Source organism: Synechococcus sp. J7-Johnson, from assembly GCF_024345795.1.
GTDB lineage: Bacteria > Cyanobacteriota > Cyanobacteriia > PCC-6307 > Cyanobiaceae > Regnicoccus_A.
Map to the genome: position 1 here is coordinate 1 of NZ_JAGQBU010000005.1, position 109,668 is coordinate 109,668.

Genomic DNA, 109,668 nt, shown 5'->3' on the forward strand with positions numbered 1-109,668 from the left:
GGAATTCAGAAGGAAAGCTGAGATTCGGGCCGACGTATCTACCGTAAGCCACTGGTCAATAGCGAAAAGGGCTAGTCCAACCACCGGATAAGATCGTGGCTGCGCACGATCTATCCTTGTTCGTTAGAGATGAGCAAGATCAGGGCCACCAGCGCATAGCTGAAGAAGATCTGTGCCAGGGACAGTAATGCCCAGACACCTTCCCCGTCCGGGCTCTTGAGCTCCAGCACCATGATCGTGATGATGATGGCGAGCACTCCGTCACTGAAGGCTTCAAGGCGTCCGCGACCCATGGCTGAGGAGTTCCGGCTCACTCAATACAACGAGGAGCAGGTACTGGTGGGCGTGAGCTTCATCAGCGACCACAGGGCGCCGTATTGAGCCTGGCTGAGCGACAACTCGTTCTGCATGCGCTTGCCCATCGGTGAGCCCGGAGCTGCCGTGGCGCCCAGCTCGGTGTTGATCGCCGCCAGGCCCTGGCACATCTTCTCGATATCGGGGTTGAGATCGCTGCTGGCCCGGGCGGGCAGGCTCAGGCACAGCAGGCTGATCACCAGGCCCGCAGGCCAGGATCGGGAGCTCATGAGGCGGGTTTGGCCAGGGGCATCAGGCACTTGTCGGAATCGCAACCGGCAGGACCAGCTTCCACCAGTTCGCCCTGGTCGTAACGCTGCAGCGCTTCAAAGAAATCAGCAGTGCGGCAGCGGGCGGCCACCTCCTGCTGCAGGCGGGTGTAGGTGGCCTGGTCGATCGGCTCGAACGGCAGCCGCGGGAAGGTGGCATTGGCATCAAAGCGGGCCAGCAGCGCCGCCGAGATGTAACCCTCTCCTCCATCGATCGCCTGGTGGATCGCCTCGGCCAGCGGCTCGATCTCGTTCTCGCGGAACTCCACCGTGGCGGAGGTGTTATGGGCCGTGTAGTGCTTCTGCACCTGCATGTAGAAGTCGAACTGGGCCAGCGCCGAGAAGTTGTTGATCTCCACCGCATCAGCGCCCGGGATGTTCGCCCAGCTCACCTCAGTTGGAATCTCAACCAGCCATTCACCGCAGCGGGGATCAAAGGGATCATCCAGCAGGCGCCCCTGCTCGTCCTTGTCGGATTGGCTGGGCACGATCGTGTAGCCGTAGTCCATGCAGGCCAGGGCCACCGGATCGTTCTTGCGGAAGGTGATGCGGCGGATGAAGCGCTGCGCCTTGGGCGGATGCCAGCCGGGGGACGCGCCCGTGAGCAGGCTCTTGGTGCCGGCCGGTTGCACGGTGGTGCAGCGGTTGGGGCGCCGCAGGCCGTGGCGGTCGCAGTAGTCCCACACCGCTTCATTCACGATCTGCTTCCAGCGGCTCAGGTACTCCGCCTCCTGGGCCTTGAACGCCAGGCCCTCCTCGGTTTCGGGGCGCCCCTGCTCCCACCAGTTCAACCAGGGGGTGCCGAAGGCATGCACGAAGAAGTCGAACAGACCGGTGAAGCTCACCCCCACAATCGGATCCCAGGCGCGGCTCTGGCGGTAGCGCTCCACTTCGAAGTCGTGGTTGAGCAGGCAGGCCACCGCCAGGCCGCCAGCGGTGAAGGCATCGGCTTGGGCCTGGTGGTCAGCCGGATCGATCCGGTTCAGATGAACTTCCGCCAGGTTGCAGTGGAAATCAGCGCCGAGGATCTCGCCGCAGTTGTGCGCCACCAGGCCGTTGGCGTCGAACCGTGCAGGGCCCGGCACCGTGCAGTCGTACACCGCCTCCACGCCGTCGGCCTCCACGGCTTCCACCGTGACGGTGAAGCGTTCGCGGTTCGGGGTGCGGCAGTAGTTCGCCAGCGCCTCATCCAGACGCTCCTGCTTCTGCCGGTCGCTGAAACCCACTCTCTCGGCGAACACCTGCAGGTTGTCGTTGGCGATCACCAGCTCGTGCTGGGCCTGGCACCAGTAACTGGCCAGTTCGCGGTTGCTGTCGGGCAGCGACCGCTCACCCTCCGGCCTGCGGTTCTGATAGATCGTGCTGATGATTCCCAGCCGCCCCAGCATCCGCTGCGCTGCCTTGAGTGTGCCCAGATCGCTCTGAGCCAGGCGCACGCTCACGCCCTTGAGCTGCCGCCCCTGCACACTGCCGTCGGCATCGAACAGACCCTGCAGGAAGCCGCGGTGGAAGCCGTGGCTGGTGCGCTCGATCACCTTACCCACCTGCTTGCTTCCCGGCTGGATGCCATAGGTAGCTGCCAGCTTGGCCAGGCCGCTGGAGCTCACCACCCGGTGCTGCAGCTGCTCATGAAGGCACACCTCAGCGGTGCGACGGCGGTAGCCCACCGCCCGCTCCAGCAGGCCAACGGCCCGCTCGGCCATCGCCTCGCGGCCCTCGCCCCAGTAGCGCAACACCGCTGTGTCGCTCCATTGGGTGGCGACCAGGCTGCCGTCACCCACCAGGTTGCCCAGCAGCCAGCCCTCCTCTTCACTACCCGCCCCATCCCAGGGCTGGGCGTCGCGGTGATCGTGCAGCTTCACCCGGTCGCCGGGCTGCAGCGTCTGCGCCTCCACCCACTCGGTGTACTGCGCCTTCTGGGTCTGCGCGCTCACCTTCAGCACCTTGTGGTTGCCCGTGAGCCGCAGTTCCTGGCCCTCCTTGGTGCGCAGCTTCAGCACCGGCTTCACGCCCGAAGCGAAGAAACCGGCCGGGGTGGTGCTGAACAGCTCGCCGTTCACATAGGTGCTGTGCTGACGGCCGATCAGCTCGTTCACCTGACGCGGCCCCTCGTCGGTGAGCACCCAGGTGTCGGCGGTGACGCATGGATTCAGCCCATAGCGCCCCAGACGGTGCTCCAGCTCGGCGTCACTGATCTCTGGATGATGCAGCTGCAACCAGCGGCCGGCTTCCTCGCGGCCCTGGTCCACATAGATGTCGATGAACTCGCTGCGCAGCTCCGGGGTGGTCAGCAGATCGGCATTCGAGCGTGCGATCGCCTCCGGCGCGAACTGGATCGCTCCTTCGCCGCTCTGAAATTGCTTCACCACTGCCTCCAGCACCACTTCTTTAGAGGGGCGGTTGTGGAAAACCCGGGTGTGGTTGGCCATCCGCAGCGCATCGCGCTCGGGGTCGATGCTCCAGTTGCCCTCAGCGTCCTGTTGCCAGAGGTTTTCCTTGGCGCCTGCAGCGGAGGAATCCTCCGCGGAGAACTGACGCATGCCGGCGCTGCGGCGGATATTGCCGGCCACGATCGTGACCGCCGCCTCATCAATCAGCAGGCAGCACTCCACCGAGGTGAGCCGGCGGCCGATCGCCTTGTTGAGGATCTGGGCCACGCGGCCGTAGAGGTCGCCCAGCTTCACCGGGTTGGCCATGCCGCCGAAGCCCTTCAGCGTTTCGCCCACCGGCCGCACATCGGAGAGGTCCACACTCACCGTGATCGGGGCCTCGGCGTCGAAGCGTTCATCACTGCTGAGTTCCAGCAGCAGCTGATAGCTGTCGACCCAGCCGCGGCGGGTGTCGCCCACCTTGATCGACACCCGGTTGCCATCGATGCTGTGGCTGGTGGCCTCCTGGCGTTGGCCGGCGGGGGTGAGGCCGATCGGGCTGACGCTCTCGATCACCAGCCGGTTGCGCACCAGCGGCAGCCGCTCGATCAGGTGCGGCTCGATGATGGCGCCGGTGCCGCAGCCCATCATTGCCAGGTCCATCATCAGACCGAAGGCTTCCCAGTCGATCAGGTTGGTGGAGGTGCAGTTGTAGGCGCCGGAGAAGTTATGGCGCTGCTCGATCCAGGGGGTGCCACCGATCCACAGCCAGCGCCCCGACGGCAGCGCCTGCTGATGCTTCTGCATGCGCCGGATCAGCTCCACTTCCTCGCTATTGAGATGGCCCAGCTGGCGCAGACCCTCCAGGTTGCGCTCGGCCACCTGATGCCAGCTCTCGCGGCCGCCTGGCGTCCGGCGGGAGTAGGTGCGGTAAAAAACGGGGTTCGCCGCCGGGGCCGTGGGCGGGAAATCAGGCTCCAGCAAGCCATTGGCACCAATCTGGCCGCCCTGCAACCTGCCGGCACTGGCCTCCTGGCCCACCGCTGCGGCGGAATCAACCAGATCGGGGCGCGCTGGGGTGAGGGTCACGGCGGAGGGGGGTGGTCAGGTTGGTGAACCATAACGCCACCAGTAGGGGGTGCAAGCGCTGGCGGCCACCAGTGGCAGTGCCCTGGCGTGGCCTGTCAGGCTGAGCCCATGACCAGCAGCAGCAGCACCAGGGCACCACAGAGCGGGGCCGTGGACCCCGAGCAGCAGGCCCTGGCTGAGGCCGTGGCCCGGCGACGCAATTTCGCGATCATTTCCCACCCCGACGCGGGCAAGACCACCCTCACCGAGAAGCTGCTGCTCTACGGCGGTGCCATTCAGCAGGCGGGGGCCGTCAAGGCCAAGGGCGAACAGCGCAAGGTGACCTCCGACTGGATGGAACTGGAGAAGCAGCGCGGCATCTCGATCACCTCCACCGTGCTCCAGTTCGACTACGACGGCAGCACGATCAACCTGCTCGATACCCCCGGCCACCAGGACTTCTCCGAGGACACATACCGCACCCTGGCCGCCGCCGATAACGCGGTGATGCTGGAAGACGCCGCCAAGGGCCTCGAGCCCCAGACCCGCAAGCTGTTCGAGGTCTGCCGCATGCGGCGGATTCCGATCTTCACCTTCATCAACAAGATGGATCGGCCCGGGCGCGAGCCGCTGGAGCTGATCGATGAGATCGAGAGCGAGCTGGGCCTCACCTGCTGGCCGGTGAACTGGCCGATCGGCAGCGGCGACCGCTTCCGCGGTGTGATCGATCGCCACAGCCGCGACGTGATCCTGTTCACCCGGGCCGAGCGGGGTCGCCAGGCCGCCGAGCGACGCCTGGCCGCCGGCAGCCCCGAACTGACAGGCCTGGTGGAGCCGGAACTCCTGGCTCAGGCCATCGAGGAACTGGAGCTGCTCGATGGCGCCGGTGCCGACCTCGACCTGGAGCTGGTGCATGCCGGTGAGCTCAGCCCAGTGTTCTTCGGTTCGGCGATGACCAACTTCGGTGTGCATCCCTTCCTCGATGCCTTCCTGGAGCTGGCCCAGCGGCCGGTGGCCCGCACCAGCCACGACGGCCCCGTCGATCCGCTGCGGCCCGAGTTCAGCGGCTTCGTGTTCAAGCTGCAGGCCAACATGGATCCCCGCCACCGCGACCGCATCGCCTTCGTGCGGGTCTGCTCGGGCCGCTTCGACAAGGACATGAGCGTGCGCCATGCCCGTAGCGGCCGCACCATCCGCCTATCCCGCCCCCAGAAGCTGTTCGGCCAGGACCGCGAGGTGGTCGAAACCGCCTACCCCGGTGATGTGATCGGCCTCAACAACCCCGGCATGTTCGCCATCGGCGACACCCTCTACGTGGGCCAGAAGGTGGAATACGAGGGCATTCCCTGCTTCAGCCCCGAAATCTTCGCCTGGTTGCGCAACCCCAACCCTTCGGCCTTCAAGAGCTTCCGCAAGGGGGTGAATGAGCTGCGCGAGGAGGGGGCGGTGCAGATCCTCTACGACACCGACGCCAGCAAGCGCGATCCGATCCTGGCGGCCGTCGGTCAGCTGCAGATGGAGGTGGTGCAGTACCGGCTGGAGAACGAATACGGGGTGGAGACACGCCTGGAACCGCTTGGCTTCAGCGTGGCTCGCTGGGTGGCGGGCGGCTGGCCGGCGCTGGAGAAGGTGGGCCGCATCTTCAACTGCAAGACCGTGCGCGATGCCTGGGACCGGCCGGTGCTGCTGTTCAAGAACGAGTGGAACCTCAACCAGCTCAAGGAGGATCACCCCGAGCTCGAACTCAGCGCCGTGGCGCCGGTGGTGAGCGGCGTGGAGCCGATCGCGATCTGAGCCACAGCCCGCCGCTGGCCTCGCCAGAATCAATTGCAACGAAAGGTCAAGGTGACGGCCATGCCTCAGCCGATCTGGCTGGTTCGCCCCCGCCGGGATGGAGGGTCTGATTACGTCCGCTTCCTGCCCAGCCATGAAGCCGTGGAGATCCGCGAAGGCAGCCACCTGCCCCCCCAGATGCCCCTGCTCAAGAGCCGTCACTGGCTGGCGATCGAGGAAGCCGAGGCCCGGCGCCTCGAGCTGCAGCAGGACGCGGGCTACCACTGCAGCGAACCCCTGTTCTGAGCCGCCGCCCCGGGCCGTCAGGTCTCATTAAGCCCCTGATGCACAGCGCCTCGCCCCGCGCCTCGATACGCTCGGGCCACGACCCAGCCCCACGCACCGGAGGCCATGACCATCGGTTCTGAACCTGCCCCCAACGGCAGTCCCTACGAAAGGCTCGGTGTCACCCCCGACGCCAGCTTCGATGAGGTGCAGGCGGCTCGCCAGCATCAGCTCGATGCGGTCGCTGACGACCCCCAGGCCCGCGCCAAGGTGGAAGCCGCCTACGACGCGGTGCTGATGGAGCGGCTGCGGGAGCGGCAGCAGGGCAAGGTGAGCAGCGCTGCGGTCAGCGCCTCCAAGCGAGAGGAGATCAAACCGGCGCCGGCCAGAGTCCCCTCCCGGCCTTCCCTGCCCCAGTTGCCCTCCCTGCCCCAGTTCAGCGGCGGCAACAAGCTGCAGGCACCCAGCTTCTCCCTGCCCAGCTTCTCCCTGGCCGAGGGCCGTGAGCGCTGGTTTCCCCTGGTGGCCGATGGCTTGCTCCTGCTGCTGCTGCTGGTCACACCGCCGGGTTCAGCCGAAGTGCTGCTGGCCCTGGCCACCGGCGTCACGGTGGTCAACCTCAGGCGCCGCAACGGTCGCTTCCTGGCCGCCGTTGGCTGGAGTTTCGCCCTGCTGAGCGTTGGCCTGCTCCTGGGCGGTCTGCTCACGCTGGGGCTCGATCCAGCCCTGCCGCTCGGGCTGCCCCTGGCCTTGCAGCAGGTGCAGAGCCTGCCGGCCCTCATCCTGCTGCTGCTCGGCGCCCTGCTGATCGCCTAAGCCAGCGAGAACTCGGCGATCAGCTCCCGCAGCTCCCCTTCCTCCACGCCGTACACCTCGTTGCAGAAGTGGCAGGTGAGTTCAGCGCGGCCGTCCTCGCGCAGGATCGAGGCGAGCTCCTGCTCACCCAGCATTCGCAGCGCATTGACGCTGCGGCGGCGGGTGCAGGGGCAATGGAACGTCACATCCTGACGGGCCTCGGCGTCCTCCAGCAGCTGGGGATCGAGGTCGGGGAAGATGTCTTCCAACAACAGCTTGAGGTCGTCCTTGCAGGCGGCCAGGCGGGCGCTGAAGCCGCTGATCTCCCGGCAACGATCCTCCAGCAGCGCCACCAGCGCAGGCTCCCGTGCCGCCTTGGGCAGGACCTGCACCAGCACGCCGCCGGCGCAACGGACCCCGCTGCTGTCGATCTGCTCGCCCACGAACACCGCCGAGGGGGTCTGCTCGGAGTGGAGCAGGTAGGAGGCCACGTCCTCGCCGATGCCGCCGCTCACCAGTTCCACCGTGCTACTGAACGGCTCCCCCTTGCCCTGGTCGCGCACCACGTGCAGGTAGCCGGTGCCGGTGGCCTGGCGGAAGTCGAACTGATGCTGGCCGTCGTCTTCCTCGATCAGGTCGAGTTCCAGGCCCGGATTGCCCACGTAGCCGCGCACGCTGCCGTCACGGCCCGCATCCACCATCAGCCCGCGCAGGGGTCCATCCGACTGGATGCGCAGGTTCACCCGCCCGTGGGCCACCTTCATCGAGCTGGCCAGCAGCAGGCCGGCCGTCATCGCCCGCCCGAGCAGGGCTGTGGTGAGGTACGAGAGGCCATGGCGCCGCCGGGCATAGCGGCTGGTGACCGTGGTGAGCGCCGCCACCAGGCGGATTCCCCCATCGGCCGCCGTGGCCCGCACCAACTGATCGGGCATCGCTGCGCCCTCCGCCAACTCAGGGCATCGTACGAAGTGCAGGCAGGGCCTGAAGGCCCCCGTCGCTCAGCCGCCAGGCCTGCCTCACCACCCCCTGGAACACCTCCGGCTCATGGGTGACCACCAGCAGGGCCCGCTGGCGGCCTAGCTGGGCGATCAGCTGCAGCACCTCGTGGCGCACCGACCAGTCCAGCCCGGCGGTGGGCTCATCCAGCAGCAGCAGCTTCGGGTCGCGCAGCAGCTGCACCGCCAGGGCCAGACGTCGCTGCTGGCCGCCGCTGAGCCGCTCCGGCGCCTGCTGCAACGACACCCCCTGCAGGCCCACCTGGCCCAGCACCGCCTCCAGCCGCTCGCTGCCCAGCCGGCGCTGCCCCAGCTTCAGCTCCTGGCCCACGCTCAAGCCGAGGAAATGGCGTTCGGGGAACTGGAACACCAGGCCGCTCAGCCAGCGGCGCTGACGGGCTGTCACCGGCTGGCCCTGCCAGAGGATCGTGCCGCCACTGGGTTCCGCCAGCCCGCTGATCAGCTCCAGCAGGGTGCTCTTGCCACTGCCGCTGCGGCCCGCCACCAGCACCGGCTCACCCACGGGCAGCGTCAGATTCACATCCCGCAGCACCGGCTCAGGCGTGGTGGCCGGGTGGTAGCGGACCGATCGGAGCTCCAGCATGGGGGACCACGGACCGCACCAGCTTGCAGCAGCCGCCACCGTGTTTGATGGGGGTCAACGGTCGATGCTGAAAGGAGCAACGCGCATGGAAATACGCTTCCGCGAGGTGGATCCGTTCAACTGCTGGATCTGGGTGCGCTTTCCCGAAAATCCCGGTCAGGGGGAGCGGGGCTACGTCGACACCGTGTTCGACAGCTGGTTCTTCCTGGGCAAGCTGGGGGGCTTCAACGCCGAAAGCCTGCAGGTGCATGAGGAGGGGATCGACCTCAGCGCCATGCACTACGACATCGATGCCGCCGAAGCGACCCTCCCCGCGCTGATGCACAGCATGGGCGAACCGGAATACCGCGACGACTGGTGCCGCTGCTGGGTCGACCTGGGCACCAGCGATGGGGTGGCCCTCGATGTACTCATCAACGCCCTGCGTCAGCTCAACAACGACGTGGTCGAGATCGAGGAGATCGTGATCGGCGGCGTCAATGACGACTGGCCCGTGGAGGAGGTGCCCGAGGCCCTCTTCCCCCACGGCGCCAACTGAGGCCGGTGGTGCGTGAGCTGCGCCGCCTGCTGATCACACCCGAGCGGCTGGAGGCTGGCCCCAGCCTGGCGTTGGTCGCCGAGGAGAGCCGCTACCTCAGCCGCGTGCTGCGCTACGGCCCCGGCCAGCGCTTCGCCGTGGCCGATGGCCGGGGGCAGCTCTGGAGCGCCGTGCTGCTCGCTGATGCCGAGGCCCAGCTCGAGCAACCGCTCGACCAGCCCCTGCAGCGCCAGGAAGCCCCCAGCCCCTGGCTGGAGCTGGCGGTGGCTGTGCCCCGCCTCGACTTCGATGTGGTGGTCCGCATGGCCTGCGAGCTGGGGGTGGACCGCCTCCAGCCACTTGTTGCCGAGCATGGGGCCATCCGCGGCAGCTGGAAGGCGAACCGCTGGCAGACGATCCTGCGCGAGGCCTGCGAGCAGTGCGAACGCCTCTGGCTGCCCGAGCTGCTGGAGCCGCTGGAGGCGATCACCTACCTGAGCGAACCGCGCGCAGCGCTATCGCTGCTGGCCAGCACCCGGGACGCGGAGTTGCCCTTGGTGGGTGCTGCCCTGGCACAAGGCGCAGCTGGTGATTCAGCTGAGGTAATCCCTGGAGTGGCGCTGGCGATCGGAGCGGAGGGCGGCTGGAGCCCCACCGAAACAGCGGCCGCGCAGGCTGCCGGCTGGCAGGCCGTGAGCCTCGGCCCCCACATCCTGCGCACCTCCACAGCGGCCGTGGCGGGTCTGGCCTCGCTGGTGCAGTGGCGGGAGGCCAGGGGCCAACAGCTCAGCGGCCGAGCATGCCGCTCGCCATCTGCTTGAACATCCCCATGTTGGCGCCGGCGCGGCGGCGGGCCCTGGGCAGCGCTCCGGAGGGGCTCAGGCGCTCGGGGGAGAAGGTGATGACGCTGGGGGCCGGACGGTTTTCCTGCTCAAGACGCAGCTCAGCTGCGATCGCCTCGGCAGTGGTCAACGCCGGGGCGGCTGAAGTGGATGCGGCAGCAGCTGGGGTGGCAGCGGCGGCTGGAGCTCCAACAGCGGCAGCGCCCACCGGGGCGGCCACGGCCGCAGCTGGTTCAGCCTTGACGGCGGCCTTGCCCTTGGCACCCTTGTCCTTGGCTGGCGTGGCCGCCACGGGGGCCACCACCGCTGGCTTGGCGGGCGCGTCCTTGTCGAGGTTGAGGAAGAACCCCTTGGGCTTGAAGATCATGACGCCGGCCAGCCAGGTCGTATGGGCTGATTATCCGCCGCGACGGCTCCGCCACCGCCTGCCCTTAGGGGAGTGCAACAGAGGCCTGCAGCGGCGCCGGCAGCAGCAGCGCCATCGGCGCCGGGGAAACTGGTGGTCTTCGTCTGTCCGCCATGCCTCTCGCCCCGTCGCCTGCGGCCCAGTGGCTGCTGGCCTTCGCGATCAACACCGTGCTGATCGCCCTGGCCCAGCGGCTGCCGCTGCTCACCAGGGCCGGCTGGGTGCACGCAGGCATCCTCGGCACCCTGCTCTGGGGCTCCCTGGGCTGGCGTGGCTGGCTGGCTGTGGTGCTCTATCTGGCCCTGGGCTCGGCCGTGACCCGGCTGGGAATCCGGCGCAAGCGGGAGCAGGGGCTGGCCGAGGGCCGCGGCGGCCGGCGCGGCCCTGAGAACGTCTGGGGATCGGCGGCCACCGGCGCCGTGCTGGCCCTGCTGACCACTTTGCCGGGAGCGCCTGTTCCCCTGTTGATGCTGGGCTTTGCCGCCAGCTTCGCCGCCAAGCTGGCCGACACCTGCGGCAGCGAGATCGGCAAGCGCTGGGGCCGCACCACCGTGCTGATCACCACCCTGCGGCCGGTGCCCCCAGGCAGCGAAGGGGCCATCAGCCTGGAGGGCTCCCTCGCCAGCCTCGGCGGCAGCAGCGTGATGGCCACGGTTCTGCTGGCCCTCGGCCTGCTGCCTTCCGCCAGCGCGGCCATGCTGGTGACCGCGGTGGGGCTGGTGGCCACGCTGATCGAGAGCCTGATCGGCGCCACCCTGCAGGGGCGCCTGGTCTGGCTCAGCAATGAACTCGTGAACGGCCTGCAGACCTTGATCGCAGCCCTGCTGGCGATGGGCCTGGCACCGCTGCTGGGGCTCTGAGCGTCGGCCAGACCGGCGGAGCATGGCGAGTCTCAACCAGCTCCATGATCTCTCCGCGCAACAGCAGCACCAGAGCATCGAAGCGCCGCTGGATGACCCTGGCCGGCAGCCCCTGATCCACCCCCAGCCGCCGCCAGGAAGCGCCATGGAGCACCCGCTCCAGCAGCAGCTGGCGCTGGCAGGGATCGAGCCGATCCAGCCGAAGCTTCACCCAGCGCTGGTTCTCGCCTTCGCAACAGAGCGACTCCTCCTCTCCCTCATGCTCAGCCCGGCGCGACTCCGGCCGCTCCCGGGCCGGCAGCCGATCCAGCAGCGTGCAGCCCCGCTCGTCCCCTTCAGCGGCGGGGGCATCGAGGCTGCAGAGCCGCAGGGCCTGGTGCAGCTCCAGTGCCTCGCGCCAGCGCTGGGGCGAGCAGCCCAGGGCAGCCGCCAGCGCCTCCTCCCCCAGGGCAGGCAGCTGAAGATGCTGGCGCTGTTGCTGCAGGGCCTGGCCGCGGCGGTGCAGCTCGCGCAGCTGGCGGGAGCAGCGCAGCGGATGGCCGTGATCGCGCAGGTGGTGCTGCATCGCCCCGCGGATGTATGGCACCGCAAAGCTGCTCAGGGCGGTGGGGCGGGACGGATCAAAGGCCTCGATCGCCCGGATCAGCCCAAGGCAGCCCAGCTGCACCAGGTCGTCGAGCGGCACTGCGGTGCTCGCGCTCTGGCGCACGGCCACCCGGCGCACCAGGGGCAGATTCAGCTCCACCAACCGGTTGCGCAGGCGGTGGTCGCCGCTGCTGCGGAAACGCTGCAGCAACTCGGCATTGAGGCTGTGCAGGTCCTGGTCCTGGTGGGGCTGGGGGCGTGAATCGGGCATGGCGGGGACAGCGGTGGGTCCGTGTTTCCACCCTCTGTCCCATGGCACTGCTGGCGCTTCACCCCAACCGGGGAACTCCCCTCCCCCAGATGGGTGACTTATCGGGTGTTCAACACCAGGCCGGCGGGCTCAGCGGGCCAGCGTGCGGGCCAGACCCAACTCCAGCCCCGCCCAGCTCTGCAGGGCTGGCCACTGGCGCACCCGCTCGTACACCCGGGCATGGCCGTCGGCATTGAGATGCAGGCCGTCGGCACCGAGCAGCCGGTTCCAGTGGGGGTCCTGCAGCAGGGGCTCCAGCAGGGGCAGGAAGGGCACATCGGCCTCCAGGCATGCCTCCTCCAGCAGGCGCTCGTACTGGTGCACGACTGCCAGCTGATACCAGAGGCAGCCTGCGAAGGGCATCACCGCTTCGTCCACGGGGGTGAGCCCGATCACCAGCACCGGCGCCAGCCGCACCGCCTCCCGCAGCAGCTGCTGCAACCCGAACAGGAAGGCCTCCGGTGCCAGCTGGTGGCGACCGTCGGGCCGCCCGACCCGGGCCGTGTCGTTCAGGCCCACGCTGATCACGATCCCCTGGGGAGCCTGACGGCGCAGCTCACCGCGGGAGCCCACCTCCCCATGCAGTCGCGCCGCCAGTCGCTCCAGGCCATCACCGCGCACCCCCAGGTTGTACAGAACCGGTCCATCAGGCAGCCCCATCCAGTGGCGCCGCAGCCGCTCGCACCAGCCGCCGCCATCGGGATCGCCCCAGCCATAGACACCGCTGTCCCCCAGCACGATCAGCTTGCGCGGCGTCGCGGTCACGGCCATGGGCTCGGGCGTCAGGCCGCCAGCAGGCGCCGGCGGAGGCGGTCGCTGAGATCTTCCCCCATCAGGGTGAGCAGCACATAGACCGCCACCAGGGCGATCAGCTGATCGATCGCGAAAGAGCTGAGGGACTCCAGCAGCAGGCTGCCCAGTCCGGCGGCACCCACCAGGCCCACCACCACCGTCTCGCGCAGGATCACATCGGAGCGGTAGGCGCCATAGGCCAGGTAGGAGCGGGCCAGGGCACTGAAGCGGCCGTAGAGCAGGGCAAGCCTGGGGCCAGCACCGGCGGCGACCAGGGCTTCCTCCGCCTGCATCGGGGCCGACTCCTCCGCCTCCAGCAGCAAGCGGCCGAGGACGCCCAGGTTGTGGAACGCCAGGGCCAGGGCAGCAGTGAGCACCCCCGGCTGCAGCACGAACAACAGCAGCAGGGCGGTGAGCGGCGGCGGCCAGAGGCGCCCCAGGGCCCAGACGGCCTGGATCAGCAGCCGGCCCCATCGCCAGGGAGCCAGCAACAGCAGCAGCAGCGGCGCGCTGCCCACCGCCAGCGCCGCCGCCAGCAGGGTGAGCCCGAGGGTGGAGCCGATCAGCGAGAGCCAGGGCAAGGCCACAACCGCTGGCCAGTCGGCCGTGAAGGGTGGCAGGGGCTGGAGTTGCCCCAGCTGCAGCGGGCTGACCCCCAGCGCCGCGGCCACCAGCACCAGCAGCGGCAGCAACAGCACCAGGCCCAGGGCCACCTCCCGGCCACCGCGCCCGACCGAGCGGCGCGTCAGGCCGAAGCGGGCCGGCATCGCCCAGCGCTGGCGCAGCGCCCGCAGCAGGGCCTCCAGAGCCAGCATCACCAGCAGCAGGATCCACAGCCCGCTCCAGAGCTCACTGAACTGCAGCGACTGGAGCGTGAGGCGCAGATCGGTGCCCAGCCCGCCGAGACCGAACACCCCCAGCAGGGTGGCGCTGCGCAGAGCGCACTCCAGCCGGTAACCGCCATAGCTGATCACCCCGGGCTGCAGTGCCGGCCCCAGGGCGGTGAGCAGGGCCGGGGCGGCCGGAGCTCCAGCCAGGCGCAGGGCATCCAGTCCCTGGGTGGGGAGAGCGTCGAGCAGATCACTCACCACCCGCGCCACCAGGGCGGCGTAGGGAATCGTGATCGCAAACACGGCCACCACCGGCTGCAGACCCAGCAGTTGCAGCAGCAGCAGGCCCCAGAGCAGCTCATGCATCGCCCGCGGCACCGCCAGCAGCCGCCTGATCAGCTCCGCCGGCAGGGCACTGCCGATGACCGTGCGCCACACTGTGCGGGAGCTCAGCACTCCCCCCAGCAGCCCCAGCGCCAGGCTCAGGGCCCAGCCGAGCAGGGCGATCCCCACGGTGATCCCCAGGCCGGAGAGGAGCGAGCCCAGCACCAGGGGATCCAGCGATGGGTTTAAGGCCGCCCAGGCAAACTCGCCAATCAGGTCCCAGCCGCCGCCGTGGCTGAGGCCAGGCAGCACCAACAGCACCGGCAACCAGGCCAGAGCCGGCAGCAGCGGCAGCAGCGGCGGGGCCAGGCGCAGCGACCGCCAGCTCCAGGCAGACGTAACCGTCATGCTTCCGAACGGTAGAGGGCCGCCAGCTGTTGGCCAGTCAGCCCCGAGGGCGCGGCATCCAGCACCACCCGGCCCTGGCGCAGAGCCACCACCCGATCGAAGCCAGCGAGCAGGTCGGGGCGGTGCAGGCTGAGCAGCAGGGCCCGACCGCCGCTGGCCTGCTTCAGCAACAGATCCAGCAGGTCACGCGCCAGGCGCGGATCCAGATGGGCCAGCGGTTCATCCGCCAGCAGCAGCAACGGGTCCTGCCGCAGCAGGCGGGCCAGAGCCAGCCGCTGGCGCTGGCCGCCGGAGAGGGCGGTCACAGGCTGCTCCAGCAGATCGGCGCCCAGGTCCACCTGGGCGAGAACCTCTGCGTTGGCGGCGGTCTCGACAGGCAGCATCAAGTTGAGCAGGGCCCGCGGCCAGCCCCAGCGGGCCAGCCGCGCCGCGTTCAGGTTCTGCTGCACCGTCAGCTCTTCGATCAGGCGCAGGTCCTGCCAGAGGGTGCCGATCAAAGCCTGCTGAAGCCTGCGCCTGCGCCTGGAGCGCGCTGGGGCCGCGCCGTTCCAGAACACCTCACCGGCTTCAGGCCTGATCAGACCGTTGGCCACGGCCAGCAGGGTGCTTTTGCCCGCACCGCTGGGGCCCACCAGGGCCACCCGCTCACCCGGCCGCAGCTGCAACGACACGTCATCCAGCCGTGGGGCGTTGCGGCCCGGCACACGGATGGAGCGCAGCTCCAGCAAAAGACGGTCGGGGGAGCTGCTCAAGACAGGGAAATCGGGCCGGTTCAGGAGAGGACAGGGAACAACCAGCACCCGTCATCATCGGCCTCAGACAAGCAGTGCCTCAGGCAAGCAGGGCCTTCAGGGCCGCTTCCAGACCCACGCGCTCGGCGGGATCACCCACCAGGCGGAGCTCGCCGCTGCGGGGCCACCAGTTCAGGCGGATGTTGGTGTCCTCGTCATCGAGAACGTACATCTCAAAGGCCCCCTGATGCATCCAGTGGCCGGGTTCCCCCAGCTGAGCGACGAGGGCCTGAAGCTCCTCCAGACTGCCGTTGAAGCGCATGCAACCGCTCGGACCAGACCCCAGGCTAGGGGGTGCCAAGGGCGTGGCTCAGCGGATCTTGCCGATCTCGCGGCCCACCTTCTCGATCGAGTCGTACTGGCTAACAGGCGCAGGAATGAAACGCTTCGCACCGAAGAGGTCGAGGATCTGGGCCTGCTTGGGATTGCTGGCGCGCAGATTCAGGAAGGTTGACTGAAGCCTGGTGGTGAAACCCTTGCCGAAGCGCTGGTCGAGATTCGGCTGGGCGAGCCAGTGGTAGTTGGCGTAACCGGGGGTGCGCCAGATCACGATCACCTTCTTCGGGTCGGTCTTGCCGGAGCTGAGATTGCTCTGCCACACCTCCTCGTTCACCACCCCCGCCTGGTAGGCGCCGCTCTGCACGAGGGCGATCGTGGCGTCGTGGCTGCTGCTGAAGCCCGGGGCGCCGCCGGCGAAATCGCTCAGCCGCACGCCGGCCTGGCCGAGGAAGTACTGGGGCATCAGCCGACCGGAAGTGGAGCTCTCCGAACCGAAGGTGAAGCGCTTGCCCTTGAGCACGCTCAGCCCCTTCTGATTGGCGATGGGTTTGATGCCACTGGCGGTGTTGGCGATGAAGAAGCTCTGGAAGGAGGCGTCGATGTCGCGCTGGGCGATCACCTTGGCGCCGGGCTTCTGCAGCCGGGCCTGCACACCGGTGAGGGCTCCGAACCAGACCAGATCCAGATCACCGCGGCGGAAAGCACTCACGGCGGCGGTGTAATCGGTCACCGGCACGTACTTCACTGGCACACCGAGGCTGCGGCTGAGTTCGTTCGCCAGCAGGGGGTAGAGGCGGTTGAGGGTTTCGGGCTTCTGATCAGGAATGGCGCTGATCCTCAGCAGCTTCTGCTGGGCCTGGGCGCCGGCGAGCTGGGGTGCGGCCTGCTGCAGCTGGGGCGGCAGAGCCGCTGGCGTGAGGGCCAGGGCGAGGCCGGCCAGCAGAGCCAGCCGAAAACCGGGGCGCGGAAGGCGTGGGCGGAGGAGGGGCAGGGAGACCATGGGGGTTGCTTCGATTTACAGGGATTTACAGGGATGTGAGGAAGTGGCCGAGCCGGTCCAGGCCGTCGCGCAGGGTGGCGGGGGAGGCGGCGCAGGAGAGGCGTACGCAGCGGTCGTCACCGAAGGCGATCCCAGGCACCACGGCCAGGCCCACCTCGTTAATCAGACGATTGCAGAAGGTCATCGAATCGAGCCCGTGAGCGCTCACATCCGGGAAGGCGTAGAAGGCCCCCTCCGGTGGCTGCAGGGTGAGCCCCGGCAGGGCGGCGAGACCCTGATGGAGCAGGGAGCGCCGTTCACTGAACTGCCGGGCCATTTCCACAACGCAGTCGCGCGGCCCCTGCACCGCCGCCAGGGCACCGAACTGGGCGAAGGAGCAGACGTTGCTCGTGCTCTGGCTCTGCAGGGCGATCGCGGCACTCACCACGGAGCTGGGGCCGGCCAGAAAACCCAGCCGCCAGCCCGTCATGGCCCAGCCCTTGGCGAAACCATTGACGATGAACACCCGATCGCTGAGGTCGGGCGCCACCGCCGCGAAGCTGTGGTGCTCATGGCCCGGGGCCAGCAGAAACTCGTAGATCTCATCGCAGACCACCGCCACGTGGGGATGGCGGCGCAACACCACGGCGATGGCCTCCAGCTCCGGGCGGCTGAGCACCATCCCGGTGGGATTGGACGGGCTGTTGAGCACCAGCAGGCGGGAAGCCGGAGTGATCGCTGCCTCCAGCTCCTGGGGATCCAGGCGGAAGCCGTGCTCGGCGTCGCTGGGCAGCAGCCGCACCTTGGCCCCGGCCAGCTGCACCATCTCGGGATAGCTGAGCCAGTAGGGGGCGGGCAGGAGCACCTCATCGCCGGGGCCCAGCAGCACCTGGAAGAGGTTGAACAGAGCCTGCTTGCCGCCATTGGTGACCAGCACCTGCTCGGCCTTGGTGGCAACCCCGTTTTCCTCACTCAGCTTTATGGCGATCGCCTCGCGCAGGGCCGGCTCGCCGGCGGCCGGGCCATAGCGGGTGGCGCCGGCCTCGAGGGCATCGATGGCCGCCTGGCGGATGAAGGGCGGCGTGTCGAAGTCGGGTTCGCCGGCGCTCAGGCTGCAGATGTCCTGGCCCTCGGCGCGCAACTGCTTGGCGCGGGCGGCGATTGCCAGGGTGAGCGAAGGCTGCAGGGCTTCGGCCCGGGCCGAGAGCTTCAACGGACGATGCATCGGCGGGGGCGCGGCCGACGGCCGCAGCGCGAAGCGGCCGCTGGGGCCGTGGCGCTCCGAAAGAAGCGCCTGGGAGATCTTGCATCCTGCCTGACGCCCTTCCAGGGAAAGGTTCGAGCGGGCACCGTCGCGCCAGGCACCTGGACAGCTGCACCCCGCTGCGGCCAGCGTGGGCGCTCAGCCACAGGAGAGGAGAAGGGTGAAGGGTGATTCCGGCGCGTCACAACACGACGCAGCCCTGCAGGACGCGGCGCTGCAGCAACTGGCCCAAGCCTGCTCCGAGTGCCGCCGCTGCTCCCTGGCGGACGGCCGCCAGCAGGTGGTGGTGAGCCGGGGGGACCCCCGTGCCGCCCTGATGGTGATCGGCGAGGGGCCCGGCGCCCAGGAAGACGCCAGCGGCTCCCCCTTCGTGGGCCGGGCCGGCCAGCTGCTCGATCGAATGCTCGCCAGCGTCGGCATCGACAGCAACCGCGACGCCTACATCTGCAATGTGGTGAAGTGCCGTCCACCGGATAACCGCAAACCCACCCCCCAGGAGATGGCCGCGTGCCTGCCCTGGCTGCTGCAGCAGGTGGAGCTGGTGCAACCGCAGGTGGTTCTGCTGGCCGGCGCCACCGCGGTGGAAGGGGTGCTGGGAATCAAAGGCGGCATCACCCGCCTGCGGGGCCAGTGGCGTTCCTGGCAGGGGCGCTGGTGTCTGCCGATCCTTCACCCCTCCTATCTCCTGCGCAATCCCTCGCGGGAACCGGACACCCCCAAGTGGCACACCTGGCAGGACCTCAAGGCCGTCAGGGGTCGCCTTGACCAACTCAGGGCCGCCCCAGACCCCGCTCCGGATTCGTCAGGCGACCCCTGATCTGTGGCAGGGTGAGCCCACTTCCCGGCCCCCTGGCGATGACCGGCACCCTCGCCCGCCCCGACACCAGCCTTCCGGGCCTCCCCGCCGACTGGGCCAGCAACCCCCGCTACGACACCCTGATCCGCCGCCGCAAGACCCGCAGCGTGCGCGTCGGCGATATCTGGGTGGGCAGCGAGCACCCGGTGGTGGTGCAGTCGATGATCAACGAGGACACCCTCGACATCGCGGGCGCCACCGCCGGCATCCGCCGCCTGCATGAAGCCGGCTGCGAGATCGTGCGGCTCACGGTGCCCAGCCTGGCCCACGCCAAGGCGGTGGGGGAGATCCGCCAGCGCCTCGAAGACAGCTACCAGCCCGTGCCCCTTGTGGCCGATGTGCACCACAACGGCATGAAGATCGCCCTGGAGGTGGCCCAGCACGTCGACAAGGTGCGGATCAACCCGGGCCTGTATGTGTTCGACAAGCCCGATCCCAACCGCAGCGAGTTCACGCCCGAGGAAGTGGCGGCGATCGGCGCGCGCATCCAGGCCACGCTCGAACCGCTGGTGAGCCTGCTCAAGGAACAGGACAAGGGCCTGCGCATCGGCGTGAACCACGGCTCCCTGGCCGAGCGGATGCTGTTCACCTACGGCGATACGCCGCTGGGGATGGTGGAGAGCGCCATGGAGTTCATCCAGATCTGCGATCGCCTCGACTTCCACAACATCGTGGTGTCGATGAAGGCGTCGCGGGCGCCGGTGATGCTGGCCGCCTACCGGATGATGGCCGACCGCATGGACGCCGCCGGCTTCCACTACCCGCTGCACCTGGGCGTCACCGAAGCCGGCGACGGCGACTACGGCCGCATCAAGAGCACCGCCGGCATCGCCACCCTGCTGGCCGAGGGCCTGGGTGACACGATCCGGGTATCGCTCACCGAGGCGCCCGAGAAGGAGATCCCGGTCTGCTACTCGATCCTGCAGGCCCTGGGCCTGCGCAAAACGATGGTCGAATACGTGGCCTGCCCCAGCTGCGGCCGCACCCTGTTCAACCTGGAGGAGGTGCTGCACGTGGTGCGCAACGCCACCGCCCACCTCACCGGCCTCGACATCGCCGTGATGGGCTGCATCGTCAACGGACCCGGCGAGATGGCCGACGCCGACTACGGCTACGTGGGCAAGACCCCTGGCACCATCTCCCTGTACCGCGGCCGCGAGGAGATCCGCCGGGTACCGGAAGCCGAAGGTGTGGAGGCCCTGATCGCCCTGATCAAGGAGGACGGTCGCTGGGTCGATCCCTGACGAGTCACATCCTGACTTGCCTGTGACCGTCTTCGATCCCTCGCCCAGCCCTGTAGCTGGGGCTAGCTTGGGTGGACAGTCAAACTCCAGGGAATCAGCCAATGGGCAGGGGTCGCACCAGCATCGCCGTTCTCGCCGGACTGGGTGCCTGCACCACTGCCGTGATCGTCGGCACCGACTGGCTGGGTTCCCCGAGCGCCGCCTCGCTGATCACCGACAGTCCGAAGGAGGTGATGGATCAGGCCTGGCAGATCGTCTTCCGCGACTACCTCGACACCACCGGCAAATACACGCCTGATCAATGGCGCAAGCTGCGCCGCGACCTGCTGGCCAAGAGCTACGGCAGCACCAAGGAAAGCTATGAGGCGATCCGGGGGATGCTCGGCACCCTCGATGATCCCTACACCCGCTTCATGGATCCGCGGGAGTTCAAGGAGATGCAGATCGACACCTCGGGAGAACTCTCCGGGGTGGGCATCCAGCTGAGCCTCGACAAGGAGACCAAGGAGCTGGTGGTGGTCTCACCGATCGACGGCTCCCCCGCCTCTGAAGCCGGCGTGCAGCCGAAGGACGTGATCGTCTCGATCGACGGCAAGAGCACCAAGGGGATGAGCACCGAGGATGCAGTCAAATTGATCCGCGGCCAGGCCGGCACCCAGGTGACACTCCAGCTGCGCCGCCGTAGCCAGGTGGTCACCGTGCCACTCACGCGCGCGCGCATTGAACTGCATGCGGTCGAGCACCAGATCAACACCGGCCCCGACGGCGTCAAGGTGGGCTACATCCGCCTTAAACAGTTCAACGCCAACGCTGCCAAGGACATGCGCGCTGCCCTGCGCGATCTCGAGCAGAAGGGGGTGCAGGGCTACGTCCTCGACCTGCGCAGCAACCCCGGTGGGCTGCTGATGGCCAGCGTGGAAATTGCCCGCCAGTTGTTGGATGAAGGTATCATCGTCTCCACCCGCACCCGTGACGGCATCCAGGACGTGCGTCGCGCCAATGGCCGCGCCCTGACTAAATCACCGATCGTGGTGCTGGTCAACGAAGGTTCCGCCAGTGCCAGCGAGATTCTCTCCGGCGCCCTTCAGGACAACAAGCGGGCCGTGCTGGTGGGCCAGAAAACCTTCGGCAAGGGGCTGGTGCAATCGGTGCGGGGTCTCTCCGATGGCTCCGGCATGACCGTGACCATCGCCAAGTACCTCACCCCCAGCGGCCGCGACATCCACAAGCACGGCATCGCCCCGGATGTGTCGGTGAAGCTGAGCGAAGCGGAGGCCGCCAAGCTCAAGCTGGAAGATCTGGGCACCTCCAAGGATGTGCAGTACCGGGCGGCTGAATCAACCCTGGTGAAGAAGTTGCGGGAAACCAGCGCCTCCCGCACCACCTTCAATCCCACCAGCGCCAATCTGCCGGCCGCCCTGCCCGTTCAGCGATAGGGCGCCAGCCCGAAACCCTCGCTCTGACTTGGGCTCCTGTCGGTGATTCCCGGTCCGTTTACAGGCCAGGGGGCGACGGGCACCGGCCTGGTGGCGATGCGGCTGCCGCTGCGATCTAGCCGGGCCATCAGGGAGCGACAGCCGCCGGCCGCGCCGATGGCCTGCCCCAGGCGGCGGGGGTCGATCGAGCGTTCCCAACCCACCGGCCATCTGCGGCGGCGACCCTGCTGATCGATCAGGGCACGGGCCTCGTCATCGCCGATACGGCCCTCTTGATAGAGGCACTGGACCACGGCCAGAGTGTCGACCGGCAACGAACTCGAACCCGAACTCAAACCCTGGCGGTAGCCATACCCCCGCCGAACTGGCCGAGTGCGCTCAGAAGCAGTGAAAGCAGAACGTTGTTCATCGGAGCGAAGGGGTACGAAAGGCGAGGCCGGCAGAGGAGCGCCGACCGCAGTAGCGATCGAACAGCTGGATCACCTGATCGGGTGGCAGCTGGGCGGTGTAGCGGGCCTCCAGTTCGCTGAGGCGCTCCCGGGGTGGATAGCTCTGCAGGGAGCGCCACTCGAGCGGTGCCCGGTTGGCCAGAGTGGCCGCCATCGCCCTGTGGTGACGCGGATCCGTGATCGGACCGCCTCGGCAGACCTGCATCCGATGGGTGGCTTCATGAGCCAGGGTGTTCCACACTGCAACCGGATCGCTGTGGACGCGGCAGACCACGATCGTCTCGCTGCTCGGGTGATACAGGCCCTGGAGACCACGCTGACCGCAGTCCCGCTGCTTCACCCTCACGCCGTTGGCTGCCAGACGATCTCGCAGGATGTCGAAGGCTCGCCAGTGATCAAGAGCCTTTGCAGGGGCAGCCGCCAGGCTCAGCAGCAGAGCGGCGAAACAAGCCGTGGATCCACCCCCGGACCACTGACGGTGGGCCGAACGACCTGGGGTTGGGGCAGCAGCGAACGGGCCACGACAACGACTTATTACTCCTCCACCCTGACGCTGGGGGGCAGCCAAACGATGACCGGAAAGGCCCCAGGTTCTGACTGGATGTGTCCGGCCGGGTCCCCCGGATTCAGGCGGACAGTTTCGGGCTGACAGGCTCCCGGCCTGACCCGGTTCAGGCCGCGCCCGTGACGGGCTGCATCAGGCCGCCACCGGGGTTGGAATCGTCGTCGTCGTTCTCCTGGTCGTTCTGGAAAAGGGCAAACAGGCCGAGGGCCAGCACGCTGATCAGAGCTGAGGCGAGCGCATAGCCGCTCTGAAGACCAGCCGTGACGCCGCCGTATCCACCCACCAATTCACCCATGTCCGCGTTTCAATTCTTCGCACTGTAACGAACTTTTGCGGAGATGAGACAGAAGACAATCTGAAGCCTTCCTTAACTCGCCCTTCACCACAACCGGTCATCCCCACGCCGCAGGGACTGCACCTTCCTCTCCAGCACCACCAGGGCCGGGACCAGGGTGAGGGCATTGGCGACGATCAGGGGCCCATCACCGGTGATCAGGCCATAGATCCCCCAAGCCGTGATCCCCAGCGTGAACAAGAGGTACATGCGCAGAGAAATGCCGCGGGTGTCGCCGCTGCGGACGGTCTTGATCGCCTGGGGGAAGAAGCTCAACGTCGTGAGGGTGGCGGCTCCGTAGCCCAGAAGCATCACGGGCAGGGGCTGGGTCATGGCTGGGGCGGGAACCGAGCGCATTGTCTCCGACGCAGTTTCTCCCTCCACGTTTCACCCACCCTCAGCAGCCGATGGCGCTTGCACGCGGCGGATGCGTTCTCACACCACCAGCACCGCCTCGTTCTTGGCCCTGAGCTGCTCGATCCGCTGGGCATCGGTGAGACCATCGGCTCCGGGGATCTGCTCGGCCATCGCCGAGAGCCACTCCTTGAGGGTGTCGAGCTGGCGTTCGGCAGCCAGCACATTCAGACCCCGGGCGAGCACCTTGGCCGTGCTGCCGCCGCCGCCCTGATACACCAGCCGGCCGTGCAGATGCTGGGGCAGACCCTGGCGCAGCAGGCGGAAGGCGGGTTCCTCCATCGGGGTTTCCAGCACGAGGTTGGGCTTCTCCAGCCGGATGCGCGAAAAGCCGCAACGCCGTGCCAGCAGCTTCAACTCCATCAGCTGCAGCAGGCTCGCCACCGGCGAGGGCAAGGCGCCATATCGGTCCACCCAGTCGGCGGCCAACTGCACCAGCTCCTCGCGGGCGCGGCAGTCGGCGGCGGCGCGGTAGGCGGCCATCTTCTCGTCGCTCTCGGGAATCCAGTCGGCGGGGATGAAGGCGGTGATCGGCAGATCGATCTGGGTCTCCTCCACCACGGGGATGTCCTGGCCCTGGATCTCAGCCAGCGATTCCTGCAGCATCTCCATATAGAGATCGAAGCCGATCACCTCCATCTGGCCGCTCTGCTCCACCCCCAGCAGATTGCCCACGCCGCGGATCTCCATGTCGCGCATGGCCAGCTGGTAGCCGCTGCCCAGCTGGGCGAATTCCTGAATCGCCCGCAACCGTTGCCGCGCCGCCTCACTCAGGGAGGCATCACCGGGATAGAACAGCCAGGCATGGGCCTGGATACCACTGCGGCCCACCCGCCCGCGCAACTGATACAGCTGGGCGAGACCGAAGCGGTGGGCATCCTCCACCAGAATCGTGTTCACGCGCGGAATATCGAGGCCCGATTCGATGATCGTGGTGCAGAGCATCACGTCGGCCTCACCGGCGTTGAAGGCCACCATCGCGCTCTCCAGTTCCCCCTCCGCCATCTGGCCGTGGGCCACCAGCAGCTTCAGGCCCGGCAGCATCTCGCGCAACTGGCCCGCCACCTCCTCGATCCCCTCCACCCGCGGCACCACGTAGAACACCTGGCCGCCGCGGTCGAGCTCCTGGCGAATGGCGCTGCGCACCGCCTCCTCATCGCGGGCGGCCAGGTGGGTCTTGATCGGACGGCGCAGGGGCGGTGGGGTGGTGATCAGGCTCATCTCCCGCACCCCCGAGAGGCTCATGTAGAGCGTGCGCGGAATCGGTGTGGCGGAGAGGGTGAGCACGTCCACGTCTTTACGCAGCGCCTTGATCTTCTCCTTCTGGTTCACCCCGAAGCGCTGCTCCTCATCCACCACCAGCAGACCGAGCTTCTCGAAGTGGGTGCCCTTGCTCAGCAGCTGGTGGGTGCCCACAACAACATCCACAGTTCCGTTCTTGAGGCCTTCAAGAATCGTCTTGCGCTCGGTGGTGGTGCGGAAGCGGTTGAGCAGGGCCACCTTGAGCGGGTAGGGAGCGAAGCGTTCGCTGAGCGTGCGCCAGTGCTGCTGGGCCAGCACGGTGGTGGGGGCCAGCAGGGCACATTGCTTGCCGGCGGTCACCGCCTTGAACACGGCCCGGATCGCCACTTCCGTCTTGCCGAAGCCCACATCGCCGCAGACCAGCCGGTCCATCGGCTCGGGCTTCTCCATGTCGCGCTTCACATCCGCGATCGCTTTGACCTGATCGGGCGTGGGCTCGTAGGGGAAGGAGTCTTCAAGCTCTCCCTGCCAGGGGCCATCGGGGGGGAACGGGAAGCCGGCCGCCTGCTGACGCTCCGCATAGAGCTTCACCAGGTCCATCGCCACCTTGCGCACCGCCTTGCGGGCGCGCTCCTTGGCCCGGCTCCAGGCCACCCCGCCCATGCGATTCAGCTCCGGCGGACTGTCGGTGCTGGCGCGGAAACGCCCCAGGCTGCCCAGCTGGTCGGCCGCCACCCGCAGCAGACCATCGGCGTACTGCACCACCAGGTAGTCGCGCGACTCACCGCTGATCGCCAGCTTCTCCAGCTTCAGGAAGCGGCCGATGCCATGGTTGCGGTGCACCACGAAGTCGCCGGGACGCATCTTGTTGGGGTCCACCGTGCGGCTGGCCGCTTTGCGGCGCCGGCGCACGTAGCCCGAGGCAGCCAGGCTGTGCTGGCCGAAGAATTCCCGGTCGGTGAGCAGCACCAGCTTCCAGGCCGGCAGCTGCAGCCCCTCCAGCTCGGCGGTGCCCTTGAGCTTCAGCGCCACCGGCGTGGCCTGCTCGATCAGGCGCTCGATCGCCGGCACATCATGAGGATTGGGCACGAAGCGGGCGATGCAGTCGTGCTCCTCCAGCAGCGCCACCGCCCGCGAAGGCTGGGCCGACACCAGCCACACCCGGCTCTTCTCCTGCTGATACCCCTTCACCAGCGCAGCCAGGCGGCCGAACTGATTGGGGTGGGCCGGCACCGGACGGCTGGATAGATCGAAGGCGTTGGGGTGGCGGTCGCTCTCGTGCAGCTCGGCCAGATCGAAGCCGGCAAAGCGATCGGCCGCCGCCAGGGCTTCCGCCACCGGCCGGTGCAACGACGGTGGCAGGCAGTCCGGCGGCAGCGGGGCACTCACCTCGGCGTGGTGGTCGCTGGCGTGGTCGAACCACTGCTGGCCGTGGGCAAGTCCCTGGCGGCGTTCATCCACGGCGATCAGGGTGGCGCCTGGCAGGTAGTCGAGCAGGGAGGCGGGCTGCTCCCAGGCCAACCCCATCAGGCGACGCATCCCCTCGGGCGTACCCCCCTCCAGCAACTGCTCGAGGGCCTCAGCGCCCAGCAGCTCCGTGAGCGCCTCCGGCATCGACTCGCGCAAGGCGTCTGCGATCAGCGGGGCATATCCCGTGGGGGTGAGCCGCACCGCCTCGATCGAGTCGAGAGAGCGCTGGGTGGCGGGATCGAACTCCCGCAACTTCTCCAGGTCTTCCCCGAAGAACTCCAGCCGCACCGGCAGCTCGGCACTCACCGGGTACACATCGACGATGTCGCCGCGGCGGCTCCAGCTTCCCTCCTGCTCGATCGTCGGCACCCGCTCGTAGCCCAGGCGGGTGAGGGTGTCGGCCAGTTCCTCGAGGTCGATAGTGCTGCCCTTGCGCAGGCTCAGGCAGCGGCCGGCCAGGGCTGCAGGCGGCGGCAGGTGGGGCTGCAGGGCGCGCTCCGTGGCCACGATCGCTCCCGACCAGGAGCGGCCGGTGGCGTCGATCAATTCACTGAGCACCTGCAGCTGGCCCCAGGTGATCTCGCTGGTGGGATCGAAGGGTTCGTACGGGGAGCCCTCGCTGGTGGGATACAGCTGGGCTGTGGGCCAGCCCATCAGCTCCAGCAGGGCGGCCCAGCGGCCGGCCTCCTCCAGGGTGGGCACGATCACCACCAGGGGCCTGCCGCCGCGACGGGCCAGGGCACTGGCGATCAACGCCCGGGCCGCCCGGGCCGCCCCACTCAGCCGCAAGCGCTCGGGCCGCCCACTGCGCTCAAGCACCTCCCCGGTGAGGGGCACCTGCTCGAGCTGGCGCACCAGGGCGGTGAGGGGCATCGGAGAGCAGGCGGGCAGGAGAATTGATCTTCGCAAGCGGAGGCCGCGGCCGCGGCCTGCCGCCGGAGTCGATCCCACGCGCTATGACCAGAACCTGAGGCCATCAGCACCTGCCTCCGCCCGTGCGCCTGGCGCCGTCATGAGCAACGCCCGCCGTCCCTCGCGCCGATCTCGCCCAGACCGCCGCTCCAGTGGCCAGAGGCCCCAAAGATCCGCGTGGGGGCTCGGTGCTCTACTGATGGGCGCGGCCCTCAGCGCCGGGGGCGCTCTGGCCGCCCTGGCGCTGCTCTCACCCCAGCCAGGCCGCAACGACACTCTCCTGGCTCTGCACGACCTCACCGTCCAGCTGCAAGAGGTGGTGCTTGCCAGCCGTCCACAGCCGCCGCGGCCCGGCGATCGGGTGCTCACCAGCGTTGATCTGCCTGAGCTTCTGGCCCAGCTGAGGACAGCCGATCAGAGCTGGCTGCCACGGGCCGAGCCCCTCGGCAACGGCCGCATCCGCTATGTCTACAAAAGGCGCCTCGAGGATCCGCCGCTGACCATCGCCCAGATCGAGGCGCTGCGGCTCAATCCCCCCAGCTACCAGGCGGAACACGACGCCATCGCCAGCCTGCTGACCATGCTCGAGCGGGCGGGGGTGCAGGTGGTCATCGGACCGCCCCGCAAAGCTCGGGCCGCAGGGGAATGGGAACCGGCAGCCCGCACCCTGCGCATCCGCCCCGATGTGATCGAGAAGGGGAGCGTGGAGTTCGCCAGGGTGCTCAACCATGAGGCGATTCACGTGGCCCAGAGCTGCCGTCGTGGCGGTCTGGGGGCCCGGCCCAGCCTGCTCGGTCTATCGATGGTGCTGGATCCGATCAGCCAGCGCCATCTGGAGGATCCGGTCTATGCCAATGCGAGTCCCACTGAGATCCGACTGGAGCAGGAGGCCTATGCCAACCAGAACCAGCTCAGCCTGGGGCCGACCCTGCTGGCGAAGGAATGTCGTGCTCCGGGCAGGGCGCGGTGGGGGCTTCCAGGCGCTGGGCCAGGAGTTCGTTGAAGCGCAGCAGATCGTCGTCGCTGAGCTGCTGACGGCTGGCCAGGTTGAAGTCGCGCTCCAGCAAGGCGCGCCCCTCCGCCGCTCCCCAGCCCAGCCGCGCCAGCAGCACATCGGAGCTTCGCAGGAGGTCGGCGCGGCGCAGGGGCAGGGCGGCCTGGGCCGGATCCACCCCAGACTCCAGCCGTCGCAGGGCGCCGAGGTAGGCGAGCAGATCGGCGTAGCGGATCAGGCGGCTGCGGCTGGGATGACCGAAGGCCCGCTCCAGGTAGATCGACTCCTGCTCCCGCTCCCAGCCCAGCTGTCTCAGCAGCCGCTCCAGCTCGGCCAGTTCCTCACTCCAGTCGTCGGGATCAGCCAGCGGTTCGGCTTCCGCAGCAGCCGGCCGGCCAGGAGCCGCGGGGGCTTCGAGGGCCGGAGCAGGCGCTGAAGGCGCTGAAGGTGCCGATGGTGGTGCTGGTGGTGCTGGTGGAGCCGTTCGCTCATCTGGCTGCACAGCCGGCTGGTGAGCACCGATCGGCTGTGACAGCCGGGCAGGGTCCTGCAGCCGCCGCAGAAGCCGCTGCAGCGCACGGTCTTCAGCGGCCTCGGCCGTTGGCGCCTCCCCGAGGGCGCTGCCCAGGCAACGGCCGTCTTCCCAGGCACTCACCTCCACGACCCGCTGGCCGGAATCGGCATGGGCCAGTCGTGCCCGAAGCAGCATGGCAGGGGAGCCGGTGACAGTGACTTTCTAGAGTGGCGCCACCGAACCCGCTGCACGCCAATGGAAGCGGAGTCGATCCCCTCCCTCACTCCCCTGCTGGAAGGGGCGGATCAGTGGGGGGAGCTGCTGCTGCTGCTGCCGCTGCTGGTGGCTCTCGAAGCGGTGCTCTCCGCCGACAACGCCATTGCCCTGGCCGCCATCTCCCGGCGGTTGCATGATCCGCAACGCCAGCGTCAGGCCCTCAACCTCGGACTGGGCCTGGCCCTGGTTTTTCGCCTGGGGTTGATCCTGCTGGCCCGCTGGGTGCTGAACTTCTGGCCCCTGCAGCTGGCCGCCGCCGGCTATCTGCTCTGGCTGTGCGGGAGCAACCTGCTGCAACCCGGCGATGAAACCAGCGGCGACGGGCCGGAGCCCGCCAGCGACGCTGCCGCCGCCACGGCGCTTCATGCCCAGGCGGCCAACGACTCGGGCGGCCATCACGGCGCTGGCGGGCTGGGGTCCGTGGTGCTCACCCTGGCGGTCACCGACCTCGCCTTCTCCCTCGACAGCGTGTCCGCCGCGGTGGCCGTCAGTGATCGGCTCTGGCTGGTGATGACCGGCGGGGTGATCGGGGTGGTCGCCCTGCGCCTCACGGCCGAGCTGTTCATCCGTTGGCTGGGTGTGTACACCAACCTGGAGCGGGCCGGGTACCTGGCTGTCGGCCTGGTGGGGCTGCGCCTGCTGCTCCGCCTCGGGCTGCCCCAGTTGGTACCACCTGAGTGGACCCTGCTGCTGCTGGTGGCGGGTTTGTTCCTCTGGGGGTTCTCCAGACGAGTGAGCGGCGAGACCGGTGAGGTGAACCCCTGAAGCCCTTGCGCATCGAACTTCGCCAGGCCGGCAGTGGCCTGCTGCTTGCCCAGCTCGAGCTTGATGAGCTGGGTGAGATTCCCCAGCCCGGCCGTTGGTTTCTGCATGGAAGCCGCAGTTTCCTGGTGCTGCAGCGGCACCACCGCTACCAGCTGCGCAATGGACGCTATGAACTGGCCACGGTGGCCCTGCAGGTGAAAGCGGAGCGCCAGCCCAGGGAGGCTCGCTGGTGGAACGGAGGCTGGGTGATCGGCGACCCCAGCTGCCGCTACAACGCCCGTTCACCGCTGTTGCGCTGTGCCGTGCTCCCGGACGGCCCCTGCGAGCGTTGCGCCCATCACAGCGGCCGGCAGAGCTGAAGCGGGCTCAGCGGTACGTCCTCAGCAGTACGTCCTCAGCTCAGGGCCTGGCGCAGGGCCACCGCGGCAAACGCCAGGAACAGGCCCCCACTGAGCCGGTAAAGCAGACGCTCGGAGAGGAGCTGGCCGATCCATTTGCCCGCCCCAACCGCCAGACCCGTCACCAGGGCATGACCCGCCAGGGTTCCCGCCAGCAGTGCGTTGAAGGTGAACCCTGGCGCCGTGGCCAGAAAGACGGTGGCGAACTGGGTGCGATCGCCCAGTTCGGCCATGAAAACCAGCAGGAAGGCTTCACGCACCACCAGCCAGCCCCCCGCCCGGCTCTGGTCCTGGCTGGCTTCGGCGGCATTGACCAGATCCTCGGCCTCCTGGGCCTCCTGCTCGGCGGCCTGGTCACCCATGGCCTGGGCATCGATCAGCAGCTTCAGACCGAACCCACCGAAGAGCACGGCCGCCAGCCAGGGCACCAGCTCAGGCGGCAGCAAACTGCGCAGCCCCAGACCCAGGGCCAGGGAAATCAGCGTGACGGCCGCCAGGGCTGCAAATGCCCCGATGAAGACCCAGCGGGCCCGGTGGCGGGCGGCCAACAGAAAGGCCACGAAAAAGGTCTTGTCCCCCAGCTCCGCCAGCGTGATCGCCGTGAAGCTGGAGCCGAACGCGGCGATGGCGGGATCGCTGGCCATGGAGTGTTTGGGGCTGGTGCTCAGAGCGGCTCGGCCTGGGAGACGAAGCCAACTCCTCCGTAGTACTCCAGGATCGGCCGCAGACCCTGGCGGAGGGTCTCGATCGCCTCGTTCTCGCAGAACACCATGACGTGGACGTTGGCGCCCAGGCCACTGAATTCCATCGATTCCGAGACCGAGCCATGGGGCCCGCGCCCCGTGACATGACGGACCACCGAGTAACCGGGGGCGCCGGCGGCATCGATCAGTTGCACCACCTTCTCGAGTTCCCGTTCACTGCAGATCAGATCAAGACGTTGCATAGCAAAAGCCGGACACTCAGACAGGAATCAGACGGCAGGGATGACCAGCCTCACCATCGCCATGTAAAGCGGGATGCCCACGATGATGTTGAACGGAAAGGTCACCCCCAGGGCCGTGGAGATGTAGAGGCTCGGGCTGGCCTGGGGCACGGTCATCCGCATCGCCGCTGGCACCGCGATGTAAGAGGCACTGGCGCTGAGCACGATGAACAGGAGCGCATCCCCCTGGGGCAGCCCCAGCAGCCACGACACCGCCAGCCCCACGCCGGCATTGAACAGGGGCATGAGCACGGCGAAGCCGATCAGGAAGGCCCCGGCCCGCTTGAGATCTGCCACCCGCTGGGCCGCCACGATGCCCATGTCGAGCAGGAAGAAACTGAGGGCTCCGTAGAAGAGCTTGCCGGTGAAGGGCTCCATCTTCTCCAGACCCGAGGGGCTGTAGCCCGCCACCAGCACACCGATCACCAGGCTGCCCACCAACAGGAACACAGAGCTGTTCAGGAACGCCTCGTGCAGCAGCGCGCCCCAGCGCATGCCCTGCCCCTCACCCGGCGACTGCTTCCCCCCAGCCAGCTTCACCAGCAGCAGTCCGACGATGATCGCCGGGGATTCCATCAGCGCCAGGGCCGCCACCATGAAGCCGTCGTGGGGCATGCCGGTGAGGCCCAGGAAGCTCTCCGCCGTGATGAAGGTGACAGCACTGATGGAGCCGTAGGTGGCGGCGATCGCGGCTGCGTTGTAGGTGTCGAGCTGCCGCTTGAGCACCAGGAAGCTGTAGAGGGGCACCAGAGCCGACATCAGCATCGCCGCCGCGATCGTGCTGATCACCTGGGGGCCGAGGCCGCTGCGGAGCAGCTCCACACCCCCCTTGAAGCCAATCGCCAGCAGCAGATAAAGGGAGAACAGCTTCGGCAGCGGTGCCGGGATCTCCAGGTCGGATCCCACCAGCACCGCGATCACCCCGAGTGCAAAGAACAGCACCGGTGGCGAGAGCAGGTTCTGCAGAACCAGGCTGGTCTCCATCGGCGGCCCGGCTACCTGCTGAACGTGACCGGGAGACTATCGGCGCTGCCTGGAAGGGGCCGGACGACCGATGGGATCAGCACAGATCGAAACGACAGAGACCAGTCAGCGCCGCAGTTCGAGAATCGGGGGGCTCAGCCCTTCACCGCATCGCCGCTGGCGCTGGGGAGGATGTAGCGCTGCAGCAGTACGAACAGCACAAGCACCGGCAGAATCGAAACCACCGACCCTGCCGCCACCAGCCGCCAGTCGAGCGAGAAGCTGCTGGCCAGTTGCTGCAGTCCCAGGGGCAGGGTGTAGAGCCTGGGGTCATCGAGGATCACCAGGGGCCAGAGGAAATCACTCCAGGTACCGATGAACACAAACATCGCCAGGGTGATCAGGTCGGCCCGGGCGGCGGGGATCATCACATTCCACCATTCGCCCAACGGGGTACAGCCATCGATGCGGGCCGCCTCCTCCAGCTCCACAGGCACACCGAGAAAACTCTGACGGAGCAGAAAGATGCCGAAAGCCGTGGCTGCCTGGGGCACAATCAAAGCCCAGAGGGTGTTTCTCAGGCCTAGCTGAACCATCATCAGATAGAGGGGAATCATCACCACCTGGAAGGGAATCAGGATGGTGGCCACCACCAGGGCAAGCACCAGGCCCCGACCGGCGAAGCGCATCCGCGCCAGCGGATAGGCCGCCAGCGAACAGAACAGCAGGTTGCCCAGAACCGCCAGCAGGCTCACCACCGTGCTGTTGAACAGGTAGAGGCCCAGGGGATGGTCGGCGAAGAGGCGGCCGTAGGCCTCCAGGCTCGGCTGGGCCGGAATCAGGGACGGCGGGGTTGAAAAGATGTCTTCGGCGGGCCCCTTGAGCGATGTGCTCACCAGCCAGAGCAGGGGCACGAGCATCAGCAGGGCCAGCAGCAACAAAGCACCCAGTTGCAGGGCGCTCGCCCAGAGAGGCCGCTGCTCCTTCACAGCCGCGGCAGCTCCGCCACCGGCACAGACGCCATCTGGGGATGCAGGGGCTGGCGCTCCATGCCATGCACCAGCCGGTTGAGGGCGTTGACGAAGGCCTGGGCCGCGGCCACCACGATGTCGGTGTCGGCGGCATGGCCGGCGTAGAGCACCCCTTGATGGCGCAGGCGGATCGTGACCTCCCCCATAGCATCGATGCCGCCTGTGACCGACTTGACGCTGAACTCCACCAGCTCGTTTGGCACCCGCGCCAGGCTGTTGAGGGCCTGGCAGACGGCATCGACCGGACCGGTGCCGATGGCGGCTTCGGTCAGCTCGGCGCCATCACTGGTGGTGAGGGTGACGGTGGCCGTGGGCCGCAGGTTGGTGCCGGTGCTCACCTGAACCAGCTTGAGCACGTAGCGGGCCTCGGGCTGCTGGGCCTGATCGCTGACGATCGCCTCCAGATCCCGGTCGGTGATTTCCCGCTTGCGATCAGCCAGTTCCTTGAAGCGGGCGAAGGCCTCGTCGAGGTCGTCGCGATCGAGGCTGTAGCCCAGATCCTCCAGGCGCGCCCGGAAGGCACTGCGGCCGCTCAGCTTGCCCAGGGAGATGCGGTTGTCGGCCAGGCCGATGGTGCGGGCATCGACGATCTCGTAGGTGAGGCGGTTCTTCAGAACACCATCCTGATGAATGCCCGATTCATGGGCGAAGGCGTTGGCACCCACGATCGCCTTGTTTGGCTGCACCACCATGCCGGTGAGGTTGCTCACCAGGCGGGACGTCTTGTAGATCTCCTCGGTGCGCACCCCCGTCAGCGGCTCGCTGCTGCCGGCCTCTCGGCCGAGAAAGGGGTTGAAGTAGGCGCGGCGCACGTGCAGCGCCATCACCAGCTCCTCAAGCGAGGCATTGCCGGCCCGCTCGCCGATGCCGTTGATCGTGCACTCCAGCTGGCGGGCTCCGTTCTTGACCGCCTCGAGGAAGTTGGCCACCGCCAGACCGAGGTCGTTATGACCGTGCACGGAGATCACCGCCTGATCGATGTTGGGCACGTGAACATTGATGCCGGCGATCAGGCTCCCGAATTCGGCCGGAGTGGCGTAGCCCACGGTGTCGGGGATGTTGATCGTGGTGGCGCCGGCAGCGATGGCGGCCTCGATCACCTCATAGAGGTAGTGGGGATCAGAGCGGCCCGCATCTTCACAGGAGAATTCCACGTCATCGACGAGGGAGCGGGCATAGGCAACCATCTCCGCGGTGATCGCCACCACCTCGGCACGACTTTTGCGCAGCTTGTGCTCCAGATGGATGTCGCTGGTGGCGATGAAGGTGTGGATGCGGCGATTGGCTGCGGGGGCCACCGCCTCGGCACAGGCCTTGATATCGCCGCGGGCTGCCCGGGCGAGACCGCAGATCACCGGTCCGTCGGGGGTGCCGACGGCAGCGGCTATGCGCTGGACAGCATTGAAATCACCAGGGCTGGCAAAGGGGAAGCCGGCTTCGATGATGTCGACGCGCAGGCGGGCGAGCTGTTGGGCAATCGCCAGCTTTTCCTCCAGGTTGAGGCTGGCGCCGGGGGACTGTTCACCATCCCGCAGGGTGGTGTCGAAGATCAGTACGCGGCCCGGGTCCTTGGCCATGACCGTTGCAAGTCGATGTGACTATGAGTTGAACCGATCCTAGAGGGGCGGGGAGATCACCACCTGGCTGGCACGGCTCTCCCCAGCCTCCTGCGGAAGGCGCACCAGCTCCCGGCTCAGCGGCTCGACCCTCACCGGGCTCTCCAGGCCCCGCTGAAACACCGGCGGCTGAACCGCTTCGGCCTTCTCCAGTTGCTTGCGCCAGCCGGCCAGATCCAGGAAGACATCCACGGCGTTGCGCAGCTCCCTGGGCACCATCCCATCGGCGTTGAGCAGCGTGATCCGGATTCCCTTCGCCCGCAGGGTTTCAACAACCCGCTCCAGATCCCGGCTGCCGCTGAGGAGCCAGACCTCATCGAGGCGGTGGGCCACCATCATCAGATCCAGGCAGATCTCCACATCCAGGTTCGCCCGGGCGAACTGGCGGTGGTCGGGATCCGCGCCGAACTCCCGCAGAGGTTTGCTGCGAACCGTGTAGCCGAGGCTGGTGAGCGCATCACGGAAGGGCCGCTGATCGGCAGGATCCTTCAGGCCCGTGTACCAGTAGGCGCCATCGAGTTCCACGCCGGGGTCGGCGGTGGCCAACTCCAGCAGCCGGCGTGGATCGAAGAACCAGCCCAGCTTCTGCTGGGCATAGAACATGCCGTGGCCATCCACGATCACCACGCGCCGAATCTTGCCTTGATCCACCTGCAACCCATCTCGCCTCATCGCTTCAGCGTAGAGAAGTGTGATCTTCAGGACTCACAGATGGGTGCCCCGTAAGGTGGCTTCATTGATGGATGGTCGATGGCCACAGGCACCCTGGCCCTGGTCCTTCATGCCCATCTCCCCTTTGTTCGGGACAGCCAGCCCGGCTCCCTGGAGGAAGACTGGTACTTCCAGGCCCTGCTGGAGAGCTATCTGCCGCTGCTGCAGGTGCTGGAAGACAGCCGGGATGATCCTGCCCAGCGGCCCTGCCTCAGCCTCGGGCTTTCGCCCACCCTGCTGAGCCTGATCAGCGATCCAGTGCTGATCGCGCGCTTCCCCGCCTGGCTCGCCCAGCGCCAACTGTTACTGCGGCAGGCCCCATCCGGCCACCGCAGCGCTGCCACCGCCCTGGCCGAGACCCTGGAGAGCACCCGCCAGAGCTGGATCGAGAGCGGCGGCCAGCTGCTGCACCGCTTCCGGCAGCTGCAGCAGGACGGAGTGCTCGACCTGCTCACCTGCGCAGCCACCCACGGCTACCTGCCGCTGCTGCGCCACAGCCCCGAAGCCGTGCGGGCCCAGCTGATCAATGCCGTACGCGAGCACCAACGGTTGCTGGGGGAGCGGCCGCTCGGGATCTGGCTGCCGGAGTGCGCGTACTACGAAGGTCTTGATCTGCTGCTGCGGCAGTGCGGCCTGCGCTACTCGGTGCTCGATGCCCATGGCCTGCTGCATGCCTTGCCGCGGCCGCGCTACGGGGTCTACGCGCCGATCTGCTCGCCTGCCGGCATCGCCTTCTTTGCCCGCGATGGCGCCGCCACCCTGCCGGTGTGGTCGGCTTCGGAAGGCTATCCAGGCGATGGCAGCTACAGGGAATTTCACCGCGACCTGGGCTGGGATCTGCCCGAAGCGGAGCTGCACGCCCATGGCATCAGCACGGCCAGGCCCCTGGGGCTGAAACTGCACAGAGTCAGCAGCCAGGGCTCTGCTCTCGATCAGAAACTGCCCTACGACCCGGAGGCAGCCGCCCAGCTGGCAGTGGAGCATGCCAGCGCCTATCTGGCAGGGCGCAGCGAGGAGCTGGAAAGCCTGGCTGCGGCCATGGCCCGTCCCCCCCTGCTGGTGGCACCGTTCGACGCGGAGTTGTTCGGCCACTGGTGGTACGAGGGTCCCCGATTTCTCGCCGAACTGTTCCGCCAGGCTCCTGCCGCAGGAGTGGAGTTCAGCAGCCTGCGCGGCGCCTTGATGCGGGAGGAGCCCCTGCAGGTCTGCCGTCCTTCCCCATCGAGCTGGGGGCAGGGCGGCTACCACCACTACTGGCTCCACCAGAGCAATGCCTGGGTCGTGCCGGAGTGGCATCGCGCCTCCGCGGCGATGGTGAAGCGGGTGAATGGCGGCGTGGCCTCGGATCACCAGAGGAGGCTGCTCACCCAGGCGGGACGGGAGCTGCTGCTGGCCCAGAGCTCAGACTGGAGTTTCATCCTTCGGGCCGGCACCACCACCGGACTGGCCCGGGAGAGGATCCACCGTCATCTCGATCGTTTCTGGCGGCTGATGCATGCCATCGACACCGGCGCGGCCTTGCCCGATGGCTGGATCGAGAGCATTGAGACCGACGATGGTCTCTTTCCCCAGCTGAACGCGGCGGACTGGGCCAGTGTCAGCGGCCAGCAGACCTCTCCACCAACCGACGAGCGACCCATCACCCATGCCTGACTCACCAGCCCCGCGCCGGCGCGACCAGGCCATCGATCTGATGCGCGCCACCTGCATCCTCTGGATCGTTGGCTTCTGGCACCTGCTGGGTTACGCCCCCTCGATCGATGGCTACAAAAACGACCTCACCTACCGGCTGACAGTGGTGGTGCTGGGGCTGTTTGTATTCATCTCGGGGCATCTGATCGGCAGGGCCCGGATCACCAACGCAGCCGAGGTCTGGCGGTTCTACCGGCGACGGATGGTCCGGATCTATCCCCCCTACCTGGCGGCCCTGCTGCTCTTCGATCTCTGCGGACTGCTCAAGCCGGGGCAGTTCGCCGGGGCAGCGCTGCTGACTGCGAGTTTCAGCCTGGAGCCACCCCTGACCCTCTGGTACATCTCGATGATCGTGGTGTTCTATCTGCTCGCCCCGTTGCTGCTGCTGCTGGTGCACAGCCTGAGCCAGACGCCCTGGCGCTGGACATCGAACCGGCTGGTGGTGTGTGCCGGGATCATCGGCCTCAACGTGCTGCTGGGCAAGCTGCTGGATGGGGTGGATCCGCGCCTGTTCCTCTACTTCCCGTCCTTCATTGCAGGCCTGGTGCTCTCCCCCTCGCTGGTGGAGCCGCGGGTGAGCGGCCGCAACATCGCCCTCACGGCCCTGGCCACCGTGGCGGCCACCCTGTTCTCCTTCCACCACCAGGCCCGGATCGACGAGAGCCTCAATGCCATCCCCCTGGCCGTGTTCGGTCCACTGCTGACCTTTCTGGTCTGTGAACGCTGGGGCCGCCATCTGCGTCTGCCCCCCCTGATCCTGGCGATCAGCACCGCCAGTTTCTTCATGTACCTCTTTCACCGGCCCATTTTCCTGCTCTTCACCAGTCGCGGTTTCCCCAGCAGCGCAAGCCCTCAGCTCGCCGTGCTGCTCCTGCTGGCCCTGCCGGTGATCGTGGCGGTCTCCTGGACGGGGCAAGCCCTCTACGACGCCGCTGTGAAAAGGCTTCAGCGGCCAGCCACCGCCCCTGGCTGAAGATCTCGGGCACCAGCCCGCGTACGCTCCTTGGCAAGGACTTCCTCGGGCTTGCCATACCCCAGGCCTCCAGCCATGTACTCACATCTGCTCGTTCCCATCGACGGATCCGAAGTCTCCCTGAAGGCTGTTCATGGGGCCGTGGCATTCGCCAAGGAGATGGGTGCCCGTATCACCTTCCTGAATGCCCGCAGTGTTCTGCCGGTGTCGATGGTGGGCACCGGAACCATGCTCGATGCCAGCACACTGGAGCACCTCAGCCTGGTGGCACGGGAAAATGCCGAGCGGATTCTGGCGGAAGCCCAGGCTGTGGCTGAAAGCGCCGGTGTGCCCTGCAGCAGTGAGGGAGTGATCAACGATCTCCCCCATGAGGCCATCATCGAGGCGGCCACTCACCACGGCTGTGATCTGATCTTCATGGCTTCCCATGGACGCCGGGGCCTTAGTGGACTGTTGCTGGGCAGCCAGACCCAGAGAGTGCTTATCCATGCCACCCTGCCGGTCCTGGTGTTCCGCTGAACGTCCGCAGGGCGGCTAACCCCGCAGGGCTCGCCAGAGCAACCCCGCTTCGCGCCCCTTCGGCTGCATCAGCCCCCAGCGCACATCGGCTGGCGCCTGAGCAAACAGGCGCACCATCGCCGACACCAATTCGCTGAGACTGAGGGTGTTGGTCAGAAAGCCGTACCACTGCAGCTCGGGCAGGGCGAAAAAGGTGCTGAAGAATGCACGCAGATCCTGCTCGGAGAAACGCATCAGCTTCTCGAGGCCGAACTGGTAAATGCCGTGCTTACGCACCAGCTCCGGGGTCCACAGGGCGCCCCAGGCCGTCTCGGCCACCTGGGCGGCGGAGAGCTCAGGCCGGGCCAGGGCCGCGAAGATCGCAGCGGCCAGGCCCGGGGCACGCCGCAGCAGGGAGCCCACCATGTAGCCCGAAGCGGGGTGTACCAAGCTGGCGGCTCCTCCGAAGCCCAGCACCCTCTGGCTGAGATCGGGCAGCGGCAGGTTCATCGGGAACAGGCAGCGCTCTTCGTGCTCCACCTGCAGTACCGCCACGCCCCGATGGGCCAGCCTCCTCAGCAGACGATCCCGAAGCACCTCGATCGGCACAGGTGGCGCCAGGGCCAGGGAGGTTTCCTCCACAAAGAATCGCCCCTCTCCCAGGTCCATGGCGTACAGGAAGGTTGGCGGACCCTCTCGCTCCTCCTGGCTCAGGTGGTCGCTGCGGTAGTCCATCAGCACGAACTGGCCTGGAGGCACGGGATCCGCCGTGAAGCTGCCCACGATTCCGTATGCAGCCTGGGCGGCCACGGGTCCAAGGGCCGGCCGGCGCACGAACACCGGGTCGTGGCCGGTGGTGTCGATCACCAGGCGGGCCCTAAGCACCTCCCCCTCCCGGGTGGTCACCTGGGAGCCCTCTGCGTCGTGGATCAGCTCAGCAGCCAGTCCCCGCCGCCAGTCCATGCCGGAGCAGCGCCCCAGCCAGTAAGCCTGGAGTTTGGCGCGATCAAAAAGGCCATAGTCGTGGCCGAGGGCCACTGGATCAGCACCGAAATAACTGACGCAGTTCGACCAGCGATGCTCAAGGAGATGGGCGAGATCGCGCTGGTCGAGCTCGGCGGCCCAGATGCCGTAGGTGTTCTGCCAGGGGCTGGCGGGATCGTCAGCCGCCAGCCCCATCACCCTCAGACCAAGCTCGACGAGCTCACTGGCGATCGCCAGTCCCGCCGGCCCGGCACCGAGAACCAGCACATCGGCCGCGGCGGGAAGCGTCAGGGGGACTCCGGTGTCGTGGAGGCATCAGGGGTGCCTTCAAGCTCCTCGTCCTCAGGGGCCGGCGGCACTAGCACCACCTCACTGAGACGATCACCACTGTCGAGCTTCTGCAGGCGCACACCCGTGGCGGCCCGCGACTGCTGGGGAATCGCATCGGCCTGCATGCGCACGATCACGCCCCGCTCACTCACCAGCAGCAGTTCCTCCCCTGGGCCCATCACCGTCAACCCCACCAGCACGTCCCCGTCGCGGCGGAACTTGATGGCGCGCAGGCCCAGGCCGGCCCGGCGCTGCAGACGGAACTGGGTCACCGGCACCCGCTTGCCCAGCCCACTGGCGGACGCCACCAGCACCCAGGGGCCCTCGGCGCTGACGCCAGCTTCCGGAGCCTCCTCCTCCTCGTCGCTTTCTAACGCGGCCGAACTGGCCACCTGATCGGCCAGTTCAGCGGGCAACACGTCCATGCTCACCAGCTCATCCCCCGGCCGCAGCGCCATCGCGCGCACGCCCCGGGCAGTGCGACCCAGGGGCCGCAGTTCGCTATCAACAAGGCGGAAGTGGATGGTCATCCCCTTCAGCGAGCCGATCAGCACGCTGTCGCATGGCAGGGCTAGCCGCGCCCAGCGCAGTGCATCACCATCTTCAAGACTGATCGCGATCAGACCGTTGGAGCGGATATTGGCGAAGGCCGAAAGCCGAGTGCGCTTGATGTAGCCGCCGCTGGTGAGCATCAGCAATTGAACATCGTCGTCGAAGGCACTCACCGCCACCAGCGAAGTGATCTGCTCCTCACGGGGAATCGGCAGCAACTGCACCACAGGGGTGCCCTTCGCACCGCGGCTGCCGACGGGCACCCGGTAGGCAGGAACGGCATAAACCACACCGCGATCGCTGAACAACAGCAGGGTGTCGTGGTCATTACAGCTGATGAACAGGCGCACGGCCTCCTCACCCTGGCTGCGGGTTCCGGCCTTGCCGCGGGTACCGCGACTGGTGGCCTCGAACTCACTCACCGGCATGCGCTTGAGATAGCCGTTCTCGGTGAGCAGAACCACGGAACGCTCATTGGCGATCAGATCGATGTCTTCAAGTCCACCCTCAAGATCAAGAATCTCGGTGCGACGTTCCGACGGATAGCGCTCCCGCAGCTGAATCAACTCGGCTTCGATCAGTCCAAGCACCCGCTCGCGCCGGCCCAGAATATCTTTGTAGTCGGCGATCTTAGTGACAAGATCTTCATGCTCCAGGCGGATCTTATCGGCTTCAAGAGCCGTGAGCCGGCGCAGCTGCATCTGCAGGATCGCATCAGCCTGGATCTCACTGAGTCCATGGCGCTCCTGCAACTGCAACCGGGCCGTGGCCGCATCCGAGGCCGCCCGGATCAGAGCGATGATTGGATCAAGCTGATCCAGGGCGAGAAGCAGACCCAGCAGGATGTGATCCCGTTCCTCCGCCTTGCGCAGCAGGTAGCGAGTGCGCCGCTCGATCGTCTCGATGCGGAACTCGAGGAACACCTCCAGCATTCGCCGCAGGGTGAGCAACACCGGTTCGCTGTTGACCAGCGCCAGCATGTGGGCGCTGAAGTTGCTCTGCAGGGGCGTGAGCTTGAACAGGTTGTTCAGCACCACCTGGGGATAGGCATCCCGGCGCAATTCGATCACGATGCGCATGCCGTCGCGATCGCTCTCGTCGCGGATGTCGGAGATGCCATCGAGCTTCTTGTCGTTCACCATCTCGGCGATGCGCTCGATCAGCGCCGCCTTGTTGGTCTGATAAGGGAGCTCGGTGATGATCACCGCGTCGCGATCCGGCCGGCCGGGTACTTCCAGCGTTTCGATCGATGCCACACCGCGCATCGTCACCGAGCCGCGGCCGGTGGTGTAGGTCTCGCGGATGCCGCGGCGACCAAGGATCTGACCGCCGGTGGGAAAATCAGGACCTGGAATCAGGGCCAGCAAGGCCCTTTCCTCGATCTCTGGATCGGCGATCAGGGCCAGCAGACCATTGATCAGTTCGGTGAGGTTGTGGGGCGGGATGTTGGTGGCCATGCCCACCGCGATGCCCGAAGAGCCATTCAGCAGCAGGTGCGGTACCCGCGCCGGCATCACCGTGGGTTCCTGCTGGGAGCCGTCGAAGTTGTCGATGTAATCGACGGTTTCCGCTTCGATGTCTTCGAGCAGGCTGTCTGTGGTGAGCGCCTGCAGCCGCGATTCGGTGTACCGCATCGCGGCCGGGGGATCGTTGTCGACCGAGCCGAAGTTGCCGTGGCCATCGATGAGCGGCATGCGCATCGAGAAGTCCTGGGCCATGCGCACCAGGGCGTCGTAGACGGCCGTATCTCCATGGGGGTGGTACTTACCAAGCACCTCGCCCACCACCCGGGCGCATTTGCGGTAAGGCCGGTCGCTGGTGAGGCCGAGCTCATACATCGCGTAGAGAATGCGCCGGTGCACCGGTTTGAGCCCGTCGCGGGCGTCGGGCAGAGCCCGGCCCACGATCACGCTCATCGCGTACTCCAGGTAGGAGCGCGACATCTCATTGCGCAGGTCGGTCTGGATGATCCGTCCGTCGGACTCGCCGGGACCCGTTGGATCCGCCATCTCGCACCACAATGCCGAAGGCCAGGTTAAGCGAGGCTGGGTCCACCCCTTCGTGGTTGCCAGCGCCGATGGGCTCTGCCCCCCCCCGCTCCCGCACAGAAGCGCAGCTGCGGGAGCGCCAGAACGCCGGCGACCTGGCGGTGCTCAGCGGCATGGACTTCCGTGCCCTGGTGGCCGCCGAGGGACTGGAGGCGGCCTATGCCTGCACCGACGTGGTGGTAGCGGCTAATGCCGAGTTCACCGACCAGGCCACGCTCCAGCTCAGCCTCGGCCCCTGTGATCCACCCATGCGCCTGCGCGAAGCGCGGCTGGACGGGGTCACAGCCCTGGGGGCCAGCGGCAGCGGTGGCCTGACTCTGCCGATCGGAGGCGGGATCTCGGACCCGGAGCGCCGGGGCGGCGCCCAGGTGCTGGGCAAGCTGCTGGCTGGCCAGGAGGTGGAGCTGGTGGCCAGCGGTGAAGGCACGGCCCTGCACCCTCGCCGTGAGCTCCAGACCCGCCTCCAGCTCGAACGCCTGGGCGTGGCACGCCTGCTGCTGCACCGCGCCATCAGCGAGAACGGCATCGTGGCGGTGAGCAGCGCCGAAGGGGTCACCCACAGCCCCTACGGCCCCCTGCTGGGCCCTTACGGCAGCGCTCTTTACAGCAGTGGCGGCTGCCGCAGCATCGGTCTGACCATGCCTGGACTCAGCTTGCTCGGCCCCGGCTCGCCAGTGCTGGTGGGAGGAGCGATCGGCTGGGTGATCGGAGCCGGCAGCGGCCACCAGCCCCAGATCCGGCGGTTGCCGAGCGGCCATGCCCGCGGGCCGGGGGCCGTGGCGGCGGTGAGCGTCGATCTGGCGGAGCTCAGGGCTGAGTGGATCCGCCCCTGCCACTTCGAAGGACATGGCAGTGCCCTGCTGGTGGCGATCGCGGCACCGGTTCCCCTAGTCAACCTGGCCGTGGCTCGCCAGGCAGCCTGCCGCGACGACCAGCTCGAGGCCCCCGTGCTGGATTTCTCGATTCCCCGCCGCATCCGACCGAGCTTCGGCTTCGTTCCCTACAGCCACCTGCTCACCGGCCAGATCCAGGTGGACGCCCGCCGCCTGCGCTGCGCACCTGCCCACAGCCCCCGCCTGGCCGAGGAGATCAGCTCCGTGCTGATCCAGCGCCTGCGCGATGGCTCGTTTCCCCTGAGGCTTCCCCTGCTCCCCTTGAGTGATCGCCCGGGCCTGATCCCGCTCGAAGGCTGAGCGCAGCAGCGGCGGGGATAGGGGCAGGGACAAGCCGGAGGAAACGGCGTAAGCTCCACCGGCGTTTTCGCGCGTTTACCGGTGGTCGAGTCTTCTGCTGCGTCCCATGAGCCCGAAGAGGGCCAGGACCTGCCATCAACGCCCCCACTCAGTGAGGCTGAACTCAGCGCTGAGCCTGGCCCCAGTCCATCAGCCCCGGACGAAGCGGTGACCACTGATGTCGAGCCGAGCGCCGGCGGAGAGTCCGCCGTGGAGCCCGAACCTCAACCAGCTCCAGAACCCGAGCCCACAGCGGTCCCCGAGCAAGAACAAGACCCCCAACCAGTCCAGGAGCTCAATACGCCACCACCTTCTGAGCCTGAACCTGCGCCAGCATCGTTTGTTGAGCCCTCGGCCGATCCAGCCGTGGCGACAACCCTGCACATCCCGGCCAGTGAAGCAGGCATCGACGGGGACGCAGGTGGAGAGTGGGAGCTGCTCATGGGCAAGGTCCGTGACTGGTTCAGTCGCGGTGACCTCCAGCAGCAGCTGAAGCAGTACAGCGGCCCCCTGAAGCTGCTGGCGGGCTTTGTGGTCCTGCTGCTGCTGCTCAGGATCTACGCCGCCCTGCTGGGAGCGATTGAGAGCCTGCCCCTGGTTCCCGGCCTGCTGGAGCTGGCCGGGGTGTTCTGGCTGAGCCGCTTCGTGCTCACGCGCCTGGTGCGCAGCAGCGACCGTCAGACGCTGCTGGCCTCCTGGAGGGAGCGCTGGGCGTCGTTCCGCGGCCAGCCCTGAGGCCAGGTTCATTGCAGCCTGGAGCGGGCCAGACCGGTTGATAGCTTGTCCCGACTGCAGAAACCCCAGTGGTGTCCATTCAGTTAGGCCGATCCCGAACCGTCCGCCGCGCCTATGGGATCGACGAGATCGCCCTGGTGCCCGGCGGTCGCACCGTGGATCCCGAGGTGACCGACAGCCGCTGGAGCATCGGCGGCATCGAGAGGGAAATCCCGATCATCGCCAGCGCCATGGACGGTGTGGTGGATGTGTCAATGGCTGTGGAACTCTCCCGGCTCGGGGCACTGGGGGTGTTGAACCTGGAGGGGGTCCAGTGCCGCTACGACGACCCGAATCCGATCCTGGATCGCATCGCTGAGGTGGGCAAGGAGGCCTTCGTGCCCCTGATGCAGGAGCTCTACGCCCAGCCCGTGCGTGAGGACCTGATCCGCCAGCGCATCGCGGCGATCAAGACCGCCGGTGGCATCGCCGCCGTCAGCGCCACCCCAGCCGCGGCCCTGCGCTTCGGCCAGGTGGTAGCAGAAGCTGGCGCCGACCTCTTCTTCGTCCAGGCCACCGTGGTCTCCACCGATCACATCGGCCCGGCCGGACGCGAGACCCTCGATCTGGCCAGGCTCTGCCGCGATTTCGGCATTCCCGTGGTGATCGGCAACTGTGTCACTTATGACGTGGCTCTCGAGCTGATGCGCGCGGGCGCGGCCGCCGTGATGGTGGGCATCGGCCCCGGCGCCGCCTGCACGTCAAGGGGCGTACTGGGCGTGGGCATCCCCCAGGCCACGGCGGTCGCCGATTGCGCTGCCGCCCGCGACGATCACGAGCGGGAGACAGGTATCTACGTGCCGATCGTCGCCGATGGCGGCATTGTCACCGGTGGTGACATCTGCAAATGCATCGCCTGCGGCGCCGATGCGGTGATGATCGGCTCGCCGATCGCCCGGGCCAGCGAAGCCCCCGGACGTGGCTTCCACTGGGGCATGGCCACACCCAGTCCGGTGCTGCCCAGGGGCACCAGGATCAGTGTGGGAACCACCGGCAGTCTGGAGAAGATCCTGCGCGGGCCGGCCAGCCTCGACGACGGCACCCAGAACCTCCTCGGCGCCCTGCGAACCTCGATGGGCACTCTTGGTGCACGCACCATCAAGGAGATGCAGCAGGTCGAGGTGGTGGTGGCCCCATCCCTGCTCACCGAGGGGAAGGTGTACCAGAAAGCCCAGCAGCTCGGCATGGGCAAGTAGCCCCCGCACCTGGGCTCTTGATTCCAGCCCGAAACGACAGAATCCCGGCGAAGATGGGCGTTAACCTCAAGGTGTGGGGGCTCCGGCTCGCACACTCCTCACACCAACCCGCCCGGCGCGTCCGGGCATTTTGTCTTCCTACGGTTGCTCCGCCGTCAGCGGGGATTCCGGGTCCTCGTTGCTAGATTCCAGGTACCTTGTCTCCTCCCTCGAATGTCCAGCGCCACTGCCGTCACCGATGCTTCCTTTGAGCTGGATGTGCTCAAGAGTGACGTGCCCGTGCTGGTCGATTTCTGGGCCCCCTGGTGCGGTCCCTGCCGCATGGTGGCCCCGATCGTCGACGAAATCGCCAAGGAATTCGAGGGCAAGCTGAAGGTCTACAAGCTCAACACCGACGAGAACCCCAACGTCGCCAGCCAGTACGGCATCCGCAGCATCCCCACCCTGATGATCTTCAAGGGTGGGCAGAAAGTGGACACCGTGGTGGGCGCGGTTCCCAAGAACACCCTTTCCGGCACGATCGCCAAATACCTCTGAGCATTCCCTCCGCTTCCCCCGCCTCAGCGTCATTGATGACCCCCGCCTCTCCCTCACTGGAGGGGTTGGGCCATTCCCTTGTTAACAACCCCCATCGCCTGCTGATCGAGCGCTCGCTCCACTCGATCCTGGAGATGGCCAGCATCGCCGATGACACCGACGACTGGCAGCTGATCTGCGGTGCCCTCAGCGATCTGCATGAGGCTCTGGCTGCCTTCCATCCGCACCGCACCACCCGCAAGGTGGCGGTGTTCGGATCGGCCCGCAGCCTGCCGGAAAGCTCCACCTACCAGCTGGCCGAGGAGGTCGGTCGTGAGGCCATGGCCAGCGGCTTCGATGTGATCACCGGCGCTGGCGGCGGGGTTATGGAAGCGGCGAACCGGGGAGCGGGAGCGGAGCACAGCTTCGGGCTCAACATCCAGCTGCCCTTTGAGCAGGAACCCAACCCCTACGTCGCAGCAGCCGGCGACCGCCTGGTTCATTTTCGTTACTTTTTCACACGCAAACTCTTCTTCCTGCGAGAGAGCGATGCCCTAGTGGTGCTCCCCGGCGGCTTCGGCACCCTCGATGAACTGTTCGAAGCACTCACCCTGATCCAGACAGGACGCACCGCTCCGATTCCGGTGGTGCTGCTGGCGCCGCCTGGCCATGAGCTCTGGCAGGGCTGGCCTCAGGAACTCCTCACCGGCCTCGAGCGCGACGGGTTGATCGGTCCAGACGACAGGGGCCTGCTCAGCCAGGCCAGCTGTGCCAGCGAGGCGATCGAGCTGATCCGCCACTTCTACCGGGTGTTCCACACCACCCGCGTCACCGACGATGGGCTGGAGCTGCTGCTGCACGTGCCTCTGGCGGAGGCTGATCTGCTGGCCATCCGCTCCGGCTTCCAGGATCTGCTGCGAAGCGGCGATTTCGAGCTGGGGGAAAGCTGCGACGACAATGATCGCCTGCGGCCCTGCCTCCAATTCGACTTTGATCAACGCCGCGTCGGCCGCCTTTACCAGCTCATTGCCGCCATCAACGCCCTCGATCTGCCCCGTTGCGACGACCTGATCCATCCGGAGCAACGCAGCTGCCTGGAGCCACAGCCATGAGCCTGCGAATCGGCCTGATCGATTACGGCATGGGCAACCTGCATTCGGTGGCCCGGGCAGTGGAGCGTCTAGGCGCCGAGCTGATTCCCGTACTGGACGCCCCCGCGATGGAGGCCTGCGCCGCCCTGATCCTGCCGGGAGTGGGTTCATTCGATCCGGCCATGGAACGCCTCCACCAGGCCGGGCTGGCGGATCCAGTGCGGGAATGGAGCGCCAGGGAACGCCCCCTGCTGGGGATCTGCCTGGGGCTGCAGTTGCTGTTCGAGGGGAGCGAGGAGGGAGAAGCAGCAGGCCTCGGACTGCTCAAGGGCAGGGTGCGGTCCCTACCGGCCACCCCGAGGCATCCGGTCCCCCACATGGGCTGGGCCCCCCTGATCTCCTCCAATCCGAGCCCCTTGCTGCCAGAGGGACATTCAGCCGCCTGGGTCTATTTCGTGCACTCCTACGCCGCCGCTCCCGATGACCCGGCCTGCACCACGGCAGAGGTGCTTTTCGCCGATCAGCCTGTGACCGCGGCGGTGTGGCAGGGAGCCCTGGCGGCCTGCCAGTTTCACCCCGAAAAGTCTGGTCCCCAAGGCCAGCGCATGCTTGAGCGCTGGCTGGGCTGGGTGGGAAAGGACGGGGCATGAGCCTGCGGCTGAGTGGCGGTCGCAAACTGCTCAGCCCGACAGGGCAGCACACCCGCCCGACCAGCTCCAGGGTGCGGTTGGCGGTGCTCAACCTGCTGGCGACTGAACTGAATGGTTGCCGCTGGCTCGATCTCTGCTGCGGCAGCGGGGTGATGGGCTGCGAGGTCCTGCAACGGGGCGCCAAGCTGGTGGTGGCCCTCGATCACGACCGGACCACCCTTGGAATCGCCCGGCGCAATCTGGAGGCCGTCAACGCTGGTATGAATCCGGCCAGCGACCTACGCGTGATCAGAGCCGACCTGCCGCAATGGCTGATGAATGGCCCAGCGCAACAACTGGGGGAGCAAGCGGCGAGCGGCTTCGATCTGATCTACGCAGATCCCCCCTACGCATCAGATCTTTATGCCCCTATCGCCAAGGCTGTGGCCGCGTCCGGCTGGCTGGCCGAGGGAGGACGGCTGCTGTGGGAATGCTCAAGCGACACATATCCGGAGGTGCCTCCCGGCTGGCAGCTCAGCGACCAGCGGCGCTATGGCAGTTGCGGCCTGATGATCCTGGTGCCTGCAGCCTGACTCAGCCGCCCAGAGCGCTGCCACGGCGGTACTGGTTCCAGGCCGCCACGAACAGGCCCACCAGGGTGATCGGGATCAAACCCAGAACGATGCCGCAGAGGAGGGGTTCAATCATCGGGAGCCGGAAGATTTGCCTTCCGCAATTCTCCCACGGCCAAGGCAGGCTGGGAGGGTCTTCCGAGTGATCCGTGACCGGCGATCCTTCCACCATCCTGGAGGCCCCCCAGGCGCCGGTTCAGCGCCAGGGCCTGATCACCGCCCTGGTGCTGCTGGCAGCAGCCGGCTGCATCCTGCTGCTGCTGCTCATTCTTCCAGCAGCCCGCAGCGACCCGTACACCCGCCGCACTCTTGAACTCTCGGGCTCCCCTGAAACTGGTGGTCGGCTGTTTCGGATGAACTGCGCCGGCTGTCACGGCATCGCCGCCCAGGGGCTGGTGGGTCCCAGCCTGCATGGGGTGAGCCAGCGCCGCAACGACCGCCAGCTGATCCGCCAGGTGGTGAGCGGCCGCACTCCACCGATGCCGCGCTTCCAGCCCGAACCCCAGGCCATGGCCGACCTGCTGGCCCATCTGCACACCCTGGAGTGAGTGCCGGCTCGGTGCCCGACTACCCAGAACTGGCCCTGGTGCTGGTGGAACCCGCCGGCCCCCTGAATGTGGGCAGTGTGGCCAGGCTCTGCGCCAATTTCGCGGTTCACGACCTGCGGCTGGTGGCCCCCCGCTGCGATCACCTCGGCGAGGAAGCCCGGCGCATGGCCGTTCACGCTGGAGCGTTGCTTGAAGCTGCCAAGGTCTATCCGGATCTGGCGGCAGCCATCGCCGACCGCACCCGGGTGGTCGCTGCCAACGGGCGAGTGGACTCGCAGGCGGTGCCCATCGAAGGGCCCGCCCAGGCCATCCCCTGGTTGCTGGGTCACCCGAGCCCGAGCCGGCCTGGGCCAGCGCGACGGACCAGCGCCGGGGCGCTGGTCTTCGGGCGGGAGGACCGGGGCCTGAGCACCGACGAACTGCTCCAGGCGGGCCGCATCCTGCGGATCGGCACCGACGCCGGCTACCCCTCCCTCAACCTGTCCCATGCGGTTGCCATCACCCTGCACGAACTGCGCCGCTGCCAGCTGGAAGACACTGAAAGCCGACCAGCCGGCCCGGCCCAGTCGATCGGGCCAGAACCCGCTGCTCGGGAGCTGCTCGAAGCCGCCCTCGCCGATGCCGAGGAACTGCTGCTGGAAGTGGGGTTTGTGCTCCCTCACACGGCCCATGCCCGGATGGCCAAGCTGCGGGCGCTGCTGCAGCGTGCCCAGATCAGCGCCGAGGAAGTGGCCCTGGTCCGGGGCATGGTCCGTCAGCTGCGCTGGGCCAGCCAGCGGGGAACCCCCTAAGGTCCTGCCATCTCCGTCGCCCCTGGCTGAATCGTGCGTACGGGTCGCTCCCCCCGTTCCGGATCCCCCGGCTGGTTCCAACCCCTCGCCCTCGTCATGCGCCTGCTGGTGATGGGCCTCGGCCTCGGGGTACTCACCGGCACCGCGTTGAAACAACTGGCTCCGAAGCTGGCCCAGGGGGCGATGGAAGCCCCCAAGGCAAGCAGCGCCAGCTCACCGGTGCCCACACCCAAGGGGGGCCTGGCCCTGGGCCGCTTCGAGCCCAGGGTGGAGCTCACCAAGCTCAGCCAGAGCTGGAAGGCCCTGGCCGCCGAGCACAAGGATCTCAAGGTGGGCGGCTTCCTGCTGGTTCTCGATGACGGCCGTTTCGCCCAGCTCAATCCCGACACACCCCTGCCAGCGGCCAGCTCGATCAAGACCCCGATCCTGCTGGCGGCCCTCGACGACCTGGACGCCGGCAAGCTGCGCTGGAACGAGCCGCTGCCCCTCACAAAGGAGGTGATGGGTGGGGGAGCCGGCTGGATGGCCAGCCGGCCGCTGGGCACCCGCTTCCCCTTTTATGAGGCCGCCACCGAGATGATCCGGGTGAGCGACAACAGCGCAACCAATCTGCTGATCAAGCGGCTCGGGGGCAAGGCCGCCACCAATGCCCACTTCCAGGCCCTGGGCCTTCCCGCCACGGTTATCAACAACTGGCTGCCCGATCTCGAGGGCACCAACACCACCAGCCCCCGCGACCTGGCCCGCTCGATCGCCCTGGTTGACATCGGCGAGAAACTCAGCCCCCGGGCCCGCGACCATTTCCGCACGATCATGGCCACCTCCCGCACCAACACCCTGCTGCCCGCAGGTCTGCTCAAGGGTCTGGGGGGCACCTCCAGCGACCCCGACAGCGAGCTGATGGCCCGGGGAGTGACCGTGCTCAACAAAACCGGCGACATCGGCATCGCCTACTCAGACGCCGGGCTGATCGAACTCCCCAACGGCAAGAGAGCCGTGGCAGGGTTCATGGTCAAAGGCCCGTTCAACGACCCCCGCTCCACCGATCTGATCCGCGCCATGGCCGCCGCCGTGAGCGAGACCCTCGTGGGTCGCAGCAACCCCTCATCCCAACCCCGCTGAGCCCTGATGCCTTTCCTGACCATGGCCGCCGGGTTGCTGCTCTCGGCCGGCGCGGCCCGGACCCCAGCAGCGGCACCGGCCCCAGCAGCCCCGGCACCGGCCCCCACCACCGAGCTGAGGACCCAGCAGGTGCGTCCTCTAGGCGGCGGGCTCGACCGGGTGCCCGTCGTCAACGACAACAACCCCGAGCTGATCATCCAGCCCGGCATTCTGCTCTCCACATTCAACGGCCGCGGGACCCTCTCGGGCCAGCCGTTCTCGAGCCCCGACGCTCACCTGAACGTTCCCCTGCAAGGACGCTTCGACCTGTTCAGCCACCACGTCTATGCCGGGCGTCCCGAAACCCTCGACTCGGTGCTCTGGCTGGGGGTGGTGGCGGCCCCAGTGAACAGCAAGCCGGTGCGGCTGCGGGTGCTGGGCGGATCCACGGCCCTCTCCCAGTCGAGTGATCCAAGCCAACCGGCGGCCCCCTTCCTGCCTCTGCCTGCGCTGATGTCCCACGACGGCAGTTCGGTGTTTGCCGGCCCCGGCTCACGTGTGGCGGCTGAACTGCTCCAGAACCGCAGAGGCGCAGGGATTCCCCAGGAATGGACCCTGGCCCCTGGCCAGCTCACCACCATGCTGGCCCTGCCGATACCCGTGAAAGGGCTAGATCCCCTGCTCAATGGCCGCAACCTGCAACTGCGGCTGGAGAGTGACGGCCCCGTGCAGTTGGCCACCCTGGCCGCCTTCGGTGGCGAGCAGGCGCCGGGGCCGGAAGTCTGGAGCGGCCTGCTGCGCGCCGGGCTCAGCGCCAAAGAGCATTTGCCCACGCCCAGGGGGCAGACCGGGGGCATCATCTACTCGAGGGTGAGCGGGGTGCAGACCGGCAGCCGCTGGAGTGCCCAACTCACCGATCCAGGCAGCAAGCTGCTCTCAGTTCGCAGTGCGCCGGTGTCCTGGCCTATCGCCTCGCTGGAGCGGGGCAGCCTGGGCAGCGGTCAGGTCCAGACTGCTGAGCTGAAGGCCTTCTACCCGGGAACCGCCTGGGCCGCCCACGGCAACTACGGCGTGGAGTACGACCTGATCCTCCCCCTGGTGAACGACAGCAAGGGGCCAGTGGCTCTCGATCTGGCCCTGGAATCCCCCCGCAAGACCGACAGGGCCGAAGGTGGCCTGCGCTTCAACCTCAACCCGCCGCGGGCCGTGATGTTCCGCGGCACGGTGGAGGTGAGTGGGCTCGATGGGCCGGCGGGCCGCCCCGCCGGTCGGCGCTGGTTCCATCTCGTGCAGCGCCAGGGAGAGAAGGGCCCCAGCCTTGGACGCATAAGCCTGGCCCCCGGACAGCAGCGGCAGGTGAGGGTGCGACTGATCTACCCCGCCGACGCCACGCCGCCTCAGGTGCTGAGCCTGCTGCCCGCTCCCGCGCTCCCACAGGCAGCTGTGAAACAATCCGAATCCGTGCCGGCCCCCCGTCCGTGAGTCAGACCCGCAAACGCAGGGCGTTTCCCTTCACCGCCATCGTCGGCCAGGAGGAGATGAAGCTTGCCCTGCTGTTGAACGTGATCGATCCACGCATCGGTGGGGTGATGATCATGGGCGACCGGGGCACGGGCAAGTCCACCGCTATCCGCGCCCTCGCGGATCTGCTGCCGGAGATCGATGTCGTTGCCGGCGACCCCTACAACAGCTCCCCCAGCGACCCCGACCTCCAGAGCGCCGAGGTGCGCCAGCGGGCTGAGAGCGGCGAAACGCTGCCGGTAGAGCGGCGCCAGGTGCCGATGGTGGATCTGCCACTGGGCGCCACCGAAGACCGCCTCTGCGGCACGATCGACATCGAGAAAGCCCTGAGCGAAGGGGTGCGGGCCTTCGAGCCGGGCCTGCTGGCCAAGGCCAACCGGGGCCTGCTCTATGTCGATGAAGTGAACCTGCTCGACGACCACCTGGTGGACGTGCTTCTGGATTCGGCCGCGTCCGGGTGGAACACGGTGGAGCGGGAGGGGGTGTCGGTGCGCCATCCGGCTCGCTTCGTGCTGATCGGCTCGGGCAACCCCGAGGAAGGGGAACTGCGCCCCCAGCTCCTCGATCGCTTCGGCATGAGCGTGGAGGTGCGCACGGTGCGCGATCCGGAACTGAGGGTGCAGGTGGTGGATCAGCGCACTGGCTACGACAGCGACCCTGACGGCTTCAACAGCCATCACCAGGGAGCCCAGGAGGCGCTGCAGGAGCGGGTGGTGGTGGCCCAGCAGCGGCTCCCCCAGGTGCTGATCGACCCTGATCTGCGCATCCGCATCTCGGCGGTGTGCGGCGAGCTGGACGTGGACGGACTGCGCGGCGACATCGTCACCAACCGGGCGGCCAGGGCCCTGGCCGCCTTCGAAGGCCGCACCGAAGTGAGCGACGACGACGTGGCCAGGGTGGTGGCCTGCTGCCTGCGCCACAGGCTGCGCAAGGATCCGCTGGAGCAGATCGATTCCGGCGATCGCGTGATCAAGGTGTTCTGCAAGATCTTCGAGATGGCGGACACCGCCCGCGACGCCTTCCAGCTAGCTCTGGCGGCCTGAGTCCTTGCGCATCCTCGGCATCGATCCAGGCCTGGCCCGCGTGGGGTATGGCCTGATCGAAACCGGCCCGCCGCAGCGACTGCTGGACTGCGGGATGATCCGCACCGAGGCCGGCACTCCGGAGGGTGAGCGGCTGGTGGAGATTGCCCGCGACCTGCGCTGGCTGGTCCGCCGCTGGAGCCCCGACCTGGCCTCCGTCGAGAAATTCTTCTTCTACCGCTCCAGCACCACGATTTCGGTTGTGCAGGCCAGGGGCGTGGTGATGATGACCCTGGCCCGGCTGAAGGTGCCGGTGGTGGAATACCCGCCGATGCAGATTAAGCTGGCCCTCACGGGCTCAGGCCATGCCGACAAGAACGACGTGCTGGACGCCGTCATGCGGGAACTGGAGCTGGAGCATCCCCCCCGCCCCGATGACGCCGCCGATGCCCTCGCCGTTGCTCTCACCGGCTGGTTTCAGCGCTGATGGCGGGCGAACCGGGGCTAGGCGACCCCAAACCCGTCTGGCGCCGGCATTTTCGCCAGCGGCGGGCTGATCAGCCCGAGGCGCAGCAGAAGCGGCTGCTGGCTCAGGCCCTGACCGGGGTGCCGCCCCTGCTCGGGGCAGACCAGCGGCTTGGGCTCTACTGGCCCCTGGCGGGTGAGCCGGATCTGCGTGAACTGACCCGGGCTCTTCCAGGCCGGCTGGCACTGCCCGCCATCCGAGATCTGGCAGACAAGAGGAGACTCGGCTACGAGGTCTGGGGGGGCACGGATCCTCTCCTGCCCGATGCCACGGGGGTGCCGGCGCCGGTGCCGGCAGGCACATCCTTACCAGCCGCGGCCCTTGGCCTGCTGCTGGTGCCGGCCCTCGCCTTCGACCGCCGCGGCTTCCGGCTGGGCTACGGCGGTGGTTGGTTCGATCGGCTGCGAGCCGATCCCTCCTGGCGCGCAGTGCCGGCCCTGATCGTGGCCCCAGCCAGCTGCGCGGTGGAGCAATTGCCGGTCGACCCATGGGATGTTCCCTTCAATGGCTGGCTCAGCGAGGGGGGGATTGAATGGTTGCAACCTGTTGAGAGGTCCGGGCTTTGATGGTCCCAGCGTCGATCTCTTTGCCAGGATCCCCAGGTTCGAGCCCCTACTTCCTTGGACCTCAGCTTCGATCACTCCCGCCCCTCTCCCGCCCGTCGGGTCGGTGCCACCGCATTCGGGGCCGGCACGGTGCCCGAGCGGGTGATGGCTGCTGAGCTGGGCCACCGCTCCCAGCCGAGTGAAGCTCTCTCGATGATGGTCAGCTCGATGGTGCGCATGGTCCAGGCCGGCAAGGGTCAGGCTGCCGGCAGCCGCTGGTCAGCCTCCTGAAGTCGCCTTAGTTTTGGAGCAACTTCCCTCCGACGCGACCACGCCCTGCCGATGACGACTCCACGTTTCACCGGGCTGTCCAGCCAGCTCGCCCTCGCGGCCCTGGCTGCATTGGTTGGCTTGATCGCAGCTCCAGGCAGGGTCGAGGCCCATGCGATCGAATCCAGTCTGGATCGGCTGGAATCCCTGCGGGACGGGCTGATGCTCGAGAGCCACTTCTCCAATGGTGAACCCGTGGAGGGCGCCACAGTGAGGCTGGTGCCCCCCAATGGGGGACAGCCCGTGGAGGTGGGTCAGATCGATGCCAAGGGGCGCCTCAGCTTCAACATGCCCAAGGGCGCCGATGGCAACTGGGAGTTGCAGGTCGATGCAGGTCCCGGACATCGGGATTTCCTTGAGGTGCCCACACAAGCGGGCCAGGCCCAGCTCGATCAGGTGAGCAGTGCCGATCCGGGGCTGAAGCCCACGCTGCTCTCAGTGCATCAACACCGATCGCTGCTGCTGATTGGCGGAATCACCGGGCTGGGCGCTCTGGTGGGTGGGTTGGCGATCCAGCAGCGCCGCCGCGGCTGAGAGCAAGCGCCACACTGGGTTTACGTCTCCCTTGACCCAGTCCATGAGCACCGGCAGCGAAAGCCTCGACGCGATCGTGGAGCGCCTGCGGGGCACCAGCGACCCCAAGCGCCGCTACGAGTACGTGCTGTGGCTGGCCAAGAAGCTCGCCCCCCTGCCCGAGGAATTCCGGCAGGAGGTGTTCAAGGTGAAAGGCTGTGTCTCCCAGGTGTATGTGGTGGGGCAACTGGTCGACGGCAAGCTCCACTGGCAGGGGGATTCCGATGCCCAGATCACCAAGGGGCTGCTGGCACTGCTGATCGCCGGGCTGGAGGGCCTGGCGCCTAACCAGGCAGCTGGTCTGGACCCTGGCTTTCTGGCCGAGACGGGCCTTCAGGCCAGCCTCACCCCCTCCCGGGCCAATGGATTCCTGAACATTCTGAAGATGATGCAGGCCCAGGCCAGGAGCCTGGCGGCGGAATGATTTCTAGGATCATCGGTTTCGCGCTGTAATCGGTATGACCATCGGCATCGGCTTGCTCGGTCTGGGCACGGTGGGAGCCGGAGTCGCCGAGATACTCACCTCCCCAGGCGGGCGCCATCCACTGGTGGCGGAGCTGGAGCTGCGGCGCATCGCCGTGCGCGATCCGAACCGCCCCCGGCCCGTGGCCCTGCCTCCCGAGCTGCTCAGCACCGACCCGGAGGAGGTAGTGAACGATCCCTCGGTGGAGATCGTCGTGGAGGTGATGGGTGGGCTGGAGCCGGCCCGCAGCCTGATCCTCGCGGCCATTGCCGCGGGCAAGTCGGTGGTGACGGCCAACAAGGCCGTGATCGCCCGCCATGGCGAGGAAATCGCCGATGCCGCAGCCCGCCAAGGGGTTTACGTGCTGATCGAAGCGGCGGTGGGCGGAGGCATTCCCATCATCGAACCCCTCAAGCAATCCCTTGGAGGCAACCGCATCCAACGGGTGAGCGGCATCATCAACGGCACCACCAATTACATCCTCAGCCGCATGACGGATGAGGGGGCTGCGTACACCGAGGTCCTGGCGGAGGCCCAGAAGCTGGGTTACGCCGAAGCCGATCCCGCCGCCGATGTGGGGGGCCATGATGCGGCAGACAAAATCGCGATTCTCGCCGGGCTGGCCTACGGCGGCTCGGTGGAGCGTTCCTTGATTCCCACCGTCGGCATCAGTGACCTGCAGGCGAGGGATGTGAGCTACGCCAGCCAGCTGGGCTACCGGGTGAAACTGCTGGCTGTGGCCCAGCACCTTGGCACTGCGGCAGATGGCAGCGAATGCCTCGATGTGCGTGTGCACCCGACGCTCGTCCCCTCTGACCATCCTCTGGCGGTGGTCAATGGGGTCAACAACGCGATCCTGGTTGAGGGAGATCCCGTGGGGCGGGTGATGTTCTACGGCCCGGGGGCAGGGGCAGGCCCCACCGCTTCGGCCGTGGTGGCCGACATCCTCAACATCGCCGGCATCCGCCAGATGGGCGGCACCGGCGGAGGGCTGGATCCCCTGCTGGCGGCCAGCCGCTGGCGCCGCTGCAGCCTGGTGGAGACTTCCCGCACCAGCCACCGGAATTACGTGCGCCTGCAGACCAGCGACCAGGCCGGAGTGATCGGCCGCATCGGCAGTTGCTTCGGCCACGAAGACGTCTCGATCCAATCGATCGTGCAGCTGGAGGCCAGCGGCGGACAGGCTGAAATCGTGGTGATCACCCACGAGGTGGAGGAGGCCCGATTCCAGGCGGCCCTGGCCGCGATCCAGGCTCTCTCAGGGGTCCAGAGCGTGGCAGCCTGCCTGCGCACCCTCTGAGGCCCTGAGGCCATCAGCAGACCTGCTGGCGGCCAAAACGAGCGCTCATGCGGCAGCGGTTGACGAGCAGGGGCAGAGCAGGGCCAATATGGAAACATTCCTTCACCAGCATCCGGATGCTCATCCGCTCACCTGGCAGCGCACGTTGTCCAGGTTGAACGCCACCTGAGCCACCCCTGCGAAATCCTGAGCCGACAACGGCTTTTCCCCATTCCTTCGCTTCCCGGTACCCAGCCCTGTCCCTCGCCCCTGCCAGCCCTGATCAGGGCTGCCGTTCGCCCCACAACCCAGCGACCGCCATGACCCTCCATCAGGGTGACTGCGTTCACCTCAGTGCCGACATGGCCCTCAGCGCCGGACCCACGAGCGATGGCCTGTATCAGGTGATCGGTGTAGATGCACCCCATGACCGCTGCTGGGTGCGTCGCTGGCCCCTGGCGCGGCACGGCTCTCCGGTGTTCGAGGTGTCGATCCGCCAGGTGGAACTTAATCACCTGCCCCATTCCCAGAGCTGCCCGTCGCGGTCTTGAATGGGGGCCTCTGAGCACCCAGGAGCCTCCTGAACGCTTTGCCTGGCTTGAAGCGGCTGCGCACGGTGTCCTTGCTGGCCATCCTGATGGGGGCCCTGCTGGGTTGTCAGCCCCAAGGCCCCGGGGGGCGGCTGGTGGTGGGCAGCCGCACCAGAATCGACTCTGTGGACCCGGCTGCCACCTACAGCTTCGGGGCTCTCCAGCTGATCAGCGCCATCGGCGATCCGCTCTACGCGATCGATGCCAAGGGTCAGCTGGAACCACGGCTGGCCACGGCCCTGCCGAAGCTGAGTCCGGATCGGCTCACCGCCTGGGTGCCGTTGCGGCAGGGAGTGCGCTTCCACGACGGCACCCGCTTCGATGCCGCCGCCATGGTGTTCACCCTGGAGCGGTTTCTGGCCATCGGCAAGCTCAGCTATCTACTGGGTGATCGCATCGTTTCGGTGCGGGCCAGCGGCAGCCATGAGCTGGAACTGAAGCTGCGGCGCCCCTTCACCGCCCTGCCCCAGCTGCTGAGCGCAGTCAGTCTCACGCCCCTTTCCCCCACTGCGTACCGAAGCCACGACAAGCGCTTCCTCAATGACCGCTTCGTGGGCACCGGCCCCTACAAGCTCACCTTCTTCGCCGATCAGCAGCAGCGGCTGGAGCCCTTCAGCGACTACTGGGGGGAGCGTCCAGCCAACAACGGGCTTGACCTGGTCAACCTCAGCAACTCCACGGCCCTCTACGGGGCCCTGCGCAGCGGCGAGGTGGATGTACTACTCTCCACCAGCCTGGAGGGCGACCAGCAGCTCTCCCTGCACCAGGACGCCCAACGGGGGCGCTTGCTGGAAGGGGTGGGACCGGCGCTGGAGATCGGGTACCTGACCCTGCTCAGCGACCAGCCTCCCCTGGAGAACCCGCTGGTGCGCCGTGCCATTGCCCACAGCCTTGACCACGAACTGATCAGCCGGCGGGTGACCCATGGCCTGCGGCCGCCGCTGCGTGATCTGGTACCGCCCAGCCTGAGCGGCTCCGAACCGACGGCCTGGCCGGCCTACGACCCAGCGCAGGCGCGGCGCCTGTTTGAGCAGGCCGGCTACTGCCGGGGCCGAACGCTGAACCTGCCCTTCACCTTCCGCTCCAACATCCCAGCCGACAAACTCTTCGCCCTGATCTGGAAGGAACAGCTGCGCCGGGATCTGGGTGATTGCATCGTTCTGGAGGTGAGCGGCATGGAATCCACCACGGCCTACCGTCAGCTTGGAGAGGGGGCTTTCGCCTCGATCCTGCTGGAGTGGATGGGCGACTACCCCGACGCCGACAACTACCTGCAGCCGCTGCTGGGCTGCAACAAGGCCGTGGGCTATCGCTGCCTGGAAGGACCCAGTGCCGCCAGCGGCAGCTTCTGGACCCGCCCTGGCCTGAACGAGGAGCTGCTCCTCAGCCAGAGCCTGGAGGGAAGCGAGCGGATCGAGCTGCTGCAGCGTCTGCAGCGGGACACCGCCGCCGCCGCCCCCTACATCCCGGTCTGGCTGGTGGCGCCGCGGGCATGGGCCCAGGCCAGCCTGAGCACTCCGGTGTTCGATGGTTCCGGCCGCGTGATGCTCAGCCAGCTTCAGCAGCGGCCTGCCGCTTCGAGGCCTGCGCCATGAGCCGCCGCCGTCAGCTGCTGGGCTACCTGGGCAGCCGGCTGCTGCTCGCTCCTGTGATGCTCTGGCTGATCGCCACTCTGGTGTTTCTGCTGCTGCGGCTGGCGCCTGGGGATCCCATCGACGCCCTGCTGGGCACACGGGCGCCGGAGGCGGCGCGTCAGGCCCTGCGCCAGCAGTTGGGGCTCGACCAGCCCCTGCCGGCTCAATACGGCCACTTCCTGGCCGATCTGGTCAAGGGGAATCTGGGGGAATCGCTCACCAACCAGACCCCGGTGCTGGAGGTGATCCGCCAGAGCCTGCCGGCCAGCCTCGAACTGGGACTGTGTGCGCTGCTGATCGCCGCAGTGCTGGGGTTGGCGGTGGGCTTCAGCGGCATCGCTCGCCCCGAGGGCAGGCTCGATCTGGCAGGCCGGCTCTATGGCATCGGCACCTATGCCCTGCCGCCGTTCTGGGCCGCGATGGTGATCCAGCTGATCTTCGCCGTCTGGCTGGGCTGGCTGCCGGTGGGAGGGCGCTTCCCCGCCACCCTGATGCCCCCCAGCGGCAGCGGCTTTTATCTGCTTGACAGCCTGCGTGCCGCCAATCCCCAGCAGCTGGCCGGCAGCCTGCGGCACCTGGTGCTGCCCGCCAGCACCCTGGGCCTGCTGCTCAGCGGCATCTTCGCCAACGCCCTGCGACTCAACCTCCGCAGGGTGCTGCGCTCCGACTACGTGGAAGCGGCCCGCAGCCGGGGGCTTAGTGAAACCCGGGTGGTGCTGCGCCATGCCCTGCCAAATGCACTGCTGCCGGTGCTCACGATCACCGGTATCACCGTGGCGTCTCTGATCGGCGGCGCCCTGCTGATCGAGGTCACCTACTCCTGGCCAGGCATCGCCTTCCGACTTCAGGAGGCCATCGGCCAGCGCGACTACCCCCTGGTGCAGGGGATTGTGGTGGTGGTGGCGGCCCTGGTGGTGCTGGTGAGCGTGACGGTGGACATGCTGGTGGCGGTGCTGGATCCACGTATCCGCTTCTGAGCCACGCCTTCAGCGGCCGATGCGACTGCGCCAGCGCCGGGCATTGCGGCCATCGAGCACATAGGCCGTCACGCCATCGCGGCTGCGGCGCTGAGGGGCCATCGGCACGGCCGTATCCACCGACGCCAGGAACTCGCTGGTGAGGCTGAGCAGCAGCTCCTGCACACGCACTGGCTCCACTCCCACCAGGCCATCACCGAGCCGCCAGAGCGCCTGCTCGTGCTCCTTGACGCGCACCACGGAAAAGTGGCTGCCGCCCTCCACCATCACCAGACGGCTGCGTGGTTCCGGGTGCTGCAGGAACAGTGCCAGCTGCTCGCTCACCGGCGGGGTGACCAGATCCAGCCCGCCGCCTGTGATCAGCAGCGGGGCCTTGAGGCGCTCCAGACCACGGCCAGGCCAGAGCAGGCTGCCGAAGCCGTTCAGGCTCACCACGGCAGCCAGGGTTCTCGGCTGGCCGCTCGCCGGCTCAGGCAGGGGCACCTCCTGAAGCTGACATTGCAGCAACCTTGAGATGTTGATCAGGGGGATCACATCCAGAGCCCGGTCACAGCGGCGGGCCAGGCCCGGGAGCGGGCGCAGACCGGCCGCCAGCATTGCCGAAAGCCCCCCCAGGGAGTGGCCCATCAGCACCACCGAGTGGCCAAGTCGGGGAATCTGCCCCTGCCGTTCCGCCGCCAGGACCGCCTCCACATCTGCCAGACGATCGGGCAGGGTTTCAGCCCCTGGCGGGGGCCGCTGGCCATCGAGCATCTGGCGCACCGCCGTCTCGTTGCTGCCAGGGTGTTCGATCAGCACCACCGGCCAGCCCCGGGCCGCCAGGCCCTGGGCCATCCAGCCGAGCTGGGCACTACTGCCCCCCAGTCCCGGCATCAGCACCACCCATGAGCCCTGGCGGGGCGTCACGGCCGGCCAGAGTTCCAGCTCCAGCGGGGCTGACCGGTGGGCCACCTTCAGGGCGATGGATCTGGGCCTGAGGTCAGGCTGAATCGCCGAGAGCCGTTCCCTGGTCGCTGAATCCTCCCGGAAGCGCAGCGGCAGGTCCCGCAATCTCTCCAGTGCCAGAGTCTGCTCCTCCAGCTGCTGCCGCCAGAGACCCGCGAGCTGCAGCAGCCCATCGAGATCGAGGGTTAGCTGGGGCGTGGGCACCGCCAGCAGTAGTTCCACGAACCGAATCGGCTCGGGCCGCTGCAGGCGCTCCCGCAGGGTGGTGAGCAGCATCACACCGCTGCCGGGCTTCCCTCCGGCGAACAGTTCGCCCACCTCCTGCAGCACCTGGCGGCCAGCCCAGCTCTGCAGCAGCTGCAGAGCGAAGCCCCGGTCAGGCAGCAGGGGTGCACGCAGCAAGGACAACAGATCATCGCGACTGCGCTCGTCGAGCAGCTCGAACCAGATGGCCAGTTCATTGCGGCTGCCCTTCGGGTCCCGGCTCCAGGCATCGAGCTGGTGCAGGTCGAGGGGCAGGGAGAGGCCATCGAGCTGCACATCCAGCCGGTCGGCGGCCCGAGCCGACGCTGCCAGCAGCGGCGTCAGCGAGCCCACCAGCAGACTGGTCAGGAGTGCCAGCCCCCGGCGAACGTGTTGTGACTGAGCCGCAGGCAGGAGCAAGCCAACCAATCTGGTGGCTCCAGTTTCCCGCGCCGCTGCGCGAGCTGACCCTGATCCGCCTGGTGGGCAGCTTCGGGGCTGGGGGGATCCTCTATCTCACTCCAGTGGTGTTCCACCAGGCGCAGTTCTCGGCCCTGGATGTGGGTCAGGGCCTGGCTGCCGCGGCACTGGCTGGCACCATGGGCCGGCTGCTGAGCGGCTGGTGGCTCGACCATGGCCTCAGCACCACCCGGCCGGTACTGCTGGCGGCCCTGATCTCAGTGCTGGCCGACAGCCAGCTGTTCAGGGCTGAAACCTTCGCCGCCTTCGTGCTGGGGCAGGTGCTGCTGGGCATGGCGATGGGGATCTACTGGCCGGCGATCGAGCTGGCAGTGCCCCTGAGTGCGCCACCCCTGTCCAGCAGCCGTGCCTATGCCCTGGTCAGAACCGGTGATGCCCTGGGCGCGGCCCTGGGGGTGCTGCTGGGAGCCCTGCTGGCGAGCAGCCGGCACCTGCGCGGCATCTATCTGGTCGACATCGCCTGCATGGTGGTGGTGATCACCCTGCTGCTGCGCTCACCTCTGCCCGTGGCGGCCGCCAGCAGCGACGGGGATCGCCGGCTTGCCTGGCGCCAGTGGGTGAAGCCCCTGCTGCCCCTGCTGGGCGTGACTCTGCTGGCCACGGCCATGGTGTCGCTCCTGCAGAGCGCCCTGCCGCTGGATCTGGTTCGGGGTGGGCTGGAGCGGGCACCGCTGCCCGAGAGCCTCGGGGCCCTGCTGCTGGGCCTGCAGCTCAGCTTGCTGCTGCTGTTCCAGTGGCCCCTGGGGCGCTGGCTGTCGGAGCGGCGGGTGGCCTTTGGGCTGGGCTGGAGCCTGCTGGGCTTTGCACTCGGCAGCCTGCTGCTGGCCCTGTCAGCCCTGGGCTGGCAGAGCCTGCCCCTGCTGGTGTTGGCCCAGGTGCCACTGGCGGCAGCGGCGGCGGCCTTCCTTCCCACCGCCAGTGAAGCGGTGATCGAAATCACTCCAGCAACGCACCAGGGGATGGCTCTGGCCCTGTTCTCCCAGTGCTTCGCAATCAGCTCCTTCGTGGCTCCCCTGGTGGGGGGCTGGCTGCTGGAAAACCAACGGCACGGAGCCGGCCTCTGGCTGCTGATGACGATGCTGAGCCTGCTGGGTCTGCTGCTGGTGGGGGAGCTGAACCGCTTCCATCCCCACCCCGGTCAGCGGCGGATCCAAGCGGGCCCCTGAGCGATGGCGCCCCCTCAGGGGCCCTTGACCTGGGCGTCGGCATTGGCCTGCTGGGCGCGGATCCAGGCTTCCGACTCATGGGGGAGCGGCTCGGTGCCGTATTCCCAGTCGTCGTAGTCGGGGTCGTTGCGGATCCGCTGGTGCAGTTCCTTCTGAACCTCGAAGTTGTGGGGGTGATCGGCGGGAGCGGCCGGATCGATTGGCGCTTCCGGATCGTTGGCGGGAGACGTCTGGGATGTGGGCATCACCGGCCACTGCAGCTGCTCCCATTGTCCCCCCTCAGCGGGGGCGCCGCCGGGACAGACGCTGGAGCGGGTCCGCCGTAAAAATGGAGCCGCCAAAGCAAAAATAAGACTGTGACGTATTGCGTGGGCATGCTGCTGCAGGAGGGTCTGGTGATGGCCTCCGATTCGCGCACCAATGCCGGCGTCGATGATTTCGCCAGGTTCTGCAAGATGACCACCTTTGAGCGGCCCGGTGATCGGGTGATCGTTCTGCTCAGTTCGGGCAGCCTGGCCGGCACCCAGGCGGTGGTGAGCCTGCTGCAACAGCGGGCCAGTCGCAACGACGGCAGCTCCACCCTGTGGACCGCCCAGACCCTGTTCGATGTGGCCATGCTGGTGTCGGATGCGATGCGCGACATCGAACATCGCGATGCCCCCTTCCTGGAGGGCAGTGCACTGAAATTCAACGCTTCCTTCATTCTGGGCGGCCAGATCAGGGGAGAAGTCCCGCGGTTGTTCCGCATCTATGCCGAAGGCAACTTCATCGAAGCTGGCGAAGACACACCCTTCCTGCAGACCGGCGAAGCGAAATACGGCAAGCCGATCATCGACCGTGTGATCACCCCTGCCACGACATTGGCCGATGCCACCAAGTGCGTACTGGTGTCCTTCGATTCCACCATGCGCAGCAATCTGTCGGTGGGCATGCCGATCGACCTGATCTGGTACGAGCGCGACAGCCTGGCCATTCGCCACAGGCGCCGCTTCCTCGATGGCGACCCCTACTTCTCAGCCCTGAGCACCGGCTGGAGCACAGGCGTACGCCAGGCCTTCCGCGGACTTCCCGCTCTGGACTGGTCCTGAGCCCTGCATTCAGAGTGAGCGAGTCAGGCAACCAGACATCCACATACCAGCCGTGAACCCTGAAAAAATCCTGCAGACCGGGATGGCCTTCTGGGCCTCGAAAGCCCTGATGAGCGCGATCGAGATCGGTGTGTTCGCGGAACTGGCCCGGGGGCCTCAGTCGTTGGATGCCCTGCGCGAAGGCCTGGGGATGCACCCGCGCTCGGCCAGGGATTTTCTGGATGCCCTCGTGGCCCTTGGCTTCCTGAAGCGAAAGGCAGATGTCTACAGCAACACCCCCGAAACCGACGCTTTCCTGGATCCCGGGAAGCCGTCTTACATGGGCGGCATTCTTGAGTTGGCCAACTCACGTCTCTATCCCTTCTGGGGCCATCTCACCGAGGGGCTGCGCACGGGCCTGCCGCAGAATGAGCTCAGGTCTGGAGGACCAGCCCTGTTCGAAACCCTCTACGCCAGTCCCGCGCGCCTCAAGGAGTTCCTGGTGCCATGAGCGGGATCAGCCGAGGCGCCAACATGGCCATTGCCAGAATGTTCCCATGGAACGAACAGCGCACCTTTGTGGATGTCGGCACCGCTCAGGGCGATCTGGCGGTCCAGATTGCCCTCACCAACCCCCATCTGGAGGGTATCGGCTTTGACCTGCCCGAGGTGGCGCCGATTTTCAAGGACTACGTTTCATCTCATGGCCTGTCGGCTCGACTCAGATTTGAATCTGGTGATTTTTTCAAACAGGAATTACCCAAAGCTGATGTCGTTCTGATGGGTCACATCCTGCACGACTGGGACCTGTCCACGAAACGAATGCTCATCCAGAAGGCATTTAACGCATTGCCTGATGGTGGCGCTCTCGTGGTCTACGAGGCCATCATCGACGATGATCGATCTCAGAATACTTTTCGACTGCTGATGAGTCTGAACATGCTCATCGAAACACCGGGCGGCTTCGACTACACCGGCGCCAACTGCACCGGCTGGATGAAGGAGGCCGGATTCTCGACAACGAGGATGGAGCATCTCGTCGGACCCGACTCGATGGTGATCGCGATCAAGTGACCGAGTCCGGGCCAGCGTGGCCGGTTCAGCCTCGATCCGGCTGCAGACTGATGGGCTAAGTGGAGCCTGACCTCTCATCAGAGTTCCAGCCATCGTGTTTTTCCATGTCACAGATTGACCAACTGCCAGCGGGCGTCGTCGTGGTCACCGGTACCAGTCGCGGCCTGGGGCGCGAGCTTGTGAATCAGCTCCGCCAGCGCGGGCGGTCCGTGATTGCTGTGGTGCGCAGGATCGTGAGCTGCACCCTGCCGGCCCACGACGACGACCTGCAAATGGTGGAAGCTGATCTTTCCACCCCCGCCGGAATCGAGGCCGCCATCGAGGGCATCGAGCTTGCCCTGGGGCCCCGTAGCCTCGCCGCCCTGGTGAATGGAGCAGGGGCGGTCACGCCGGTCGGTCCGCTGGTGGCTCACTCCAGCAACGCCATGACGGCGGCGCTGACGCTCATGGCCATTGCCCCCGCGCGGCTGAGTGTGGCCTTGGCGCAGCGCATGGTGCCCGCAGCCCGGGTGCTGAATCTCTCCACCCGCTCAGCCCACGAAACCTTCCCAGGGCTCTCTCTGTACTGCATGAGCAAACACGCCCTGCATTCCGTGAGCCGCTCCCTGCAGCTTGAGTGCCCGACCACGATGGCGGTGGCCGAGCTCATCCCCGGGGAAGTGGATACGGACATGCAGTCGGACCTGCGCACCCCCGATCCGGCCGACTTCAAGATGGCGGAATTCTTCCGCATGAATCAGCCCAACTTGATCCCCACGGGACTGGCCGTGGCTTTCATCGCCTGGGTACTGCTGGACACCTCTCCGGATGATTACGCCCGCACCGACCCCTGGTATGTCTATGACGCAAGCACCCACCCCCAGTGGCTGCCGCAGGGGGTGGCCTTCAATTATCCAGAGCCCTGACCTGAGCCGTGACCTCAGCCCTGGAAACCGCACCGCCATGCCAACACCCCATGATCCGCCTTCTGAGAATGCGCGCAGAAGCCTTCTCTGGCTTCATCAAACAAGCGATCGAGAGCTCTCTGGACGATATCGAAGGCTTGAATCGATGGCCTAAAACAGAATCTCTCGAACTTGCACAAGCCGAGATCAAAAGGCTTCTCCCCCAGGGCCTGTCAACGCCTAACAACATCTTTTTGGAGATCGTTGAAAACGACAGCAAATCGGCAATCGGCTTCATCTGTGTCAGCCTTGGCAGCAGAGGATCTGAGCAGATCGCATTCATTCATCAGCTATTCATCTATCCACAGCACAGACGCCAGGGGCATGCCCGGGCAACATTGGAGGCGATCGAGGCCGCCCTCCTGGCGCGGGGGGTTGCAGCCATTGTCTTGCACGTGTTCAACTCCAACAAGACGGCTCAGCAGCTTTATGCAACAGCTGGATACGAAGTGGCCAGCCTGAACCTGCAGAAAAAATTGGCACAACCTGCTGGCTGAAGCGTCGGCTCAGTGGCAGGTCCAATCTCTAGAGATCACGCCATGTTCAGTTGCTCCAGCTGTGAGCGGCGGGAGGCTGAGGCTTATCTCTTCAGACGTTGAACAGAAACTCCATCACGTCCCCTTCCTGGACCACATACTCCTTACCCTCACTGCGCAGCCAGCCGCGGTTGCGGGCTTCCGGCAGGGAGCCGGCCTCCACTAGCTGGGCGTAGGCCACGGTCTGGGCACGGATAAATCCCCGCTCGAAGTCGGTGTGGATCACCCCGGCGGCCTGGGGGGCTGTCATACCGGCGGTGATCGTCCAGGCGCGGGTTTCCTTCTCGCCGGTGGTGAAGTAAGTGCGCAGGCCCAGCAGGCGGTAGGTGGCGTGGATCAGGCTCTGCAGCCCACCCTCGCTGACCCCCAGGCCCTCCAGGTAATCAGCGCGCTCAGCCTCGCCAAGCTCGATCAGTTCCGCCTCCACCTGGGCCGAGATGCGCACGGCCTCGGCGCCTTCCTTTAAAGCCAGCTCCTCCACGGCGCGGCTATGGGCATTGCCCTCGGCCAGATCGTCTTCCGAAACGTTGGTGGCGTAGATGATCGGCTTGGCGGTGAGCAGCCCCAGGGGCTTCAGCATGGGCAACTCCTCCTCCCCCAGCTCCACGTTGCGGGCGGCACCTCCCTGCTCGAGCTCCGCCTGGATCCGCGCCAGGGCTGCATCCTCGGCCTGGGCCTCCTTGCTGGTGCGCGCCTGCTTCTTCAGCCGCTCACGGCGCTTCTCGATCTGGCCCAGATCCGCCAGGCCCAGCTCCAGATTGATCACTTCGGCGTCACGCACCGGATCCACCTCACCCGACACGTGTATGACGTCGTCGTCCTCGAAGCAGCGGACCACGTGCACGATCGCGTCCACCTCGCGGATGTTGGCGAGGAACTTGTTGCCCAGGCCCTCCCCCTGACTGGCTCCCTTCACCAGACCGGCGATGTCGACGAACTCCACCCGGGTGGGGACTATCTCGCGAGAGCTGGACAGATCCGAGAGCATCTGCAGCCGCCCGTCAGGCACTGCCACAACGCCCACATTCGGCTCGATCGTGCAGAAGGGGAAATTGGCCGCCTGGGCCTGGGCGTTGGCCACCAGGGCGTTGAACAAGGTGGATTTGCCCACGTTGGGCAGCCCCACGATTCCGGCTTTGAGCATGGGGCGAAATCTAGACGGGGGCACCTCCGGGGACAGGGCCACAGTTGGGAGCAACACCAGGAAGACTGGTCGCAGTGAATGGAGCACGGCCATCGCCACGCGGATGCTCGAACAACCCCCAGCCCCGAAGCCGCCCCAGGCTCCGCTGACCCGCGGCGTGTCCGCAACGGCTGGAGAGGGGGCAATCGGCCCGGCTCCGAAACGCCGCTGGCGGCGACTGGCGGCCGGGGCCGTGGCCTTGCTGGTGGTTGTGGGCGGTGTGACCGTCTGGCAACGCCAGCGCCAGGCCGCCAAGCGCAGCAACCTGGCCGATTTCACCGTGGTGGCCCAGCGCGGCACCCTCCCGGGAGTGGTGAGCGCCAGCGGCGAGCTGGAGGCAGGCCGCAGCGTCAACGTCAGCCCCAAGCGCGGCGGTGTGCTCGAGTCGCTGTTCGTGGATGAAGGCGACCGGATCAGCGAGGGCCAGCCCATCGCCCTGATGGACAGCGGTGACCTGCGCCAACGGGAGCTGGAACTGGAGGCCCAGGTGCGCCTGGCGGAAGCGGAGGAGAACCGAGCTCGCTCCGACTACGAACGCCGACTCAAGCTGTTCGAGCAGGGGGCCATCAGCGAGGACGACATCGTGTCCTTCCGCACCCGTGCGCTCACGGCCAGGGCCTCACTGGACGTGGCCCGCAAGCGCTTCAACCAGCGCACGGTGGAACGCGCTGAGCTCACGATCCGGGCCCCCTTCGATGGGGTGATCACCCAGCGCTTCGCCGACCCCGGCGCTTTCGTGACTCCCACCACCTCCGCCTCGGCCAACGCCGGCGCCTCCAGCTCCTCGGTAGTGGAGCTGGCTCAGGGGCTGGAGGTGGTCGCCAAAGTGCCCGAGAACGACATCGGCCGGATCAGCATCGGCCAGAGCGCCAGCGTGCGAGTGGATGCCTTCCCCGACAAGAGATTCGCTGCACGGGTGATCCAGGTGGCACCGCGGGCGGTGAAAAACAACAACGTCACGTCGTTCGAGGTGAAACTCTCACTCAGCGATCCCAACAACCTGCTGCGCATCGGCATGACCGCCGACATCGACTTTCAGACCGGCAGCCTTCCCCCACAGACCCTGGTCCCCACCGTGGCGGTGGTGACTGAGGAAGGACGGCCGGGCGTGCTGCTGGTGGGCAAGGACAACCAACCCCGCTTTCAGCCGGTGACCCTGGGCTCGAGCAGTGGTCGCAACACACAGATCATCACGGGTCTCAAGGAAGGCACCCGGGTGTTCATCGACCTGCCCCCCTGGGCCAAGAAACGGGATTCCTGACGGCGGCCGGATGCCCGATCAGTTCCGGCCTCCGCTCAGGAAGTTACGGCTGGCCTCGAGGATCCGGCCACTGGCCTGGCCATCGCCGAAGGGGTTATGGGCCTGGGCCATGGCGGCATAGGCCTGGGGATCGTCCAGCAGCCGGCTGGCCTCGTCCACGATCGACTCCCTGTCGGTGCCGATCAGGCGTGCCGTTCCGGCCGTGACCGCTTCTGGCCGTTCCGTGGTTCTCCGCAGCACCAGCACCGGCTTGCCCAGGGCCGGCGCCTCCTCCTGCAGACCGCCGGAATCGGAGAGCAGCAGGGTGCAGCCCCTGATCGCCCCCACCAGCTCGTCGTAGTCGAGCGGTTCGCAGAGGTGAGCGCGGGGATGGTCGCCCAGCAGCTCCTGCAGGGGCTCCCGCACCGTGGGGTTGCGGTGCAAAGGCAACAGCAGGGCCGTGTCGGGGTGGCGGTCCAGCAGCTGACGGAATCCCTCTCCGATGCTGGTGAGACGCTCCCCCCAGTTCTCTCGGCGGTGGACAGTGGCCAGAATCACCCGCTGCCGCTCCCAGTCGAGGCCTGGGACCTGGGGCAGGGGGGCCGAGGCGGCCATCAGCAGCAGCGCATCGATCACCGTGTTGCCCGTGACCAGGATCTGCCCCACCACGCCTGACGCCTTCAGGTTCGCCTCGGAGACACTGGTGGGGGCGAAGTGCAGCTGGGCCACCTGGGAGATCAGGCGCCGGTTCGCCTCCTCCGGGAAGGGATCGAGCAGGTTGTCGGTACGCAGCCCGGCCTCCACATGGCCCACGGGGATCTGCTCGTAGAAGGCCGCCAGGGCCGAAGCGAAGGCGGTGGTGGTGTCGCCCTGCACCAGCACCAGCTCGGGTCGATGCTCCAGGAACTCCTCGCGCAGTCCCTGCAGTGCCGCGCAGGTGACATGGGTGAGGGTTTGCTTCGGGGCCATCAGGGCCAGGTCGCGGTCAGGGGTGAGCCCGAACAGATCCATCACCTGGGCCACCATCTCCCGGTGCTGACCCGTGAGCACCACCCGGGTGCGGAAGCCTGGATCGCGCTGAAAAGCCAGGATCACCGGCGCCAGCTTGATCGCTTCAGGCCTGGTGCCCAGCACGATGCTCACGAGCGGTGCGGTGGCGGACAAGGGGGCGAGGCGGTGGCTCGGATCCTAGGGAAGGGGGCCCGCAGGCTCTTCCGTGACAGGGGCTCAGTTTCGAGCAATGCTGCTTGCACTGGCCGCAGCCAACCTGTGAACCCGCTCGAGAGCAGCAACGCTCCCCAGGCCCTGGTCGATGCCGCAGCAATCAGACTGCCGCCCCCACCTCCGCCGACTCCGGCCCCTGTGGATTCGGTCCATCCAACGCCGGAATCCGTGCGCCCGACCTTCGGCGATCTGCCTCCCAGCCTTGAAGCGATCGTGGCAATCGCCGAAGCCAGGGACTTCTCCGACGTGCACATCAGCGTGGGCGAAACGCCCCGCTATCGCGACCAGGGGGTGATGGTGAACACGGGCTGGCCCACCACCGACCGGGAGCAATTCCGGCGCTGGCTGGAGGAGATCGTCGAGCCCGCCGACCTGGATCGTTTCCGTCGCGACCTGGACTTCGACGGGGCTTACGCATTCCCCTTCGCGCGCGTCCGCATCAACCTGCTGGAGAACGTGCGCGGCCCTGCGATGGTGCTGCGGCTCATCCCGTTAGAGGTGCCAAGCCTGGATCAACTGGCGATGCCGCCGGTGATGAAGCAGCTGGCCAACTATCCGAAGGGGCTGGTGCTGATGACCGGCCCCACGGGCTGCGGCAAGAGCACCACCCTGGCCGCGATGATCGACTGGATCAACCGAACCGCCGCCAAGCACGTCATCACGATCGAAGATCCGGTGGAATTCGTGCACACCAGCCGCACCTGCCTGATTCGACAGCGGGAGGTGGGGCATCACACCAAGCACTTCCACACCGCCCTGAGAGCAGCGCTTAGGGAGGATCCCGATGTGATCCTGATCGGTGAAATCCGCGACCGCGACACCCTCACCACCGCCCTTGAAGCCGCCCAGACCGGCCACCTGGTCTTCGGAACCCTCCACACCAATTCAGCCGTTCGCACGGTGGACCGGGTCATGGGACTGTTCGACCCGGCCAGCAAGGAACAGATGCGCCGCGAGCTGGCGGAATCCCTGCTGGCGGTGATCTCCCAGGGGTTGATCCGCACCGTGGGCGGGAAGCGCAGGGCCTATCACGATCTACTGGTGAACACTGAAGCCTGCCGCGACTACATCCAGCGCGGGGATCTCGACGAGGTGGAGCAGATCATGGCCCGCAGTGCCTTTGACGGAATGCAGACCATCAATCAATCACTGGCCGCACTTGTGGAAGAGGGTCAGGTGGATCCCCGCGAAGCCCTCTCCCACAGCCTCAAACCGAACGAGCTGGCCCAGACCCTGCGCGGTCGGATCAGCTGAGGGTGCCGACGCTGCTCAGGAGCGGGTGACCAGACGGATCAGCAGCAGACTCGCCAACCCCAGGGACAGGCCAAGCATGGCCAGGCGCCCGTTCCAGATCTCAGCCTGGGGAGTGAAACCACGGCGCCAGGCATTCAGTTCCTGTGGGTCGACATCGACGGGCTCGAGCAGGTTCTCGCTGATCTCAGCAGGGGCCATCTGTTCTCGTCCCAAGACAGATTTCCAAATACTCTAAAGCGACTTACAACCGGACCGCGTTTCGTAAAGGCTGCCGGCCTGCTCAAGCGTAAGGCGTGCCATCACCCCCAGATCGCAGCCGCTGCGGGCCCCGCTGGCCAGTCGGGCCGCGCCTGCCACGCCGATCATGGCGGCGTTGTCGGTGCAGTAGGCCAGGGGAGCCACGCGCCACTGCAGGCCGAGGACGGCGCAGCGCTCCTCCATGGCCTGGCGCAGGCGGCGGTTGGCAGCCACTCCGCCCACCAGCACCACCGTGTCCAGCCCCTGATCCAGAGCGCAGCGGCAGCTGCGCTCCACCAGCACCTCCGCCACCACCCGCTCGAAACTGGCGGCGATGTCGGCAACAGGAAGCTCCTGCGGCTCCTGCTCGAGGCGCTGCACCAGCCGCAGCACCGCGGTCTTGAGACCACTGAAGCTGAAGTCGTAAGGATGGAACCCACCCTCTGGCCTGGACACCCGGCCCTTGGGCAAGGGAAAGCGTTGGGAATCGCCGGTGGCGGCGGCCGCCTGGATGGCGGGGCCGCCGGGGTAGCCCAGTCCCAGCAGCCGCGCCACCTTGTCGAAGGCCTCCCCGGCTGCGTCGTCATGGCTGCGTCCAAGCCGCTGGTAGGAGCCGACCCCATCGACCCGCACCAGCTCCGTGTGGCCGCCGCTGACCAGCAGCACCAGGTAAGGGCCTGGTGGAAGTGGCTCCCCCAGCTGCACCGAGCAGAGGTGCCCCTCAAGGTGGTGCACCCCCAGAAAGGGCAGGCCGTGCAGGCGGGCAAGGGTGCGACCGGTGATCGATCCCACCAGCAGGGCCCCCACCAGCCCCGGTGCCACCGTGGCCGCGATTGCGTCGAGATCGGCGTAGTTCAGCCCCGACTCCGCCATCACCCGCTCCACCAGCTGGGGCAGGGCCTCTACATGGCGCCGGGAGGCGATTTCCGGCACCACCCCCCCCCAGCGGGCGTGCTCCTCCACCTGGGAGGCCACAGCGCTGGCGAGCACCTGGCGATCGCGCACGACGGCGGCGGCGGACTCGTCACAACTTGTTTCGACGGCCAGAACGGTGGGCATGGGCTCCAGGGAAGTCCCCTACTGTCCGCGTGTGACATCCTGCCTTCCCGCAGGTCTTAATCCCAGCACCGGACACGATGCGCCGTCTCTTTGCTGTTCTGATTTCAGCCTTCCTGATCTTCGGCTTCGCCCCCATGGCGAACGCCGATCTGGCAGGGCTGACCCCCTGTGCTGAGAGCCCCCGCTTCCAGCAGCGGGCGAGCCAAGCCACCAACGACCAGGCCAAGGCCCGGTTCGCGAACTACAGCCAGGCCCTCTGTGGCACCGATGGATTGCCCCGTCTCATCGTCGATGGCCGCTTCAGCCATGCCGGTGATTTCCTGATCCCTGGCCTCCTCTTCCTCTACATCGCTGGCACGATCGGCTGGGCCGGCCGTAGCTACCTGATTGCCATCCGCGGCAGCAAGGACGCCACCATGCGTGAAATCCAGATCGATCTGCCCCTGGCGTTCAAATCCACCCTGTCCGCCGCCGTCTGGCCCCTGGCAGCCTTCAGTGAGTTCGCCAGCGGAAAAATGGTGGAAGCCGACGCCAAAGTGACCGTTTCCCCCCGCTGATTCCTAGACCCATGAAGAAATTCCTCACCACCGCCCCCGTTGTTGCCGCCGTCTGGTTCACGCTCACGGCCGGGATCACCATCGAGATTTTCCGCTTCTTCCCGGATCTGATCATCCACCCCCTCTGAAAGCCTGCATCAGGCCTCATTGATCGTTAAAAGCGGCCCTTCAACAGGCCGCTTTTTTCATGTCTGCTCCTCCCTCCTTGGGTTCCAGTCTTCGCATGTCTCGTCTATTGGATATGGCAGGCATCACCGAACCCCAGCAGCAGCTCCAACTCCTCCAGGGCCACGCCAAGGTCGGCGTTCACCAACACGGCGTCGAACTCAGCCTCGGCCATCAGTTCCTGGCGTGCGCGTGCCAGCCGCCGCTTGATGGCCTCCTCGTTGTCGGTGCCCCTTCCACGGATGCGCCGCTCCAGCTCCTCGAAACTGGGGGGCTTGATGAACACATGAAACCCGGCTGGGAAGCTGCGCCGCACCTGACGGGCCCCCTCAAGTTCGATCTCCAGCAACACCGGCTGTCCCTCGGCCAGATGCTGCTCCACGGGAAGCCGCGGCGTGCCATAGAGGTTGCCGGCAAACTCGGCCCACTCCAGAAAACCACCTGTCTGCACCTGGGACTCGAAGCGCTCGCGATCGAGAAAGCGATAGGTGGCTGCATCGATCTCACCAGGCCTGGGCGCGCGGGTGGTGGCCGAAACCGACAGCCAGATGTCGGGATGGCGCTGCAGAAGAGCCGCCACGAGTGTGCCCTTGCCCACACCACTGGGGCCGCTGATCACGGTGAGCCGTCCTGGCGTTGAAGGCGATCCCATGGGGGTCATCGGCTGGCCAGCAGAGTAGAGGGATCCCACCGCACGCTCCGGCGTGGAGCGGCAGCCCATGGCGCCCCAGACCCAGCCAAGCCCGGCCATCCAGGCCATGGATCTCACCACCCTGCGGGCGGTGCTGGCGGAGCTGCGTCCCCTGCTGGTGCCGGCACGCTTCGAGAAGGCTCAGCAGCCCAATCCCCACACCCTGCAGCTGGGGCTGCGCGGTCTGAGCGGAATGCGCTGGCTGGAGATCAGCTGGCTGGCGGCGGCCCCCCGATTGCTGGCGATCGATCCGCCGCCGAAGCAGGGGGACGGCAGCACCCTGGCTCGGGTTCTCCAACACGGCCTGTCTGGACTGGCCCTGGTGGCGATCGAGCAGGAGGGCTTCGAGCGGGTGGTGGATCTGCACTTCGCGCCCCGGCCCGGGGAACCCAGTGGCCGCCGTCTGGTGGTGGAGCTGATGGGCCGCCACAGCAACGTGTTCCTGCTCGATGCCCAGGGAAGGGTGGTGAGCCTGGCCCGCCAGGTACGGGAGCAGCAGTCACGGCTGCGGCCGATCGCCAGTGGCTCCAGCTATGTACGCCCGCCGGCCCTGCAGTCGGATCAACCCAGCCTCAGGGAGACCCAGGAACGCTGGCTGCGGCGGCTGCAGCTGGTACCGGTGTCCTTGCGTCAGGCCCTGCAACAGACTTACCAGGGGATCAGTCCAGCCCTGGCGCTGCAGCTTGCCGATGGGGCGCCGGTGCCGGCGGTGGAGTTGCTGGCTCAACCTGTGGGCGAACTCAGGCAGGAGCACTGGGATCACCTCTGGGCGCGCTGGCAGCGCTGGCTGCAGGACCTGGAGCAGGAGCGCTTCGGCTGGGAAGAATGTGACTCCACAACTGGCTCTGGCGGCTCCAGCCACTACCGCTGCTGGGGCACCGCCAGCCGTGGGCCCGTCAACGCCCCCCTGGCGGCCTACTACAGGCAGCGGCTGGGCCAGGGGGAACTGCAGCGACGCCGGGCGTGCCTGGAGCTGAAACTGCTGGCGGCCCGGGAGCGGGAGGAACGCCAGCGGCAGCAGCAGCAAGCCCTGCTCGATCAGGTGGAGAGCGGGCATGATCTGCGCCGGCAAGCCGACGCCCTGCTCTGTCTGGAGGCCCCCAGCCGCGAGCAGGTGGGCGAGGCCCAGGCCCTCTACCGGCGGGCCCGGCGGCTGCGGCGCTCGGTGGTCTCGATCACCCCCCGGCTGGAGTTGCATCAGCGACAGCTTGAGCGAATCGACGCCAGCCTGGCCTTCCTCGCCCTGCACAGCCCAGAGATCAGCCCCGGCCACGGCAACCATGTCGGGGATCTGGAGGACGCCCTCAGCCAGCTGGAGGCCCTTGAGCAAGAGAGCGATGAGCTGCTGGCCAGGGGAGGCGCTGAAGGGCGCCGCTCCGGCCGCCGCGGTCCGCCCCGCCCAGGCCAGGCCAGCACCCCGTCCCCCCTGGAGCTGCTGACGCCCGGCGGCCTGCGGGTGCAGGTGGGCCGCAACCACCGCCAGAACGAGTGGATCAGCCTGCGCCAGGCCCGCCGAGGCGATCTCTGGTTCCACGCCCAGGAATGCCCGGGCAGTCATGTGATGCTCAAGGCCTCAGCGTCTGTGGCAGCCGACGCCGACCTCCAGCTGGCCGCTGATCTGGCAGCCCACTTCAGCCGAGCTCGTCACAATGGGCGCGTGCCGGTGTTGAAGGTGCCCTGCGATCAGCTGCAACGACTTGCCGGGGCTGCCGCCGGCACCGTGACCCACAAGGGGGGGGAGGTGGTCTGGGCCTCGCCCGAGCGGGCCGCCCACTGGCTCGCGGCGGCGGAATCTGTGCCTAAGGTCCCAGCGGAGCCAGGGCCATGAGCGAACCAACCCCATCCACAGCCAGCGGCGGATCAACCGGAACCGCCCTGCCCGCGCCGGCACCCATCCGCGTCAGCCGCCCGGATGAGTTCCCCGCAGAAGTGGAGATGACCCTGGTGGAACACCTGGAGGAGCTGCGGCGGCGCGTGCTGCGCAGCCTGCTGGCCCTGGTGGTTTCCGCGGCCGTCTGCCTGGCGCTAGTACGCCCCCTGGTGCGTGTGCTGCAGGTGCCGGCGGTAGGCATGCGCTTTCTGCAGCTGGCACCTGGCGAATTCCTGTTCGTCTCCCTGAAGGTGGCCGGCTACGCCGGACTCACCCTGGTGCTCCCCTACATCCTCTATGAGCTGCTTTCCTTCGTGCTGCCCGGGCTCACCCGGCGTGAGCGGCGACTGGTGGCCCCCGCAGTGGCGGCATCGGCGGTGCTGTTCATGGCAGGCCTGGCCTTCGCCTGGTGGGCGCTGGTGCCCGCTGCCCTGCGCTTCCTGGTGAACTACGGGGCCGATGTGGTTGAACCGATCTGGTCGATCGAGCGCTACCTCGACTTCGTACTGCTGCTGATGGTGGCCACTGGACTGGCCTTCGAGCTGCCGGTGCTGCAGCTGCTGCTCGGGGCCTTCGGGCTGGTGGGATCCCGCACCATGCTGGGTGCCTGGCGCTGGGTGGTGCTGGGCTCGGCCCTGGCCGGCGCCGTCCTCACTCCCTCCACAGACCCGGTGACGATGTTGCTTCTCACTGGAGCAATCACGGCCCTGTTCCTGATCGGGGTGGCGCTGGTGGCACTGGTGGAGCAGGTGAGGCCCGAGCCCGCCTGAACCGCTCTGAGGTCAAAGCAGGAATTCACTGCTGCGCCCATCCGCTGCCGGCTCCAGAGCCAGGCTCATAGCCTTGCCAAGCCGCGGCCGATCTCTTGTGGTGCTCAGCCACCCCCTCACCTGCTCCGCCACCTGGAGATTGTTGAGCACCTCCACCAGCTCCCGCAGACGGGCTTCGTAGCCGGCGGCATCGAGCGGGAAAGACTGCTGCTCGAGATAAGCCCACATCACCTGCAGGTACAAGCGCCCTCGGCGCTGGACCAGCTGCAGGTCGTAGGAGGCCTGCCAGCGAGAGCGCAGCAACGTGATCACCTCCTCATAACGAAGAGGCGCCGGGGCGAAGGGAGCGGCTGGATCGGACAACGGCGAGGACGGCGAGGAGGAGCGCAGCGGTGGAAGTCACAACAGCATGTTGCGGCAGCTGATCAGACCCCCGATCTGGCCGCCTGGGGCCGGAGGTGCAACGGTCATAATGATCGGCACGTTGCTTCGGCACCAAGGAACGCCTCGTATGACCCAGATCCCTGTGAGCGATGTGCCCGGAATGGGTCGTCGGCAGTTCATGAATCTGCTCACCTTCGGCACGGTCACAGGGGTTGCCCTTGGCGCTCTCTACCCGGTGGTCAACTACTTCATCCCCCCCAGGGCCGCTGGCGGTGGCGGCGGCACAACAGCCAAGGATGAGCTGGGCAACACCGTGACGGCCACCGGCTGGCTCTCCACCCACAAGGAAGGCGACCGCAGCCTGGTGCAGGGGCTCAAGGGTGATCCCACCTACCTGCTGGTGGAAGGTCCCGAGGCGATCGGCAGCTACGGCATCAACGCCATCTGCACCCATCTGGGCTGCGTCGTGCCCTGGAACAGCGGCGCCAACAAGTTCATGTGCCCCTGTCACGGCAGCCAGTACGACGCCACCGGCAAGGTGGTGCGCGGTCCGGCACCCCTCTCCCTGGTTCTGGCCAACGTCACGGTCGAGAACGACACCGTGTTCCTGAGCCAGTGGAGCGACACCGACTTCCGGACTGGCGACAAGCCCTGGTGGGCCTGATCCACCCCGTTCTCCCTTTCCTTCGTCGCCCGTTCGCCCACCCACCATGCGTCGTTCCCTCTCCCTGCTGCTGAGCTCCCTGCTCGTCGCTGCTGCCCTGCTGGTCGCTCCCCAGGCCAGCTGGGCCTATCCGTTCTGGGCTCAGCAGAATTACGCCAGCCCCCGTGAAGCCACCGGCAAGATCGTCTGCGCGAACTGCCACCTGGCCAAGAAGGCCACCCAGGTGGAGGTGCCCCAGGCTGTGATGCCCGACACCGTCTTCAAGGCGGTGGTCAAGATTCCCTACGACACCGCCGTGCAGCAGGTGGGAGCTGACGGCAGCCGTTCCGGCCTGAACGTGGGTGCGGTGGTGATGCTCCCCGATGGCTTCAAGCTGGCTCCTCCTGAGCGACTGAGCGAGGAGCTGAAGGAAGAAACCGCTGGTGTTTACTTCACCCAGTACAGCGAGAACGATCCCAACATTCTTCTGGTGGGCCCCCTGCCTGGCGACCAGCACCAGGAGATCGTCTTCCCGATCCTCTCGCCTGATCCGGGCAGCGACAGCTCCATTCACTTCGGTAAGTATTCGATCCACGTTGGGGGCAACCGGGGCCGTGGCCAGGTGTATCCCACCGGTGAGAAGAGCAACAACGGGGCCTTCAACGCTTCCGTGGACGGCACAGTGGCCGCCATCACCCCTGGTGAGAACGGCGCTTCCGTGGTGGAGATCAGCACCGCCGATGGTCAGAGCGTGAGCGACACCATTCCCGCCGGCCCAACCCTCACCGTGGCGGTGGGTGACAGCGTCAGCGCCGGTGCCCCTCTCTCCGATGACCCCAACGTGGGTGGCTTCGGTCAGCTCGATGCTGAAATCGTCCTCCAGAATCCTGTCCGTATATATGGGATGCTCGCCTTCTTCGCGGCGGTGGCTCTGGCCCAGATCATGCTGGTGCTGAAGAAGAAGCAGGTGGAGAAGGTCCAGGCCGCTGAGGGCATCTGAGGAGCCTTGACCACCATGCCGTTCGCCTGAGTGCATTCGTTGGAGTTTCTCTCCCAGGCCACTGCCCTGGCTGTGTTCACCTCACCGGGTCCCCTGATTGTTCAGCTGGGCCCCTTTTCCCTGCGCTGGTACGGCCTGCTGATCGCCTTGGCAGTGCTGGTAGGTCTGCGGCTGGCCACCCGGCTGGGCAAGGCCCGGGGCATCGACCCCGCCCTGATCGCTGACCTGCTGCCACTGCTGGTGCTGGCCGCTGTGCTGGGCGCCCGCCTCTATTACGTGTTGCTGGAGTGGCGGCAGTATCAGCTCAACTGGCTGGAGGCGCTGGCCATCTGGCGCGGCGGCATCGCAATCCACGGGGCTCTGATCGCCGGCACCCTGGCGGTGATCGCCTATTGCCGCTGGCGCAAGCTGGCCTTCTGGAACCTGCTTGATGTGCTGGTGCCCTCCGTTGCCCTCGGCCAGGCGATCGGGCGCTGGGGCAACTTCTTCAATTCAGAGGCCTTCGGCCTTCCAACCGACCTCCCCTGGAAGCTCTACATCCCCGCCCTCAACAGGCCGGCACAGTTCCTCGATCAGCAGTATTTCCACCCCACGTTCCTCTACGAATCCATCTGGAACCTCGCTGTGGTTACCTTGCTGCTCGCTCTGTTCCGCGCAGGGCTCAAAGGCCGCATAGCCTTGCCCCCCGGCGCCCTGAGCTGCATCTATCTGGTGAGCTACAGCCTCGGCAGATTCTGGATCGAAGGGCTGCGCACCGACCCGCTCTGTCTTTTCTCCACGCCGCCCTTCTGTGAGGGAGGCCTGCGCATGGCCCAGCTCATGAGCCTGCTGCTGATCGCGCTCGGCAGCTTCGGCCTCTGGCGGATCTACGGCCAGGACCGCCCCCTGCCCGATCCAGGCGGTGCTCCCCTTCTGCCCCGGTACCCCTCTTGAACGAACCGTCGACCCCAGCGCCAGGTTCCTCAAGCCCGGTGCTGATCGTGGGTGCAGGCCCCGGCGCCGTCGATCTGATGACCGTGCGGGCCACCCGTGCCGTTGAAGCCGCTGATGTGCTGGTGTGGACTGATTCCCTGGTTTCGCCCCAGATTTCCGCGCTGGCCCCTGCGCAGTGCGAACGGATCCGCACCAGCACACTCACCCTGGAAGAGGTGATCGATCTGGTGGTGGAGCGGGCGCGGGCCGGCTTGCGGGTGGTGCGCCTCCACGATGGCGATCCCTGCCTCTACGGAGCCCTGGCGGAGCAGATCTGCCGCCTGAGCGAATCAGGGCTCGAGGTGGAGGTGGTGCCTGGCCTGAGCGCCTACCAGGCCACCGCCGCAGCTCTCAAGGCCGAGCTCACCATCCCGGGGCTGGTCCAGACCATCGTGCTCAGCCGTGCTGGTGGGCGCACCGGGGTGCCGGAGCGGGAATCACTGGCACACCTGGCTTCCCTGAGAGCCTCCCTCTGCCTGTACCTCAGCGCCCGCCATGTGGAGTCGGTTCAGCAGGAGTTACTGGAGCACTACCCCGCCGACACCCCGGTGGCTATCGGCTACCGGGTGAGCTGGCCGGATCAGTGGCTGCAGGTGGTGCCGCTGGAGCAGATGGCGGCTGTGAGCCGAGAGCGACAGCTGATCCGCACCACTCTGTATGTGGTGAGCCCGGCGCTGGCCGCGCCTGAACAGGCTCGCTCCCGGCTGTACTCCCCGAGCCATGATCACCTGTTCCGGGCTGCCACTGCTTCAGGCTCGGCTGAGTCTGCAGCGGTCCAGGCAGCGGGATCAGTGAGCTGAACCGCGGTGTTTTAAGATCAACGGGTGCGGGCGATTAGCACAGCGGTAGCGCACTTCCTTCACACGGAAGGGGTCACTGGTTCGAATCCAGTATCGCCCATTCTTCAGTTCAGGCCGGTGCCTAGGCCCGCCTCTCAGGATCAGGCCGCCACCGGACTGCAGACCAGTTCGGCATGCAGGATGTCCATCACCTCAAAAATCCGGGCTGATTCGTTGTCAGGAATCTCAAGCTGAGCAGCTAGATCGGAGAGGATCTGTTGTTCCTCGGGCACCAACGGCCCGTCGGAGCGCATGATTTCAGCCGCCACCGCAAAGGCGGTGCGGCGCTCGTGCGGATCCAGTTGCAGAGCCGCGCGGGCCATCAGGATCGGTGCACCATCGCGGCGCAGGTCAGCGAGCAACTGGTCGAACAGCTGAATCATCACCGCATCTCCCATCTGATTGAAGGGCACGCGGTAGTCGAGGGAGTGGCGCAGGGCCCGGGAACCGGCGCGGGTGAGCAACCCATCCCAGGACACGGCGGCAAGGGCCACGGCCACGAAGGCGGTCGGAGAATCCATGGAACTGGCGGCTCGAATGTCCTTCATCTGTCATGGCGAAAGCTGGACCAATCATGCGGTTGTCGTCGCTACCGGCTGTCGGATTCCACCAGCAATCGCACCCCTGTTGCTTCCGCCAGGGGCTCGGCGCACCCCTGCAGGCTCCAACGCTCCAGGCTCAGATCCAGGGGTGAGGCCGCATCGAGCCCGATGCTCAGCTCACTGGTGCTGCAGGCGATCCGCAGGCCCGCCACCGCAGGCGTGGGACGGCGATCGAGGGAAGCGGCCAGCCGCAGAAGCATCGCCATCGCATTGACAGTGCGCCTCTGCTCGCGGCCCGGCAGCAGAAGCCAGGCCTCGTGGCGCTTCTTGGGGAGGCTGCGGCGGTGATAGCGGGCAATTGCGGCCACCATCAGCTGCTCGGTTTCGGAGTAACCGAGCAGGTCGCCATGGCGGATCAGATACCAGCTGTGCTTGTGGTACGCCCCGATGTTGATGTGCTGGCCCGAGGCATGCAGCATCGCCGCGGCCCAGAGCAGTTGTCGCCCCTCTCCTTCGTCGTGGTGCAGCACCCCGCGACAGCGGTCGTAGAGGCTGAGAGCATGCTGGGCCACCCGATCCGCGCGCGCCTGGACGACGCCGTAGCGCTGGGCCAGCTGCAGCACCGTGCGACGGCGGATGCTGCTCTGGTAAGCGAAGCGATCCACGATCAGGTCGTGGCGGAGCATCCAGTCGACGATCAGTCCTTCACGCAGGGCCCGCTCGCTGATCACCATCTCCCCGGCCTGCAGCATCGCCATCGCCTGCTGCAGCACCAGCGCCCCCGGCACGATGATCTCAGCGCGGCGCTCATTGATGGCGGGCAAGGAGCGCCGCTGCTCCGGCGTCAGAGTCGTCAGCCGGTTGACCTGCTGATTGATCTGCTCCCGGCTCATGCGGAATCCCTGCAGGCGCAGGGGGGTGCGCTCCTGCTCGGAGGCCACCAGGGCTGCCAGTGCCGTGGCGGTGCCGCTGGTGCCCACCATCACCGGCACCTCCCCCGGCCGCAGCTGACGCTTCACGCGCTCCACAGCCGGCTCCAGGGAACCCTGGATGAACGCCCGCAGGAAGGTGAGCCGGGCTGCCGGCATCGGGTCCTCGCGGATGAAGTCACGCTGCAGTCGCACTGCGCCGATGCGGGTGCTGGTGAGTTCACGGGCATCAGCCCCGTCAGCCAGGATCAGCTCGGTGGAGCCACCGCCGATATCGAGGATCAGGTGGGGGGTGTCACCGAAGGCCATCCCCGAGAGCACCCCGAGATAGATGAGGCGAGCCTCCTCCTGGCCGCTGACCAGATCCACGTCCAGACCCAGTTGCTCCTGGACCGCCTGCACGAACAGTCGGCCGTTGGGCGCCTCCCGCACCGCGCTGGTGGCGGCCGTGAGAATCTGCTCAACGCCGTGGCTCTCGGCCAGCTGACGGCAGTGACGCAGGGCGATGAAGGCGCGCTCGATCGCCTCGGGGGTGAGGTCTCCCGTTTCGGGATCCCGCTCTCCCAGCCGGGTGGACGACTTCTCCGCCAGCACCAGGCGGAAGCTGCGCAACTCCGGGTCCACCGCCGCGATCAACAGGTGGATGGAGTTCGAGCCGATGTCGATGGCCGCCACATGCCTTAGCCCAGTGCCTGGGCCCTGGCTGACGGGAGCGACCACCGTGACGGCGGGGTCGGGAGGGACCATCTGGCGACCAGCCGGCACTGACCGCGCCACTTTGCCACCGAAGCCTGCAACCAGTCGCCCCATGTCACTGCCCCAGGCATCCCCAGCCCTGAAGCGCCGTAACCTGCGCCGATGAACATCAGCGCCTCCCTGCGGGGTTGGTTCGAGCTGCTGCGCTGGCACAAGCCCAGCGGACGTCTGATCCTGCTGATCCCGGCCGGCTGGGCCCTCTGGCTCACCCCCCAAGCCCCGCCAGCTCCCAGCCTGGTGGGCCTGATCGTGGCCGGCGGGCTGGCCGTGAGCGGCGCCGGCTGCGTCGCCAATGACATCTGGGACCGGCGCATCGATCCACTGGTGGAGCGCACCAGCACGCGCCCCCTGGCCAGTGGCCGGGTGGGCTTGGTCGAGGCGGTGATGCTGCTGCTGGCCTGCCTGCTGGTCGCGCTGACGGTGGTGCTGGCTCTGCCGGAGCCCAGCCGCGGCCTGTGCCTGACCCTGGCGGTGGCCACCCTGCCGCCGGTGCTGCTCTATCCATCGGCCAAGCGCTGGTTTGCCTATCCCCAGCTGGTGCTGGCCTTCTGCTGGGGGTTCGCGGTGCTGATCCCCTGGGCCGCAGCCACGGCCGCTCTGGGGGGAGGCTGGACCCTGCCGCTCGTCTGGCTGGCCACCCTGCTGTGGACCTTCGGCTTCGACACCGTCTACGCCATGGCCGACCGGGCGGATGACGCCGCCCTGGGGGTGCGCAGCAGTGCCCTCAGCCTGGGGGAGAGCGCCCCCACCGCGGTGGCCCTCAGCTATGGAGCGGCCGCCCTGCTGCTGGCGATGGCAGCCACCAACGCCGGGGTGAGCTGGATCTTCTGGCCCCTGTGGACCATCGCCGCCGCAGGCATGCAGCGGGAAGCCCAGCGTCTGCGGGGGCAACCGCCGCGCTCCCGCTACGGGGAGCACTTCAGCCGCCAGGTGCAACTAGGCGCCCTGCTGCTGCTGGCCCTGGTGCTAGGGCGCGGGGCATGAGCGACTGGTTGCCACCCCCACTGCGGCCGGGGGACCGGGTGAGGCTGGTGGCGGCCAGCTCTGCCCTGGCGGAACGCCAGCGGCTGGAAGCAGGCATCGCCGTGATCGAAAGCTGGGGACTGAAGGTGGAGCTCCCTTTCGCCCCGGAGCGGCGCTGGGGGTATCTGGCTGGCAGGGACCATGAACGTCTTTCCGACCTGCTGCCGGATGGTTCTGCCAGCACTGGCGAAGGGGCCGCCCTGCTGGCCTGTGTGCGGGGCGGCTGGGGAGCGGCACGCCTGCTGGAACAGTCGCTGTCCCTGCCTGAGGGCTGGTTGCTGGGTTTCTCTGATGTGACCTCCCTGCTGCTGGCCCAGCAGGCCCGGGGGCGGCGCGGCGCGGTCCATGGCCCCATGGTCACCACCCTGGCGGCCGAGCCGCCCTGGAGCCAGGATCGCCTGCGCCGGCTGCTCTTCGGGGAAGCGCCGGGTGCGTTGCAGGGAACCCCATGGCGGGGCGGGCTGGCGGAAGGACCGCTGCTGGTGGCGAACCTCACTGTGGCCACCCATCTTCTGGGCACGCAGCACCTGCCCGATCTCAGGGGGGCGGTGCTGATCCTGGAAGACGTGGGCGAGGCCCCCTACCGGATCGAGCGCATGCTCACCCACTGGCGCCTCTGCGGCGCTCTGCAGCAGCTGGCCGGGATCGGCTTCGGCAGCTTCCAAGGCTGTGAAGAGACCGACGGGGAGGGAGCAGCTGCCGGAGAACGGTTCAGCCTCGAGCAGGTGCTGCGCGAACGCACCGCGGATCTCGGCATCCCAGTGCTCGCGGGGCTGCCCGTGGGCCATGAGCCCGGCAACGGCGCCCTGCCCCTCGGGGTTCCCTGCCGCCTGGATGGGGAGTGCGGGGAGCTGAGCCTGCTGCTCTAGGCCCCGTCGCTGCGGGCAGCCAACACCGCAGCGGCGATGGCCAGATCAAAGGTGGTGGTGAGCTTGATGTTCGAAGCCGAGGCCTCGATCACCCGCACCGGCCAGCCCAGGCGCTCGAACAAGGAGGCGTCGTCGGTGACGCTCCAGCCCTCGGCCGCTGCCATGGCATGGCCGAGGAGCAGCTGGGCCAGGGGGAAACCCTGGGGGGTCTGGGCCGCCCAGAGCACCTGGCGATCGGGGGTGTCCTCGATGGTGCCATCTGCCGCCACCCGTTTGATCGTGTCCGACACCGGCACCGCGGCGATCACGGCTTCCCCTCGGGCGGCAGCGGCGGCGCACCGGCTGATCAGCTCCGGCTCCACCAGGCAGCGGGCGCCATCGTGAATCAAAACCGCTTCAGCGTCCGGAGGCAGAGCCGCCAGGCCGAGGCGCACCGACTCCTGGCGGGTGTCCCCGCCCTCGATCCAGTGCACGGGGCGCTCAGGTGCCGCAGCCACCACCAGTGCCTCCACCTCCGCCTGATCGCGGCTCTGGCCCACCACACCGATCCAGCTGATTTCCGGCGTGGCCAGAGCCGCCTCAAGAGTCCAGGCCAGGACGGGGCGCCCTGCCACAGGCAGCAGCAGCTTGTTGCGCTCACCGCCCATCCGGCGGCCACTGCCTGCAGCGGCGATCAGCAAATGCACAAGGGACTCCCGCGCAGCGGACAAACCAGACCAGATTCATACAATCAGCCCGCCCGCCGCCTTCCAGCCACCGCTCTGATGCGTGTACTTGTACTGATCCCGGGCGGCATGGCAGACCAGCTGCAGGCCGTTCCGGCGGTGGCCGCCGTCGCCAACCATCTCCATGCCCAGGTGCAGGTTGCCTGCACCGCTGGGGTGGCTGCGGCCTGGAAGCTGGTACCGGCCGTGGAGAAAGTGCTTGGCTACGGCTTCGATCAGGGGGTGAGCCTGGCCGACTGGGCCAACCTGCTGGGTGGGGTGCGCGAGCCCGATTTCCAGGTCTGCCTGAATCTGGGCAGCGGCTGGCCGATCGATCTGATGCTGTCCCTCGGCCACATCCCCACCCGGATCGCCACCGGTGGCTTCTCAGCCACCACCACCGTCAGTCGCCAACCGGGTTGGCCAAACCAGACGCTCGAGGCCTGGCTGCGACCGATCGGTGTGCCCCTCGATGCGGCCGGCTACCGCCTCAGCCTGCCCAAAGCCGACCTGGAGAAGGCGGTTGCTGCCACGCCGGCAGGCGATGGCCCGCTGCTGCTGCTGGCCCCTGACCCCCAGCCCACCGTGGCGGAACCCGACTGGCCGGCCCAGCGCTGGCAGGAGCTGCCGGAGGCTATCCGGACCCGGCTCCCCCAGCTGCGCGTGCAGCAGGCCCGCCGTGATGGCAGCCCGCTCGAGCGGGCTGCCCAGGTGGCCGCCGCCGACGTGGTGCTCAGCCACGACCCGATCACCACCGAACTGGCCCTGCTCAGCGGCACCCCCCTGGTGGCCCTGGGTCGCAGTGGCGACAGCCTGCCCGTCAGAGCGGGTGTACAAGGACTCGGTCTGGCATCATCCCTGCACGAGCTCGATGTTGCTGACGTCCTGCAGGCACTTGGCCTGGGCTAAGCGTCCACTCTTCAACCCCGGCCCCTCGGATGCCTCCACTCACCAGGCGCCGACGCCCCAGGCCTCCCTCCTCCCGGATCCGACAACCCTGGCGAACCCCCCTGATCGCCCTGGTGGCCCTGGTGAATTTCTCGGCAGCGGGTTACCGCTTCACCGAGGGCTGGGACTGGGGCGACTGCTACTGGATGGTGCTGGTGATCCTCACCACCCTGGGCTGGAGCGACGGCACCACCCAGCCCCTCTCGGGGGCCGGCCGTGTGGTGACCACCCTCTCGATCGCCGGGGGGTTGGTGGTGGTGCAGATGACGATCCAGGGCCTGCTTGGGCTCACCGATTCCGGCTACTTCCGCCGGATGCGCGAACTCCGCTTCCGCCGCTGGCTTCTCACGATGAATGACCATGTGATTCTCTGCGGCTATGGCCGCATCGGCCGGGAGATCGCCGATCAGATCACCGCCGAGGGCGTGCCGCTGCTGGTGGTGGAGATGGATCAGAGCCGCAAGGATGCCGCCGAGGAGAGCGGCCTTCCCGTGCTTCAGGCCGATGCCACCCTCGATGAAACCCTGGTGGAAGCCGGCATTCACCACTGCCGCAGCCTGGTGGCCGCTCTGCCCAGCAACGCCGCCAATCTCTATGTGGTGCTCAGTGCCCGGGGCATTGCCCCCCGCTGCCGCCTGATCGCCCGCTCCGACAGCGATGAGGCTGCGCGCAAACTGCGGCTGGCCGGCGCCGATCAGGTGGTGAGTCCCTACGTGGCCGGCGGGCGCAGCATGGCAGCAACTGCCCTGCGGCCCCTGGCGGTGCAGTTCATGGACCTGCTGGCGGGATCGGAGTGCGAGGTGGAGGAGTTTCAGATCAGCAACAACGGCCAGCTGCTGGGGGATCTCAACGGGCGCACCCTGGCCGAGCTGGAACTGCGCAAGCGCACCGGTGCCCTGGTGCTGGCCGTGCGCATGCCCGCTCCGAAGGCGACCAACCAATCGGTTTACCGCGGCATCACCAACACTCCGCCCCCCCCGAAGCTGATTGCCAACCCCAATGGCGATGTGAGGCTGTTGCCGGGCCAGTTGCTGGTGGTGATGGGCAGCAAGGAGGAACTCCAGCGCTTCGCCCAGCTGCTGGGCCCCGCCGTGGAGGGGGTCGAAGCGATGACCAACTGAGTGCGGCCATGGGGCGCATACGATCACTGCCTCCTTGCTGCCTTGCCGATGAGCGGATCCGCTGTTGCCCCACTCACGGGCCAGGTGGCTCTCGTCACCGGAGCCAGCCGCGGCATCGGACGGGCCATCGCCCTTGAGCTGGCCGCCAGCGGAGCGGAGGTGGTGGTGAACTTTGCCGCTTCCGCCGACGCCGCCGATGCGGTGGTGGCGGCCATCAACGCCGCCGGCGGCCGGGCCTGGAGTCACCGCGCCGATGTCTCCCAGGAGGCGGAGGTGGAAGCCATGGTCAAGCAGGTGCTGGAGCGCAGCGGCCGACTCGACGTGCTGGTGAACAACGCCGGCATCACCCGTGACGGACTGTTGATGCGCATGAAGACCGCCGACTGGCAGAGCGTGATCGACCTCAACCTCGGCGGCGTCTTCTTCTGCACCCGAGCCGTCTGCCGCACCATGCTCAAGGCCCGCAGCGGCCGGATCATCAACATCACGTCGGTGGTGGGGCTGATGGGCAACCCCGGGCAGGCCAACTACAGCGCCGCCAAGGCAGGGGTGATCGGCTTCACCCGCAGCACTGCCGCCGAGCTGGCCAGCCGTGGGGTCACCGTCAACGCCGTGGCCCCCGGCTTCATCGCCTCAGACATGACCAAGGACCTGGACGTGGAGCGGATCCAGGCGGCCATTCCCCTGGGCCGACTCGGTCAGCCCGAGGACGTGGCCGGTGTGGTGCGCTTTCTGGCCGCCGATCCAGCCGCTGCCTACATGACCGGCCAGGTGCTGCAGGTGGATGGAGGCCTGGTGATGCGCTGAGGCCCGATCACGACTGGATCGGCTGCCCCAGCTCCTCCCGCAAGCGGCGGATTCGCTGCAGCAGCCGCAGCCGGCGGCTGCGGGCCGTGATTGTGAGAAAGAGCCGCAGGGGCACGTAAACCAGAGCCATCGCCAGCCCAAGGCCGGCGATGACAAGGAACACCATCAGACTGGCCCCCGAGACCGTGTCGATCGCGGGGTCGGTGAGCGCATCGGCCACCGAGGCCGATAGGCTGGCGCGCAGGTTCTCCTCCATAGCAGGACCCTATCGAGAGATGGAGCCGGCCGCAGCGCCCGGGTGGGCGCGCGATTCGGCTTTCCCCACCCGCAGGCTCCTGACTGGTCCACAGCCGCTGTGGGACGCTGATTCCATCTGGGTACGGAGGCCGTACCCAATTCCGCCAGGGAGGTAGCACCACCCCGGCGTCAGCCCTTCTCCACCTCCTCCACGACCGATGGCCAAGCTGATCAGTTTTTCCGACGCCTCCAGGGGCTCGCTCGAGCGGGGGGTGAACGCCTTGGCGAATGCCGTACGGGTCACGATCGGACCGAAGGGCCGCAACGTGGTGCTGGAGAAGTCCTTCGGGGCACCCGACATCGTCAATGACGGGGTGACGATCGCCAAGGAAATCAGCCTGGAGGATCCATTCGAGAACGTGGGAGCCAGGCTGATGCAGCAGGTGGCCTCCAAGACCAAGGATCAGGCGGGCGATGGCACCACCACCGCCACAGTGCTGGCCCAGGCACTGGTTCACGAGGGACTGCGCAATGTGGCCGCCGGCGCCAACCCGGTGGGGCTTCGCCGCGGAATGGAGCGGGCCGCCGCCCGGGTGGTGGATGGCATCGCCGCCCTCTCCCAGCCCGTGGCCGGCGATGCCATCCGTCAGGTGGCCACAGTCAGCTCCGGCGGAGACGAGGAAGTGGGCCGGATGGTGGCCGAGGCCATGGACACAGTGAGCACCGACGGGGTGATCACCGTGGAGGAATCCCGCTCCCTCTCCACAGAGCTGGAGGTAACCGAGGGCATGGCCTTTGATCGGGGCTATTCCTCCCCCTACTTCGTCACCGATGGCGACCGCCAGGTGTGCGAGTACGACAACGCCCTGCTGCTGGTGACAGATCGCAAGATCAACAGCATCAATGATCTGGTACCGGTGCTGGAGGCCGTTTCCCGGGCCGGTTCCCCCCTCGTGATCCTGGCCGAGGATGTGGAGGGCGAGGCTCTCGCAACCCTGGTGGTGAACAAGAATCGTGGGGTGCTGCAGGTGGCGGCCGTGCGCGCGCCAGGATTCGGCGACCGCCGCAAGGCCATGCTCCAGGACATCGCCATCCTCACAGGCGCCACCCTGATCAGCGAGGACCGGGCCATGACCCTCGAGAAGGTGGCCCTGGCTGATCTCGGCCGCATGCGCAGGATCACGATCAGCAAGGACACCACCACGATCGTGGGCACCGAGGACCACAGCGCCGCCGTGGCCGATCGCGTGGCCTCGATCCGCCGTGAACTGGAGGCCACCGAATCCGAGTACGACCGCGAGAAGCTGAACGAACGCCTGGCCAAGCTGGCTGGCGGTGTGGCCGTCATCAAGGTGGGCGCCCCCACCGAAACCGAGCTGCGCAACCGCAAGCTGCGCATCGAAGACGCCCTCAACGCCACCCGCGCTGCGGTGGAGGAGGGAATCGTGGCGGGCGGTGGATCCACGCTTCTGCAACTGGCCAGCGAACTCGACTCGCTGATCGCCGACCTGAGCGGAGATGAGCGCACCGGCGCTGAGATCGTGCAGCGTTCCCTACCGGCCCCAGCCCGTCAGATCGCCGAGAATGCCGGCGCCAACGGCTCGGTGGTGGTGGCAGAAGCCCAGCGCCTGGGCAAGGGCTACAACGCCATGACCGGCACCTACGACGACATGGTGGCCGTCGGCATCCTTGATGCCGCCAAGGTGGTGCGCCTTGCCCTGCAGGACGCCGTTTCGATCGCCGCGATGCTGATCACCACCGAAGTCGTGATCACTGACAAACCGGAACCGCCGGCCCCCGCCGGTGGCGGTATGGACGGCATGGGAGGAATGGGCGGTATGGGAGGAATGGGTGGCATGGGCGGCATGGGCATGCCCGGCATGATGTGAGCCTTCCCGCGGGCCGCTTGCTTCAGCGGCCCGCGTCCATCCGCCCCACGTAGGCGCCCACCTGCAGATCCACCCCAGTGATTGCGGTGCCAACGACCACGGCGTCCGCTCCTTTTTCCAGAGCTCTGATGGCCTGATCTGCCGAAGCGATTCCCCCTTCGCAGATCAGGGCAGTTTCAGGGGGCAACTGCCGGCGCAAAAGCGGCAGCAACTCCCAGGCCGGGGGGCGAAGTTCGGCTGTGGCCTCGGTGTAGCCCAGCAGGGTGGTGCCCACCCACTGGCAGCCGAGAGCAGCAGCTCGCAGGCCGTTCTCGAGGCTGTCGACATCGGCCATCAGCGGGACCTTCAGATCGCGTTGGGTCCGCTCGATCAGGCTCGCCAGTACCTCCCCCGCCGGGCGATGCCTGGCGGTGGCATCGATCGCCACGATGTCGGCCCCCGCGGCCCACACCGCACGCATCTCCTCCCAGCCAGGCGTGATGTACACGGAGCTGTCGGGGTAGACCTGCTTCCATAGACCCACGATCAGGGCCCCGGGGCAGCGCTTTCTCACGGCGCCGATGTGCTCCGGGCTCTCGAGGCGAACCCCGAACGCACCATTGGCCAGGCTGGCCTCCGCCATCGCGGCGATCACCGAGGGATCACGCATCGGCGACCCTTGAGGGGCCTGGACTGAGACAATCAGGCGGCCGTTCAGCGCTCCACGAAGCAGCCTTGAATCAACGATCACAGTCCTCAGGAGGCCTGACGTTGGTCGTCCTGCTCCAGAGCGTCCGGCAGCCACGAACGCAGCGAGTCGAGGGCGGGATGGCTGGGAGCGGGCGCGGTCGATCCGGGCGCCGGCCGGTTTGACCGAGCGCCACGGCCGGCCGAACTGTTGCGTTCGCCACGCAACCGCCCCTGGTCCTGCCTGGTGGGCTGAGGAGGCTGCTGCAGAGCGAAGGGTGGTGGAGCAATCGGGCCCCGAGGAGCTGGCGGCTGGACCGGAAAAGCGTCGAAGAATGGATGGGGAGGAGCAGAGACATCAGGAGCGGCCTGGTAGTCGCCCATCAGGGGCGCCTCAGCCGATGCCGCCGCAGGTTTCACGGGTTTGTAGGCCGCCTCATCGTCGTTGCCGAAGGTGCTTGCCACCTCTTCGACGCAGTCCTTGAGCAAGCCACGCAGACGGGAGAAGGGATTGCGACGAGGCTCAGCAACCTTCTCGGGAGCCGACTCAGCCGGAGTGGAAGCAGCCGGAGTGGAAGCCGTCGGCATCGGGGTGGCTTCGGCTGAAAGCTCCTCCTTGAATGGAACCAGGGGTTCAGCCTGGAGTTCAGCCTGAACTTCATTCTTGAACTGAGCCTCCAGCGGCGGGAAGGCCTCCAATTGCAGCTCTTCGGGCAGGACTGCGGCCATCACTGGCGGGACGATCGGGGGGGCCAGTGGCCTTTCCGCCAACTCCGACTGCATCGCGAAGATGGCCTGGACGTTGAAGCTGGGCAGGGGTTCGAGTCCGGGAATCGGGCCGAAGGCCTCGGCCAGGGGCGGCAGCGGCTCTGGGGCCGAAGCGGCAGCCGGCTCAAGACCAGCTGGCTCAACAGCGACGGGCTCAAAGGCAGCAGGTTCAACTACCCCCACATCCAGTTGGATCACTTCAGGCTGAACAGCCTCGCCGTCGCCAATGGCTGCAGCAGCAGGCTCCAGCTCAGGCGCAGGCTGCTGGTCAAGGCTGGCAGGCACCAGCCACTCCGCGGGCAGCGGGACGGAGTCCTCATCGACAGAAAGAGTGAGCAACGGCTGCGTCGCCGAGGAGATCGCGACTTCCTCCACTAGCTGGGACCCATGGAGAGCCTCCGTGACAACTGCAGCCGGGGTTGGGCGCACCAGTTGTTCGCGCCACCAGAGTCGGGCAGTTTCATCAAGCGCCTGGTCCTGGATCAATCTCTCCAGCGCCTCAACCCCATGGCGGTGAGCCCAGCGCAGGGAGTGGGCCGCGAGCAAGGCACCGTCTCTTTGCTCCAGAGCCTCGCGCAGGTCCTGAGAAGAGAGCCTTGTGCTGACCTGGGACATGGCGTCTGCTGCAAGGAGGGAATCGGTGGTGGACACGGGTTGACTCAACTGAGTTTGCGATCCAAAACAGGACGGATCAGGAGAAAGAGGCCGATGGCAAGAGCGGCGAGTATGCCCAGACAGGCGAGACCTGTGAGATCCCCGTAGGGGGCTTCCAGGACTACCGCCTGAAGAGAAAAGCTGCCTGCGTAGGCAGCGCGTATGGGTTCAATTGCGAAGGTAAGTGGATTCAGGGCCGCAAGCCAGCCCAGCCAGGTGGGCATGAAGGAAATCGGAGCCAGCGCGGTGCTGGCGAACAGCAGGGGCAAGTTGGCCACGAAGATCACCGCGATCAATTCGATGTGACCCGGCAGGGTGAAGGCCAGCCCCAGGCTGAGGGCCGTCACGGCAAACACCAGCAGCAGCAGGGTCACCAGCACCAGCAGCAGGCCAGCGCCGCCCGGCCAGCCGTAACCCAGCAGGGAGGCTGTGACCATGATCGCCAGGCTCTGAACCAGGCTGAGGCTGGTGATGTAAAGCACCGAGGCCAACACGATCGAACTGCGGGAGCGCAGCGGCGCCACCAGAAGCCGGTTGAGGAAGCCGAATTCCCGGTCGAACATCACCGGCAGGCCGGCGTTGAGAGCCGCACTGAAGGCGGTGAAGACGATCACCCCAGCCCCCAGGAAGCGGCCATAGCTCATGCCATCCGGCAGCAGACCTTCCGGAGCCTTGGCGAAGAGCGCCCCGAACAGCACCAGCCAGATCAGCGGCTGCAGCACCCCCGCCACCAGGGTGGAGGGGCGTCGGGCCAGCTGCAGGAACAACCGGCGGGTGAGGGCCAGGGTCTCCTGGCTGAGGTCAGCGAAGGCGGAACGCTGGGCCGGACCCTGATCGGGCAGGGCGGCGTTGAGCGTCAGGGGCGAAGCGCTGGTCATGGCCGGGGGACGGAAGAAGCGGGCGGTCGGGAGATCGGGCAGGACATGGTGGGAAGTAACTCAGCGCATGGCCTGCTTGCGCTCGGCCTTGGGATCACGGTTGCCGACCACCTCCAGTTCGGCATCCATCAACGTACGGCCGGTGGCCTGGAGGTAGACGTCATCGAGGCTGGGACGGCTCTGGGAGAGTGAGAACACGGAAAGCTGGGCCTCACTCAGTTGGCGGCGCAGTTGCTCGATCACGGCCTCCCCATCCACCACCAGGTTGAGGGAATGTCCCTGGGCACGGTTGACCACCACCTGGCGCACGCCCGGGCAGCCCTGCAGCACCTGCTGCACCCGGGCCGACTCCGACTCATCACTGAATTCGCGCACCCGCAGGGTGACGCGATCGCCTCCAAGAGCACGCTTGAGCTCGCTGGGGCTGCCCTCGGCAATCACCCGGCCCCCGTCAAGGATCGCCAGCCGATCGGCGAGGGCATCGATCTCCTCCAGGTAATGGCTGCTGAGCAGAACCGTGGTTCCGGCGTCGCGCAGCTGCCGCAACACCTGCCAGATCACCGCACGGCTCTCGATATCCAGTCCCACGGTGGGTTCATCCAGCACCAGCACCGAGGGCTGATGCAGCAGGCCGCTGGCCAGATCAAGGCGGCGACGCATGCCACCGGAGTAGGTGCCGCAGCGACGGTCGATCCAGCCCGCCATACCCAGAAGCTGAATCAGATCGTCGATGCGCTGGCGCAGATGGGGCGCAGCCAGGTGGTACAGAGCGCCTTGCAGGAGCAGCATCTCCCGTCCGGTGAGAATCTTGTCGATAGCCACCTCCTGGGCCACGTAGCCCAGTCGCTCGCGCACCTGGCGAGGCTGCTGAAGGGCATCGATACCAGCCACACGGACCCCACCGGTATCTGGGGCCAGCAGGGTGCAGAGGATGCGCAGGGCGGTGGTCTTGCCGGCCCCGTTTGGTCCAAGCAGGCCATAGAGGCTGCCGGCAGGAACATGAAGGCTGAGGCCATCAAGGGCCACGACCGGCCCGTACGCCTTGCTGATCTGATCCAGATGGATCATGGCTTCTGGCTGTACTGCTGACACACCGGCCCGGCCAATTGAAGCTTGCAATCTAGAAAGCGGGGGAGGGGAGGTTGAGCGCAGCCAGCAATTTCCCGGTCTGGAGGCTGAAGGTTTCAGCTCCGGGCAGCCGGGCCAGCAGCAGCAGGAGGCAGATGCCGAATAGATAAAGGATCGACCAGCGGAACAGTCCCCGGGCCGGGGCGACCTCATCGGGATTGAGGCCCAGGGTGTGGGCCATCTGCAGCAAGCGGGCATTGAAGGGGATCACCAGCAGGCCGTAGAGCCAGCCGCCGGTGGGGAGTGCGAGCACCCCCAGCAGGCTCACCAGCACTGTGGCGCGGGCGTAATGGCCGATCGCCGCCGCGGTCACCTCGGTCCCTTTGACCACCGGCAGCATGGGAATCCCGACCGAGCGGTAGTCCTCCTTGAGCAGGAGGGCCAGCGCCCAGAAATGGGCCGGGGTCCAGAGCATCACCAGGCCGAACAGCCACCAGCCGCCCAGGCCCACATGGCCGGTGGCCGCGGCAGCGCCCACCAGGGGGGGGATCGCTCCGGCCACCCCACCGATAACGATGTTCTGGGTGGTGCGGGGCTTGAGCAGGGCGGTGTAGAGCAGCACGTAGCTGCACAGGCCCAGCAGGGAAAGCCCCGCAGCCAGACAATTCACGCCGCTCACCAGCAGCAGGGCAGCCGCGCACGTGAGGGAGACCGCCACGGCGAAGGCGGTGCCGGCCGAAAGCCGGCCTGAAGGCAGGGCACGGCCGCTGGTGCGCACCATGCGCCCATCAAGCTCCTGCTCCCAGAGGCAATTGAGAACCCCGGCGGCCGCAGAGGCCAGGGCGCCACCGCCGAGGGTGCAGGCCAGCCGCGGTGCCGTCATCGGCCAGCCCTCGGAGAGGGCCATTCCCCCCAGGGTGGTGGCCAGCAGCAGGGGGATCAGTCTGGGTTTGGCGATTTCGAGCCAGGGTGGCAAGCGCACCTTGGAGCGGGAAGGGACTACCTGGTCGCGGCTGCTGAGCTGGGGGCTGAGGCTGGTGGCGCTAACCATGGCAGGACTCGAGACGGGGGTTCTGGGGCTGGACGGAGGTGATTGCCTCGGAGGAGGAGATCGGCCGGTGGCGCATCGCCAGAGCGCTGAGCACCGCCACCAGCAGGGCGGCGGTGAGCTGGTGGGTCACCGTGACCAACGGCACCGCCAGGGAGAGGCGAAGCGTGAGCACCCCAAGGGCGATCTGCAGGCAAACCAGCAGCAGCGCGGCGAGGGCATAGGGGCCTTGTCGACTCCGTTTCCGGCTGACCAGCAGATGGGCAGCCGCCAGCACCAGGACAGAGGCCGCCACGGGGGTAGCCAATTGACGGTGCAGGGCCAGCCAGCCGCAGGCCACACCTGAGGTCAGGCAGCTGCCCGAAGCCCATTGGGTGGCCATCAGGGCACCGCTGACCGCCTGGATGAAAACGGCCAGAGCGGTGATGGCGGAGGCAAGCCACCAACCGTTGCGCCCTAGCCAGGCCAGAGGCGAAGTAACGATCGGCTCTGCAACCAGAGCCCGCCCAGCGGCTGGCCGGGAATTCGGCGAAAGGGCCAGAAGGTCAGGATCAGCCAGTCCCTGGTGGATGGCACTCACCAGGGCCACCAGCACGAGCGCGGTGGAAAGGTGGGCAGTCACCACATCGAAACGGAGAAGCTGGGTGACAGTGAGCGCCCCGAGCAACCCCTGAACCGCCACAAGGCCAAGAGCGGCTGCGCTGGCAGCGATCAGCCAGACCGGACGCCTGCCGGCGGGCCGCCTGAGCACAACCACCTGGAGGGCCACCAGAGCCAGCCCGACAAGAAAGGCATCCAGCCGGTGAAACCACTCCAGGAAGACCTGAAGGTTCATCTGGCGGCCCGGCAGGAAGGTCCCATAACAAAGTGGCCAGTCCGGACAGGCCAGGCCGGCTTCCATAACCCTGGTGGCTCCACCGATGCCCACCAAGGCGATCAGCGCCACCACCAGATGGGAAGTCAGGAGAGTGGTGAGACGGGCGGATCGCATTGGCGAAAGCTAGCGATCACGGTTGGTGCTGCCGTCCGGTTGTGGGGAAGCACTCACGTGCTCGGGCAGGGCCCATCAGCAACGACTCGCCATCATGTGCTGAGTTCCTCACAGGTTTCCAACGCACACCGAAGGCCTGCGGACAGCCCCGAGCGCCACGCCGACGATCCCCATATGGTGGAGCGAGCTTTGTTCCAGTCGTGCCGATCCCCTCTGCCATTCTCAGCCTTGTTCTGGGAATGGCCCTTGTGCTCACTGGCCTCTGGATTGGCCAGAACGTTGAACTGCTGCCAGTAGCAGCCAGCTTGAATGCGCCGATTTACGACCAGCTGTTCAAGGTGCTTTTCAGCATTGGCAGCATCCTGTTCATCGGAATTTTTGGACTTCTGTTATTCAGCTTGATCCGCTTCCGCCGCCGCGACGGTGAGACTGGAGATGGCGCAGCCGTCGAGGGAAATCTGCAGCTGGAGATTTTCTGGACCGCAATTCCAGCGATCGTGGTGCTGTTCGTTGGCATTTACAGCTACGACATCTACGACCGCATGGGTGGCATGGTTCCCCTCAGCGATCCCCACTCCATGCATGGCGCGGCAATGGCGCCGCAGGCGAGCGATGGCAGCGCCGGAGCCGTGATCCAGGCCTCCGTTCTCGGCACTCCCCCTGAGCCTTCCAAACGGATCTGGGGTGGTATCGGATCCGGCCAGATCTCGGCTGGGCCAGCTCTCCCAGTCGAAGTGACCGCACTCCAGTTCGCCTTCCTGTTCCATTACCCGCAGGGCGACATAACCAGCGGCGAGCTGCATGTTCAGAAGGGTCAGCCTGTGGAGTTACGCATGGAGGCCCGCGATGTCATCCATGCCTTCTGGGTGCCCGAGTTTCGTCTCAAGCAGGACATCATCCCCGGACAGCCGACCCTGCTTACCTTCACCCCGATCAAGGCCGGCAGTTATCCGATCATCTGCGCCGAGCTCTGCGGCCCGTACCACGGCGGCATGCGCTCCACAGTGGTGGTGCATGAGCCCGACGAGTTCGCAACCTGGTTCGAGAAGAACAACACCGCCACCGTGGCCATCGCTCCCAGCACCAGCTCCACCGGCTGATCGGCCATCCAGCAGCTCAGTTTTCCCCCACCGCTTCGCCGCTCGCCCCCATGACCATCGCTTTTCCGCCGCAGACCAGTTCGTCGCCGCCTGGGCTTCAGCCCGAGGGTTGGCTGCGTTATCTCAGCTTCAGCCTTGATCACAAGGTGATCGGCCTGCAATATATGGTGGCAGGCTTCTTCTTCTATCTGGTCGGCGGAGCACTGGCCGGGATGATCCGGGTTGAGCTGGTGAGCCCGATCTCGGATTTCATCAGCAGGGAAACCTACAACGAGGTGCTGACCCTCCACGGCACGGTGATGATCTTTCTCTGGATCGTGCCGGTGGTGAACGGTGCTTTCGGAAACTACCTGATTCCCTTTTATGTCGGTGCCCGCGACATGGCTTTCCCGCGGCTCAATGCCGTGGCCTTCTGGCTGATTCCCCCGGCAGGTTTCCTGCTGATCGCCAGTTACTTCATTGCCGGTGCGGCCCAGTCAGGCTGGACGGCCTACCCACCCCTCAGCCTGACCACTCCCGCGGCGGGTCAGGTGGTCTGGATTCTGAGCGTGCTGCTGCTGGGGGGCAGCTCCATCTTCGGTGGAATCAACTTCATCGCCACGGTCCTGAAGATGCGCAGGCCAGGTCTGAAGTTGATGCAGCTGCCGATGTACTGCTGGGCCATGCTCGGCACCAGCATTCTGGTGGTGCTCTCCACCCCGGTTCTTGCAGGCACTCTGGTGCTGCTCAGCTTCGACATCATTGCCCACACAGGTTTCTTCAATCCTGCCTTGGGCGGCAATGCGGTGGTCTACCAGCACCTGTTCTGGTTTTACTCCCACCCTGCCGTCTACATCATGGTGCTGCCGGCCTTCGGGCTGGTGAGTGAGATCCTGCCGGTACACGCCCGCAAACCCCTGTTCGGTTACACCACCATGGTGTACTCGATTCTGGGCATCGTGTTCCTGGGGCTGATCGTCTGGGCCCACCACATGTTCACCAGCGCCACACCGCCCTGGATGCGCCTGTTCTTCACGATTGCCACCGCCTTCATCGCCGTGCCCACCGGCATCAAATTCTTCAACTGGCTAGCGACCCTCTGGGGAGGCAAGATCGCCCTGAACAGCGCGATGCTGTTCTCTTGCGCCTTCATTATTCACTTTGTCTTTGGAGGCATCACCGGCGTGGCCCTGGCCCAGGTGCCCTTTGATATCCACGTTCACGACACATACTTCGTCGTAGGGCATTTCCACTATGTGGTGTACGGCGGAACGGTGTTTGTGATCTTCGGATCTATTTACCACTGGTTCCCGAAATTCACCGGCCGGATGCTGAATGAAGATCTCGGCCGGTTCCACTTTCTGATCACCTTCATCGGTTTCAACCTCTGCTTTGCTCCCCAGCACTGGCTCGGCCTCAACGGCATGCCCCGTCGCGTCGCCGAATATGATCCCCAGTTCACACTGATGAATCAAATCAGCAGTGTCGGCGCTCTGCTGATGGCGGTGAGCACCCTGCCGTTTCTGATCAACGTGTTCTGGAGTGCCTTCTCAGGCCGTGTAGCCGGCGACAACCCCTGGAACGCCCTCACACCTGAGTGGCTCACCAGCTCGCCGCCACCGGTGGAAAACTGGAAAGGGGAAGCCCCTTTGGTGCAGCACCCCTACGGCTATGGGGTTACGCCTGGCCAGATAGATCTCGGAGCCGCTACCGGCCGCGAGATCTGGTCCAGCGGCCAATGATCAGGTCATGGCCTGGCCGTCGCGACGACTGCAGGCCCAGCCTTACGTCCAGCCATCCCTGATTTCCTCCTTCATCGCCAGGAGCACCCATGACAGCCTTCTCCCCCAGCTCTGATCAATCTCCCTCCAACACCCTCGCCCCGCCACTGCGTGAGGGATCGGCGCCCATGGCCCAGGTTGCGACCGAGAACGGCCATCCTGACCACCGCATGTTCGGCCTGGCCACATTCCTGGTGGCCGACGGCATGACCTTCGCAGGCTTCTTCGCCGCCTACCTGACCTTCCGGGCCGTGAATCCACTGCCAGCCGGTGCGGTCTACGAGCTTGAGCTGATCCTCCCCACGATCAATACCGTGCTGCTGGTTTTAAGCAGCTTCACCTTTCACCGCGCCGCCAAGGAACTGCGCCACGATCAGCTCGGGGCCTGCCGCCTCTGGTTGCTGATCACAGCGGGGCTGGGTCTGGCTTTCCTCGGAGGCCAGATGGTGGAGTACTTTTCACTGCCCTTCGGCCTCACCGACAATCTCTATGCCAGCACCTTCTACGCCCTGACTGGATTCCACGGTCTGCACGTATCGCTGGGGGCTCTGATGATTCTGATCGTGTGGTGGCAAGCCCGCACCCCCGGACGATTCACGGCCGATCATCACTTCGGCGTAGAAGCCGCCGAGCTCTACTGGCACTTCGTCGATGGAATCTGGTTAGTTCTTTACGGCATTCTCTACCTGCTTTGAAGGGCCCCTTGCCGAATCTGCATCCCCCTGGCCACAATCGGAGCTAGGACTGTCAAAACCATGTCGAATGTCATGCCGTCACTCGGCAGAACCATGCTCCAGGGCAAGGAGTTGCTCGACAAGGCCCGCTCCCTGAGCAACTGCTCGGAAGATGAAATCGCCAGGGGCTGCGGCTACGTGAGCCCGGGGGGACGGGTTCTCAAAAAGAGCTTTTACAGGGCTCTGGTGGAAGCCAAGGGCTACCGGCTGGGGGGAAGTGCGGCCAGCTCCGGAGCGAGCAAGGGGCGTCAGGCCGAGTTCCGCACCCGCGTGCATGGCAACGGCAACCTACTGATCGGCCATGCCTACACCCGTCGCATGGGGTTGGAGCCCGGGCAGGAGTTTCACATCCAGATCCACCACGAAACCGGCTCTATCTGGCTGCTCTCCGTTGATGGCGACGCTGCCGATCCCGAAACCGGCCCTACATCACCGGTCCATCCCTGAAGATCGGGGCAGCAACGAGTCTGCGATTCAGTCCTCGTCAGGATGGAAGCTGGCGCCGAAGGCCAGCAGGTCGACACCGCTGAACAGGAAGCTCACCCCCACCAGGATCCCCAGTACCGAGAGCTGACCCCCCAGTTTCATCGACAGGATCAAGGCGCCGAGCACCAGGGTGACCAGGCCGTTGAGCAGGCCCCAGGCCCAGCCAGTTGCGCCCCGGTGGCTGATCGCCACCAGCACCGCCACCAGGCCTTCCACCAGAAACACCACCCCCACAGCCAGGGAGAGGGCCGCCACCTGACTGGCTACCTGCAGCGGCCCACCGCGGAACTGGGAGATCATCCAGCCGCCGGTCACCAGGAACAGGGTCGAAACCACCAGCCGCCAGAAGGTGTGGCGGCGGCTGAGCTGACGGGCCCTGACCAGGTTGTCGATCCAGCCCACCAGACCTCCCACCAGGAAGGCCAGGGCCACCATCGCCGTGATCCAGAAGGAGGCCACCACCGGGAACACCAGCGCCAGCACCCCCAGAACCAGCATCAGCACCCCTTCGGCGATGGTGAAGGTGCGCAGGGCGGTCGCCTGACGCGGCTCGAGAGGACGCAGGGGCGGAAGCGGCGAGGTCATGGTTGCCCAGTCAGCGTCGAAGTCCATCAGGCTACGGCGAGTCTCCGGGAGCCCATGCCGGGGCTGGCTGCCTCTGTTCAGCTCCAACCATGCTCCGCCAGCCAGGATCGGTCCAAGGGCGGCGCCGAAGCCCGAGGGTGCGATTCATGCCGCAGCAGGCGTTCTGTGTACTTCGCCAGCAGATCTGCCTCCAGATTGACCCGGTCGCCCACTTGCCGCTCCAGCAGGGTGGTGCTCCCCCAGGTGTGGGGGATGACAGCGATCCAGAAGCGCTCCCCGGCCGGGCTGCTGCCAGCCACCGTCAGGCTGATGCCGTCGACGGCCACGCTGGCTTTGTCGCAGACATAGCGGCCATAGGCGGGATCCTCCCAGGCAAGCTCCAGCCGCCAGGAGCCTGCGTCCTGCGTCACCGCCAGCACTTCGCCCACGCCATCGACATGGCCGCTGACCAGGTGCCCCCCCAGGCGATCCGAAAGCCGCAGCGCCGGCTCCAGATTCACCGCCGCGCCGGCCTCGGCCTTGCTTGCCAGGGTGCTGCGCCGCAGCGTCTCCTCACTGACATCGGCGCGGAAGGCATCCGCCATCAGGGCACTGACAGTGAGGCAGACCCCATCCACCGCCACGCTGTCACCAAGGGCCAGGGGATCCAGGCCGCTCAGGCCCTCGATGGTCACGCCATGGGCGTGGCGCCGCAGGCGGCCCACCGTCTGAACCAGACCGGTAAACATTGGAGGTTGCGGCGCTGCTGGCCATAATCGGATAAAGGGCCAGCGCTGCAGGACCATGGTGGAGATGCGCGTCGCCGGAATCGCCCTTGATGCGGCCAGCCGCAGCCCGATCGTGCTGCTGCGGGATCCCTCCGGCCGGCGGCAGGTGCCGATCTGGATCGACCAGGCCCAGGCCCAGAACATTCTCGCGGGCCTGGGGGGAACGACTCCGCCCCGTCCACTCAGCCACGACCTAATGGCCGCCCTGATGGCCGTGGGCGGGGTAAGCCTGGAGCGGGTGATCATCCACTCGATCGAAGACGCCACCTTCCGGGCCGTGCTCAAGCTCACCGACTCCGACGGCGAGGCCAGCGAACTCGACTGCCGGCCAAGCGACGCGATCGCCCTGGCCCTGCGCACCGGCAGCGGGATCTGGATGCTGGAGGAGGTCGTGGCCGACGCCTCGATCCCAGTGGATTCCGAGGCCGATGCCGAGGAAAAGGCCGATTTCCGCCGCTTCCTCGACCAGGTGAGCCCCGCTGAGCTGATCCGCAACCTCAGCCGGGCCCAGCGCCAGGACAACCCCGACAGTGACAACCCCGACAGTCGCGAAGACAACGGTGGTGGTGACGACGGTGGCGACGACGAGCCGGGCCCAGGTGCTGCGGACAACGGTTCCGCCAATGGTCCGATGGATGAACCTCCAGCCCCCTCCTCCAGCAACTCCTGAGGCCGGCGTGCCACCAGAGCGGCGCCCGTTCGGCTCCGGTCCTGGGGTTTCCCTGTTCACCCTCGGCACGATGCGAGCCGCCGGCAGCCCCGAGCAGATGCTGGAGCTGCTGGAGGCCGCCCTTGACGCCGGCATCAACCACGTCGAGACAGCCCCGTCCTACGGACCGGCCGAGGCCTACCTGGGCCAGGCCCTGGCCAGGATCGCCACCAGCCGCGCCGGGGATCGCGCCGATCTTGTGCTCACCAGCAAGATCCTCCCCGGCGCCTCTCTCGAGAGCGGCCAGGCCCAGCTGCTCGGCAGCCTGCAGCGGCTGGGGGTCCACCGTCTCGACAACCTCGCTGTGCATGGGCTCAACAGGCCAGAGCATCTGGAGTGGGCCCTGGAAGGGGCGGGGGCGCGGCTGCTGGAGTGGGCCCTGGCGCAGGGGCTGGTGGGTCAGCTGGGGTTCAGCAGCCATGGCTCCACCCCCCTGATTGAGCAGGCCCTGGCCAGCGGGCGGTTCAGCTTCTGCAGCCTGCACCTGCACCTCTTCGATCAGGAGCGGCTGCCCCTGGCCCAGCGGGCCCTGGCCGGGGGCCTTGGAGTTCTGGCCATTTCGCCGGCCGACAAGGGCGGACGCCTCTACGACCCTCCCCCTGAGCTGATAGCCGACTGCTCGCCCCTGGAGCCCCTGCGGCTGGCCTACCGATTCCTGCTGGCCGAGGGGATCAGCAGCCTGACCCTCGGTGCCGAGCAAAGGCAGGATCTTGAGCTGGCCAGGCAACTGAAGGCGGCCGCCGGCCCCCTGGACACCCAGGAGCTCCTTGCCCTCCAGCATCTGGAGGGCAGCGGCCACAGCCGCCTCGGTGCCGAGCGCTGCGGCCAGTGCCGGGCCTGCCTGCCCTGCCCGAGCGGTGTGCCGATCCCCGAGCTGCTGCGCCTGCGCAATCTGACCCTGGGCCATGGCATGGAGACCTTCGCCAGCGAGCGCTACAACCTGATCGGCAGGGCCGGCCACTGGTGGGCATCGCTCGATGCCAGTGCCTGTCGCAGCTGCGGCGACTGCCTGCCCCGCTGTCCCCATGGGCTGGAGATTCCCGCCCTTCTGGCCGACACCCACAGGCGCCTGGCCGCAGCCCCTAGGCGCCGGCTCTGGGGCTAGGAGCCGCTGCGGTCCCAGAGCGATTGCAACTCGGGGCGCTGCTCCTCCGCCAGCGGCGGCAGGGAGGTGCAGCGTGCCAGCAGGGCCGGCGCCGGATAGAGCAGGGCAGCCACCGCCGGCGGCCAGCTGGAGAGCGCAGCGGCCAGCAGGTCCCGACGCAGCGGCGGCACCCAGCCTGCCGCCAGCAGACGGTTGAGCAGGGGCGCTTCCCGGGCCTGCAGCAACCAGCGCAGCGGCGGAACCTCCCGGGTCTGGGCCGGGCGCAGCAGCAGGTTCCACCAGAGGGCCGAACCGCTGGCGGGCAGCAGGGCGCTCAGGCGGGTGTCGCTGCGCAGCAGCGGCAGCACCCTCTGGCTGGGCAGCACGGCGGCCTCCACTTCGCCTGAGAGCAGCAGGTTGAGTCCATCGCGATCATCGAAGGCAGCGGCCTGGCGGCGCAGCCGGCTGAGCTGATCACCCAGGCGAGGGTCGCTGACACTGGCCGGAACGCCCGGAGGCAACCCCAGCTGACGCAGGGCCAGATCGATGACCAGCCGCGGCGAGGAGGGCAGCAGCAGCTGACCTCGCAGGCTCGGGTCCAGCAGCAGCGCCCAACCCTCAGCCGCCCGGGCCACCAGGTCTCGGCGGTTGCGCAGCACCAGCAACCAGGTCCCGAAGGACCAGGGGTAAGCCAGGGCGGGGGCCGGTTCAGGGCGGAACAGGCGGGTGAGCGGCTGGGCCTCGGGCGCCAGCCCCTCCCAGAGCTCAGTTGAGGCAGGGGAGCCAGCCGACACGAATGGTTGCCAGGCATCGGCATCCGTCGCCTCCAGCCAGCCGTCCCCGAGCTGCACAAGGGCGGCAGCGCGGGCGGAGAGCACCGCTTCTGGGCCTTCCACGGCCTGGGCCCGCCAGGGATCCGGCAGTCGTTTTGCCCAGACGGCGGGCAACTCCCCACGCCCGTAGACCAGCTGCGCGCCGGAGCCCCGGCCGCAGCCACCCACCAGGCCCAGGCCTGCAAGGGCAGAGAGCTGCAGCAGCCTGCGGCGGCTCATGGAGCAGCTGAGAGGACGGGGATCGGCCTGCATGGCTGGACCCTAGGAGGCGATCAGATGCTGTCCTGCAGCTCCTGCATCGCCAGATCGCAGGCGGCAGCCAGGGCCCCTGGGGAGCGGCCGCTCAGCTCCCAGAGCAGGGCGAGACCGCCGGCACCTACCCCCTCCTTGACGTACCCCCGCTCGTAGTCGCGCAGGGCGACGCTGCGGCAGGCGCCAAAGCGCAGGGAACTGGCAAAGGCCATCGGCCTGACTCCCCAGCGCTCCCCGAGGCGCTCCAGCAACAGGCTGAGGTTGCTGCCGGGCTCGTGGGCCACCCAGGCGGTGGTGGCGATGGCCCCGTGGTTCGCCAGACAGGATCGCTGGCTGGCCGGTGCCAGAGCCAGGGCCAGGGCCAGCACGGCGGCCATCTGGCTGCCCCCGGCCAGCAGCACCGGTACTCGCCGGCTGGCGATCCCCAGCAACAGTCCCGTCGCCAGAGCCTGCATCGGATCGCCCACGGCGGAGAGCACCGCCAGGGGATCAAGCGCCAGCAGCGCTCCAGGAATCGGCTGAGCCTCAGAAAATTCCAACCCCAGCCCCGCCGCCGCCAGCCCGCGAGCCGTGAGCTCGCTCTTGAGTGCATGGGCCGGCTGGCGCAGGCTGCCGCTCACCAGACCCGCAGCTTCCACCCCCAGCCCAGTGAGCACAGCCTGAGCCGTGCTGGTGCCCCCCGGCACGCATTCGGCAATCAACACCGGAGGCGGCTCGCCCGTCGCGGTGTCGTGGCGGGCCGCACACCAGCGGGCTCCCCAGCGCTGGCCCAGGCGCAGCAGCCGCTCCACCCGTTGCCTCGGCATCGCGGCTCCGCTGCTGAGGCAACGGGCCGGCGTGCCGCCCAGGCGCAGGTGGGAGACCGCTGGTGCCACGGCGCAGCCCAGGTCGGCCACCAGCGGCACCAGAGACAGCTCCCGGCAGACCACATGGGAAATCAGGGCCGGGCTGACCCCGGCGGGCAGAGGCGGCAGGGCGTGGGGCCGCTGCCCCGACGGGCCGAGCAGGAGCAGCTCCGCGTCGGCGGCGGCGGTGTGGAGACGCACCTCTGGGGTGGCTCCGGCAGCGGAGATGCCTGGCACCGCCGCTGTATCGGTACCGGCCAGAAGTAACAGGATCTGGCTGGCGGGCCAGTCGCGGGCTAGGCGCTCACACCAGCGGCGGGCCTGGTCCGGGTCACCGCAGAGGCTGATCAAGGGGAATCAGAGGGGATCGAGCGCCACCAGGGAACGCAACTGGGGGGGCGGCTCACTGATCGGGGCCTGCAACCGGGGGAAGATCCAGTAAGCCACTGCATGGAGCGCCAGCACGTAGATCAGGTTCTGCACCAGCACCAGAGCCAGGGCCATCAGCTGCACCTGCAGCAGGTCGGGGCCGACCCCCAGGTTGAGCAGCGAGCTGAGGCGCTCGAGCAAACCGGCGGCTGCGGCGGTGATCAATACCCAGAGGTTCTCCCCCAGCAGGAGCGAGAGAACTGCCACCCGCACCAGAAAGCCACCACTGCCGATCAGCAGGCCCACGCCCCAGGTGAGCCACCAGCTGCGCCGGGCACACCAGCCCCAACCAAGCCACAGGGCCAGCAGTCCGTAGGGGAAAAGCACCAGGGGCCCACGGATCGGGCCCATCAGCGCCACCAGCAGCAGAGACGCCACCACCGCCCCCTCCCAACCTGACCTCCAGCCCTGACGCACCTGCAGAAGGGCCAGGGGGAGGGGCAGGGCCAGTCGAAACAGGGCTCCCCCCACGGGCAGGTAGTAGAGGCCCGCCCAGAGCAGGGCGGTGGCTGAGGCCAGATAGGCAGTTTCCACCAGCTGGCGGGCCTGGCGGGGGCTGAGGCTGGTGGTGGGGGGAGACGAGGGAGGCATCGCAGCAGGCTCAGCGGGGGGCCGGGGCAGGGCTGGAGGCCGGGGCGACCGCGTTGGAGCCCGCAGGAGCGGTGGCACGGCCGCCATCTGATGGCATCCGCTCGATCGTCTCCACTTCGAAACTCACCCCCGCGGCCCGCAGGGCCTCGGTGACCACCTCGGCGGGGGCGGAGGGATCAGCCCCGGGCAGCTTGATGGTGATTCGGTAAGCAGCAGAACTGGCGGGGGACCGAGGGGCAGAACCTGCCCCCTGGGAGCTGGCGACGGGCTTGGCGGGCTTGGTGGCTGCCGCCTCACCAGGCTTGGCAGATCCGCTCGCCCCGGCCGTGCCTGCCCGCGAGGTGGGCGAAGGGGACGGGGGCGGCGCGGCGGCTTTTCCGGCGGCGGGACTGGTCCCTGCCGCTCCAGTGGCATTGCCGGCGCCGGCCTCTGATCTGGTGTCGGTGGAACTCCCCGGAGCAGCGGCAGGGGTGGCCGGTGCTCCGAAACTGCCAGAGAGACGATCACCGAGAGGAGTGCCGCTGCAGGCGGACAGGGCAGCGAGCAGAACGCTCGCCAAACCCGCCAGGCTGAGGCCATGGATCAGGGGGCGGGCCATCAGCCCGAGCCAGCCTGGATGATGCGCACCAAGCTGGCCCTAGGGCGGCCCGTCTTGGTGGTGGAGGGGACCTTGGGCTTGCTGGCAGCGGCTGCCTTGGGCTGGGCTTTGGGCTTGACCTTTGACGAGCCTGCCTTGCTGGCGGCTGCTTTCGTCGCACCGGTTTTACCGGTCTTGCTCTTGCCGCTGGTGGCCTTGGCCGCCAGCAACTCGACGGCCTGCTCGAGAGTGACGGCCTCGGCACCGGTGCCCTCGGGCAGGGAGGCATTGACCTTGCCCTGCTTCACGTAGAGGCCGTAGGGGCCATCGAAGACCTGGATGGCTTCGCTCGCGCCTTCGGGGGTGCCGAGATCGCGCAGGGCGGTGCGCCCGCCCCGGCCGCGCTTGGGCATGGCCAGCAGCTCCAGGGCCCGCGACAGGTCCACTGCCAGCACGTCGTCCTCGGCCTTGAGCGAACGGTAATCCTTTTCGCCTTTGCCCTTGTCGTGCACCACATAGGGGCCAAAGCGCCCCAGACCCGCCTGAACCTTGCCGCCGTCCGGGTGCTCCCCGAGCTGGCGCGGCAGCCGCAGCAGGCCGAGGGCATCTTCAAGGCTGAGCTCCTCCGGCTTGACGCCCTTTGGCAGGGAGGCTCGCTTCGGTTTTGGGACCTCATCGCTCACCTGCCCCCGCTGCAGGTAGGGCCCGTACTGGCCGAAAATCAGGTAGATGGCTTCGCCGGTTTCCGGATCGACACCGATTGATTCCGGTCCTTCGCTCTTCTGGCGCAGGATCAGCTCGGCCTGCTCGCTATCGAGTTCTCCCGGGGTGATCTCCTGGGGAAGGGTGGCCTTGATCAGCTCCTCGTTGCCGTCGTCATCCACCCGCTTGGCCTCGAGGTAGGCGCCGAAACGGCCGATCCGCACCACGCAGGGGAGGCCCTCCAGCTCGATCGTGCGCGAGACGGTGGGGTCGATGTCGTCCTCCCGCTGCTGCACCTGGGTTTCCAGGCCCTTCTCGCCCTTGTAGAACTCGGTGAGATAAGGGAGCCACTCCAGCTTGCCGGTGGATATCTCATCCAGGCTCGACTCCATCCGGGCGGTGAAGCTGGTATCCACCAGGTCGGGGAAATGGCCCTCCAGCAGGGCAGTCACGGCGAAGGCCGTGAAGCTGGGGGTGAGGGCGTTGCCCGAGAGCGTTGCGTAGCCACGGTCGACGATCGTGCCGATGATGCTGGCGTAGGTGGACGGGCGGCCGATGCCCTCCTTCTCAAGCATCTTCACCAGCGCGGCCTCGCTGTAGCGGGCAGGCGGCTGGGTCTGATGGCCGAGGGCCTCCACCCCGGAGCAGGCGGGCCGGTCATCGACGGCTAGGGAAGGCAGGAGCACTTCCTGGCCTTCGAGAGCGGCGTCGGGATCGTCGCTGCCCTCGACGTAGGCCCGGAAGAAGCCTGGAAAATCAATGCGCTTGCCGCTGGCTCGGAAGCTCGCATCCGCCACCTGCAGCTCCACGCTCAGCATTGTCAGCCGTGCCTCCGCCATCTGAGACGCCACGGTGCGCTTCCAGATCAGCTCGTAGAGGGCCAGATCCTTGCCATCCAGTCCACTGTCCCTGGGGGTGCGGAAGGAATCGCCAGAGGGGCGGATCGCCTCGTGGGCCTCCTGGGCGTTGCGGGATTTGGTGCTGAATTGCCGCGGCGCCGGACTGAGGTAGTCGGGTCCGTACTTCTCCCTGACACAGGCACGGGCGGCATTGATCGCCTGATCGGAGAGATGCACCGAGTCGGTGCGCATGTAAGTGATGAAGCCGCGCTCGTAGAGCCCCTGGGCGGTGCGCATGGTGTCGCGGGCGGAGAGGCGCAGCTTGCGGTTGGCCTCCTGCTGCAGGGTGCTGGTCGTGAACGGCGGCACCGGCTTGCGCATGGTGGGCTTGGCTTCCACCTCAGCGACACGCCAGGGTTGGCTGAGCACCTTTTCCCGCAGATTTCGGGCTTCCGATTCCTCCAGCAGACGCACTTTGCTGCCGGCCTTGAGCGCGCCGGTGGTTTCGTCGAAATCAGAGCCGCCGGCGATCCTTTCAGCACCGACATGGGTGAGCCTGGCCTCGAACTCGCTGCCGCCGTGCTCCAGCCTGGCCTTGAGATCCCAGTAGGAACCACTGCGGAAGGCCCGGCGGGCCCGCTCCCGCTGCACCAGCAGCCGCACCGCCACCGACTGCACCCGGCCGGCGGAGAGGCCCCAGGCCACTTTCTTCCAGAGCAGGGGGGAGAGGGTGTAACCCACCAGCCGATCCAGGATCCGGCGGGTTTCCTGGGCATGGACCAGCTCCATGTCCAGATCGCGGGTCTCCTCAAGTGCGCGGCTGATCGCCTCCTTGGTGATCTCGTGAAACACCATCCGCTTGACGGGAACCTTGGGGTTGAGCAGCTCCTGCAGATGCCAGCTGATGCTCTCCCCCTCCCGATCCTCGTCCGTGGCCAGCAGCAGCTGATCAGCACCCTTGAGGGCCTCCTTCAGCTCCTTGACGATCTTTTTCTTGTCCTTTGGAACCACGT

Annotated in this window: 116 protein-coding genes, 1 tRNA gene and 1 pseudogene (1 of these 118 only partly in view); 65 read left to right on the forward strand and 53 right to left on the reverse strand. The window is 67.2% G+C overall.

The features are described from left to right. Positions 1-110: 110 nt before the first annotated feature. The 3 genes from KBY93_RS03820 to nrdJ are packed head-to-tail and all read right to left on the reverse strand — an operon-like array spanning position 111 to position 4,006. Entirely contained in the window at positions 111-293 is a 183-nt protein-coding gene (locus tag KBY93_RS03820; protein ID WP_255092924.1) for a TMEM175 family protein, read from the reverse strand. Between the two features lie 21 nt (positions 294-314). Then, positions 315-584, reverse strand: a complete 270-nt coding sequence (locus tag KBY93_RS03825; protein WP_255092925.1) for a hypothetical protein — start codon at positions 582-584, stop codon at positions 315-317. Continuing rightward, on the reverse strand, positions 581-4,006 hold the full coding sequence (gene nrdJ, locus KBY93_RS03830; RefSeq protein WP_255093052.1) for a ribonucleoside-triphosphate reductase, adenosylcobalamin-dependent: 3,426 nt from the start codon (positions 4,004-4,006) through the stop codon (positions 581-583). The genes KBY93_RS03825 and nrdJ overlap by 4 nt, the downstream gene beginning before the upstream one ends. Before the next feature lie 183 nt (positions 4,007-4,189). Here nrdJ and KBY93_RS03835 point away from each other — a divergent pair, with 183 nt between their 5' ends. The 3 genes from KBY93_RS03835 to KBY93_RS03845 all read left to right on the forward strand — a co-directional run bounded on the left by KBY93_RS03835 (position 4,190) and on the right by KBY93_RS03845 (position 6,934). Next, positions 4,190-5,854, forward strand: coding sequence for a peptide chain release factor 3 (locus KBY93_RS03835; protein WP_255092926.1), 1,665 nt, complete (start codon positions 4,190-4,192; stop codon positions 5,852-5,854). Between the two features lie 60 nt (positions 5,855-5,914). Then, positions 5,915-6,139: a hypothetical protein gene (locus tag KBY93_RS03840; RefSeq protein ID WP_255092927.1), complete on the forward strand. Its 225-nt coding sequence runs from the start codon at positions 5,915-5,917 to the stop codon at positions 6,137-6,139. A 105-nt stretch (positions 6,140-6,244) separates the two neighbouring features. Continuing rightward, the gene (locus tag KBY93_RS03845) at positions 6,245-6,934 is read left to right on the forward strand and encodes a CPP1-like family protein (RefSeq protein WP_255092928.1); all 690 of its coding nucleotides are present in this window, start codon (positions 6,245-6,247) and stop codon (positions 6,932-6,934) included. On the opposite strand, the gene hslO is transcribed toward KBY93_RS03845, so the two are convergent. Both hslO and KBY93_RS03855 read right to left on the reverse strand, forming a co-directional pair. Beyond that, positions 6,931-7,845, reverse strand: coding sequence for an Hsp33 family molecular chaperone HslO (gene hslO, locus KBY93_RS03850; protein ID WP_255092929.1), 915 nt, complete (start codon positions 7,843-7,845; stop codon positions 6,931-6,933). The two genes, KBY93_RS03845 and hslO, sit on opposite strands and share 4 nt — an antisense overlap. A gap of 19 nt (positions 7,846-7,864) precedes the next feature. Continuing rightward, positions 7,865-8,512, reverse strand: a complete 648-nt coding sequence (locus KBY93_RS03855) for an ABC transporter ATP-binding protein (protein WP_255092930.1) — start codon at positions 8,510-8,512, stop codon at positions 7,865-7,867. A gap of 85 nt (positions 8,513-8,597) precedes the next feature. On the opposite strand from KBY93_RS03855, the gene KBY93_RS03860 reads away from it, so the two are divergent. Further along, positions 8,598-9,050 (forward strand): DUF3531 family protein, encoded by a 453-nt coding sequence (locus tag KBY93_RS03860; RefSeq protein ID WP_255092931.1) that lies wholly within the window; start codon positions 8,598-8,600, stop codon positions 9,048-9,050. Between the two features lie 8 nt (positions 9,051-9,058). Then, positions 9,059-9,850, forward strand: a complete 792-nt coding sequence (locus KBY93_RS03865) for a 16S rRNA (uracil(1498)-N(3))-methyltransferase (protein WP_255092932.1) — start codon at positions 9,059-9,061, stop codon at positions 9,848-9,850. Here the strand turns inward: KBY93_RS03865 and KBY93_RS03870 are convergent. Next, the gene (locus tag KBY93_RS03870; protein ID WP_255092933.1) at positions 9,816-10,238 is read right to left on the reverse strand and encodes a hypothetical protein; all 423 of its coding nucleotides are present in this window, start codon (positions 10,236-10,238) and stop codon (positions 9,816-9,818) included. The two genes, KBY93_RS03865 and KBY93_RS03870, sit on opposite strands and share 35 nt — an antisense overlap. 152 nt (positions 10,239-10,390) lie before the next feature. Between KBY93_RS03870 and KBY93_RS03875 the strand changes: the two genes are divergently transcribed. After that, on the forward strand, positions 10,391-11,137 hold the full coding sequence (locus KBY93_RS03875) for a DUF92 domain-containing protein (protein ID WP_255092934.1): 747 nt from the start codon (positions 10,391-10,393) through the stop codon (positions 11,135-11,137). Here the strand turns inward: KBY93_RS03875 and KBY93_RS03880 are convergent. The 7 genes from KBY93_RS03880 to KBY93_RS03910 all read right to left on the reverse strand — a co-directional run bounded on the left by KBY93_RS03880 (position 11,055) and on the right by KBY93_RS03910 (position 17,660). After that, on the reverse strand, positions 11,055-11,993 hold the full coding sequence (locus KBY93_RS03880; RefSeq protein WP_255092935.1) for a sigma-70 family RNA polymerase sigma factor: 939 nt from the start codon (positions 11,991-11,993) through the stop codon (positions 11,055-11,057). The two genes, KBY93_RS03875 and KBY93_RS03880, sit on opposite strands and share 83 nt — an antisense overlap. 129 nt (positions 11,994-12,122) lie before the next feature. Further along, the gene (locus KBY93_RS03885; RefSeq protein WP_255092936.1) at positions 12,123-12,803 is read right to left on the reverse strand and encodes a GDSL-type esterase/lipase family protein; all 681 of its coding nucleotides are present in this window, start codon (positions 12,801-12,803) and stop codon (positions 12,123-12,125) included. Between the two features lie 11 nt (positions 12,804-12,814). Then, complete coding sequence (locus tag KBY93_RS03890; protein ID WP_255092937.1) at positions 12,815-14,386, reverse strand: ABC transporter permease; 1,572 nt, start codon at positions 14,384-14,386, stop codon at positions 12,815-12,817. Continuing rightward, positions 14,383-15,138 (reverse strand): ATP-binding cassette domain-containing protein, encoded by a 756-nt coding sequence (locus KBY93_RS03895; protein WP_255092938.1) that lies wholly within the window; start codon positions 15,136-15,138, stop codon positions 14,383-14,385. The genes KBY93_RS03890 and KBY93_RS03895 overlap by 4 nt, the downstream gene beginning before the upstream one ends. A 79-nt stretch (positions 15,139-15,217) precedes the next feature. Then, positions 15,218-15,478, reverse strand: a complete 261-nt coding sequence (locus KBY93_RS03900; protein WP_255092939.1) for a hypothetical protein — start codon at positions 15,476-15,478, stop codon at positions 15,218-15,220. A gap of 9 nt (positions 15,479-15,487) precedes the next feature. Continuing rightward, complete coding sequence (locus KBY93_RS03905) at positions 15,488-16,456, reverse strand: putative selenate ABC transporter substrate-binding protein (protein WP_255092940.1); 969 nt, start codon at positions 16,454-16,456, stop codon at positions 15,488-15,490. A 25-nt stretch (positions 16,457-16,481) separates the two neighbouring features. Then, positions 16,482-17,660, reverse strand: a complete 1,179-nt coding sequence (locus tag KBY93_RS03910; RefSeq protein WP_255092941.1) for a pyridoxal phosphate-dependent aminotransferase — start codon at positions 17,658-17,660, stop codon at positions 16,482-16,484. A gap of 238 nt (positions 17,661-17,898) precedes the next feature. On the opposite strand from KBY93_RS03910, the gene KBY93_RS03915 reads away from it, so the two are divergent. The 3 genes from KBY93_RS03915 (at position 17,899) to KBY93_RS03925 (ending at position 21,235) form a co-directional block, all read left to right on the forward strand. Next, positions 17,899-18,516, forward strand: coding sequence for a uracil-DNA glycosylase family protein (locus tag KBY93_RS03915; RefSeq protein WP_255093053.1), 618 nt, complete (start codon positions 17,899-17,901; stop codon positions 18,514-18,516). Between the two features lie 38 nt (positions 18,517-18,554). Next, a complete protein-coding gene (gene ispG / locus KBY93_RS03920) occupies positions 18,555-19,799 on the forward strand; it encodes a (E)-4-hydroxy-3-methylbut-2-enyl-diphosphate synthase (RefSeq protein WP_255092942.1) in 1,245 nt (414 codons plus the stop codon). 101 nt (positions 19,800-19,900) lie between these two features. Further along, positions 19,901-21,235, forward strand: a complete 1,335-nt coding sequence (locus KBY93_RS03925) for a S41 family peptidase (protein WP_255092943.1) — start codon at positions 19,901-19,903, stop codon at positions 21,233-21,235. Here KBY93_RS03925 and KBY93_RS03930 read toward each other — a convergent pair. The 5 genes from KBY93_RS03930 to mfd form a co-directional block, all read right to left on the reverse strand. Next, a complete protein-coding gene (locus KBY93_RS03930; RefSeq protein ID WP_255092944.1) occupies positions 21,226-21,549 on the reverse strand; it encodes a hypothetical protein in 324 nt (107 codons plus the stop codon). The two genes, KBY93_RS03925 and KBY93_RS03930, sit on opposite strands and share 10 nt — an antisense overlap. Before the next feature lie 91 nt (positions 21,550-21,640). After that, positions 21,641-22,030, reverse strand: coding sequence for a hypothetical protein (locus tag KBY93_RS03935; RefSeq protein ID WP_255092945.1), 390 nt, complete (start codon positions 22,028-22,030; stop codon positions 21,641-21,643). Between the two features lie 325 nt (positions 22,031-22,355). Continuing rightward, the gene (locus KBY93_RS03940) at positions 22,356-22,544 is read right to left on the reverse strand and encodes a hypothetical protein (RefSeq protein WP_094556449.1); all 189 of its coding nucleotides are present in this window, start codon (positions 22,542-22,544) and stop codon (positions 22,356-22,358) included. A gap of 84 nt (positions 22,545-22,628) precedes the next feature. Continuing rightward, positions 22,629-22,916, reverse strand: a complete 288-nt coding sequence (locus KBY93_RS03945; RefSeq protein WP_255092946.1) for a SemiSWEET family sugar transporter — start codon at positions 22,914-22,916, stop codon at positions 22,629-22,631. Between the two features lie 102 nt (positions 22,917-23,018). Continuing rightward, on the reverse strand, positions 23,019-26,582 hold the full coding sequence (mfd, locus tag KBY93_RS03950; RefSeq protein ID WP_255092947.1) for a transcription-repair coupling factor: 3,564 nt from the start codon (positions 26,580-26,582) through the stop codon (positions 23,019-23,021). Positions 26,583-26,820: 238 nt separating this feature from the next. Between mfd and KBY93_RS03955 the strand changes: the two genes are divergently transcribed. Next, on the forward strand, positions 26,821-27,624 hold the full coding sequence (locus tag KBY93_RS03955; RefSeq protein WP_255092949.1) for a hypothetical protein: 804 nt from the start codon (positions 26,821-26,823) through the stop codon (positions 27,622-27,624). On the opposite strand, the gene KBY93_RS03960 is transcribed toward KBY93_RS03955, so the two are convergent. Then, complete coding sequence (locus KBY93_RS03960; RefSeq protein WP_255092950.1) at positions 27,533-28,324, reverse strand: hypothetical protein; 792 nt, start codon at positions 28,322-28,324, stop codon at positions 27,533-27,535. The two genes, KBY93_RS03955 and KBY93_RS03960, sit on opposite strands and share 92 nt — an antisense overlap. Before the next feature lie 60 nt (positions 28,325-28,384). Between KBY93_RS03960 and KBY93_RS03965 the strand changes: the two genes are divergently transcribed. After that, positions 28,385-29,170 carry a TerC family protein gene (locus KBY93_RS03965; protein WP_255092951.1) on the forward strand — a complete coding sequence of 262 codons (786 nt, stop codon included), beginning with the start codon at positions 28,385-28,387 and terminating at the stop codon, positions 29,168-29,170. 5 nt (positions 29,171-29,175) lie between these two features. Beyond that, complete coding sequence (locus tag KBY93_RS03970; protein WP_255092952.1) at positions 29,176-29,529, forward strand: DUF6464 family protein; 354 nt, start codon at positions 29,176-29,178, stop codon at positions 29,527-29,529. A gap of 35 nt (positions 29,530-29,564) precedes the next feature. Here KBY93_RS03970 and KBY93_RS03975 read toward each other — a convergent pair whose 3' ends face one another. From KBY93_RS03975 to KBY93_RS04000, 6 genes are all read right to left on the reverse strand, one after another. Next, complete coding sequence (locus KBY93_RS03975; protein WP_255092953.1) at positions 29,565-30,212, reverse strand: TMEM165/GDT1 family protein; 648 nt, start codon at positions 30,210-30,212, stop codon at positions 29,565-29,567. 20 nt (positions 30,213-30,232) lie between these two features. Beyond that, on the reverse strand, positions 30,233-30,514 hold the full coding sequence (locus KBY93_RS03980; RefSeq protein ID WP_255092954.1) for a P-II family nitrogen regulator: 282 nt from the start codon (positions 30,512-30,514) through the stop codon (positions 30,233-30,235). A 27-nt stretch (positions 30,515-30,541) separates the two neighbouring features. Continuing rightward, positions 30,542-31,537 carry a sodium-dependent bicarbonate transport family permease gene (locus KBY93_RS03985; RefSeq protein WP_255092955.1) on the reverse strand — a complete coding sequence of 332 codons (996 nt, stop codon included), beginning with the start codon at positions 31,535-31,537 and terminating at the stop codon, positions 30,542-30,544. A gap of 134 nt (positions 31,538-31,671) precedes the next feature. Continuing rightward, a complete protein-coding gene (locus KBY93_RS03990) occupies positions 31,672-32,505 on the reverse strand; it encodes a carbohydrate ABC transporter permease (RefSeq protein WP_255092956.1) in 834 nt (277 codons plus the stop codon). After that, complete coding sequence (locus KBY93_RS03995) at positions 32,502-34,124, reverse strand: 2-isopropylmalate synthase (RefSeq protein ID WP_255092957.1); 1,623 nt, start codon at positions 34,122-34,124, stop codon at positions 32,502-32,504. Before KBY93_RS03995 ends, KBY93_RS03990 begins: the two co-directional genes overlap by 4 nt. Positions 34,125-34,163: 39 nt before the next feature. Then, positions 34,164-34,835 (reverse strand): NYN domain-containing protein, encoded by a 672-nt coding sequence (locus KBY93_RS04000; RefSeq protein WP_315856383.1) that lies wholly within the window; start codon positions 34,833-34,835, stop codon positions 34,164-34,166. A 78-nt stretch (positions 34,836-34,913) separates the two neighbouring features. On the opposite strand from KBY93_RS04000, the gene KBY93_RS04005 reads away from it, so the two are divergent. The 3 genes from KBY93_RS04005 (at position 34,914) to KBY93_RS04015 (ending at position 38,058) form a co-directional block, all read left to right on the forward strand. After that, positions 34,914-36,527: a glycoside hydrolase family 57 protein gene (locus KBY93_RS04005; RefSeq protein WP_255092958.1), complete on the forward strand. Its 1,614-nt coding sequence runs from the start codon at positions 34,914-34,916 to the stop codon at positions 36,525-36,527. Beyond that, positions 36,520-37,539 (forward strand): acyltransferase, encoded by a 1,020-nt coding sequence (locus tag KBY93_RS04010; RefSeq protein ID WP_255092959.1) that lies wholly within the window; start codon positions 36,520-36,522, stop codon positions 37,537-37,539. Before KBY93_RS04005 ends, KBY93_RS04010 begins: the two co-directional genes overlap by 8 nt. Before the next feature lie 75 nt (positions 37,540-37,614). Continuing rightward, positions 37,615-38,058 (forward strand): universal stress protein, encoded by a 444-nt coding sequence (locus KBY93_RS04015; protein ID WP_255092960.1) that lies wholly within the window; start codon positions 37,615-37,617, stop codon positions 38,056-38,058. A gap of 15 nt (positions 38,059-38,073) precedes the next feature. Here the strand turns inward: KBY93_RS04015 and crtL are convergent, their stop codons facing one another. Both crtL and gyrA read right to left on the reverse strand, forming a co-directional pair. Further along, a complete protein-coding gene (crtL, locus tag KBY93_RS04020; protein WP_255093054.1) occupies positions 38,074-39,312 on the reverse strand; it encodes a lycopene beta cyclase in 1,239 nt (412 codons plus the stop codon). Beyond that, positions 39,309-41,912, reverse strand: coding sequence for a DNA gyrase subunit A (gene gyrA, locus KBY93_RS04025; RefSeq protein WP_255092961.1), 2,604 nt, complete (start codon positions 41,910-41,912; stop codon positions 39,309-39,311). The genes crtL and gyrA overlap by 4 nt, the downstream gene beginning before the upstream one ends. Before the next feature lie 68 nt (positions 41,913-41,980). On the opposite strand from gyrA, the gene KBY93_RS04030 reads away from it, so the two are divergent. From KBY93_RS04030 to rsmD, 7 genes are all read left to right on the forward strand, one after another. Further along, positions 41,981-43,144: a homocysteine biosynthesis protein gene (locus tag KBY93_RS04030; protein WP_255092963.1), complete on the forward strand. Its 1,164-nt coding sequence runs from the start codon at positions 41,981-41,983 to the stop codon at positions 43,142-43,144. 405 nt (positions 43,145-43,549) lie between these two features. Next, the gene (locus tag KBY93_RS04035; protein WP_255092964.1) at positions 43,550-43,918 is read left to right on the forward strand and encodes a CAAD domain-containing protein; all 369 of its coding nucleotides are present in this window, start codon (positions 43,550-43,552) and stop codon (positions 43,916-43,918) included. A 71-nt stretch (positions 43,919-43,989) separates the two neighbouring features. Then, positions 43,990-45,153 (forward strand): GuaB3 family IMP dehydrogenase-related protein, encoded by a 1,164-nt coding sequence (locus KBY93_RS04040; protein ID WP_255092965.1) that lies wholly within the window; start codon positions 43,990-43,992, stop codon positions 45,151-45,153. A gap of 213 nt (positions 45,154-45,366) precedes the next feature. Continuing rightward, complete coding sequence (gene trxA, locus KBY93_RS04045) at positions 45,367-45,690, forward strand: thioredoxin (RefSeq protein ID WP_006170349.1); 324 nt, start codon at positions 45,367-45,369, stop codon at positions 45,688-45,690. A gap of 35 nt (positions 45,691-45,725) precedes the next feature. Then, positions 45,726-46,781, forward strand: coding sequence for an LOG family protein (locus KBY93_RS04050; RefSeq protein ID WP_255092966.1), 1,056 nt, complete (start codon positions 45,726-45,728; stop codon positions 46,779-46,781). After that, on the forward strand, positions 46,778-47,410 hold the full coding sequence (hisH, locus tag KBY93_RS04055; RefSeq protein WP_255092967.1) for an imidazole glycerol phosphate synthase subunit HisH: 633 nt from the start codon (positions 46,778-46,780) through the stop codon (positions 47,408-47,410). The genes KBY93_RS04050 and hisH overlap by 4 nt, the downstream gene beginning before the upstream one ends. Further along, on the forward strand, positions 47,407-47,982 hold the full coding sequence (gene rsmD, locus KBY93_RS04060) for a 16S rRNA (guanine(966)-N(2))-methyltransferase RsmD (RefSeq protein WP_255092968.1): 576 nt from the start codon (positions 47,407-47,409) through the stop codon (positions 47,980-47,982). The genes hisH and rsmD overlap by 4 nt, the downstream gene beginning before the upstream one ends. A 1-nt stretch (position 47,983) precedes the next feature. On the opposite strand, the gene petG is transcribed toward rsmD, so the two are convergent. Next, positions 47,984-48,097: a cytochrome b6-f complex subunit V gene (gene petG / locus KBY93_RS04065; RefSeq protein WP_006170345.1), complete on the reverse strand. Its 114-nt coding sequence runs from the start codon at positions 48,095-48,097 to the stop codon at positions 47,984-47,986. Between the two features lie 73 nt (positions 48,098-48,170). Here petG and KBY93_RS04070 point away from each other — a divergent pair, with 73 nt between their 5' ends. From KBY93_RS04070 to KBY93_RS04135, 14 genes are all read left to right on the forward strand, one after another. Continuing rightward, positions 48,171-48,569 (forward strand): cytochrome c, encoded by a 399-nt coding sequence (locus KBY93_RS04070; protein WP_255092969.1) that lies wholly within the window; start codon positions 48,171-48,173, stop codon positions 48,567-48,569. A gap of 11 nt (positions 48,570-48,580) precedes the next feature. Next, positions 48,581-49,360: an RNA methyltransferase gene (locus KBY93_RS04075; RefSeq protein WP_255092971.1), complete on the forward strand. Its 780-nt coding sequence runs from the start codon at positions 48,581-48,583 to the stop codon at positions 49,358-49,360. Positions 49,361-49,456: 96 nt separating this feature from the next. Further along, on the forward strand, positions 49,457-50,482 hold the full coding sequence (locus KBY93_RS04080) for a serine hydrolase (protein WP_255092972.1): 1,026 nt from the start codon (positions 49,457-49,459) through the stop codon (positions 50,480-50,482). A gap of 6 nt (positions 50,483-50,488) precedes the next feature. After that, positions 50,489-51,943: a DUF3370 domain-containing protein gene (locus KBY93_RS04085; protein WP_255092973.1), complete on the forward strand. Its 1,455-nt coding sequence runs from the start codon at positions 50,489-50,491 to the stop codon at positions 51,941-51,943. Beyond that, complete coding sequence (gene bchI / locus KBY93_RS04090; RefSeq protein ID WP_255092974.1) at positions 51,940-53,025, forward strand: magnesium chelatase ATPase subunit I; 1,086 nt, start codon at positions 51,940-51,942, stop codon at positions 53,023-53,025. Before KBY93_RS04085 ends, bchI begins: the two co-directional genes overlap by 4 nt. Positions 53,026-53,029: 4 nt before the next feature. Further along, positions 53,030-53,491, forward strand: a complete 462-nt coding sequence (gene ruvC / locus KBY93_RS04095) for a crossover junction endodeoxyribonuclease RuvC (protein WP_094554355.1) — start codon at positions 53,030-53,032, stop codon at positions 53,489-53,491. Then, complete coding sequence (locus KBY93_RS04100; RefSeq protein ID WP_255092975.1) at positions 53,491-54,096, forward strand: 5-formyltetrahydrofolate cyclo-ligase; 606 nt, start codon at positions 53,491-53,493, stop codon at positions 54,094-54,096. Before ruvC ends, KBY93_RS04100 begins: the two co-directional genes overlap by 1 nt. A 54-nt stretch (positions 54,097-54,150) precedes the next feature. Beyond that, positions 54,151-54,366, forward strand: coding sequence for a hypothetical protein (locus tag KBY93_RS04105; RefSeq protein ID WP_255092976.1), 216 nt, complete (start codon positions 54,151-54,153; stop codon positions 54,364-54,366). Between the two features lie 51 nt (positions 54,367-54,417). Beyond that, positions 54,418-54,939 (forward strand): hypothetical protein, encoded by a 522-nt coding sequence (locus KBY93_RS04110; protein ID WP_255092977.1) that lies wholly within the window; start codon positions 54,418-54,420, stop codon positions 54,937-54,939. A 43-nt stretch (positions 54,940-54,982) separates the two neighbouring features. Continuing rightward, positions 54,983-55,402, forward strand: coding sequence for a SufE family protein (locus tag KBY93_RS04115; RefSeq protein WP_255092978.1), 420 nt, complete (start codon positions 54,983-54,985; stop codon positions 55,400-55,402). Positions 55,403-55,436: 34 nt separating this feature from the next. Then, on the forward strand, positions 55,437-56,741 hold the full coding sequence (locus tag KBY93_RS04120) for a homoserine dehydrogenase (protein ID WP_255092979.1): 1,305 nt from the start codon (positions 55,437-55,439) through the stop codon (positions 56,739-56,741). A 299-nt stretch (positions 56,742-57,040) separates the two neighbouring features. Continuing rightward, a complete protein-coding gene (locus KBY93_RS04125) occupies positions 57,041-57,271 on the forward strand; it encodes a hypothetical protein (protein WP_255092980.1) in 231 nt (76 codons plus the stop codon). 47 nt (positions 57,272-57,318) lie between these two features. Beyond that, positions 57,319-58,905, forward strand: coding sequence for an ABC transporter substrate-binding protein (locus KBY93_RS04130; RefSeq protein ID WP_315856384.1), 1,587 nt, complete (start codon positions 57,319-57,321; stop codon positions 58,903-58,905). Further along, positions 58,902-59,921: an ABC transporter permease gene (locus KBY93_RS04135; protein ID WP_255092981.1), complete on the forward strand. Its 1,020-nt coding sequence runs from the start codon at positions 58,902-58,904 to the stop codon at positions 59,919-59,921. Before KBY93_RS04130 ends, KBY93_RS04135 begins: the two co-directional genes overlap by 4 nt. 9 nt (positions 59,922-59,930) lie before the next feature. On the opposite strand, the gene KBY93_RS04140 is transcribed toward KBY93_RS04135, so the two are convergent. After that, positions 59,931-61,529, reverse strand: a complete 1,599-nt coding sequence (locus tag KBY93_RS04140; protein ID WP_255092982.1) for an alpha/beta fold hydrolase — start codon at positions 61,527-61,529, stop codon at positions 59,931-59,933. Between KBY93_RS04140 and KBY93_RS04145 the strand changes: the two genes are divergently transcribed. Next, on the forward strand, positions 61,505-62,755 hold the full coding sequence (locus KBY93_RS04145) for an MFS transporter (protein ID WP_255092983.1): 1,251 nt from the start codon (positions 61,505-61,507) through the stop codon (positions 62,753-62,755). The two genes, KBY93_RS04140 and KBY93_RS04145, sit on opposite strands and share 25 nt — an antisense overlap. 14 nt (positions 62,756-62,769) lie before the next feature. On the opposite strand, the gene KBY93_RS04150 is transcribed toward KBY93_RS04145, so the two are convergent. Beyond that, positions 62,770-63,000, reverse strand: coding sequence for a hypothetical protein (locus KBY93_RS04150; protein ID WP_255092984.1), 231 nt, complete (start codon positions 62,998-63,000; stop codon positions 62,770-62,772). A 129-nt stretch (positions 63,001-63,129) separates the two neighbouring features. On the opposite strand from KBY93_RS04150, the gene KBY93_RS04155 reads away from it, so the two are divergent. The 5 genes from KBY93_RS04155 (at position 63,130) to KBY93_RS04175 (ending at position 66,337) form a co-directional block, all read left to right on the forward strand. Then, positions 63,130-63,843 (forward strand): peptidase, encoded by a 714-nt coding sequence (locus tag KBY93_RS04155; protein ID WP_255093056.1) that lies wholly within the window; start codon positions 63,130-63,132, stop codon positions 63,841-63,843. Positions 63,844-63,895: 52 nt separating this feature from the next. Further along, positions 63,896-64,333: a methyltransferase dimerization domain-containing protein gene (locus KBY93_RS04160; RefSeq protein WP_255092985.1), complete on the forward strand. Its 438-nt coding sequence runs from the start codon at positions 63,896-63,898 to the stop codon at positions 64,331-64,333. Next, positions 64,330-64,896: a methyltransferase gene (locus tag KBY93_RS04165; RefSeq protein WP_255092986.1), complete on the forward strand. Its 567-nt coding sequence runs from the start codon at positions 64,330-64,332 to the stop codon at positions 64,894-64,896. The genes KBY93_RS04160 and KBY93_RS04165 overlap by 4 nt, the downstream gene beginning before the upstream one ends. Before the next feature lie 104 nt (positions 64,897-65,000). Further along, positions 65,001-65,801: an SDR family NAD(P)-dependent oxidoreductase gene (locus KBY93_RS04170; RefSeq protein WP_255092987.1), complete on the forward strand. Its 801-nt coding sequence runs from the start codon at positions 65,001-65,003 to the stop codon at positions 65,799-65,801. A gap of 50 nt (positions 65,802-65,851) precedes the next feature. Further along, complete coding sequence (locus tag KBY93_RS04175; protein ID WP_255092988.1) at positions 65,852-66,337, forward strand: N-acetyltransferase; 486 nt, start codon at positions 65,852-65,854, stop codon at positions 66,335-66,337. A 91-nt stretch (positions 66,338-66,428) separates the two neighbouring features. Here KBY93_RS04175 and ychF read toward each other — a convergent pair whose 3' ends face one another. Then, positions 66,429-67,520, reverse strand: coding sequence for a redox-regulated ATPase YchF (ychF, locus tag KBY93_RS04180; RefSeq protein WP_255092989.1), 1,092 nt, complete (start codon positions 67,518-67,520; stop codon positions 66,429-66,431). A gap of 103 nt (positions 67,521-67,623) precedes the next feature. Here ychF and KBY93_RS04185 point away from each other — a divergent pair, with 103 nt between their 5' ends. Then, positions 67,624-68,820, forward strand: a complete 1,197-nt coding sequence (locus KBY93_RS04185) for an efflux RND transporter periplasmic adaptor subunit (RefSeq protein ID WP_255092990.1) — start codon at positions 67,624-67,626, stop codon at positions 68,818-68,820. A gap of 18 nt (positions 68,821-68,838) precedes the next feature. On the opposite strand, the gene wecB is transcribed toward KBY93_RS04185, so the two are convergent. After that, positions 68,839-69,963 carry a non-hydrolyzing UDP-N-acetylglucosamine 2-epimerase gene (gene wecB / locus KBY93_RS04190; protein WP_255092991.1) on the reverse strand — a complete coding sequence of 375 codons (1,125 nt, stop codon included), beginning with the start codon at positions 69,961-69,963 and terminating at the stop codon, positions 68,839-68,841. A 105-nt stretch (positions 69,964-70,068) separates the two neighbouring features. On the opposite strand from wecB, the gene KBY93_RS04195 reads away from it, so the two are divergent. After that, a complete protein-coding gene (locus KBY93_RS04195) occupies positions 70,069-71,277 on the forward strand; it encodes a type IV pilus twitching motility protein PilT (RefSeq protein WP_399222531.1) in 1,209 nt (402 codons plus the stop codon). 15 nt (positions 71,278-71,292) lie between these two features. On the opposite strand, the gene KBY93_RS04200 is transcribed toward KBY93_RS04195, so the two are convergent. Next, positions 71,293-71,475, reverse strand: a complete 183-nt coding sequence (locus KBY93_RS04200; RefSeq protein ID WP_255092993.1) for a high light inducible protein — start codon at positions 71,473-71,475, stop codon at positions 71,293-71,295. Between the two features lie 33 nt (positions 71,476-71,508). Continuing rightward, positions 71,509-72,573, reverse strand: a complete 1,065-nt coding sequence (tsaD, locus tag KBY93_RS04205) for a tRNA (adenosine(37)-N6)-threonylcarbamoyltransferase complex transferase subunit TsaD (RefSeq protein WP_255092994.1) — start codon at positions 72,571-72,573, stop codon at positions 71,509-71,511. A gap of 77 nt (positions 72,574-72,650) precedes the next feature. Between tsaD and KBY93_RS04210 the strand changes: the two genes are divergently transcribed. Continuing rightward, complete coding sequence (locus KBY93_RS04210) at positions 72,651-73,130, forward strand: Photosystem I reaction center subunit III (RefSeq protein ID WP_255092995.1); 480 nt, start codon at positions 72,651-72,653, stop codon at positions 73,128-73,130. A gap of 11 nt (positions 73,131-73,141) precedes the next feature. Next, complete coding sequence (psaJ, locus tag KBY93_RS04215; RefSeq protein WP_094554336.1) at positions 73,142-73,258, forward strand: photosystem I reaction center subunit IX; 117 nt, start codon at positions 73,142-73,144, stop codon at positions 73,256-73,258. A gap of 104 nt (positions 73,259-73,362) precedes the next feature. Here the strand turns inward: psaJ and gmk are convergent, their stop codons facing one another. Continuing rightward, positions 73,363-73,947 carry a guanylate kinase gene (gmk, locus tag KBY93_RS04220; protein ID WP_255093057.1) on the reverse strand — a complete coding sequence of 195 codons (585 nt, stop codon included), beginning with the start codon at positions 73,945-73,947 and terminating at the stop codon, positions 73,363-73,365. A 106-nt stretch (positions 73,948-74,053) separates the two neighbouring features. Here gmk and KBY93_RS04225 point away from each other — a divergent pair, with 106 nt between their 5' ends. Continuing rightward, entirely contained in the window at positions 74,054-75,814 is a 1,761-nt protein-coding gene (locus KBY93_RS04225; protein WP_255092996.1) for an NFACT family protein, read from the forward strand. Continuing rightward, positions 75,811-76,626, forward strand: coding sequence for a twin-arginine translocase subunit TatC (tatC, locus tag KBY93_RS04230; protein ID WP_255092997.1), 816 nt, complete (start codon positions 75,811-75,813; stop codon positions 76,624-76,626). The genes KBY93_RS04225 and tatC overlap by 4 nt, the downstream gene beginning before the upstream one ends. A gap of 12 nt (positions 76,627-76,638) precedes the next feature. Here the strand turns inward: tatC and KBY93_RS04235 are convergent, their stop codons facing one another. After that, the gene (locus tag KBY93_RS04235) at positions 76,639-76,989 is read right to left on the reverse strand and encodes a DUF3067 family protein (RefSeq protein ID WP_255092998.1); all 351 of its coding nucleotides are present in this window, start codon (positions 76,987-76,989) and stop codon (positions 76,639-76,641) included. 148 nt (positions 76,990-77,137) lie between these two features. On the opposite strand from KBY93_RS04235, the gene petC reads away from it, so the two are divergent. The 5 genes from petC (at position 77,138) to KBY93_RS04260 (ending at position 80,525) form a co-directional block, all read left to right on the forward strand. Beyond that, a complete protein-coding gene (gene petC / locus KBY93_RS04240) occupies positions 77,138-77,674 on the forward strand; it encodes a cytochrome b6-f complex iron-sulfur subunit (RefSeq protein ID WP_255092999.1) in 537 nt (178 codons plus the stop codon). Between the two features lie 46 nt (positions 77,675-77,720). Then, positions 77,721-78,653, forward strand: coding sequence for a cytochrome f (gene petA, locus KBY93_RS04245; RefSeq protein WP_255093000.1), 933 nt, complete (start codon positions 77,721-77,723; stop codon positions 78,651-78,653). A gap of 39 nt (positions 78,654-78,692) precedes the next feature. Next, positions 78,693-79,586 (forward strand): prolipoprotein diacylglyceryl transferase, encoded by an 894-nt coding sequence (gene lgt / locus KBY93_RS04250; protein ID WP_255093001.1) that lies wholly within the window; start codon positions 78,693-78,695, stop codon positions 79,584-79,586. Next, complete coding sequence (gene cobM, locus KBY93_RS04255) at positions 79,583-80,425, forward strand: precorrin-4 C(11)-methyltransferase (protein ID WP_255093002.1); 843 nt, start codon at positions 79,583-79,585, stop codon at positions 80,423-80,425. Before lgt ends, cobM begins: the two co-directional genes overlap by 4 nt. A gap of 28 nt (positions 80,426-80,453) precedes the next feature. Further along, positions 80,454-80,525 (forward strand) — tRNA-Val (locus KBY93_RS04260). A 40-nt stretch (positions 80,526-80,565) separates the two neighbouring features. Here the strand turns inward: KBY93_RS04260 and KBY93_RS04265 are convergent. Both KBY93_RS04265 and KBY93_RS04270 read right to left on the reverse strand, forming a co-directional pair. Further along, a complete protein-coding gene (locus tag KBY93_RS04265) occupies positions 80,566-80,985 on the reverse strand; it encodes a tellurite resistance TerB family protein (protein ID WP_255093003.1) in 420 nt (139 codons plus the stop codon). Positions 80,986-81,053: 68 nt separating this feature from the next. After that, positions 81,054-82,682: a Ppx/GppA phosphatase family protein gene (locus KBY93_RS04270; RefSeq protein WP_255093004.1), complete on the reverse strand. Its 1,629-nt coding sequence runs from the start codon at positions 82,680-82,682 to the stop codon at positions 81,054-81,056. A 111-nt stretch (positions 82,683-82,793) separates the two neighbouring features. Here KBY93_RS04270 and KBY93_RS04275 point away from each other — a divergent pair, with 111 nt between their 5' ends. Together KBY93_RS04275 and KBY93_RS04280 are read left to right on the forward strand one after the other, a co-directional pair. Continuing rightward, complete coding sequence (locus tag KBY93_RS04275) at positions 82,794-83,675, forward strand: 4-hydroxybenzoate polyprenyltransferase (protein ID WP_255093005.1); 882 nt, start codon at positions 82,794-82,796, stop codon at positions 83,673-83,675. Next, the gene (locus tag KBY93_RS04280; protein WP_255093006.1) at positions 83,672-84,583 is read left to right on the forward strand and encodes an LD-carboxypeptidase; all 912 of its coding nucleotides are present in this window, start codon (positions 83,672-83,674) and stop codon (positions 84,581-84,583) included. Before KBY93_RS04275 ends, KBY93_RS04280 begins: the two co-directional genes overlap by 4 nt. Here KBY93_RS04280 and ispD read toward each other — a convergent pair. Next, positions 84,580-85,269 (reverse strand): 2-C-methyl-D-erythritol 4-phosphate cytidylyltransferase, encoded by a 690-nt coding sequence (gene ispD, locus KBY93_RS04285; protein WP_255093007.1) that lies wholly within the window; start codon positions 85,267-85,269, stop codon positions 84,580-84,582. The genes KBY93_RS04280 and ispD overlap by 4 nt on opposite strands. A gap of 78 nt (positions 85,270-85,347) precedes the next feature. On the opposite strand from ispD, the gene KBY93_RS04290 reads away from it, so the two are divergent. The 3 genes from KBY93_RS04290 to fabG are packed head-to-tail and all read left to right on the forward strand — an operon-like array spanning position 85,348 to position 88,163. Then, positions 85,348-86,196, forward strand: coding sequence for a glycosyltransferase family 9 protein (locus KBY93_RS04290; RefSeq protein ID WP_255093008.1), 849 nt, complete (start codon positions 85,348-85,350; stop codon positions 86,194-86,196). Positions 86,197-86,225: 29 nt separating this feature from the next. Beyond that, positions 86,226-87,356 (forward strand): TrkA family potassium uptake protein, encoded by a 1,131-nt coding sequence (locus KBY93_RS04295; RefSeq protein WP_255093009.1) that lies wholly within the window; start codon positions 86,226-86,228, stop codon positions 87,354-87,356. Positions 87,357-87,404: 48 nt separating this feature from the next. Further along, on the forward strand, positions 87,405-88,163 hold the full coding sequence (fabG, locus tag KBY93_RS04300; protein WP_255093011.1) for a 3-oxoacyl-[acyl-carrier-protein] reductase: 759 nt from the start codon (positions 87,405-87,407) through the stop codon (positions 88,161-88,163). A gap of 7 nt (positions 88,164-88,170) precedes the next feature. Here the strand turns inward: fabG and KBY93_RS04305 are convergent, their stop codons facing one another. Continuing rightward, positions 88,171-88,419, reverse strand: coding sequence for a hypothetical protein (locus tag KBY93_RS04305; protein WP_006170298.1), 249 nt, complete (start codon positions 88,417-88,419; stop codon positions 88,171-88,173). A 199-nt stretch (positions 88,420-88,618) separates the two neighbouring features. Here KBY93_RS04305 and groL point away from each other — a divergent pair, with 199 nt between their 5' ends. After that, positions 88,619-90,289: a chaperonin GroEL gene (groL, locus tag KBY93_RS04310; protein WP_255093012.1), complete on the forward strand. Its 1,671-nt coding sequence runs from the start codon at positions 88,619-88,621 to the stop codon at positions 90,287-90,289. Positions 90,290-90,311: 22 nt separating this feature from the next. On the opposite strand, the gene KBY93_RS04315 is transcribed toward groL, so the two are convergent. The 6 genes from KBY93_RS04315 to KBY93_RS04340 are packed head-to-tail and all read right to left on the reverse strand — an operon-like array spanning position 90,312 to position 96,362. Further along, the gene (locus KBY93_RS04315) at positions 90,312-91,016 is read right to left on the reverse strand and encodes an N-acetylmannosamine-6-phosphate 2-epimerase (protein WP_255093058.1); all 705 of its coding nucleotides are present in this window, start codon (positions 91,014-91,016) and stop codon (positions 90,312-90,314) included. An 8-nt stretch (positions 91,017-91,024) separates the two neighbouring features. Next, positions 91,025-92,338, reverse strand: coding sequence for a hypothetical protein (locus KBY93_RS04320; RefSeq protein WP_255093013.1), 1,314 nt, complete (start codon positions 92,336-92,338; stop codon positions 91,025-91,027). Positions 92,339-92,382: 44 nt separating this feature from the next. After that, positions 92,383-93,255 carry an ABC transporter permease gene (locus tag KBY93_RS04325; protein ID WP_255093014.1) on the reverse strand — a complete coding sequence of 291 codons (873 nt, stop codon included), beginning with the start codon at positions 93,253-93,255 and terminating at the stop codon, positions 92,383-92,385. A 60-nt stretch (positions 93,256-93,315) separates the two neighbouring features. Next, positions 93,316-94,323: an ATP-binding cassette domain-containing protein gene (locus tag KBY93_RS04330; protein ID WP_255093015.1), complete on the reverse strand. Its 1,008-nt coding sequence runs from the start codon at positions 94,321-94,323 to the stop codon at positions 93,316-93,318. 52 nt (positions 94,324-94,375) lie between these two features. Then, complete coding sequence (locus KBY93_RS04335) at positions 94,376-95,374, reverse strand: heme o synthase (RefSeq protein ID WP_255093016.1); 999 nt, start codon at positions 95,372-95,374, stop codon at positions 94,376-94,378. Then, the gene (locus tag KBY93_RS04340; protein ID WP_255093017.1) at positions 95,367-96,362 is read right to left on the reverse strand and encodes a heme A synthase; all 996 of its coding nucleotides are present in this window, start codon (positions 96,360-96,362) and stop codon (positions 95,367-95,369) included. The genes KBY93_RS04335 and KBY93_RS04340 overlap by 8 nt, the downstream gene beginning before the upstream one ends. Before the next feature lie 200 nt (positions 96,363-96,562). Here KBY93_RS04340 and KBY93_RS04345 point away from each other — a divergent pair, with 200 nt between their 5' ends. The 4 genes from KBY93_RS04345 (at position 96,563) to KBY93_RS04360 (ending at position 100,403) form a co-directional block, all read left to right on the forward strand. Next, positions 96,563-97,462: a cytochrome c oxidase subunit II gene (locus tag KBY93_RS04345; protein WP_255093018.1), complete on the forward strand. Its 900-nt coding sequence runs from the start codon at positions 96,563-96,565 to the stop codon at positions 97,460-97,462. A gap of 50 nt (positions 97,463-97,512) precedes the next feature. Then, positions 97,513-99,183: a cytochrome c oxidase subunit I gene (ctaD, locus tag KBY93_RS04350; protein ID WP_255093019.1), complete on the forward strand. Its 1,671-nt coding sequence runs from the start codon at positions 97,513-97,515 to the stop codon at positions 99,181-99,183. 167 nt (positions 99,184-99,350) lie between these two features. Further along, a complete protein-coding gene (locus KBY93_RS04355) occupies positions 99,351-99,917 on the forward strand; it encodes a cytochrome c oxidase subunit 3 (RefSeq protein WP_255093020.1) in 567 nt (188 codons plus the stop codon). A 93-nt stretch (positions 99,918-100,010) separates the two neighbouring features. After that, positions 100,011-100,403, forward strand: coding sequence for an AbrB family transcriptional regulator (locus KBY93_RS04360; protein ID WP_255093059.1), 393 nt, complete (start codon positions 100,011-100,013; stop codon positions 100,401-100,403). 27 nt (positions 100,404-100,430) lie between these two features. Here the strand turns inward: KBY93_RS04360 and KBY93_RS04365 are convergent, their stop codons facing one another. Beyond that, positions 100,431-101,027 carry an HdeD family acid-resistance protein gene (locus KBY93_RS04365; RefSeq protein WP_255093021.1) on the reverse strand — a complete coding sequence of 199 codons (597 nt, stop codon included), beginning with the start codon at positions 101,025-101,027 and terminating at the stop codon, positions 100,431-100,433. A 77-nt stretch (positions 101,028-101,104) separates the two neighbouring features. Continuing rightward, positions 101,105-101,755, reverse strand: a complete 651-nt coding sequence (locus KBY93_RS04370) for a riboflavin synthase (RefSeq protein ID WP_255093022.1) — start codon at positions 101,753-101,755, stop codon at positions 101,105-101,107. A 55-nt stretch (positions 101,756-101,810) separates the two neighbouring features. On the opposite strand from KBY93_RS04370, the pseudogene KBY93_RS04375 reads away from it, so the two are divergent. Then, positions 101,811-102,332, forward strand: a pseudogene (locus tag KBY93_RS04375) (bifunctional nuclease family protein); the annotation flags it as partial. A gap of 97 nt (positions 102,333-102,429) precedes the next feature. Then, a complete protein-coding gene (locus KBY93_RS04380; RefSeq protein WP_255093024.1) occupies positions 102,430-103,608 on the forward strand; it encodes an aldo/keto reductase in 1,179 nt (392 codons plus the stop codon). Here KBY93_RS04380 and KBY93_RS04385 read toward each other — a convergent pair. The 5 genes in view from KBY93_RS04385 to topA are tightly spaced (at most 20 nt apart) and all read right to left on the reverse strand, a layout consistent with a single transcriptional unit that may run on beyond the window. Continuing rightward, the gene (locus tag KBY93_RS04385) at positions 103,605-104,672 is read right to left on the reverse strand and encodes a hypothetical protein (protein WP_255093025.1); all 1,068 of its coding nucleotides are present in this window, start codon (positions 104,670-104,672) and stop codon (positions 103,605-103,607) included. The two genes, KBY93_RS04380 and KBY93_RS04385, sit on opposite strands and share 4 nt — an antisense overlap. 20 nt (positions 104,673-104,692) lie before the next feature. Next, a complete protein-coding gene (locus KBY93_RS04390; RefSeq protein ID WP_255093026.1) occupies positions 104,693-105,868 on the reverse strand; it encodes a nicotinate-nucleotide--dimethylbenzimidazole phosphoribosyltransferase in 1,176 nt (391 codons plus the stop codon). A 6-nt stretch (positions 105,869-105,874) separates the two neighbouring features. After that, positions 105,875-106,537, reverse strand: coding sequence for a DUF2232 domain-containing protein (locus KBY93_RS04395; RefSeq protein WP_255093027.1), 663 nt, complete (start codon positions 106,535-106,537; stop codon positions 105,875-105,877). Between the two features lie 10 nt (positions 106,538-106,547). After that, positions 106,548-107,135: a hypothetical protein gene (locus KBY93_RS04400; RefSeq protein WP_255093028.1), complete on the reverse strand. Its 588-nt coding sequence runs from the start codon at positions 107,133-107,135 to the stop codon at positions 106,548-106,550. Then, on the reverse strand, positions 107,135-109,668 hold the 3' portion of the coding sequence (gene topA, locus KBY93_RS04405; protein WP_255093029.1) for a type I DNA topoisomerase. The gene runs 202 nt beyond the window's last position; 2,534 of the gene's 2,736 nt are visible here — the last part of the coding sequence; its start codon lies off the right edge, out of view — the gene reads right to left on this strand; its stop codon occupies positions 107,135-107,137. Before topA ends, KBY93_RS04400 begins: the two co-directional genes overlap by 1 nt.

What these genes read in the sequence shown, in the direction of transcription:
- KBY93_RS04120 (WP_255092979.1), top strand. Translation starts at nt 55,437, where the DNA reads ATGACCATCGGCATCGGCTTGCTCGGTCTGGGCACGGTGGGAGCCGGA.
- gmk (WP_255093057.1), bottom strand. Translation starts at nt 73,947, where the DNA reads ATGGGATCGCCTTCAACGCCAGGACGGCTCACCGTGATCAGCGGCCCC.
- tatC (WP_255092997.1), top strand. Translation starts at nt 75,811, where the DNA reads ATGAGCGAACCAACCCCATCCACAGCCAGCGGCGGATCAACCGGAACC.
- KBY93_RS03890 (WP_255092937.1), bottom strand. Translation starts at nt 14,386, where the DNA reads ATGACGGTTACGTCTGCCTGGAGCTGGCGGTCGCTGCGCCTGGCCCCG.
- KBY93_RS04115 (WP_255092978.1), top strand. Translation starts at nt 54,983, where the DNA reads ATGAGCACCGGCAGCGAAAGCCTCGACGCGATCGTGGAGCGCCTGCGG.
- KBY93_RS04170 (WP_255092987.1), top strand. Translation starts at nt 65,001, where the DNA reads ATGTCACAGATTGACCAACTGCCAGCGGGCGTCGTCGTGGTCACCGGT.
- hslO (WP_255092929.1), bottom strand. Translation starts at nt 7,845, where the DNA reads ATGCCCGATCAGTTGGTGCGGGCCACGGCGGCCGATGGGGGAATCCGC.
- KBY93_RS03860 (WP_255092931.1), top strand. Translation starts at nt 8,598, where the DNA reads ATGGAAATACGCTTCCGCGAGGTGGATCCGTTCAACTGCTGGATCTGG.
- KBY93_RS03960 (WP_255092950.1), bottom strand. Translation starts at nt 28,324, where the DNA reads ATGCTGCTTCGGGCACGACTGGCCCATGCCGATTCCGGCCAGCGGGTC.
- KBY93_RS04385 (WP_255093025.1), bottom strand. Translation starts at nt 104,672, where the DNA reads ATGCAGGCCGATCCCCGTCCTCTCAGCTGCTCCATGAGCCGCCGCAGG.
- KBY93_RS03875 (WP_255092934.1), top strand. Translation starts at nt 10,391, where the DNA reads ATGCCTCTCGCCCCGTCGCCTGCGGCCCAGTGGCTGCTGGCCTTCGCG.
- KBY93_RS04000 (WP_315856383.1), bottom strand. Translation starts at nt 34,835, where the DNA reads ATGAGGCGAGATGGGTTGCAGGTGGATCAAGGCAAGATTCGGCGCGTG.
- KBY93_RS04200 (WP_255092993.1), bottom strand. Translation starts at nt 71,475, where the DNA reads ATGGCCCCTGCTGAGATCAGCGAGAACCTGCTCGAGCCCGTCGATGTC.
- KBY93_RS04110 (WP_255092977.1), top strand. Translation starts at nt 54,418, where the DNA reads ATGACGACTCCACGTTTCACCGGGCTGTCCAGCCAGCTCGCCCTCGCG.
- KBY93_RS03905 (WP_255092940.1), bottom strand. Translation starts at nt 16,456, where the DNA reads ATGGTCTCCCTGCCCCTCCTCCGCCCACGCCTTCCGCGCCCCGGTTTT.
- gyrA (WP_255092961.1), bottom strand. Translation starts at nt 41,912, where the DNA reads ATGGCGGATCCAACGGGTCCCGGCGAGTCCGACGGACGGATCATCCAG.
- KBY93_RS04400 (WP_255093028.1), bottom strand. Translation starts at nt 107,135, where the DNA reads ATGGCCCGCCCCCTGATCCATGGCCTCAGCCTGGCGGGTTTGGCGAGC.
- KBY93_RS04165 (WP_255092986.1), top strand. Translation starts at nt 64,330, where the DNA reads ATGAGCGGGATCAGCCGAGGCGCCAACATGGCCATTGCCAGAATGTTC.
- KBY93_RS04330 (WP_255093015.1), bottom strand. Translation starts at nt 94,323, where the DNA reads ATGATCCATCTGGATCAGATCAGCAAGGCGTACGGGCCGGTCGTGGCC.
- KBY93_RS04155 (WP_255093056.1), top strand. Translation starts at nt 63,130, where the DNA reads ATGCTGCTGCAGGAGGGTCTGGTGATGGCCTCCGATTCGCGCACCAAT.
- KBY93_RS04150 (WP_255092984.1), bottom strand. Translation starts at nt 63,000, where the DNA reads ATGCCCACATCCCAGACGTCTCCCGCCAACGATCCGGAAGCGCCAATC.
- KBY93_RS04050 (WP_255092966.1), top strand. Translation starts at nt 45,726, where the DNA reads ATGACCCCCGCCTCTCCCTCACTGGAGGGGTTGGGCCATTCCCTTGTT.
- KBY93_RS04290 (WP_255093008.1), top strand. Translation starts at nt 85,348, where the DNA reads ATGCGTGTACTTGTACTGATCCCGGGCGGCATGGCAGACCAGCTGCAG.
- KBY93_RS04010 (WP_255092959.1), top strand. Translation starts at nt 36,520, where the DNA reads ATGCCTGACTCACCAGCCCCGCGCCGGCGCGACCAGGCCATCGATCTG.
- KBY93_RS04295 (WP_255093009.1), top strand. Translation starts at nt 86,226, where the DNA reads ATGCCTCCACTCACCAGGCGCCGACGCCCCAGGCCTCCCTCCTCCCGG.
- KBY93_RS04305 (WP_006170298.1), bottom strand. Translation starts at nt 88,419, where the DNA reads ATGGAGGAGAACCTGCGCGCCAGCCTATCGGCCTCGGTGGCCGATGCG.
- KBY93_RS03870 (WP_255092933.1), bottom strand. Translation starts at nt 10,238, where the DNA reads ATGATCTTCAAGCCCAAGGGGTTCTTCCTCAACCTCGACAAGGACGCG.
- KBY93_RS03980 (WP_255092954.1), bottom strand. Translation starts at nt 30,514, where the DNA reads ATGCAACGTCTTGATCTGATCTGCAGTGAACGGGAACTCGAGAAGGTG.
- petC (WP_255092999.1), top strand. Translation starts at nt 77,138, where the DNA reads ATGACCCAGATCCCTGTGAGCGATGTGCCCGGAATGGGTCGTCGGCAG.
- KBY93_RS03995 (WP_255092957.1), bottom strand. Translation starts at nt 34,124, where the DNA reads ATGGCCAAGGACCCGGGCCGCGTACTGATCTTCGACACCACCCTGCGG.
- trxA (WP_006170349.1), top strand. Translation starts at nt 45,367, where the DNA reads ATGTCCAGCGCCACTGCCGTCACCGATGCTTCCTTTGAGCTGGATGTG.
- ychF (WP_255092989.1), bottom strand. Translation starts at nt 67,520, where the DNA reads ATGCTCAAAGCCGGAATCGTGGGGCTGCCCAACGTGGGCAAATCCACC.
- KBY93_RS04125 (WP_255092980.1), top strand. Translation starts at nt 57,041, where the DNA reads ATGACCCTCCATCAGGGTGACTGCGTTCACCTCAGTGCCGACATGGCC.
- KBY93_RS04340 (WP_255093017.1), bottom strand. Translation starts at nt 96,362, where the DNA reads ATGCGATCCGCCCGTCTCACCACTCTCCTGACTTCCCATCTGGTGGTG.
- KBY93_RS04265 (WP_255093003.1), bottom strand. Translation starts at nt 80,985, where the DNA reads ATGGATTCTCCGACCGCCTTCGTGGCCGTGGCCCTTGCCGCCGTGTCC.
- KBY93_RS04100 (WP_255092975.1), top strand. Translation starts at nt 53,491, where the DNA reads ATGGCGGGCGAACCGGGGCTAGGCGACCCCAAACCCGTCTGGCGCCGG.
- KBY93_RS04325 (WP_255093014.1), bottom strand. Translation starts at nt 93,255, where the DNA reads ATGACCAGCGCTTCGCCCCTGACGCTCAACGCCGCCCTGCCCGATCAG.
- KBY93_RS03940 (WP_094556449.1), bottom strand. Translation starts at nt 22,544, where the DNA reads ATGGGTGAATTGGTGGGTGGATACGGCGGCGTCACGGCTGGTCTTCAG.
- KBY93_RS04335 (WP_255093016.1), bottom strand. Translation starts at nt 95,374, where the DNA reads ATGGTTAGCGCCACCAGCCTCAGCCCCCAGCTCAGCAGCCGCGACCAG.
- KBY93_RS04135 (WP_255092981.1), top strand. Translation starts at nt 58,902, where the DNA reads ATGAGCCGCCGCCGTCAGCTGCTGGGCTACCTGGGCAGCCGGCTGCTG.
- KBY93_RS03955 (WP_255092949.1), top strand. Translation starts at nt 26,821, where the DNA reads ATGGGCGCGGCCCTCAGCGCCGGGGGCGCTCTGGCCGCCCTGGCGCTG.
- KBY93_RS03945 (WP_255092946.1), bottom strand. Translation starts at nt 22,916, where the DNA reads ATGACCCAGCCCCTGCCCGTGATGCTTCTGGGCTACGGAGCCGCCACC.
- KBY93_RS04370 (WP_255093022.1), bottom strand. Translation starts at nt 101,755, where the DNA reads ATGTTTACCGGTCTGGTTCAGACGGTGGGCCGCCTGCGGCGCCACGCC.
- KBY93_RS03825 (WP_255092925.1), bottom strand. Translation starts at nt 584, where the DNA reads ATGAGCTCCCGATCCTGGCCTGCGGGCCTGGTGATCAGCCTGCTGTGC.
- KBY93_RS04270 (WP_255093004.1), bottom strand. Translation starts at nt 82,682, where the DNA reads ATGGTCCCTCCCGACCCCGCCGTCACGGTGGTCGCTCCCGTCAGCCAG.
- KBY93_RS03925 (WP_255092943.1), top strand. Translation starts at nt 19,901, where the DNA reads ATGGGCAGGGGTCGCACCAGCATCGCCGTTCTCGCCGGACTGGGTGCC.
- KBY93_RS03845 (WP_255092928.1), top strand. Translation starts at nt 6,245, where the DNA reads ATGACCATCGGTTCTGAACCTGCCCCCAACGGCAGTCCCTACGAAAGG.
- KBY93_RS03985 (WP_255092955.1), bottom strand. Translation starts at nt 31,537, where the DNA reads ATGGAGACCAGCCTGGTTCTGCAGAACCTGCTCTCGCCACCGGTGCTG.
- hisH (WP_255092967.1), top strand. Translation starts at nt 46,778, where the DNA reads ATGAGCCTGCGAATCGGCCTGATCGATTACGGCATGGGCAACCTGCAT.
- KBY93_RS04320 (WP_255093013.1), bottom strand. Translation starts at nt 92,338, where the DNA reads ATGTCCCAGGTCAGCACAAGGCTCTCTTCTCAGGACCTGCGCGAGGCT.
- KBY93_RS03820 (WP_255092924.1), bottom strand. Translation starts at nt 293, where the DNA reads ATGGGTCGCGGACGCCTTGAAGCCTTCAGTGACGGAGTGCTCGCCATC.
- KBY93_RS04355 (WP_255093020.1), top strand. Translation starts at nt 99,351, where the DNA reads ATGGCCCAGGTTGCGACCGAGAACGGCCATCCTGACCACCGCATGTTC.
- KBY93_RS04280 (WP_255093006.1), top strand. Translation starts at nt 83,672, where the DNA reads ATGAGCGACTGGTTGCCACCCCCACTGCGGCCGGGGGACCGGGTGAGG.
- tsaD (WP_255092994.1), bottom strand. Translation starts at nt 72,573, where the DNA reads ATGCCCACCGTTCTGGCCGTCGAAACAAGTTGTGACGAGTCCGCCGCC.
- KBY93_RS03975 (WP_255092953.1), bottom strand. Translation starts at nt 30,212, where the DNA reads ATGGCCAGCGATCCCGCCATCGCCGCGTTCGGCTCCAGCTTCACGGCG.
- KBY93_RS04365 (WP_255093021.1), bottom strand. Translation starts at nt 101,027, where the DNA reads ATGACCTCGCCGCTTCCGCCCCTGCGTCCTCTCGAGCCGCGTCAGGCG.
- KBY93_RS04030 (WP_255092963.1), top strand. Translation starts at nt 41,981, where the DNA reads ATGGGCTCTGCCCCCCCCCGCTCCCGCACAGAAGCGCAGCTGCGGGAG.
- KBY93_RS04360 (WP_255093059.1), top strand. Translation starts at nt 100,011, where the DNA reads ATGCTCCAGGGCAAGGAGTTGCTCGACAAGGCCCGCTCCCTGAGCAAC.
- KBY93_RS04185 (WP_255092990.1), top strand. Translation starts at nt 67,624, where the DNA reads ATGCTCGAACAACCCCCAGCCCCGAAGCCGCCCCAGGCTCCGCTGACC.
- KBY93_RS03840 (WP_255092927.1), top strand. Translation starts at nt 5,915, where the DNA reads ATGCCTCAGCCGATCTGGCTGGTTCGCCCCCGCCGGGATGGAGGGTCT.
- KBY93_RS04005 (WP_255092958.1), top strand. Translation starts at nt 34,914, where the DNA reads ATGGCCACAGGCACCCTGGCCCTGGTCCTTCATGCCCATCTCCCCTTT.
- KBY93_RS03885 (WP_255092936.1), bottom strand. Translation starts at nt 12,803, where the DNA reads ATGGCCGTGACCGCGACGCCGCGCAAGCTGATCGTGCTGGGGGACAGC.
- KBY93_RS04395 (WP_255093027.1), bottom strand. Translation starts at nt 106,537, where the DNA reads ATGCCTCCCTCGTCTCCCCCCACCACCAGCCTCAGCCCCCGCCAGGCC.
- ctaD (WP_255093019.1), top strand. Translation starts at nt 97,513, where the DNA reads ATGACCATCGCTTTTCCGCCGCAGACCAGTTCGTCGCCGCCTGGGCTT.
- KBY93_RS03855 (WP_255092930.1), bottom strand. Translation starts at nt 8,512, where the DNA reads ATGCTGGAGCTCCGATCGGTCCGCTACCACCCGGCCACCACGCCTGAG.
- KBY93_RS04210 (WP_255092995.1), top strand. Translation starts at nt 72,651, where the DNA reads ATGCGCCGTCTCTTTGCTGTTCTGATTTCAGCCTTCCTGATCTTCGGC.
- groL (WP_255093012.1), top strand. Translation starts at nt 88,619, where the DNA reads ATGGCCAAGCTGATCAGTTTTTCCGACGCCTCCAGGGGCTCGCTCGAG.
- petG (WP_006170345.1), bottom strand. Translation starts at nt 48,097, where the DNA reads ATGATTGAACCCCTCCTCTGCGGCATCGTTCTGGGTTTGATCCCGATC.
- KBY93_RS04275 (WP_255093005.1), top strand. Translation starts at nt 82,794, where the DNA reads ATGAACATCAGCGCCTCCCTGCGGGGTTGGTTCGAGCTGCTGCGCTGG.
- fabG (WP_255093011.1), top strand. Translation starts at nt 87,405, where the DNA reads ATGAGCGGATCCGCTGTTGCCCCACTCACGGGCCAGGTGGCTCTCGTC.
- KBY93_RS04380 (WP_255093024.1), top strand. Translation starts at nt 102,430, where the DNA reads ATGAACCTCCAGCCCCCTCCTCCAGCAACTCCTGAGGCCGGCGTGCCA.
- KBY93_RS03880 (WP_255092935.1), bottom strand. Translation starts at nt 11,993, where the DNA reads ATGCCCGATTCACGCCCCCAGCCCCACCAGGACCAGGACCTGCACAGC.
- KBY93_RS03910 (WP_255092941.1), bottom strand. Translation starts at nt 17,660, where the DNA reads ATGCATCGTCCGTTGAAGCTCTCGGCCCGGGCCGAAGCCCTGCAGCCT.
- KBY93_RS04080 (WP_255092972.1), top strand. Translation starts at nt 49,457, where the DNA reads ATGCGCCTGCTGGTGATGGGCCTCGGCCTCGGGGTACTCACCGGCACC.
- mfd (WP_255092947.1), bottom strand. Translation starts at nt 26,582, where the DNA reads ATGCCCCTCACCGCCCTGGTGCGCCAGCTCGAGCAGGTGCCCCTCACC.
- KBY93_RS03965 (WP_255092951.1), top strand. Translation starts at nt 28,385, where the DNA reads ATGGAAGCGGAGTCGATCCCCTCCCTCACTCCCCTGCTGGAAGGGGCG.
- rsmD (WP_255092968.1), top strand. Translation starts at nt 47,407, where the DNA reads ATGAGCCTGCGGCTGAGTGGCGGTCGCAAACTGCTCAGCCCGACAGGG.
- KBY93_RS04085 (WP_255092973.1), top strand. Translation starts at nt 50,489, where the DNA reads ATGCCTTTCCTGACCATGGCCGCCGGGTTGCTGCTCTCGGCCGGCGCG.
- KBY93_RS03835 (WP_255092926.1), top strand. Translation starts at nt 4,190, where the DNA reads ATGACCAGCAGCAGCAGCACCAGGGCACCACAGAGCGGGGCCGTGGAC.
- ispG (WP_255092942.1), top strand. Translation starts at nt 18,555, where the DNA reads ATGACCGGCACCCTCGCCCGCCCCGACACCAGCCTTCCGGGCCTCCCC.
- KBY93_RS04175 (WP_255092988.1), top strand. Translation starts at nt 65,852, where the DNA reads ATGATCCGCCTTCTGAGAATGCGCGCAGAAGCCTTCTCTGGCTTCATC.
- petA (WP_255093000.1), top strand. Translation starts at nt 77,721, where the DNA reads ATGCGTCGTTCCCTCTCCCTGCTGCTGAGCTCCCTGCTCGTCGCTGCT.
- KBY93_RS04015 (WP_255092960.1), top strand. Translation starts at nt 37,615, where the DNA reads ATGTACTCACATCTGCTCGTTCCCATCGACGGATCCGAAGTCTCCCTG.
- KBY93_RS04225 (WP_255092996.1), top strand. Translation starts at nt 74,054, where the DNA reads ATGGATCTCACCACCCTGCGGGCGGTGCTGGCGGAGCTGCGTCCCCTG.
- psaJ (WP_094554336.1), top strand. Translation starts at nt 73,142, where the DNA reads ATGAAGAAATTCCTCACCACCGCCCCCGTTGTTGCCGCCGTCTGGTTC.